The organism is Corynebacterium sp. HMSC035E02 (genome assembly GCF_001836065.1).
GTDB classification, from domain to species: Bacteria; Actinomycetota; Actinomycetes; order Mycobacteriales; family Mycobacteriaceae; genus Corynebacterium; species Corynebacterium hiratae.
In genome coordinates, this window is sequence record NZ_KV827369.1 from 1 (window position 1) to 113,065 (window position 113,065).

Annotated in this window: 103 protein-coding genes and 1 pseudogene (1 of these 104 cut by a window edge); 72 read left to right on the top strand and 32 right to left on the bottom strand. The window is 61.7% G+C overall.

The window, feature by feature from the left end:
* Positions 1-362 (bottom strand): biotin/lipoyl-containing protein (locus HMPREF2635_RS09600; RefSeq protein ID WP_305764542.1); only part of this gene is annotated, 362 nt, incomplete at its 3' end.
* Positions 363-510: 148 nt separating this feature from the next.
* Here HMPREF2635_RS09600 and HMPREF2635_RS09605 point away from each other — a divergent pair.
* Complete coding sequence (locus HMPREF2635_RS09605) at positions 511-918, top strand: oxidoreductase (protein WP_070546898.1); 408 nt, start codon at positions 511-513, stop codon at positions 916-918.
* Between the two features lie 11 nt (positions 919-929).
* Here HMPREF2635_RS09605 and HMPREF2635_RS09610 read toward each other — a convergent pair whose 3' ends face one another.
* On the bottom strand, positions 930-1,472 hold the full coding sequence (locus HMPREF2635_RS09610) for an isochorismatase family protein (protein WP_070546895.1): 543 nt from the start codon (positions 1,470-1,472) through the stop codon (positions 930-932).
* A 28-nt stretch (positions 1,473-1,500) separates the two neighbouring features.
* On the opposite strand from HMPREF2635_RS09610, the gene HMPREF2635_RS09615 reads away from it, so the two are divergent.
* On the top strand, positions 1,501-2,775 hold the full coding sequence (locus tag HMPREF2635_RS09615) for a glutaminase (RefSeq protein ID WP_046647935.1): 1,275 nt from the start codon (positions 1,501-1,503) through the stop codon (positions 2,773-2,775).
* Between the two features lie 48 nt (positions 2,776-2,823).
* Here the strand turns inward: HMPREF2635_RS09615 and HMPREF2635_RS09620 are convergent, their stop codons facing one another.
* Positions 2,824-4,323, bottom strand: coding sequence for a leucyl aminopeptidase (locus tag HMPREF2635_RS09620; RefSeq protein WP_070546907.1), 1,500 nt, complete (start codon positions 4,321-4,323; stop codon positions 2,824-2,826).
* Positions 4,324-4,535: 212 nt separating this feature from the next.
* Between HMPREF2635_RS09620 and HMPREF2635_RS09625 the strand changes: the two genes are divergently transcribed.
* Complete coding sequence (locus HMPREF2635_RS09625) at positions 4,536-5,636, top strand: branched-chain amino acid aminotransferase (protein WP_070821686.1); 1,101 nt, start codon at positions 4,536-4,538, stop codon at positions 5,634-5,636.
* A gap of 12 nt (positions 5,637-5,648) precedes the next feature.
* On the opposite strand, the gene HMPREF2635_RS09630 is transcribed toward HMPREF2635_RS09625, so the two are convergent.
* Together HMPREF2635_RS09630 and HMPREF2635_RS09635 are read right to left on the bottom strand one after the other, a co-directional pair.
* On the bottom strand, positions 5,649-6,563 hold the full coding sequence (locus HMPREF2635_RS09630) for a nicotinate-nucleotide--dimethylbenzimidazole phosphoribosyltransferase (protein ID WP_070546889.1): 915 nt from the start codon (positions 6,561-6,563) through the stop codon (positions 5,649-5,651).
* 12 nt (positions 6,564-6,575) lie between these two features.
* Entirely contained in the window at positions 6,576-7,268 is a 693-nt protein-coding gene (locus tag HMPREF2635_RS09635) for a DUF3043 domain-containing protein (protein WP_070512398.1), read from the bottom strand.
* A gap of 179 nt (positions 7,269-7,447) precedes the next feature.
* Here HMPREF2635_RS09635 and HMPREF2635_RS09640 point away from each other — a divergent pair, with 179 nt between their 5' ends.
* The gene (locus tag HMPREF2635_RS09640; RefSeq protein ID WP_070512402.1) at positions 7,448-7,792 is read left to right on the top strand and encodes a HesB/IscA family protein; all 345 of its coding nucleotides are present in this window, start codon (positions 7,448-7,450) and stop codon (positions 7,790-7,792) included.
* An 83-nt stretch (positions 7,793-7,875) separates the two neighbouring features.
* On the opposite strand, the gene asnB is transcribed toward HMPREF2635_RS09640, so the two are convergent.
* Positions 7,876-9,798 (bottom strand): asparagine synthase (glutamine-hydrolyzing), encoded by a 1,923-nt coding sequence (gene asnB, locus HMPREF2635_RS09645; protein WP_070512407.1) that lies wholly within the window; start codon positions 9,796-9,798, stop codon positions 7,876-7,878.
* A 354-nt stretch (positions 9,799-10,152) separates the two neighbouring features.
* Between asnB and HMPREF2635_RS09650 the strand changes: the two genes are divergently transcribed.
* The 12 genes from HMPREF2635_RS09650 (at position 10,153) to HMPREF2635_RS09705 (ending at position 24,108) form a co-directional block, all read left to right on the top strand.
* On the top strand, positions 10,153-11,232 hold the full coding sequence (locus tag HMPREF2635_RS09650; protein WP_070512410.1) for an aa3-type cytochrome oxidase subunit II: 1,080 nt from the start codon (positions 10,153-10,155) through the stop codon (positions 11,230-11,232).
* Positions 11,233-11,251: 19 nt separating this feature from the next.
* Positions 11,252-11,683, top strand: a complete 432-nt coding sequence (locus HMPREF2635_RS09655; RefSeq protein ID WP_046647941.1) for an aa3-type cytochrome oxidase subunit IV — start codon at positions 11,252-11,254, stop codon at positions 11,681-11,683.
* A 585-nt stretch (positions 11,684-12,268) separates the two neighbouring features.
* Complete coding sequence (locus tag HMPREF2635_RS09660; protein ID WP_010190575.1) at positions 12,269-12,853, top strand: aa3-type cytochrome oxidase subunit III; 585 nt, start codon at positions 12,269-12,271, stop codon at positions 12,851-12,853.
* Between the two features lie 67 nt (positions 12,854-12,920).
* Positions 12,921-13,808, top strand: a complete 888-nt coding sequence (locus HMPREF2635_RS09665) for a cytochrome bc1 complex diheme cytochrome c subunit (protein ID WP_029159009.1) — start codon at positions 12,921-12,923, stop codon at positions 13,806-13,808.
* On the top strand, positions 13,805-15,025 hold the full coding sequence (locus HMPREF2635_RS09670; RefSeq protein ID WP_070512416.1) for a cytochrome bc1 complex Rieske iron-sulfur subunit: 1,221 nt from the start codon (positions 13,805-13,807) through the stop codon (positions 15,023-15,025). Before HMPREF2635_RS09665 ends, HMPREF2635_RS09670 begins: the two co-directional genes overlap by 4 nt.
* Positions 15,025-16,647 (top strand): cytochrome bc1 complex cytochrome b subunit, encoded by a 1,623-nt coding sequence (locus HMPREF2635_RS09675; protein WP_046647943.1) that lies wholly within the window; start codon positions 15,025-15,027, stop codon positions 16,645-16,647. The genes HMPREF2635_RS09670 and HMPREF2635_RS09675 overlap by 1 nt, the downstream gene beginning before the upstream one ends.
* Positions 16,648-18,117: 1,470 nt before the next feature.
* Complete coding sequence (locus tag HMPREF2635_RS09680) at positions 18,118-18,753, top strand: C40 family peptidase (protein WP_046648126.1); 636 nt, start codon at positions 18,118-18,120, stop codon at positions 18,751-18,753.
* Between the two features lie 158 nt (positions 18,754-18,911).
* Complete coding sequence (locus tag HMPREF2635_RS09685; protein WP_070821687.1) at positions 18,912-19,982, top strand: C40 family peptidase; 1,071 nt, start codon at positions 18,912-18,914, stop codon at positions 19,980-19,982.
* A gap of 3 nt (positions 19,983-19,985) precedes the next feature.
* Positions 19,986-21,149, top strand: a complete 1,164-nt coding sequence (locus tag HMPREF2635_RS09690; protein WP_070515781.1) for a glycosyltransferase family 4 protein — start codon at positions 19,986-19,988, stop codon at positions 21,147-21,149.
* A complete protein-coding gene (locus HMPREF2635_RS09695; RefSeq protein ID WP_070546882.1) occupies positions 21,142-22,098 on the top strand; it encodes an ROK family protein in 957 nt (318 codons plus the stop codon). The genes HMPREF2635_RS09690 and HMPREF2635_RS09695 overlap by 8 nt, the downstream gene beginning before the upstream one ends.
* A gap of 66 nt (positions 22,099-22,164) precedes the next feature.
* The gene (locus tag HMPREF2635_RS09700; protein WP_046647947.1) at positions 22,165-22,911 is read left to right on the top strand and encodes a lysophospholipid acyltransferase family protein; all 747 of its coding nucleotides are present in this window, start codon (positions 22,165-22,167) and stop codon (positions 22,909-22,911) included.
* A gap of 3 nt (positions 22,912-22,914) precedes the next feature.
* Complete coding sequence (locus HMPREF2635_RS09705; RefSeq protein WP_070546879.1) at positions 22,915-24,108, top strand: acyltransferase family protein; 1,194 nt, start codon at positions 22,915-22,917, stop codon at positions 24,106-24,108.
* Between the two features lie 194 nt (positions 24,109-24,302).
* On the opposite strand, the pseudogene HMPREF2635_RS13720 reads toward HMPREF2635_RS09705, so the two are convergent.
* Positions 24,303-25,109, bottom strand: a pseudogene (locus tag HMPREF2635_RS13720) (glycosyltransferase family 87 protein); the annotation flags it as partial.
* Positions 25,110-25,257: 148 nt separating this feature from the next.
* On the opposite strand from HMPREF2635_RS13720, the gene HMPREF2635_RS09715 reads away from it, so the two are divergent.
* Both HMPREF2635_RS09715 and HMPREF2635_RS09720 read left to right on the top strand, forming a co-directional pair.
* Positions 25,258-25,764 (top strand): polyadenylate-specific 3'-exoribonuclease AS, encoded by a 507-nt coding sequence (locus HMPREF2635_RS09715; RefSeq protein ID WP_070515775.1) that lies wholly within the window; start codon positions 25,258-25,260, stop codon positions 25,762-25,764.
* A gap of 73 nt (positions 25,765-25,837) precedes the next feature.
* Positions 25,838-27,226, top strand: a complete 1,389-nt coding sequence (locus tag HMPREF2635_RS09720; protein ID WP_070546876.1) for a class II 3-deoxy-7-phosphoheptulonate synthase — start codon at positions 25,838-25,840, stop codon at positions 27,224-27,226.
* Positions 27,227-27,253: 27 nt separating this feature from the next.
* On the opposite strand, the gene HMPREF2635_RS09725 is transcribed toward HMPREF2635_RS09720, so the two are convergent.
* A complete protein-coding gene (locus HMPREF2635_RS09725) occupies positions 27,254-28,492 on the bottom strand; it encodes a protein kinase domain-containing protein (RefSeq protein WP_070512437.1) in 1,239 nt (412 codons plus the stop codon).
* Positions 28,493-28,548: 56 nt separating this feature from the next.
* Here HMPREF2635_RS09725 and HMPREF2635_RS09730 point away from each other — a divergent pair, with 56 nt between their 5' ends.
* Positions 28,549-28,941, top strand: a complete 393-nt coding sequence (locus HMPREF2635_RS09730) for an Rv2175c family DNA-binding protein (RefSeq protein WP_371326321.1) — start codon at positions 28,549-28,551, stop codon at positions 28,939-28,941.
* On the opposite strand, the gene HMPREF2635_RS09735 is transcribed toward HMPREF2635_RS09730, so the two are convergent.
* Genes HMPREF2635_RS09735 through HMPREF2635_RS09745 form a run of 3 tightly spaced genes read right to left on the bottom strand, consistent with a single transcriptional unit; the run spans position 28,910 to position 32,166 of the window.
* Positions 28,910-30,457 carry an alpha-(1->6)-mannopyranosyltransferase A gene (locus HMPREF2635_RS09735; protein WP_070512443.1) on the bottom strand — a complete coding sequence of 516 codons (1,548 nt, stop codon included), beginning with the start codon at positions 30,455-30,457 and terminating at the stop codon, positions 28,910-28,912. The genes HMPREF2635_RS09730 and HMPREF2635_RS09735 overlap by 32 nt on opposite strands.
* A 1-nt stretch (position 30,458) precedes the next feature.
* Complete coding sequence (locus tag HMPREF2635_RS09740) at positions 30,459-31,550, bottom strand: polyprenyl synthetase family protein (protein ID WP_070512446.1); 1,092 nt, start codon at positions 31,548-31,550, stop codon at positions 30,459-30,461.
* Between the two features lie 43 nt (positions 31,551-31,593).
* Positions 31,594-32,166 carry a GNAT family N-acetyltransferase gene (locus HMPREF2635_RS09745; RefSeq protein ID WP_070512448.1) on the bottom strand — a complete coding sequence of 191 codons (573 nt, stop codon included), beginning with the start codon at positions 32,164-32,166 and terminating at the stop codon, positions 31,594-31,596.
* A 268-nt stretch (positions 32,167-32,434) separates the two neighbouring features.
* Between HMPREF2635_RS09745 and HMPREF2635_RS09750 the strand changes: the two genes are divergently transcribed.
* From HMPREF2635_RS09750 to HMPREF2635_RS13450, 21 genes are all read left to right on the top strand, one after another.
* Positions 32,435-32,878, top strand: a complete 444-nt coding sequence (locus tag HMPREF2635_RS09750; protein ID WP_046647958.1) for an SAV_6107 family HEPN domain-containing protein — start codon at positions 32,435-32,437, stop codon at positions 32,876-32,878.
* 154 nt (positions 32,879-33,032) lie between these two features.
* Positions 33,033-33,440, top strand: a complete 408-nt coding sequence (locus tag HMPREF2635_RS09755; RefSeq protein ID WP_070512453.1) for a DUF3040 domain-containing protein — start codon at positions 33,033-33,035, stop codon at positions 33,438-33,440.
* Positions 33,441-34,298: 858 nt separating this feature from the next.
* Positions 34,299-34,733: a division/cell wall cluster transcriptional repressor MraZ gene (gene mraZ / locus HMPREF2635_RS09760; protein ID WP_046647963.1), complete on the top strand. Its 435-nt coding sequence runs from the start codon at positions 34,299-34,301 to the stop codon at positions 34,731-34,733.
* Positions 34,734-34,906: 173 nt separating this feature from the next.
* A complete protein-coding gene (gene rsmH, locus HMPREF2635_RS09765; RefSeq protein WP_070512456.1) occupies positions 34,907-35,950 on the top strand; it encodes a 16S rRNA (cytosine(1402)-N(4))-methyltransferase RsmH in 1,044 nt (347 codons plus the stop codon).
* On the top strand, positions 35,947-36,801 hold the full coding sequence (locus HMPREF2635_RS09770; protein WP_049155246.1) for a cell division protein FtsL: 855 nt from the start codon (positions 35,947-35,949) through the stop codon (positions 36,799-36,801). Before rsmH ends, HMPREF2635_RS09770 begins: the two co-directional genes overlap by 4 nt.
* A 289-nt stretch (positions 36,802-37,090) precedes the next feature.
* A complete protein-coding gene (locus tag HMPREF2635_RS09775) occupies positions 37,091-38,959 on the top strand; it encodes a peptidoglycan D,D-transpeptidase FtsI family protein (RefSeq protein ID WP_049155442.1) in 1,869 nt (622 codons plus the stop codon).
* Positions 38,960-39,007: 48 nt separating this feature from the next.
* Entirely contained in the window at positions 39,008-40,561 is a 1,554-nt protein-coding gene (locus HMPREF2635_RS09780; protein ID WP_049155248.1) for a UDP-N-acetylmuramoyl-L-alanyl-D-glutamate--2,6-diaminopimelate ligase, read from the top strand.
* Positions 40,558-42,093, top strand: a complete 1,536-nt coding sequence (gene murF, locus HMPREF2635_RS09785) for a UDP-N-acetylmuramoyl-tripeptide--D-alanyl-D-alanine ligase (protein WP_049155250.1) — start codon at positions 40,558-40,560, stop codon at positions 42,091-42,093. The genes HMPREF2635_RS09780 and murF overlap by 4 nt, the downstream gene beginning before the upstream one ends.
* A 23-nt stretch (positions 42,094-42,116) precedes the next feature.
* Positions 42,117-43,229, top strand: coding sequence for a phospho-N-acetylmuramoyl-pentapeptide-transferase (mraY, locus tag HMPREF2635_RS09790; RefSeq protein WP_049155252.1), 1,113 nt, complete (start codon positions 42,117-42,119; stop codon positions 43,227-43,229).
* The gene (gene murD / locus HMPREF2635_RS09795; RefSeq protein WP_070512459.1) at positions 43,226-44,617 is read left to right on the top strand and encodes a UDP-N-acetylmuramoyl-L-alanine--D-glutamate ligase; all 1,392 of its coding nucleotides are present in this window, start codon (positions 43,226-43,228) and stop codon (positions 44,615-44,617) included. The genes mraY and murD overlap by 4 nt, the downstream gene beginning before the upstream one ends.
* A 19-nt stretch (positions 44,618-44,636) precedes the next feature.
* Positions 44,637-46,106 carry an FtsW/RodA/SpoVE family cell cycle protein gene (locus tag HMPREF2635_RS09800; RefSeq protein WP_049155255.1) on the top strand — a complete coding sequence of 490 codons (1,470 nt, stop codon included), beginning with the start codon at positions 44,637-44,639 and terminating at the stop codon, positions 46,104-46,106.
* A gap of 29 nt (positions 46,107-46,135) precedes the next feature.
* Positions 46,136-47,221 (top strand): undecaprenyldiphospho-muramoylpentapeptide beta-N-acetylglucosaminyltransferase, encoded by a 1,086-nt coding sequence (murG, locus tag HMPREF2635_RS09805; protein ID WP_049155258.1) that lies wholly within the window; start codon positions 46,136-46,138, stop codon positions 47,219-47,221.
* 39 nt (positions 47,222-47,260) lie between these two features.
* Positions 47,261-48,751: a UDP-N-acetylmuramate--L-alanine ligase gene (murC, locus tag HMPREF2635_RS09810; RefSeq protein ID WP_070512460.1), complete on the top strand. Its 1,491-nt coding sequence runs from the start codon at positions 47,261-47,263 to the stop codon at positions 48,749-48,751.
* Complete coding sequence (locus HMPREF2635_RS09815) at positions 48,744-49,403, top strand: cell division protein FtsQ/DivIB (RefSeq protein WP_082254447.1); 660 nt, start codon at positions 48,744-48,746, stop codon at positions 49,401-49,403. Before murC ends, HMPREF2635_RS09815 begins: the two co-directional genes overlap by 8 nt.
* A gap of 206 nt (positions 49,404-49,609) precedes the next feature.
* Entirely contained in the window at positions 49,610-50,974 is a 1,365-nt protein-coding gene (ftsZ, locus tag HMPREF2635_RS09820) for a cell division protein FtsZ (RefSeq protein WP_049155264.1), read from the top strand.
* A 24-nt stretch (positions 50,975-50,998) separates the two neighbouring features.
* Entirely contained in the window at positions 50,999-51,739 is a 741-nt protein-coding gene (gene pgeF, locus HMPREF2635_RS09825) for a peptidoglycan editing factor PgeF (protein WP_049155266.1), read from the top strand.
* On the top strand, positions 51,739-52,449 hold the full coding sequence (locus HMPREF2635_RS09830) for a YggS family pyridoxal phosphate-dependent enzyme (protein WP_049155267.1): 711 nt from the start codon (positions 51,739-51,741) through the stop codon (positions 52,447-52,449). Before pgeF ends, HMPREF2635_RS09830 begins: the two co-directional genes overlap by 1 nt.
* Before the next feature lie 69 nt (positions 52,450-52,518).
* A complete protein-coding gene (locus HMPREF2635_RS09835) occupies positions 52,519-52,941 on the top strand; it encodes a cell division protein SepF (protein WP_046647975.1) in 423 nt (140 codons plus the stop codon).
* A 220-nt stretch (positions 52,942-53,161) separates the two neighbouring features.
* Positions 53,162-53,473: a YggT family protein gene (locus HMPREF2635_RS09840; protein ID WP_049155268.1), complete on the top strand. Its 312-nt coding sequence runs from the start codon at positions 53,162-53,164 to the stop codon at positions 53,471-53,473.
* 168 nt (positions 53,474-53,641) lie between these two features.
* On the top strand, positions 53,642-54,742 hold the full coding sequence (locus tag HMPREF2635_RS09845; RefSeq protein WP_049155270.1) for a DivIVA domain-containing protein: 1,101 nt from the start codon (positions 53,642-53,644) through the stop codon (positions 54,740-54,742).
* 122 nt (positions 54,743-54,864) lie between these two features.
* Positions 54,865-55,035, top strand: a complete 171-nt coding sequence (locus HMPREF2635_RS13450; RefSeq protein ID WP_046647978.1) for a hypothetical protein — start codon at positions 54,865-54,867, stop codon at positions 55,033-55,035.
* A gap of 100 nt (positions 55,036-55,135) precedes the next feature.
* Here the strand turns inward: HMPREF2635_RS13450 and HMPREF2635_RS09850 are convergent, their stop codons facing one another.
* A complete protein-coding gene (locus tag HMPREF2635_RS09850; protein WP_070512462.1) occupies positions 55,136-56,212 on the bottom strand; it encodes an HNH endonuclease signature motif containing protein in 1,077 nt (358 codons plus the stop codon).
* Positions 56,213-56,575: 363 nt separating this feature from the next.
* On the opposite strand from HMPREF2635_RS09850, the gene ileS reads away from it, so the two are divergent.
* Positions 56,576-59,773, top strand: coding sequence for an isoleucine--tRNA ligase (gene ileS / locus HMPREF2635_RS09855; protein ID WP_070512466.1), 3,198 nt, complete (start codon positions 56,576-56,578; stop codon positions 59,771-59,773).
* A gap of 112 nt (positions 59,774-59,885) precedes the next feature.
* Here the strand turns inward: ileS and HMPREF2635_RS09860 are convergent, their stop codons facing one another.
* The 6 genes from HMPREF2635_RS09860 to HMPREF2635_RS09885 all read right to left on the bottom strand — a co-directional run bounded on the left by HMPREF2635_RS09860 (position 59,886) and on the right by HMPREF2635_RS09885 (position 66,404).
* Positions 59,886-61,070, bottom strand: a complete 1,185-nt coding sequence (locus HMPREF2635_RS09860; protein WP_232745221.1) for an MFS transporter — start codon at positions 61,068-61,070, stop codon at positions 59,886-59,888.
* Positions 61,071-61,240: 170 nt separating this feature from the next.
* Positions 61,241-61,882 carry a GntR family transcriptional regulator gene (locus HMPREF2635_RS09865; protein WP_070512472.1) on the bottom strand — a complete coding sequence of 214 codons (642 nt, stop codon included), beginning with the start codon at positions 61,880-61,882 and terminating at the stop codon, positions 61,241-61,243.
* A gap of 127 nt (positions 61,883-62,009) precedes the next feature.
* A complete protein-coding gene (locus HMPREF2635_RS09870) occupies positions 62,010-62,615 on the bottom strand; it encodes a metallophosphoesterase family protein (protein WP_083303797.1) in 606 nt (201 codons plus the stop codon).
* Entirely contained in the window at positions 62,608-64,269 is a 1,662-nt protein-coding gene (locus HMPREF2635_RS09875) for an ABC transporter permease (RefSeq protein ID WP_070512477.1), read from the bottom strand. Before HMPREF2635_RS09875 ends, HMPREF2635_RS09870 begins: the two co-directional genes overlap by 8 nt.
* Before the next feature lie 34 nt (positions 64,270-64,303).
* The gene (locus HMPREF2635_RS09880; RefSeq protein ID WP_070512480.1) at positions 64,304-65,380 is read right to left on the bottom strand and encodes an ABC transporter substrate-binding protein; all 1,077 of its coding nucleotides are present in this window, start codon (positions 65,378-65,380) and stop codon (positions 64,304-64,306) included.
* A 31-nt stretch (positions 65,381-65,411) separates the two neighbouring features.
* Positions 65,412-66,404, bottom strand: a complete 993-nt coding sequence (locus tag HMPREF2635_RS09885; RefSeq protein WP_070512703.1) for an ABC transporter ATP-binding protein — start codon at positions 66,402-66,404, stop codon at positions 65,412-65,414.
* Between the two features lie 111 nt (positions 66,405-66,515).
* Between HMPREF2635_RS09885 and HMPREF2635_RS09890 the strand changes: the two genes are divergently transcribed.
* Positions 66,516-67,988, top strand: a complete 1,473-nt coding sequence (locus HMPREF2635_RS09890) for a DNA polymerase IV (protein ID WP_070512707.1) — start codon at positions 66,516-66,518, stop codon at positions 67,986-67,988.
* Here the strand turns inward: HMPREF2635_RS09890 and HMPREF2635_RS09895 are convergent.
* Positions 67,985-68,920: an asparaginase gene (locus tag HMPREF2635_RS09895; RefSeq protein ID WP_070512484.1), complete on the bottom strand. Its 936-nt coding sequence runs from the start codon at positions 68,918-68,920 to the stop codon at positions 67,985-67,987. The genes HMPREF2635_RS09890 and HMPREF2635_RS09895 overlap by 4 nt on opposite strands.
* A 106-nt stretch (positions 68,921-69,026) precedes the next feature.
* Here HMPREF2635_RS09895 and HMPREF2635_RS09900 point away from each other — a divergent pair, with 106 nt between their 5' ends.
* The gene (locus HMPREF2635_RS09900; RefSeq protein ID WP_070512487.1) at positions 69,027-69,629 is read left to right on the top strand and encodes a WKL family lipoprotein; all 603 of its coding nucleotides are present in this window, start codon (positions 69,027-69,029) and stop codon (positions 69,627-69,629) included.
* Positions 69,630-69,757: 128 nt separating this feature from the next.
* Here HMPREF2635_RS09900 and HMPREF2635_RS09905 read toward each other — a convergent pair whose 3' ends face one another.
* Positions 69,758-70,705, bottom strand: coding sequence for a DUF6263 family protein (locus HMPREF2635_RS09905; protein WP_070512489.1), 948 nt, complete (start codon positions 70,703-70,705; stop codon positions 69,758-69,760).
* A 32-nt stretch (positions 70,706-70,737) separates the two neighbouring features.
* On the opposite strand from HMPREF2635_RS09905, the gene lspA reads away from it, so the two are divergent.
* From lspA to HMPREF2635_RS09925, 4 genes are read left to right on the top strand one after another with little or no spacing between them, the layout of a single operon-like run.
* Positions 70,738-71,253, top strand: coding sequence for a signal peptidase II (lspA, locus tag HMPREF2635_RS09910; RefSeq protein WP_070512491.1), 516 nt, complete (start codon positions 70,738-70,740; stop codon positions 71,251-71,253).
* Positions 71,253-72,176, top strand: a complete 924-nt coding sequence (locus HMPREF2635_RS09915; RefSeq protein ID WP_070512496.1) for an RluA family pseudouridine synthase — start codon at positions 71,253-71,255, stop codon at positions 72,174-72,176. The genes lspA and HMPREF2635_RS09915 overlap by 1 nt, the downstream gene beginning before the upstream one ends.
* The gene (locus HMPREF2635_RS09920) at positions 72,173-72,772 is read left to right on the top strand and encodes a hypothetical protein (protein ID WP_070512499.1); all 600 of its coding nucleotides are present in this window, start codon (positions 72,173-72,175) and stop codon (positions 72,770-72,772) included. Before HMPREF2635_RS09915 ends, HMPREF2635_RS09920 begins: the two co-directional genes overlap by 4 nt.
* A gap of 18 nt (positions 72,773-72,790) precedes the next feature.
* On the top strand, positions 72,791-73,060 hold the full coding sequence (locus tag HMPREF2635_RS09925) for a type II secretion system protein (protein WP_070512502.1): 270 nt from the start codon (positions 72,791-72,793) through the stop codon (positions 73,058-73,060).
* Here HMPREF2635_RS09925 and rarD read toward each other — a convergent pair.
* Positions 73,057-73,959, bottom strand: coding sequence for an EamA family transporter RarD (gene rarD, locus HMPREF2635_RS09930; protein ID WP_049155295.1), 903 nt, complete (start codon positions 73,957-73,959; stop codon positions 73,057-73,059). The two genes, HMPREF2635_RS09925 and rarD, sit on opposite strands and share 4 nt — an antisense overlap.
* A 65-nt stretch (positions 73,960-74,024) precedes the next feature.
* Between rarD and dnaE the strand changes: the two genes are divergently transcribed.
* Together dnaE and HMPREF2635_RS09940 are read left to right on the top strand one after the other, a co-directional pair.
* Entirely contained in the window at positions 74,025-77,600 is a 3,576-nt protein-coding gene (gene dnaE, locus HMPREF2635_RS09935) for a DNA polymerase III subunit alpha (protein WP_070512710.1), read from the top strand.
* A gap of 111 nt (positions 77,601-77,711) precedes the next feature.
* Positions 77,712-78,908 carry a cobalamin-independent methionine synthase II family protein gene (locus HMPREF2635_RS09940; RefSeq protein ID WP_070512506.1) on the top strand — a complete coding sequence of 399 codons (1,197 nt, stop codon included), beginning with the start codon at positions 77,712-77,714 and terminating at the stop codon, positions 78,906-78,908.
* Between the two features lie 114 nt (positions 78,909-79,022).
* Here the strand turns inward: HMPREF2635_RS09940 and HMPREF2635_RS09945 are convergent, their stop codons facing one another.
* Complete coding sequence (locus tag HMPREF2635_RS09945) at positions 79,023-79,637, bottom strand: hypothetical protein (protein WP_070512509.1); 615 nt, start codon at positions 79,635-79,637, stop codon at positions 79,023-79,025.
* 110 nt (positions 79,638-79,747) lie between these two features.
* The gene (locus tag HMPREF2635_RS09950; RefSeq protein ID WP_070512513.1) at positions 79,748-81,709 is read right to left on the bottom strand and encodes a choice-of-anchor I family protein; all 1,962 of its coding nucleotides are present in this window, start codon (positions 81,707-81,709) and stop codon (positions 79,748-79,750) included.
* Between the two features lie 176 nt (positions 81,710-81,885).
* Here HMPREF2635_RS09950 and ilvA point away from each other — a divergent pair, with 176 nt between their 5' ends.
* The 4 genes from ilvA to HMPREF2635_RS09970 are packed head-to-tail and all read left to right on the top strand — an operon-like array spanning position 81,886 to position 84,471.
* Positions 81,886-83,169, top strand: coding sequence for a threonine ammonia-lyase IlvA (ilvA, locus tag HMPREF2635_RS09955; RefSeq protein WP_070512516.1), 1,284 nt, complete (start codon positions 81,886-81,888; stop codon positions 83,167-83,169).
* Positions 83,169-83,816: a YigZ family protein gene (locus HMPREF2635_RS09960; protein ID WP_046647993.1), complete on the top strand. Its 648-nt coding sequence runs from the start codon at positions 83,169-83,171 to the stop codon at positions 83,814-83,816. The genes ilvA and HMPREF2635_RS09960 overlap by 1 nt, the downstream gene beginning before the upstream one ends.
* Before the next feature lie 25 nt (positions 83,817-83,841).
* Entirely contained in the window at positions 83,842-84,078 is a 237-nt protein-coding gene (locus HMPREF2635_RS09965) for a hypothetical protein (RefSeq protein ID WP_070821689.1), read from the top strand.
* A gap of 6 nt (positions 84,079-84,084) precedes the next feature.
* Positions 84,085-84,471, top strand: a complete 387-nt coding sequence (locus HMPREF2635_RS09970; protein WP_010190494.1) for an RNA-binding S4 domain-containing protein — start codon at positions 84,085-84,087, stop codon at positions 84,469-84,471.
* Here the strand turns inward: HMPREF2635_RS09970 and HMPREF2635_RS09975 are convergent.
* The 5 genes from HMPREF2635_RS09975 to HMPREF2635_RS09995 form a co-directional block, all read right to left on the bottom strand.
* Positions 84,468-85,472 (bottom strand): GTP pyrophosphokinase, encoded by a 1,005-nt coding sequence (locus HMPREF2635_RS09975; RefSeq protein WP_070821690.1) that lies wholly within the window; start codon positions 85,470-85,472, stop codon positions 84,468-84,470. The two genes, HMPREF2635_RS09970 and HMPREF2635_RS09975, sit on opposite strands and share 4 nt — an antisense overlap.
* 51 nt (positions 85,473-85,523) lie before the next feature.
* Positions 85,524-86,132, bottom strand: coding sequence for a hypothetical protein (locus HMPREF2635_RS09980; protein ID WP_070512523.1), 609 nt, complete (start codon positions 86,130-86,132; stop codon positions 85,524-85,526).
* A 145-nt stretch (positions 86,133-86,277) separates the two neighbouring features.
* Complete coding sequence (locus HMPREF2635_RS09985) at positions 86,278-87,663, bottom strand: 3'-5' exonuclease (protein ID WP_070515713.1); 1,386 nt, start codon at positions 87,661-87,663, stop codon at positions 86,278-86,280.
* 49 nt (positions 87,664-87,712) lie between these two features.
* Positions 87,713-89,923 (bottom strand): glycogen debranching protein GlgX, encoded by a 2,211-nt coding sequence (gene glgX / locus HMPREF2635_RS09990; protein WP_070512529.1) that lies wholly within the window; start codon positions 89,921-89,923, stop codon positions 87,713-87,715.
* A 38-nt stretch (positions 89,924-89,961) separates the two neighbouring features.
* Complete coding sequence (locus HMPREF2635_RS09995; RefSeq protein WP_049155313.1) at positions 89,962-90,510, bottom strand: TetR family transcriptional regulator; 549 nt, start codon at positions 90,508-90,510, stop codon at positions 89,962-89,964.
* Positions 90,511-90,686: 176 nt separating this feature from the next.
* On the opposite strand from HMPREF2635_RS09995, the gene HMPREF2635_RS10000 reads away from it, so the two are divergent.
* Both HMPREF2635_RS10000 and HMPREF2635_RS10005 read left to right on the top strand, forming a co-directional pair.
* On the top strand, positions 90,687-91,442 hold the full coding sequence (locus tag HMPREF2635_RS10000; protein ID WP_049155315.1) for a hypothetical protein: 756 nt from the start codon (positions 90,687-90,689) through the stop codon (positions 91,440-91,442).
* An 8-nt stretch (positions 91,443-91,450) separates the two neighbouring features.
* Positions 91,451-91,993: a hypothetical protein gene (locus tag HMPREF2635_RS10005; protein ID WP_232751663.1), complete on the top strand. Its 543-nt coding sequence runs from the start codon at positions 91,451-91,453 to the stop codon at positions 91,991-91,993.
* Here the strand turns inward: HMPREF2635_RS10005 and HMPREF2635_RS10010 are convergent.
* A complete protein-coding gene (locus HMPREF2635_RS10010) occupies positions 91,990-92,913 on the bottom strand; it encodes a YbjN domain-containing protein (protein ID WP_070512533.1) in 924 nt (307 codons plus the stop codon). The genes HMPREF2635_RS10005 and HMPREF2635_RS10010 overlap by 4 nt on opposite strands.
* 166 nt (positions 92,914-93,079) lie before the next feature.
* Between HMPREF2635_RS10010 and hisD the strand changes: the two genes are divergently transcribed.
* The 14 genes from hisD to pyk all read left to right on the top strand — a co-directional run bounded on the left by hisD (position 93,080) and on the right by pyk (position 105,554).
* Positions 93,080-94,429 carry a histidinol dehydrogenase gene (hisD, locus tag HMPREF2635_RS10015; protein WP_070512537.1) on the top strand — a complete coding sequence of 450 codons (1,350 nt, stop codon included), beginning with the start codon at positions 93,080-93,082 and terminating at the stop codon, positions 94,427-94,429.
* Between the two features lie 3 nt (positions 94,430-94,432).
* Positions 94,433-95,536, top strand: coding sequence for a histidinol-phosphate transaminase (locus HMPREF2635_RS10020; protein ID WP_049155319.1), 1,104 nt, complete (start codon positions 94,433-94,435; stop codon positions 95,534-95,536).
* A gap of 43 nt (positions 95,537-95,579) precedes the next feature.
* Positions 95,580-96,212 (top strand): imidazoleglycerol-phosphate dehydratase HisB, encoded by a 633-nt coding sequence (hisB, locus tag HMPREF2635_RS10025; RefSeq protein WP_049155321.1) that lies wholly within the window; start codon positions 95,580-95,582, stop codon positions 96,210-96,212.
* 6 nt (positions 96,213-96,218) lie between these two features.
* A complete protein-coding gene (locus tag HMPREF2635_RS10030) occupies positions 96,219-96,401 on the top strand; it encodes a hypothetical protein (RefSeq protein ID WP_049155322.1) in 183 nt (60 codons plus the stop codon).
* A 50-nt stretch (positions 96,402-96,451) separates the two neighbouring features.
* On the top strand, positions 96,452-97,672 hold the full coding sequence (locus HMPREF2635_RS10035; protein ID WP_049155324.1) for an MFS transporter: 1,221 nt from the start codon (positions 96,452-96,454) through the stop codon (positions 97,670-97,672).
* The gene (hisH, locus tag HMPREF2635_RS10040; protein WP_070512539.1) at positions 97,669-98,304 is read left to right on the top strand and encodes an imidazole glycerol phosphate synthase subunit HisH; all 636 of its coding nucleotides are present in this window, start codon (positions 97,669-97,671) and stop codon (positions 98,302-98,304) included. The genes HMPREF2635_RS10035 and hisH overlap by 4 nt, the downstream gene beginning before the upstream one ends.
* A gap of 30 nt (positions 98,305-98,334) precedes the next feature.
* On the top strand, positions 98,335-99,117 hold the full coding sequence (priA, locus tag HMPREF2635_RS10045) for a bifunctional 1-(5-phosphoribosyl)-5-((5-phosphoribosylamino)methylideneamino)imidazole-4-carboxamide isomerase/phosphoribosylanthranilate isomerase PriA (RefSeq protein WP_049155328.1): 783 nt from the start codon (positions 98,335-98,337) through the stop codon (positions 99,115-99,117).
* A gap of 4 nt (positions 99,118-99,121) precedes the next feature.
* The gene (locus HMPREF2635_RS10050) at positions 99,122-99,925 is read left to right on the top strand and encodes an inositol monophosphatase family protein (protein ID WP_070512542.1); all 804 of its coding nucleotides are present in this window, start codon (positions 99,122-99,124) and stop codon (positions 99,923-99,925) included.
* Positions 99,926-100,086: 161 nt separating this feature from the next.
* Positions 100,087-100,851, top strand: a complete 765-nt coding sequence (gene hisF, locus HMPREF2635_RS10055) for an imidazole glycerol phosphate synthase subunit HisF (RefSeq protein ID WP_070512547.1) — start codon at positions 100,087-100,089, stop codon at positions 100,849-100,851.
* Positions 100,848-101,246 carry a phosphoribosyl-AMP cyclohydrolase gene (gene hisI / locus HMPREF2635_RS10060; RefSeq protein ID WP_070512551.1) on the top strand — a complete coding sequence of 133 codons (399 nt, stop codon included), beginning with the start codon at positions 100,848-100,850 and terminating at the stop codon, positions 101,244-101,246. Before hisF ends, hisI begins: the two co-directional genes overlap by 4 nt.
* A complete protein-coding gene (locus tag HMPREF2635_RS10065) occupies positions 101,239-101,868 on the top strand; it encodes a TIGR02234 family membrane protein (protein ID WP_070512554.1) in 630 nt (209 codons plus the stop codon). The genes hisI and HMPREF2635_RS10065 overlap by 8 nt, the downstream gene beginning before the upstream one ends.
* Before the next feature lie 174 nt (positions 101,869-102,042).
* Entirely contained in the window at positions 102,043-102,870 is an 828-nt protein-coding gene (locus HMPREF2635_RS10070; protein ID WP_070682071.1) for an indole-3-glycerol phosphate synthase TrpC, read from the top strand.
* A gap of 41 nt (positions 102,871-102,911) precedes the next feature.
* Positions 102,912-103,832 carry a prolipoprotein diacylglyceryl transferase gene (lgt, locus tag HMPREF2635_RS10075; RefSeq protein WP_070821691.1) on the top strand — a complete coding sequence of 307 codons (921 nt, stop codon included), beginning with the start codon at positions 102,912-102,914 and terminating at the stop codon, positions 103,830-103,832.
* Positions 103,833-104,132: 300 nt separating this feature from the next.
* Positions 104,133-105,554, top strand: a complete 1,422-nt coding sequence (gene pyk / locus HMPREF2635_RS10080; protein ID WP_070515803.1) for a pyruvate kinase — start codon at positions 104,133-104,135, stop codon at positions 105,552-105,554.
* A 154-nt stretch (positions 105,555-105,708) separates the two neighbouring features.
* Here the strand turns inward: pyk and HMPREF2635_RS10085 are convergent, their stop codons facing one another.
* Together HMPREF2635_RS10085 and HMPREF2635_RS10090 are read right to left on the bottom strand one after the other, a co-directional pair.
* On the bottom strand, positions 105,709-108,099 hold the full coding sequence (locus HMPREF2635_RS10085) for a glycogen/starch/alpha-glucan phosphorylase (RefSeq protein WP_070821692.1): 2,391 nt from the start codon (positions 108,097-108,099) through the stop codon (positions 105,709-105,711).
* 99 nt (positions 108,100-108,198) lie between these two features.
* On the bottom strand, positions 108,199-109,407 hold the full coding sequence (locus tag HMPREF2635_RS10090; protein ID WP_070821693.1) for an amidohydrolase: 1,209 nt from the start codon (positions 109,405-109,407) through the stop codon (positions 108,199-108,201).
* A 36-nt stretch (positions 109,408-109,443) separates the two neighbouring features.
* Here HMPREF2635_RS10090 and HMPREF2635_RS10095 point away from each other — a divergent pair, with 36 nt between their 5' ends.
* The gene (locus HMPREF2635_RS10095; RefSeq protein WP_046648013.1) at positions 109,444-109,842 is read left to right on the top strand and encodes a hypothetical protein; all 399 of its coding nucleotides are present in this window, start codon (positions 109,444-109,446) and stop codon (positions 109,840-109,842) included.
* A 13-nt stretch (positions 109,843-109,855) separates the two neighbouring features.
* Here HMPREF2635_RS10095 and HMPREF2635_RS10100 read toward each other — a convergent pair whose 3' ends face one another.
* Positions 109,856-110,974, bottom strand: coding sequence for a glycerate kinase (locus HMPREF2635_RS10100; RefSeq protein WP_070821694.1), 1,119 nt, complete (start codon positions 110,972-110,974; stop codon positions 109,856-109,858).
* A gap of 171 nt (positions 110,975-111,145) precedes the next feature.
* Here HMPREF2635_RS10100 and gdhA point away from each other — a divergent pair, with 171 nt between their 5' ends.
* Both gdhA and HMPREF2635_RS10110 read left to right on the top strand, forming a co-directional pair.
* Positions 111,146-112,492: an NADP-specific glutamate dehydrogenase gene (gene gdhA / locus HMPREF2635_RS10105; protein ID WP_070512568.1), complete on the top strand. Its 1,347-nt coding sequence runs from the start codon at positions 111,146-111,148 to the stop codon at positions 112,490-112,492.
* A 115-nt stretch (positions 112,493-112,607) separates the two neighbouring features.
* Positions 112,608-113,065, top strand: the 5' portion of a protein-coding gene (locus HMPREF2635_RS10110) for a DivIVA domain-containing protein (protein ID WP_046648014.1). It continues 289 nt past the right edge of the window; only the first 458 of its 747 coding nucleotides appear in the window; its start codon is at positions 112,608-112,610; its stop codon lies off the right edge, out of view.

Genomic DNA, 113,065 nt, shown 5'->3' on the forward strand with positions numbered 1-113,065 from the left:
ACGTCGGTGGCATCACCAGAAGCGGCCGGCGCCTCGGACTCAGCGTCCTCAGCGGGCTTGTCTGGGGTCTCGGCAGCCTTCTCGGAGGAATCCGCGGACTCCTCAGTAGCCGGTGCGGATTCGCCTTCGTCACCGATGATGGCGATGACTGCGCCCACGTCTACGGTGTCATCTTCCTCAGCCTTGATTTCGAGGATGGTGCCGGCGACCGGGGAGGGGATTTCGGTGTCGACCTTGTCGGTGGAGACCTCGAGCAACGGTTCGTCGACCTCGACGGTGTCGCCGACGGACTTCAGCCACTGGGTAATCGTGCCTTCGGTTACGGATTCGCCCAGTTCGGGCATCACAACAGAGTGTGCCATAAGTGTTAAGACTCCTCGAAAGTTGGAATTAGTGAAACGCTAGTGTTTGATTCTACAGCGTGTTTATAAAAGGTGCGCACGGGTGGGGTGAATTAGGGCATCCTCCGCACGAAGTGGCTGAAGGTGGCCTCCGGTAGGCTAAAGAGCCATGTTCAACCCCTTCCGCCGCAACAGCTCCAAGTCCCAACTGCGCCCGCCCCGCGCACCGGGGGAGACCATTCGCGCAGAAGACGCCCAAGAGCTTCAAGCCTGGGCGCAGGGACGTGCTTTTATTGAGGCCTTTGTTGAACCGGAGACCGTGGTCAACGAGATGTCTGTCGTTGTGGTGGATGAAAACGGCGCCTTCATTCGCCGTCGCATTGGTGGGCCCAAAGGCATCGACGCGGTGGCTAAGCTTCTGCGCTGCGATGTCTATGACGTCGAAGAGACTGGTTACCCCCAGCGCATGCGCGAGCGCATCGAGCGAGAGCGCATTCTGCGCAAGCGGGAGGAACAACGCGAGCGCCGTCAGCGGTTTGAACAGCGACAGCAGCAGAATGACCAGGACGGCAATTAGAGGGGTGCTGCCTAGCCAGTAATGATGGTGGCGCCTGCCTTCTCAAGCTCTTCCAGAGCGGCGGCGCCGCGGGCCTCGTCGACAGGCGCGCAGTAATCCGCCAGCACACGCACCGTGAATCCCTCCGCAAGGGCGTCGGCAGCGGTGGCGCGCACGCAGTGATCGGTAGCGATGCCCACGATGTCCACGGCGGTGATGTCGTGCTCGCGCAGCCACTCTGCCAGGGGAACGCCGTCGGCCGCGCCTTCGAAACCGGAATACGCAGCGGTATATTCACCCTTCTTGAAATAGGCCTGGGCGGGCCCGATCGCTTCGTGCATCGCGGCGCCGAAGGAATCGGCCACGCAGTGCGTGGGCCAGGTATCGACAAAGTCGGGGTTCTCAGAGAAATGAGTGCCTGGGTCGATGTGCCAGTCCTGCGTGGCAACGACAGTGTCGTAGGAAGGCTGGAGGGCACCGATGCGATCGGCCACCTCATTTCCGCGCTCGGCGGCGAGGGCTCCGCCGGGGCAGAAGTCATGTTGGACGTCGACAATGATGAGTGCAGGTGTCATACGCGGCAATTCTATACGCTGGGAAACGATGAAAACACCGATTCCTTTTTATCTACAGAAGATCCTTGATGGCGTTCACGATCACGATTCCGGAGAAGTCGCGGACTATATCCCGGAGCTGGCTGCCGCAAACCCCGAGCAGCTGGGGGCTGCGCTGTGCTCTGTGACGGGCCACCTCTACAGCGCCGGTGACGCGGAGACCCGCTTTACCATTCAGTCCATTTCCAAGCCCTTCGTCTATGCCCTCGCTCTGAGCGAGTTCGGCCCTGACGCGGTGCGTGAGGTGGTAGGACTCGAGCCCTCGGGGCAGGCCTTCAATGAGTTATCCCTAGCCAAGGACCACCGCCCCCTGAACCCGATGATCAATGCCGGTGCCATCGTGGTCAATCAGCTGATTAATGGGGTGGAGTCGACCGTGGAGGACCGCGTGGAAAAGATCCGCGCCTTCATATCCCAGTTGGCGGGGCGCGAGGTGGACGTCGATAAGCGCCTGTGTGACTCGGAACTTGAGCACGCTGAGCGCAACCTGTCCCTGGCACATATGCTGCGCTCCTACGGCATCATCCAGGACGATGCCCACGACGCCGTGCTGTCCTATACCTCGCAGTGTGCTCTGTCGGTGGACGTGCGCGACCTCGCCGTCATGACCGCGACCCTGGCTAATGGTGGCCGCCAGCCGGTAACGGGGGAGAAGATTTTGGACGCCGACGTCTGCCGCATGACGCTGGCGGTGATGAGTTCCTGCGGCATGTACGACGGTGCTGGGCGCTGGATGGCGGAGGTGGGAATCCCCGCTAAGTCCGGCGTATCCGGAGGACTCATTGGAACGCTGCCGGGGCAGATCGGCGTGGCGACGTTCTCGCCGCGTCTCGATGAGCAGGGAAATAGCGTGCGCGGAACCGAAATCTTCCGCGAGCTCTCCTCGGACATGGGCCTGCACTTGATGTCCACGGAAAACCGCTTTGGTGTGCACCCAGTGCGCAGCGTCGACGAGGATGACGACACCGCGATTATCCGCCTACAAGGTCATATCAACTTCACCGCCACCGAAGCCATCCTCCACGAGCTGGAGGAGCGCCAGTTCTCCGGCAAGCGCTTGGCCTTGGACTTCTCCCAGGTCTCTGGCCTGCACAAGGTGGGCCGGCGCATGCTCAAGGAAGGACTGCGCCGGCTGCGTGAGGAAGGCAACGAGGTCGCGCTTGTCGACGACGACGGGCTCGTCACCGACCGCGCCATGTCCGACGGTACGGTCCTCCCATTGGCGGATAAGGAGGACTACGTCATCGCCGGCGAAGAGGTGTGAGCGGCCTAAAGCCGCTCACACGAGGGGCCGCATGGAAGCCGCTCTGATCTAGGCTTCGGCGATCTCGCGCAGCGCTGCCACCACGGTGCGCACCGGAACTCCGGTGGCGCGCTTCGGGGTGTAGCCGCGCGGGGCGGAACCGTTCCAAGAGGGGCCGGCGATATCGATGTGGGCCCACTCGATGCCCTCGCCCACGAACTGCTTGAGGTAGGTGCCGGCGAACTCCATGCCGCCCTCGCGCTTGGCGTTGATATTGCGGATGTCTGCGGCCTGGGACTTGATCTCCTCGTCGTGCTCCTCCAGCAGCGGCATGGCCCAGGCGTTCTCGCCCACTTCGCGGCCGATTTCGGCGAGGCGATCGCGGAAAACCTCGGAGCCCATGATGCCGGAGGTGCGCGAACCCAGCGCCACGATCTGTGCGCCGGTGAGTGTCGCAGTCTCAATGAGGTAATCCGGCTTGTCCTCGCTGGCGCGCGCGATGGCGTCCGACAGCACGAGGCGGCCCTCGGCGTCGGTGTTGAGAACTTCGGAGGTCAGGCCACCGTAGTGGGTAATGACATCGCCCGGGCGGGTGGCGCCAGAGCCCGGCATGTTCTCAGCCAGCGGCAGGGTAGCGGTGATCTGAACCGGCAGCTTCAGCTTGGCCGCCGCGATGATGGTGGCCGCCATCGCAGCAGAGCCACCCATATCCGAAATCATGTCCCACATGCCATTGCCTGGCTTGAGGGAGATGCCGCCGGTATCGAAGGTAATGCCCTTACCTACAAGAGCCACGTGTTTCTTGGCCTTCTTGGGCTTCCAGCTCAGGCGCACCAGACGCGGCGGACGGGCAGAACCCTTGCCTACCGCGAGGATACCGCCGAAGCCCTGCTTCTCCAGCTGCTTTTCATCGAGCACCTCGACGTCAAGACCGGCTTCCTTTGCCTGGCCGGAAAGGAATGCGGCGTAGGACTCCGGGTAGAGTTCGTTGGCGGGGGCATTCACGAGGTCGCGGGCAAGCAAGACAGACTCGGCCACGGTGCGGGCTGCCTCGAATTCTTCGGAGACAGACTTATCAGCCACCACCACGAAAGTGGCTGGTTGTTCCTTCTCCTCCAGTTCGGTGGAGCGAATGCCGCGATAAGCGTAGCCGCCGAGGATGAGACCCTCGACAGCAGCAGAAACACCGAAGTCCGCCAGGCTGGTCACGATGGTGCCCACGCCTGCGGTGGCGCGGGCCACGGAGCCGGCGGCGCGGCGCAGGGCCTCGGCGTCAAGCTCCTCTACATCGCCCAAGCCCAGCGCAATGACCTGAGCAGCGCCCGCCTTCTGCGGGGCGGGAACCTTCACGATTTCCCCGGCCTTGCCCGTCGCGCCCACGGCCGCGAGAGCCTCGTACGTCGAGCGCAGTGCGGACGAGCTGAGAAGAGAGGTGCCCGGCACCTCGAGTCCCTCCTCGCCGGCGAAGGCGGCGATCAGCAGGGCATCTGCCTGCTTCGGGGCCTTCTTGGCCAGCTCAACAGTGGGGAAAGAGCCGCGTGCGGGCAGTTCGAACGTGGAAGAAGCCACGATGTCCTCCTTGAGAAAAGTGACAATGGGATACTCCTCACACACTACCCGTGTCTATGGTGTGGAACGTAGTGGGATTACAGTGGGATTACAGTGGGAGTGGGGTGGGGTGGCAGCGGGGCTAGTGGGCTAGCCGAGTGGACTTAAGGAGTGGTGATCTAGCTAAGGCATTTCTGCATCTCTATAGGGGGCTAAGGAGTACGCTGTAATCCATGTTGAATTACACCGTGACGCGAACTGAAAACCCCACCTCCCCGAAGCGCCTGCAGGAGATTCTGGCGAACCCGGGCTTTGGTAAGTACTTCACCGACCACATGGTGACGATTGACTGGACTGAGGACAAGGGATGGCACGACGCGCAGGTACGCCCCTACGCGCCGTTTAGCATGGATCCGGCGTCCACCGTCTTCCACTATGGCCAGGCCATCTTCGAGGGCATCAAGGCCTACCGCCAGCCCGACGGCAGCATCGCCACCTTCCGCCCGGAGCAGAACGCGCAGCGTCTGCAGGCTTCCGCTGAGCGCATGGCTATGCCGCAGCTGCCAGAAGAGGAGTTCATCGAGTCCCTGCGCCAGCTTGTCGACGTCGACCAGGCCTGGGTCCCCGAAGCCGGCGGCGAGGCAGCCCTGTATTTCCGCCCTTTCATGATTGCTACCGATGTGTCCCTGGGCGTGCACCCGGCGCACTCCTACCGCTATGTCGTCATCGCCTCCCCGGCAGGCGCGTACTTCACCGGCGGCATCAAGCCGGTGTCCGTCTGGCTATCCACTGACTTTGTTCGCGCTGCTCCTGGTGGAACGGGTGCGGCCAAGTTCGCCGGCAACTATGCGGCCTCCCTGCTGGCGCAGGCGCAGGCAGCGGAAAAGGGCTGCGACCAGGTGGTGTGGTTGGATGCCATCGACCGCGCCTACATCGAGGAGATGGGCGGTATGAACCTGGCCTTTGTCTACGGCGAGGAGGGCAACCAAACCCTGGTGACCCCGGCGCTGTCGGGTTCGCTGCTGCCGGGCATTACCCGCGCCTCGCTTCTGCAAGTTGCTGAGGATATGGGGCTGAAGGTCGAAGAGCGTCGCATCACCTACAAGGAGTGGGAGCAGGACGTTGCTTCCGGTGCCATGGTGGAGGCCTTTGCCTGCGGCACCGCAGCCGTTATTACCCCGGTGGGCCACGTCATGGGCGACGAGACCGACTTCCACATCAACAACGATGAGGCCGGTGCTATGACGATGGCCCTGCGCGAGCGCCTCACCGGCATCCAGCGCGGGTCCGTGGAGGATACTCACGGCTGGCTGCACACGCTGGTGGAGGCTTAGAGCGCAATTCGCTTAGGCAAGCTCGGCGGCCAGCTGCACCAGCGGCAAGGCCGCGAGCGCGCCGAGGGGGAAGCCTTCGCTCAGGTTTAAATCAAGCAGTGGGGTTAGTCCCAGCTCCTTGAGGGCGAGGGCATACGCCGGTTCGGGGGTGGTCGTCCCTGCGCGCAGCCAGCCCTTCACGCCGGGCGCGGTGCGCTCGGCCAGGACAGCGGCGGTGGCGGCTAGGGGGCCGTCGATAAGCACCGGCGTTCGCCGCGCCGTGGCCTGCGCGATGAAACCCGCCAGCGCTGCGAGATTCGGGGAGCCGATGGTCTGCACGACCTCCCAGCCCTCCAGGTTGCGGGCGCGGAACATCGAGTCACGCACAACGCTCACGCGGGCCTTCCACATCGCATCCGTGATACCGCTGGCCAGAGTATTCGTCCCCACAATCGCCACCGGTTCGGTATGGGTAATCCGGCCCATGACGCTGGCGGCGACTGTGCTTGCGCCGATACCAAAATCAGACGTGATGAGCAGATCAGTGCCCGAATCGATCTCTCGGTCAGCGGTAGCCATGCCGAGTTCGATGTGTGACTCGCACTCTGCCGGGGACATAGCGGCAGAGGGGGCACCAGGCTCAGTGCTGGTGGACTCTGCGCTGCATTCGACGAAGTCGATGCCCGCTCCTGCCCGCTGCGCAGCGCTGAAGAGATTATCGCGCCACCGATCTGCATCGCTGGGGGAGTGCAATGTGGCTTCTGCACCGTCGACGGTGCGTTGAACGTTGGCATCAGCGCCCTCAAAGACGATGGCTCGGGGGCGCTGAAGGGGCTTCGCCTGCGGGGAATCCTGCGCTGCCGCCAACCACGCGGCAATTTCGGCTACGCGGTTTGGTTGAGCTGCGGTTGAAGGGCGCAGCTGGGGAACCGCGGTGAATTCAGGCATGTGTCCTCCGGTTTAGACGGTGGCTCCGCGCTCCACCTGCGGGCGCGGGGTGCGCCACTTACGCGGCTGGGAGGCGCGGGAGTACGCGTAGAAGCCTAGGCCAAAACCGGCCTCGGTGGTGCCGGGGAACTTGAGACGCACGGCGTTGTTGCACTTGCGCGCGAGCAAGAAACCTTCGACGGCAAAGACAACGATGACCGCCATCGCGCCGATAGAGATGATCTGCGACAGGCGCGGGTCCCGAGTGCTGACGAACATGAGCACCAGCAGGACGATGGCAAAGGGCATGACCCACTCGTTAATGAAGCGGCGGGAGTCTACCCAATCGCGTACGTAGCGGCGGACCTCGCCCTTATCGCGGGCGAGCAAGTAGCGCTCGTCGCCAGCGGCCATGCGCTCCTGTGCCACCTTGTTACGTTCGCGGGACTCAGCGCGCTCCTTACGCTTATATTCCTTCCATTCCGCCTTGGACATGGAAGCCTTAAGCTCCTTGCGATGCTGGTAGCGCTGCGCGTCCGACATCCCCCGGGGATCACGCTTGACGCCGCGGGCGATTTCCTGCGCATCACGCTTGGGCGTGGGGCGGCCCTTCGGCGGCGTGTAGCCCTTGCGGTGCGGTTTCTCGGCGGCGGGTTGTTCTTCCGGCGCCGGGGTGTGCTCGGCGGGGGAAGAAGTCTTGTCATCTTTTTGCCACGGAAGTTTCACGCTGTTTAGCGTACAAGGTCGCGCGGACATAACGGGAATAGGCCCGCGGGAGAGAGCGTTGTGGTGAGGGAACAGGGCACCAGTGAACCACTAGTGAACTGTGAGGCATCCTTTCTTCCTCACCTGTGAGGGGGTAGGGTGGGCTCCAGAAAAATTCCGCATATATAAGAGGAGAAATCATGACCGCTCCCGCGTCTGCAACCGGAGTTATCCTGACCGAGGCCGCTGCTGCCAAGGCAAAGTCCCTGCTTGAGCAGGAAGGCCGCGACGATCTGTCACTGCGCATTGCTGTCCAGCCAGGTGGCTGCGCGGGTCTGCGCTACCAGCTCTACTTCGATGACCGCACCTTGGATGGTGACAAGGTGGACACCATTGGCGGCGTTAACCTCGTCGTAGACAAGATGTCTATCCCGTACCTCACCGGCGCCAAGATTGACTTCTCTGACACCATTGAGGCCCAGGGCTTTACCATCGATAACCCCAACGCTGGCGGCTCCTGCGCTTGCGGTGATTCCTTCAATTAAATTCAAGTAAAGTCACGTTGACAAAACGATGAAGCCCTCGTCCGCAGTGTGCGGCGAGGGCTTCGTCAGTTTTGTTGTTTTAACTAGAGCTTCACGGGGTAGTCGCGCTGCTCTATCTTCGGGTCGATGCGGTCTTCCACGAAGATGCCATGCCAAATCATGAAGGACAGCACCGTCCACAAGCGGCGTGAGTGATCGGATACACCGTCGCGGTGCTCCTTGAGCATCTCCAGAACTTCCTTCTTGTTGAAGATGTCCTCGGTCTGGGATTCGGTAATCTGATCCTGGGCCCAGCCGTAGAGCTCATCGCCGGCCAGCCAGTGGCGCATCGGAACCGGGAAGCCCAGCTTCTTGCGGTGCAGCACGTGCGGGGGAACGATCTGCTCCATGGCCTTGCGCAGAGCGTACTTGGTCGTGCCGTGCGAAATCTTGAGCTCGTGGGGGATAGTTTCCGCGACCTTAAACACTTCCTTGTCGAGGAAGGGAACGCGCAGCTCTAGGGAGTTGGCCATGTTCATCTTGTCGGCCTTGACCAAGATGTCGCCGCGCATCCACGTAAACAGGTCGAGGTGCTGCATGCGGGCTACCGGGTCGAAGTCCTGTGATTGCGCATAGATCGGTGCGGTGACCTCGCGGTGATCCCACGACGGCTTGGCCCAGGGGAGCACCCGCTGGAGCTGCTCGAAGTTAAAGGAACGTGCATTGCCGTAATAGCGCTCCTCCATGGTCATCGAACCACGGTTGAGCAGGGACTTGCCCTTCATTCCTTCGGGGAGTACCTGTGAGAGCTTGCCCAAGCCGCGGCGCAGCGGGGAGGGGATCTTCTCGAACGGAGCTAGCGAGAGTGGCTCCTTATAGATGGTGTAGCCGCCGAAGAGTTCATCCGCACCTTCGCCGGAGAGCACCACCTTGACGTGCTTACGGGCTTCCTGGGCCACGAAGTACAAGGGGACAAGAGAAGGATCTGCTACGGGGTTGTCCAGGTACCACATGATCTTCGGGACAGCCTCGGCGTATTCCTCGGGGGAGACGATCTTGACGATGTGCTCTACACCAATGGCTGCAGCCGACTCGGCGGCGACGTCGACCTCGGAGTAGCCTTCGCGCTCGAATCCGGTGGTGAAGGTGAGGAGGTCCGGGTTGTGGCGCTTGGCCAAGGCTGCGATGGCGGTAGAGTCAATGCCGCCGGAGAGGAAGGAACCGACGGTCACATCGGCACGCATGTGCTTCTCGACGCTATCCTCCAACGCCCGGGCAATCCTATCGAAGAGCTTCTGCTCCTCGCCCTGCTTGACGGGTTGGATAGGGAAGCGTGGCTTGAAATAACGCTCGGAGACTACTTCTTCGCCGGGGCGAAGAGTGACGGTACAGCCAGATTCCACGCGGCGAATATTGGCGTGGAGGGACTCCGGCTCAGGCACGTACTGCAGGTCTACGTAGTGCTCGATGGCGCGCCTATCAAGGCTGAGGTCTAGACCCAGCGAATCGGCCATCGAAAGGATGCACTTCATCTCCGAGGCGAAGACTGTGCCCTCCTTGGTGGTGGCGTAGTAGAGCGGCTTGATGCCGAACTGGTCGCGGGCAGCAAACATCGTGCGCGTTTCGGTATCCCAGATAACGAAGCCAAACATGCCACGCAGGTGCTCTACGACGTCCTTACCCCAGTGGTGATAGCCCACGACGATGGGCTCGCCGTCGCCCTCGGTGTTGAAGGTATAGCCGGCGGCACTGAGCTCTTCGCGAAGTTCTACGTAGTTATAGATTTCGCCGTTGAAGGTAAGGGCATAGCGCTCGGGGTTGTCCTCGGGGCCCCAGCGGAGCGGCTGATTGGAGTGCTCGAGGTCGATGATGGATAGGCGGTTAAAGCCAAAAGCCGCATCATCGTCGTGCCAGGTTCCGGCAGCGTCCGGGCCGCGGTGGCGCATGCACTGAAGAGACTGTTCAAGAGCTTCCAGGTGCTGGGCGGCGTTGCGATCGGCGCTCAGTAGCGCGCAGAGTCCGCACATAAGCTTGCTTCTCCTTATAGATCAAGGTTCATCTCCGGAACACTTTACGGCCGCGGCCAAACGATCTGCGAACCCCGCGCCGCGTTCCCCGTTAGGGTGCGAACTTTCGGATGATGCAGGGGTGTGCGGCTTGTGAATTGGGTCATAGCCGGGAGGGGGAGGCTGGGGGAGCTGGCGTGATCTTGTGCAGGTGGGCCGGTAACATTCCGTACGTTCACTACTTATAGGGCAGGTCCAACGCCCAAACAGTCCAGCGAAAAGGCCTGAAAATCAGGCAGGATGCTCTATTCTGATTGGGTAGGAATGCTCTGTGAGTATTCGAGAAGTTTGTGTGCACAGAAAGGCAGAACACACGTGGGACAGCGTAAGCAGCGCAACCTCGGCCGTAAGGCAGGCCTAGCGGGCGTCATCGCTTTGGGCGGTCTAGCCCTTGCGGGTTGTGACGTCGCAGCGCCGACGGCAGTTGAGAACCTCCTAGGCATGGGTTGGCCGAAGGGTGTTACCCCTGAAGCGACCTCGATGTACAACTTCTGGATCTGGGTCTGGGTTGCTGCATGGATCATCGGTTTCATCATGTGGGGCCTGTTCCTCACCGCTATCTTCCGCTGGAATGCGAAGAAGGCTGAGAAGGCCGGCAAGGGCGAGTTCCCGAAGCAGCTGCAGTACAACGTGCCGCTGGAGATGGCTCTGACCATTATCCCGATTCTGATCATCATGGGCCTGTTCTTCTTCACTGTTCAGGCTCAGCAGAAGGTTACGGCGCTGGACAAGAACCCTGAGGTGACCGTGGACGTTACCGCCTTCCAGTGGAACTGGAAGTTCGGTTACGCCGAGAACAAGGTTGATGGCGAGAACTACGATGGCGCCGATGCTGAGCGTCAGAAGCTTGCCGAGGAATCCTCCCTCGACCCGGAAGGCACCCCGAACCCGAACCCGATTCACGGTAAGTCCACCGGTGACATCTCCTACCTCAACTTCAACAAGATTGAGACTGTTGGTACCACCGAAGAGGTTCCGGTTCTGGTTCTCCCGGTTGACACCCCGATCGAGTTCCGTCTCGCCTCCGGCGATGTTTCCCACTCCTTCTGGGTTCCGGAGTTCCTGTTTAAGCGCGATGCTTACTCCCACCCGGAGAACAACTCCCAGGAGCGTCGCTTCCAGGTAGAGAAGATTGAGGAAAAGGGCGCCTTCGTTGGTCGCTGTGCTGAGATGTGCGGTACCTACCACGCCATGATGAACTTTGAGATTCGCGTCGTTGACCGCGCAGACTTCAACGAGTACCTCAAGTTCCGTGAGGAGAACCCGCAGGCAACCAACGCCGAGGCTCTCGAGCACATCGGTGAAGAGCCCTACGCAGTTACCACCGCTCCGTTCAACTCTCTGCGCGACACCCGCGATGCCGACAACTTTGTCGACACCGCTGAAGCGGCATAAGAAAAGGAACTGATAGAAAATGCGTGCAACATCTAAGGTCTTTTATTCCATCGCGACCTACCTCTTCGTGTCGCTCATCGTCTACGTCATTGGCGTTAACTACGTCAAGGATGATGGCTACATGTACGGCACCGAGTGGGTCGGCATCGTGGGCTTGGTCCTCGCTATGCTGCTCTGCCTCATGCTGGGCGGCTACCTGCACTTCACCGATAACCGCTCCGACATCGCGCCGGAGGATTGGGAAGAGGCGGAGACTGAAGACGCAGCCGGTATCCTTGGCTTCTTCTCTCCGAGCTCCATCTGGCCGCTGTGCATGACCGGCTCCATCGCAGTGCTGGGTCTTGGCATCATCTTCCTCTACTTCTGGATGATTATCCTGGGCGCAGTCCTGCTCGTCACCTCCGTGACTGGCCTGTCCCTGCAGTATGGCCTTCCGAAGGAAAAGCACTAAGGCTTAACCTTTTCTGCCGCGCTTTCTAGCGTCACGACTTCTCACGCCTCCGCCACACCTCGTGGCGGAGGCTTTGTCGTTGAGAAGACTGCGTCGTAGTGCGTTGCGGAAAGTTCCCAAAAGGGAGAAAAAATTTTGATTTGGGTGGAGTGCTGGGGGAGCGGGTGGCTTGCCGAAAGTGTGTAACTCTAGGTCTGTGCTTAGAATTCCAGCACGTTAACGGCCATTTTTACGGGGGTCATCCGAAAGTTGCAGTCCTGCACTTTCGCCCGCGGGGGCGGGTGTGATTTATCTCATTGGCGTTGGTCCGACCAGTTTCGGATTGCGGGCAAAACGTACCTCTTCTTGACCTGTTGCTGGCTTCACAACTGGCGTTGCCAAGTCTCACTACCTGCAGGGATGAGGCGTCGTAAAGCGCGCTAAAAAGTTCCCGACTACTTCCTGGGAGCTCTATGGTTCCTGCCTGGGGTGAAAACTGTGAAGGTCTAGGTCGTGGCCTCAAAAAAATCGGGGGGAAATGAGATGACTTATGCGGTCAGACCAGCCATACTGTTATGCGTGACGAGCGTAGTTTCTAACCAAGGTATGGCAGCACCACGTGTTGCCGCGCTGAACCGACCCAACATGGTCAGCGTCGGCACCATCGTGTTCCTGTCTCAGGAATTGATGTTCTTTGCTGGACTGTTCGCGATGTGGTTCACCTCGCGTGCGAACGGCCAGGAGGGTGACTGGGCAGAGCACACGGCGCACATCAACGTGCCCATGGGCTTCCTCATTACGAGTGTCCTGGTTCTTTCCTCCGTGACCTCTCAGTTCGGCGTGTTTGCAGCAGAAAGGGGTGACGTTTACAAGCTCCGACTCTGGTACTCGGTAACCATCGCGTTGGGTGTTGTCTTCTTGGGCATCATGGCGTTCGAGTGGACAGAGTTGATCATGGCAGGTCTCACTGTTCAGTCCAGTGTCTTTGGTTCGGTCTTCTATATCCTGACCGGGTTCCACGCGGCACACGTGACTGCGGGTCTGATCGCCTTCGGAATTATCTTGGCGCGAATTGCCCGCTCCAAGTTCACGCCTGCACAGGCCACCGCGGCAATGGCAGTGTCTTACTACTGGCACTTCGTTGACGTTGTGTGGATCGGCGTGTTCGTAGTCATCTACCTAGTTCAGTAGGCCGTAGTCGCCGGAGAATAGCCGGCCTACAGTCATTCATCTCCATGTACGAGTTATCTAAAGGAAAATGATGGATAACATCCAGCAGCCCGCCGCAGTGGAAGACACCACTGCCGCGGCTAAGAAGACCCGCCGTCGCCGCAAGGCGAAGCGCACGCTTGCTGGCGTCTTTGCACTGAGTATCGGGCTTACCGGCGCAGGAGTCTTGGCTTCCGCCCTGACCCCTGATGCGCAGGTGGCCACCGCCGCAAAGGATGACCAGGCACTCGTTCAAGAGGGCAAGGATATCTACGAAGTCGCGTGTATCACCTGCCACGGTGCGAACCTGCAGGGTATCCAGGACCGTGGTCCTTCCCTCGTTGGTATCGGTGCCGGCTCTGTGTACTTCCAGGTGCACTCCGGTCGTATGCCGATGATGTCGAACGACGCACAGGCTGAGCGCAAGACCCCGCGTTACACCGAGCAACAGACCCTTGCGCTGGCTGCCTATGTTGCTGCCAACGGTGGTGGCGCAGACATCGTCTACGACGAGGATGGCTCCGTTGCGCAGGAGTCCCTGCGTGGCGCTAACTACAACGGCCAGATCCAGGCAGAGGACGTCGCCAAGGGCTCGGAGCTCTTCCGCATGAACTGCGCGTCCTGCCACAACTTCACCGGTAGGGGCGGCGCTTTGTCCTCCGGTAAGTTCGCGCCGCCGCTCGACCCGGCTAACGAGCAGGAGATCTACCAGGCAATGCTGACCGGCCCGCAGAACATGCCGAAGTTCTCCGACCGTCAGCTGACTGCAGATGAGAAGAAGGACATCATCGCCTACCTCAAGTCTGCGAAGGAAACCCCGTCTCCGGCTGGTTGGTCGCTCGGCGGCCTCGGTCCGGTGGCTGAGGGCCTGGCAATGTGGATCATCGGCATCAGCCTTCTGTGCGTTGCCGCTATGTGGATTGGATCTCGCTCATGAGCAACGTAAAGAAGAATTACTCTCGCAAAGAGCTCGATGCTATGAGCAACGACGAGCTCGCAGCCCTCGGTACCGAGCTGGACGATGTTACCGTTGCGTTCCGTAAGGAGCGCTTCCCGGTAGAGGGCGATCCCGCCGAGAAGCGTGCCGCTGCAAACGTCACCTTCTGGCTCATCATTTCCGTCCTGATGGGCATTGCCTTCCTGGCCGTCTACCTCTTCTGGCCGTGGGAGTACAAGATGCTCGGCGAGGACGGCATGTGGTGGCACACCCTCTACACGCCGTTGCTCGGCTTGACCTCGGGTCTGTGCATCCTGGGCTTGGGCTTTGCCATCGTTCAGTACGTCAAGAAGATCCTCCCCGAGGAGATCTCGGTTCAGCGCCGCCACGACGGTCCTTCCGATGAAGTCGACCGCCGCACGCTGACCGCGCTGCTGAATGACTCCTGGAACACCTCGACCTTGGGTCGTCGTAAGACCATCATGGGGCTGCTCGGTGGTGCTGGCGTTCTCTTCGGCCTTACCGTCATCGCTCCGCTGGGTGGTGCCATCAACAACCCGTGGAAGAAGCGCCACGAGTTGAACTACATGGGTGACGGCACCCTGTGGACCTCCGGTTGGACCCTGCATGAGAAGGGCGTCAAGCTCTACCTCGCTCGCGATACCGGTACTATCGCCGAAATGCACGAAGGCGAGTCCGGCTCGCACTACACCACCCGTGGCGTCACCCGCCTGGTGCGCGTGCGTCCGGAAGATCTGGCTGCAGGCGGTATGGAGACTGTCTTCCCGCTGGCTGCTGAGGATGTCAACGACGGTGCAGAGTACTCCGAGGACAAGGACGTCTACGAGAACCACATGCACTCCATCCACGGTAACCGCAACGCTGTGATGCTCATCCGCCTGCGCAACGATGATGCCAAGAAGGCTATCGAGCGCAAGGGTCAGGAAGACTTCCACTACGGCGATTACTACGCCTACTCCAAGATCTGTACCCACATTGGTTGCCCGACCTCGCTGTACGAGGCACAGACCAACCGCATTCTCTGCCCGTGCCACCAGTCGCAGTTCGACGCGTTGCACTACGGTAAGCCGGTCTTCGGCCCGGCAGCCCGTGCACTGCCGCAGCTGCCGATTGATGTGGACGATGAGGGCTACCTCATTGCTAAGGGCAACTTCATCGAGCCCGTCGGACCTGCATTCTGGGAGCGTAAGTCATAATGAGTAACAAACTTGCACAGATGGGTAACAACATGGACGAGCGGTATTCCGCTGCCGGCGTCCTGCGTACCCAGCTCAACAAAGTCTTTCCCACTCACTGGTCCTTCATGCTCGGTGAGATGGCACTGTACAGCTTCATCATCCTGTTGCTGACCGGTATCTACCTCGCGCTTTTCTTCGATCCTTCAATTACGAAGGTCATCTACGACGGTGGGTACACCCCGCTGAACGGCGTGGAGATGTCTCGCGCCTACGCAACGGCACTCGATATCTCCTTTGAGGTCCGCGGCGGTCTGTTTGTGCGCCAGATGCACCACTGGGCTGCACTCATGTTCATGATGTCCATGATTGCCCACATGCTGCGCATCTTCTTCACCGGCGCATTCCGTCGCCCGCGTGAGGCCAACTGGATTATCGGTTGCGCGCTTATCCTGCTGGGCATGGTCGAGGGCTTCCTTGGCTACTCCCTTCCGGATGACCTGCTCTCCGGTGTTGGTCTGCGAATCATGTCAGCCATCATCCTGGGTCTGCCGATCATCGGTACCTGGCTGCACTGGGCCATCTTCGGTGGCGACTTCCCGTCCGACCTCATGCTGGACCGTTTCTACATCCTGCACGTGCTGGTTATCCCGGGCATCATCCTGGGCCTTATCGCAGCACACCTCATCATGGTGTGGTTCCAGAAGCACACCCAGTTCCCTGGACCGGGTCGCGCTGAGAACAACGTCGTGGGTGTCCGTATTATGCCGGTCTTCGCCACCAAGGCAATCGGCATGGGCATGATGGTTGCCGGTGTCCTGGCGCTCATCTCCGGTCTGATGACGATTAACGCCATCTGGAACCTTGGCCCGTACAACCCGTCCCAGGTCTCCGCTGGTTCCCAGCCGGATATCTACATGCTGTGGACTGACGGTGTTGCTCGTGTCATGCCGGCATGGGAGCTCTACATCGGCAACTACACCATTCCGTCTGCGTTCTGGGTTGCACTGCTCTGTGGCCTCATGGTCGTTCTGCTCTTCGCCTACCCCTTCATTGAGAAGAAGCTGACGGGCGACGACGCTCACCACAACCTCCTGCAGCGCCCGCGTGACGTTCCGGTTCGCTCCGCTATCGGTGCAGCTGCCATCGTCTTCTTCCTGCTGGTAACGCTGTCTGGTGGTAATGACCACGTGGCACACTTCTTCCAGATCTCGCTGAATGCGATGACCTGGGTTGGCCGTATCGGTCTGATTGTCCTGCCGCCGATTGCATACTTCATGACCTACCGCATCTGCGTTGGTCTGCAGCGCTCCGACCGTGAGGTGCTGGAGCACGGTATCGAGACCGGTGTCATTAAGCAGCTGCCGAACGGTGCCTTCATCGAGGTTCACCAGCCGCTTGGTCCGGTGGACGAGCACGGCCACCCGGTTCCGCTCGAGTACGCCGGCGCTCCGGTTCCGAAGCAGCTCAACCAGCTTGGTCTGGCCGACTCCGAGACACAGGGCATCTTCTCTTCCGATGACTCCGCTATCGTCTCCCGAGTCAATGAAATTCGCCACGAGAACCACGCTGAGGAGGCGGAGATGTTCCGTCAGCTCAACGAGGCTAACCGCCGCGAAGACGAGGAGAATGGCCGCATCTAGCGCCATCACTCGCTGAAACACGCTCACAGAGCCCGTTCCTTTCTCCATCAGACAGGAGATTGGGAACGGGCTTTTGCGTTTTCATTTCCTTTTGTCGCGGGGCTTCGAACTGGGCCCTTGGAGCCGGCCTGGTTCATTTGTTCATTTCGGAAGCTGAGCTAAATTAGGAGGGCGTACTTGCACAAGGCATCTGACAAAAGGCATCTTTGGGTCTGAAGACGCCATCTGAAATGAGTAAATGGCGTTTTTAGCCGTCAAAACGCCTTATGACTGATGCCTTTTGCCAGACGCCTTTTGTCAGATGCCTCAGGCGTGTCAATAGAGGCTCCCAGACGTTGGGCGTTGGAGGAGCTCAAAGAAGGTAATCCGTTTCGCGAAGATATGTGCAGTGCACTACGGAAAGGTCGTCGTGAACCGACCTGGGTTGGGAGGGTCAGTAAACCTTGATGTCACTCTTGGCAGTATTGCCTAGTGTTGTTCGGCGGTGGGGCGGGATTTCTTCGCACTTAATTGGCCTACGTCAGGTTGGAGCTGTCTTGGTTGAAGAAGCATTAGACCCCGCCGCGAGCACGCTAGGTGAGCGCGAAGGGCGTCCCAGAGGAGTTCGTTGGATACAGCGTTCTTTCATGCCTAGGCCTCTAGAGCGTGTGCTTTACACTGGTTGTAAGGCCGTCTACGTACCCGCTGTCAGAGGAGCGGTCTGCAGGCGCCAAGCTGGGTGGGAGACCGGGCTCGTAAGTTTTGCGTTGCTTGCCTTTCAAGGTGTTAACCCACAGTTAACCTCCTCGTAGTTTGTCTGATTTCCGGGAATCGAGGAGCGATACGGCGATGCGGAGGTCTCTCATTTGCTCGGGAGAGTGACGCGGTCGACATAAAAACCGCAGGAGAGAACCACTTTGTTGCATGGTTTCAGGAGAGGGTAGTGGGTCAAATGGGGTCGATGTGACGCCGAGTTACACGAGTGTGATGAAGGTTACATCGTATACTTTTGGACGCTCTTTGGGGCTTTAGGTCGGTGTTAAGGTCTAGCGGTGTGAAGTGAAAACCCCTCTGGGTTATTGCAGGTGAGGGCAAGTATCTGCCTGTCGTGCTTGTGTAATGAACTGGGGTCGTTGGGCGCCGTGTCGTTTAGGTTTCCATTTGATAACGGGACGGTAACGAAGCCGGTTTTACGTTTCTGACTCGACATCGCTCGTGATGATTTCGTAACCTATTCGAGACATTGAGTTACCGCCACGGTGTACACATCACCGGTGCTCAATACGAACTGAAGATTTAAGCGCCGCGTCTGGCCCCTCCTAAACATCCGGGGGCCGAGCGGAGATGGCCCTACAGGAACGGGTCATCGTCGAACGCTAGGCCCGCCCTTGGGTCAGAGCTTTTGTTCGCGTCATGTGGAGAGTAGTCATATGGATTGCCTTCTCCTAGTGAGCGAAAGTAGGCGCGCAGGAAGATTTGGAGTTTAAATTCGTGGCTAAGCACCGTCGTCAGGGCAACCTGAACACCCGTCGCATCGCATCCACTGCTGCTGTTGCTGCAACCGCAGCTGTTACCGTCCCGGCTGCTGCTAATGCAGCTGAGGTTGTCGTCCCGGAGACCGATATCCGCTTCGAGGTTGCTGGTCTGGAGAACGTCCCGAATATCAAGCAACTGCCGAACATTGACCGTTACATCCCGGCCTTCAAGGCTGACCAGGGCGCTGGCTACGCTGCTGCTGTGGAGGCTCCGGTAGCTGAGGCTCCGGCGCCGGCACCGGTTCAGTCCGTGGGCGAGAAGGTTCTCGAGGCTGCTCGCTCCGCCGTCGGTTCCCCGTACGTCTATGGCGCCAACGGCCCGAGCGCTTTTGACTGCTCTGGTCTGACCTCGTGGGCTTACCGCCAGGCTGGCGTGTCCATTCCGCGCACCTCCCAGGCGCAGGCTTCCGCGGGTACCCCGGTGTCCCTCGATGCCCTGCAGCCGGGCGACATCATCGTCTACTACTCCGGTGCATCCCACGTTGGTATCTACACCGGCCACGGCACCATCATTGACGCGCTGAACTCCGGCACCCCGGTCGGCGAGCGCTCCCTGAACTACATGCCGATTCACTCCGCTGTTCGCTTCTAAGCGAACCTGGCAGTTTGGCTAACCCCTTCCGCTGCTCTTGCCATGTTGATGGCGAGGGTGGGGAAGGGGTTCGGCTATTCTAGAAGCCGTTATGCTTTTCCTTGACTGAGGGTATAATTCAGTCATCTATTAACCTTCTCTTAGTTTCGGGGGTATTCATGTCGCGTCGTGGCATTGCGTGTGCCGTCGCTGCAATCGTTGTGGGTGCGGCTCCGGTGGCCGTCCTGTCGCCATCTGCAGTGGCTCAAGAGTTCCTCCAAGAGCAACCGCAAGAAGCGGCAGGGGAGCAGTCACCCGAGGATCTGAGCGATCTCATTGAGCGCATGGCGGACGTCGCCCAGCGCGTTTCTGCCAAGGGTGAGGAAGTCAAAGGGCTTGAGGATGAGCTCGCAGAATCGGAGAAGGAGATCAGCGAGCTGGAACGCAAGGCTAAGGAAGCGCAGCGCAGTTCCGAAGATGCTTCCGTGGTTGTCGCTGAGCAACAGCAGCGGATCGATTCCCTGGCGCAGTCGCGCTACCGCCGAAGCGCGGCAACGCCAGTGTCGGCAGCCCTTGATGCCAACGACGTAGCTAGCGCGGTCGAGCGCATGGGGTACCTGGGGGCTTTGACGAAGGCTGCCAAGCGTGAAGAGGAAGCCATGGTGGCTGCCGCCGCCGCAGCCGACGAGGCGCATCAGCAGGCAGTCGATGCTACTGAGGAAGCGCGCCTCAAGCGCGACGAGCTGCAGGCACAGCGCGATGCGGTTCTCAAGGAGCAGGCTGACCTGGAAGAGCAGCAGAAGGAGCTCGAAACCAAGGTTGATGGCTTGAGCCCTGAGGCGCGCCAGGCATGGGTTGAGCACTTTGGCGGCTCTGCCGACCTTGACTTAGCTGCGTTGGCCGATGGTTCGGGATCCGCCGCTGTCCAAGCAGCACTCACCCGCATTGGTGCCCCGTATGGCTGGGGAGCAACGGGCCCTGATGTGTTCGATTGTTCCGGCCTGATGGTGTGGAGCTATCAGCAGATGGGGAAGAGTATCCCGCGCACCTCGCAGGCGCAGATTGCCGGCGGCACCCCAGTACCGATCGATGAACTACAGCCCGGAGACATTGTGGGCTATTACGCCGGCATTACCCACGTGGGAATGTATATCGGCGACGGTCAGGTGGTTCACGCCTCCACCTATGGCGTTCCCGTGGCAGTGGTGCCGCTTCATTCCATGCCCGTTCAAGGCGCCGTCCGCTACTAGGCCATGGCGCGCACACTCCTAGTAACGAATGATTTCCCGCCCACCATCGGCGGGATTCAGTCTTATCTTCGAGATTTTCTGGCAACCCTCAACCCGGAGGACGTCGTCGTCTTCGCCTCGACCCAAGATGGTGACGCCGCTGCCGAGTATGACGCGACGCTGCCGTATACCGTGGTTCGCTGGCCACGCACCATCATGCTTCCGACACCAGCCACCGCGCGCCGGATGCAGAGTCTGATTCGTGAATACGATATCGAGACCGTGTGGTTTGGGGCGGCAGCCCCGCTTGCCCTTATGGCGCCGGAGGCCCGGGCGGCGGGCGCTCGCCGGATCGTTGCCACGACGCACGGTCACGAGGTGGGCTGGTCCATGCTTCCCATAGCCCGGCAGGCCCTGCGTCGCATTGGTCAGCATGCCGATGTCATCACGTATATCTCGGACTACACGCGTACCAGGTTGGAACCCGCGTTTGGTACCCATGCGCGCTGGGTGCACTTGCCTTCTGCGGTTAATCTGGAAGACTTCACTCCGGCCACGGAGGGAGAAAAGCAGAGCGCGCGGGAGCGCTTTGGACTCGGCCCAGGGCCCGTCATCGTGTGCATCTCCCGCTTGGTTCCCCGCAAAGGCCAGGACCAGCTCTTGCGGGCGATGCCGGCGGTACGGGCACGCTTCCCGGACGCCCAGGTACTCATCATCGGTCGCGGACGCTATGAGCAGACACTGCGCGAGCTAGCGCGTCTGTACTGCCCCGACGCGGTGTTGCAGGAGGCGCGGGACACCGAAGAATTGCAGTTGGCGCTTCATGCTGCCGATGTGTTTGCCATGCCGGCGCGCACGCGGGGTGGGGGACTCGACGTCGAGGGCCTCGGCATCGTTTACCTAGAAGCACAAGCGGCGGGGTTGCCGGTCATTGCGGGTGACTCCGGTGGTGCACCGGAAACAGTAACGTCCGAGACCGGCATCGTCGTGCGCGGCTCCTCAGTTCTGGAACTTGAGCAGGCCTTGTGCACGTTGCTTGGCGACGTCCCCGGGGCCCGCCGCATGGGGGCGGCAGGGCGCCGTCACGTGGAGGAGCACTGGACGTGGGAAATCATGGGCGCACGATTGCGTGAGGTTCTGGAATGTGATCGTGGGCAGGCCGGGGTATATCCTACTAGTCATGCTTGAACACACTTCCTCCGCTGACGGTGGCCACAGCGGCCTCACCATCGGGTTCGATATTGGTGGAACCAACTTGCGGGCCGCGGTGATTAATCCCGCCGGAGAGATTGTGGATTCGACAAGCGTCCCCACGGCCAGGGAAGCGCAGACACTCGAAGATGACATCGTGCGCTGCGTAGACAACTTGGCAGCATCCCATGACATCGAGGCCGTGGGCCTTGCCCTCGCGGGCTTTTTGGATCCCGAGTGTGAAGTTGTCCGCTTCGCCCCGCATTTGCCGTGGCGTAACGCCCCAGTACGCGAGATCCTCAGCAGGCGTTTGGACGTGCCGGTCCGCCTTGAGCATGACGCCAATTCAGCCGCGTGGGGCGAATGGCGCTTTGGCGCTGGGCGCGGTGCGAAAGAATGGGTTTTCTTTGCTGTGGGAACGGGCATTGGCGCCACGCTTTTTACTGAGGGAAAAATCTACCGTGGAGCTTTCGGCACCGCCCCGGAGTTCGGGCACCTTGTTGTGTCGCCAGGCGGGCGCCTCTGCCCCTGCGGCAAGCGCGGGTGCTTAGAGCGCTACGCTTCCGGAACCGCTTTGCCGGACACCTGCGCAGAGCTGCGCGGCGAGTATGACACCACCTTGTCGGAGAATCCCTCCGGCGAGGAGATCACCGCAGCAGCTAGGCAGGGCGATCCGCTGGGGATAGCTGTCATGGAGAACTTCGGTCAGTGGCTCGGGCAAGGGTTGTCCATGGTGGCAGATGTGCTCGACCCAGAGCTCATCGTGATTGGCGGCGGGGTGTCCAAGGATGCGGATTTGTACCTGGATCGGGCGCGGGATGCCATGGCTCGGCAGATCGTCGGAGCCGGTCACAGGCCTTTGGCCCGAGTGGCAACCGCGAAGTTGGGTTCGGCGGCAGGTATGATCGGAGTCGCTGATCTCGCCCGCCAGGAGCACCGAGGTTAACACCGCACATTTTTCTTTCACCGAGCAGCACTGCTTGCTCGGCACACACAGATAGGACTATAAGCGATGCGAAACAAGTGGTACTGGGCCTTTAAGCACATCTTTTTCGGCCCGGCCCTTCGAGTGTGGAACCGCCCATGGTCCGAAGGTATGGATCGCATCCCGGAGTCTGGTCCGGCAATCTTGGCATCCTCCCATCAAGCGGTGATGGACTCCTTCTACTTCCCGCTGTTGTGCCCGCGGCAGATCACCTTCTTGGCAAAGAGTGAGTACTTCACCACCCCCGGTTTCGTTGGCCGCCTGCAAAAGTGGTTCTTTAGCTCCGTGGGGCAGGTGCCGATTGATCGCGTCAACAAGGACGCCGGTGACGCGATGCTGGTGAGCGCACAAAAAATTTTGGGCCGCGGGGATCTCTTCGGTATTTACCCGGAGGGGACTCGTTCGCCCGATGGGCGCATCTACAAGGGGCGCACCGGTATGGCCCGCATCGCGCTAACCACCGGTGAGACAGTAATACCGATCGCCATGCTCAACACCCGTAAGGCTAATCCAATCGGTTCGTGGGTTCCGCGTCCGGTGCGCGTCGGCATGCGCGTTGGCGAACCCATCGACCCCCACGCATGGGCCGCTGAGCGCAACCTTGATCCGCAGGATCACGCCACCGTGCGTGCTTTCACGGACTACGTGATGAAGCAGTTGTCTGAGCTGTCCGGTGAGCCGTACGTCGACGTCTATGCCTCCGACGTGAAGGCGTCCCTGCAAGCTGGGCACGGCTACCCGGAAGGGGCCGAGCCCAGTTCGGAGGCGCGGTAGTCAGTGACTTCCTCCCCGTCTCAACGCTTAGCGTGGCCTGATGTAGCAAAAGGGATTTCCATCCTGGGCGTCGTGCTGTTGCACATCACGCTTACGGTTCCAGAATCGAAGGGCACGTGGTTGGCCGCTTTCAACGTGTGGCTCGACCCACTGCGCCTGCCCCTGTTCTTTTTGGTGAGCGGGTTCTTCGCGCAAAAGGTTTTTCGCTTTAGCTTCGCAGAACTCTTTACTCGCCGCCTGTGGTACTTCCTTGTTCCTTATGTGGTGTGGATGCTGGTTGAACAGCAGACCAAGCGCGTGGAGTACCACTGGGTATTCGGGGATCCCGTGTTCGATTTCAGCCAGATGACGGCCAGCCTGCTCGTGGGCCATTCCATGGCGTGGTTTCTGCATTCGCTGATTCTGTTCAATATCTTCCTCTGGTGCGTGCGCAAGCTGCCCGGGTGGGCGGCGCTAGCGCTGAGTTTTAGCCCTATTCTGTTCATCGCATGGCAGGCGCAGTTCACCTCGATCGCGAAGGCCATCATGTTCCTTCCCGTCTTCGTTGCCGCTGCTTATTTCCGGGATGCAATCTCCGCCTTCGCTTCCGCTATCGAGGCCCCCTTCAAAGGCGAGTGGGATTACCGGAGCTTTTGGGCGTATTCCGGCATGGTTGGGGCCTACGCCATCGGGTTCTTTATCCGCCGCGCGTGGGATAACTACGCTGGGGCCGTCGAGGTCACGTGGTTGTTGCCAGGCACGGAGGCGTTGGTGAGAGATGACGTCCATATTCTCGTGCGCATGGTAGAGCAGTTCTTCGAGGTTCCGGTGGGAATTGCGGTGGCGGTGGCCGTGTCCTATATACCGGTCTTATCCACCGGACTGCGGTTTATCGGTTCGCACACGCTGCCCATCTACCTCGGTCACCCGATTGGACTTACCGTCCTTTGTGGCTACCCCATGGCGCTCAACCCGCGCGAGGTAAGCTTGGCTGGTCAGTGGCCGTTGGAAAATACCTGGTTCTGGCTCAGCATGTGCTTTGTTTATTGCGCGATTGCGTCGTTGGTCCTGTGGGTCTTGGGCAAGGTGCCCGTTGTGGGCTGGACGCTGAAGCCGCCGCCGATCGGTGCGAGTAGGAGAACCACGGAACCGCCCTCGGCAGGCTTGAGCTTGAGCCAGAAACTCACTGCGACAAGGAGCACCACGACAAAGAAATAGTCGTTACCTAGAGCCTGCTGCCACCAGGACCACTCCAGTTCCAGCTGCTCGCCGTGGGGGACAAGCCAGTGGCCGCGGGCTAGCAGCACGAACCACGTGAGGCCTGCGAGGAACCAGTAGCGGCGCGCGGTGAGGTAGACCGCGGCTAGGCACAGCCACGTGAAATGGTGGGACCACGAGACCGGGGAGCACAGCAGCGCCGCCGTGGAGGCCAGTAACACGAGTTCTATCTCTGAGGATGTGTGCTCCATGACCCACCACAAGACTGCGACGATGAGAGCGCAGCCAATCAACCACAGGCCCGATGCTTCCTCGGGACTAACACGGCTGAGCAAGCCTCGGAGGGATTGGTTGCTGGAATAGGACAGCGTGCCGATTCGGGAGGAGTCCCGGAGGATGTCAGTCCAGTACGCCGCAGAGCTTGCAGGGGAGGCGAGGTAGCCCACCACACCGCAGGCGATGAAGGCACCTATCGCCGTGGCGAGGGCACGCCAGTCGCGGCGAACGAAAAAGACCGCGAGGAAGACCGCCGGGGTGAGCTTGATCGCCATAGCAACGCCGGTCAGCACACCTCGCCACGAGGAGCGTGGTCTGAGCAGCAGGCAGTCGACAACGACGGCCGCGGTCAGCAGGAGATTCACTTGGCCGAAGCTGAAATTCTCGGTAATCGGTTCGGTGAGTGCGCAGGCGAGCAGCGCCCACGTGGCCCACCAGTCGGGGCGGTCAACTTCGCAGCACCGCGAGATAACGGCGTAGAGACATACCCAGAGCGCACCGAGTGACGCCGCAGTAAGAAGGAGAGACAGCGGCCACAGCGGCATCCACGACACCAAGGCAAAGAGCGCTGCAGCAAAAGGCGGGTAAGTAAAAGGCAGCGACACGCCGTTGCCGAGAACGTAGCTTTGCGCGTAGAGATTCTCCCCGCGGAGCAGGGCCTGCCCTCCCTCTCGGTAGACATCGAGGTCAACATGGTAAAACGGCACAATTCCGCCGCTGTTCATCGACGCCGCAAGATGGATAGTCCACGGCACCGTTGCCAGCCCCACCAGAAGGAGTGGAAGGAGGAGCGAGGAGAGAGCTTTCTTCACGCAGCTGAGTATAGGCCCCCAGTGGCACGGCTCCTCTAGGCAGCAGACTAGGATACGGGGCGTGCGCTACTTCTACGACACCGAGTTTATCGAGGACGGATCGACCATCGAGCTGGTCTCCATCGGCATTGTCGGAGAAGACGGCAGCGAGTATTACGCGGTATCCACCGATTTCGATCCGGGCAAGGCCAATGCGTGGGTGCGCGACAATGTACTGGATAAACTCCCGAGCCCGGCGGATCCCGTCTGGAAATCGCGCGAGACCATCCGCGAAGATCTCCTGAAATTCTTGGGCCGCCACTCCACCCCCATCGAACTGTGGGCCTGGGTCGGGGCTTATGACCACGTGGTGCTCGCCCAGCTGTGGGGAGACATGGCGAGCCTGCCCAAGGGGCTCCCGCGCTACACCCGGGAACTCAAGCAGTACTGGGAGTTTGCGGGCCGCCCCAAGCTGCCTCCCGTGCCCAACGGGAACCACGACGCGTTGGTCGACGCCCGCCATAACCTGGCCAAGTTTCGCATCTGTGAGCAGCACTTGCCGCTGACTCGGGGCAACCGCGTGAGCTGATCGTGAATTAATACCGTGACCTAAAAGTCCATTAACTAACGCGCGACAGGCCCGAGATGGTTAAATACTGGGTGTGAGTTGGACAGTAGATATTCCCAAAGAAGTGCTTCCTGATCTGCCGCCGCTGCCGGAGGGGATCAATGAGAAGTTCCAGGACGCCATTTCCCGCGAGGCGAAGCAGCAGCCCAGCTGGGATCAGCTGCAGGCTGATAACGTGCGAAAGATCCTGGAATCCGTCCCGCCTATCGTCGTGGCTCCAGAGATTGAGGAACTCAAGCGCAAGCTTGCCGACGTCGCCTTGGGCAACGCCTTCCTCCTCCAGGGAGGCGACTGCGCGGAGACTTTCGAGTCCAACACGGAACCGCACATCCGCGGCAACATCAAGACGCTGCTGCAGATGGCCGTCGTCTTGACGTACGGCGCTTCCACTCCGGTGGTGAAGCTGGGTCGTATTGCTGGCCAGTACGCTAAGCCGCGCTCCTCTGATTTGGACTCGAACGGTCTGTACAACTACCGCGGTGACATCGTCAATGGAGTGGAGGCCAACGAGGAATCCCGCCGTCACGATCCCGCCCGCATGATTCGCGCCTACGCAAACTCCTCGGCGGCAATGAACCTGGTTCGCGCGCTGACGCACTCCGGAACCGCGGACCTGTACCGCCTCCACGAATGGAACCGAGAGTTCGTGGCCAACTCCCCGGCGGGTGCTCGCTACCAGGCCTTGGCTGATGAAATTGAAAACGGCCTGGCCTTCATGAATGCCTGTGGGGTGTCGGATGAGACCCTGCGCTCGGCGGAGATTTACTGTTCCCACGAGGCCTTGCTGAAGGATTACGAGCGTTCCATGCTGCGCTTGGGTACGGACTCTAACGGCGAGACCAAGCTTTATGACCTGTCCGCGCACCAGCTGTGGATTGGTGAGCGTACCCGTGGTCTCGACGACTTCCACGTGGCGTTTGCTTCCATCATCGGCAACCCCGTGGGAATCAAGCTTGGCCCCGGCGTGACGCCGGAGCAGGCAGTGGAGTACGCGGAGAAGCTTGACCCGAACCGTGAGCCGGGCCGTCTCACCATGATCGCGCGCATGGGCCACGATAAGGTGCGCTCCGTGCTGCCCCCGATCATCAAGGCAGTGGAGGACTCCGGCCACAAGGTGGTGTGGCAGTCCGATCCGATGCACGGAAACACCTTCACGGCGTCGAACGGTTACAAGACCCGCCACTTCGACAAGATCGTCGACGAGGTCCAGGGCTTCTTCGAGGTGCACCGCGAGCTGGGTACCCACCCGGGCGGCGTGCACCTGGAGTTCACCGGTGAGGACGTCACCGAGTGCCTCGGCGGCGCTGAGGACATCACGGACGTGGACCTGCCGGGTCGCTACGAGTCTGCCGTGGACCCGCGCCTGAACACCCAGCAATCGCTGGAGCTGTCCTTCCTCATCGCAGAAATGCTGCGCAACTAGAGTCTGCGCAGCGTCTAGCTGCGCAGACTAGTACGGCCTCCAGAGAATCGGCCAGGTGCCGTATTCTCCGGAGCCAAACCACCAGGCGGCCACGGCGACAGCCAAGGTGGCGAGGCCGACGAGGACGAGGAACCCGATGAGCCCGACCGCGCTGCGGTTGCTCAACGGACGTTCCTCCGGCTCCTCTTCGGCCCCGGCCGCATATGGTTCTGGCACGGCGGGGGAGGGCGCCGGGGTGTCTACCGGTGCGGCAGGCAGGGGGAAAGCGTCCTCGCGGGTTTCCGCCCGTGTTTCACGCGTGGGGGAATCGGGCGAGGGGATTGCAGAGGTCGCTTCGAAGACACGCGTATTGTCTGTTCCCGAAAAGTCTGTAGGTACTGCAGCGGTACGTGCGGCGGCCGAGTTTCGCGGGACGGGGACCGTGAACTGTGGCAGTTGCAGTTCCCGGGAAACGTCATCCAAAGCATCGAGGAATTCACCCGCGTCTGCAAAGCGTTCGGCTGGGTTACGTGCGGTGGCGGTGGCCACGAGGGCGTCGAAAAGCATCGGCACCCCCTCAATGCGTGAAGATGGTGCCACCACATCCGCGTGCACGCGCGCGGTGGCGTGCGCCAGCGGGGTGTCACCGTGGAAGGGGACTGTGCCCGTCAACAACTCGAACAGGACGATTCCAGCCGAGTAGACATCGGAAGCCGGCGTGATATCCGCGCCAGTGACTTGCTCGGGGGAGAGGTAGCTTACGGTACCGACGATCTGGCCGGAGCTATCATGCTCCGCCTTTGCGGAGCGCACCAAGCCGAAGTCACCCACCTTGACTCGGTGGTTATCGGTGATGAGAACGTTATCCGGCTTGATATCGCGGTGCACGAGGCCGGCGTGGTGGACTTCGGTGAGCCCGGCCAAGACCGAGTGCATCACGCCGGCCGCAGCGTGCGGCGGCATGGGTCCGCGTTCCGCAAGGAGCTCGCGCAACGTGCCGCCGGTGATGAGCTCCATGATGAGATAGATGGGCAAACCATCCGCGGAAAAGTCATGCACGGCGACGAGATTGGGGTGGCTCAGCTGCGCCATCGCGCGGGCCTCGCGCTTAAAGCGGGTGACGAAGACGGGGTCGTCGTGATAGCGCTCATCCATCACCTTGGCAGCTACTGCGCGGCCCAAACGCATGTCCACGCAGCGATACACAGTGGACATGCCGCCGCGAGCGATCGGCTGATCAATGCGGTAGCGTCCTTCAAGAATGTCGCCCACGTTCAGCCTTGTCATGGGTTCCAGTATGGTCGATCCTCTCCTCAAAGTGTGATCCCGCTACAGTTGTGTCTGTGACTAATTCTGCGAACCCTGAAGAGAATTCCCATCCCGAGCTTCCGCAACTTCTCGCCGGAGAGAAGCTGCTGACGCTTAAAGAGGTAGCTGAAAAACTCGATCTGCCCATTACTCGCGTCTTCGATCTGCTCAATGCCCGGAAGTTCATCGCGTGGCGGGACGCCGAAGGCCAGCGCCTCGTCCCGGAAGCGTTTTTCAATGCCAAGGGCGTCATTTCCAAGCACGTGTCCGGCGTCATCACTGTTCTTTCGGACAACGGCTGGGGTGACAACGAGATCCTGGCGCATCTTTTTACCGAGGACGAGTCCCTACCGGGCCGCCCCATCAACGCGCTGCACGGCCACCTCGCGCGGGAGGTTATACGGCGCGCGCAGGCTTCGGCGTTTTAGACGGCGCATCAGCACCAGGCGCAGTTGGTTCAGCGGCGGTGCGTGGAACACCATCGAAAATCCACTGTGTGGCCAACCATGCCACGACCACCATGGCAATCACCCAGAACCAGTTGTAGAGCTGGTGATTACCGTCGCCGGCGAAGGCCACACCAATAAAGAGAGCTGCGCCGGTGGTGAGCTTGATGAGCGGTAGTGGTGGGCGAAAGGTTCCCATGAGCGTGAGTACTGAGGCGTAGTACCACGGCAGCGTCACAGAGTTGAAGACGAACGCCACCTGGTAGGCCGCGGCCGTGGCGGCAATGGCGCGGCGCACGCCCGTGCGCCCCCACCACCACACAAGGACAAGGCCCAGGAGCATCAGGAGCATCGCGGCCGAGCGCAGCACGGTGAGCACGCCGTTATAGGTGGTATCGGGGGAGAAGACCTGGATGAGCGGAACGAGAATATCGGCAAGCAAGGTGGGGCCGGCCAAGGGGTTGATGACCTTAGAATTACCACTGATCTGAGACAGCCAACCCCACGAGCTTCCCGACGCCCATGTGATCGCCGCCACCGCCAACGCGACCTCCGCCACGGCGATAACGCCGGATAGTAGGAAGAACCCGACGCGCTTGAGCGGCTTCGTTCCCTTCGGCGCCCAGTGATGCAGCATGAGCCACACGATGAACGGCGCGGCGAAGACGGCGGTGGCCTTGAGGGACACTGCCACGCCAACGAGTATGAGGCTGAGGTGGAACTTGTGGTGCACAGCAGCGAGAAGGCCCAGCGATACCAGCCCCACCATGACTGATTCGTTGTGCATGCCGCCGATGAGGTGCAAAACCATCACCGGATTCGCCACTCCCAACCAGAGTGCTAGGGCGGGATCGCCGCCGATGCTTCGGGCTAGGCGTGGAATTGACCAGGCGATGGCTGCAAAACCAAGGACGGAAATTGCCTTGTAGACGATGATGCCCGCAGCAACGTTATCGCCCACCAGGTGGGTTACCCCGTTGCCCATCCACAGGTGTAGCGGCCCGTAGGGCGTAGTGGTGTTGCGCCAGTCGTGAGAGACCTCAAGCAGGAAGGGACCGGGGTTAACGGCTGCGCCCTCGACGTAGGGGTCGAAACCATCGCGCACCATCGCGCCTTGCATCAGGTAGGAGTACACGTCCCGGGAAGCCAGCGGTGCGGCGCACAGCAGCGGGGTGACCCAGCAGATCAACATCCGGCGGATGTCTGCCAGTGCGCCGTCTGGTTGCGGGTTCTTGAGCTGTGGGGCAATGAAGTGGCGGCCCGCCAACACCCATGCGGCGACGAGGCCAAACAGGCCAACCCAGTAGAGGACCATGCCAATGTTGCGGCCGTGGCCATAGGCAAGGAAGCTGATGTTGAGCGCCTCAAGAAAACCTCCGCGATTCCGGGTCGCGCCGCCGGAGAAGGAGGCGAGCGCCAGGACGATCGCAGAGACGATGCCCAGTGGCAGGGGATGGGGAATGCGCAGGGGCACGCGCGTGGATGCGGAGCGAGCCATGCTACATCCGGCGGGCCGTGGACTTGTGAGCAAGTTCTTCCAAAACCGCTGTGACCTCGGGGTCAACCTGCGCGTTGTGCAGATGATCGAGGCCGGAACGCGTGAGATCGCTGATGCGCTGCTCGACGACGTCCGGCGCACCGGAATCAGCAATGATCTGCGCCATGCGGGCAATGTCTGCGGGGTCCTCCGTCTGCCCGATGAGGCGGCGAAGCTCAGCGGCGGCTGCGGGATCGGTGGCGTCCGCGCGCTGTAGGGCCAGCGACAACAGAACCGTGCGCTTGCCTTCGCGCAGATCGTCTCCGGCGGGCTTGCCGGTGATAGCCGGGTCACCGAAGACGCCGAGCAAATCATCGCGCAGCTGGAAGGCGACACCGATGTCCTGGCCGTAACCGCGGAAGGCAGCAACGAGTTTTTCGGGTGCGCCCGCTATAACGGCGCCCAGATGGAGGGGGCGCTCGATGGTGTACGCGGCAGTCTTGAACCGGTTCACCGAGTCCGCCAACGTGGCGTCCTCGGAGCCGGCGGCTTCCAGGGAGATGTCCAGAATCTGGCCGCCGATGACTTCGCGGCGCATTGCCCGCCATGGTGCGCGGGCGCGCGCCAGCGCCTCGGGGCTCAAGCCGGAATCTTGAAGCATGTCCTCCGCCCAGACCAGGGCCATGTCACCGATGAGGATGGCCAGCGATTGCCCGAAGAAATCAGCGTCGCCGCTGAGCCCGAGCTCGCGGTGGCGAGCAGCAACGCCGCGATGGACAGTGGGGTTGCCGCGCCGGGTATCGGAAGCATCCACGATGTCGTCGTGGATAAGTGCACAAGCCTGAATGAACTCCAAGGACGAGGCAGCGCGGAGCATTGCCTGCGGGGACTCAGTCCCGTCGAGCCCGTGCGCACCGACAAAACCTGCCCACGCGTAGAGGGGGCGAATGCGCTTGCCGCCGTCCAGGACGAAGGAATCCAAATAGGAGATCGCGTCGGCCACCGGAGAGCCGATGGCCGCGATGGCGTCGCGCTGACTGTCCAAGAAAAGCTTAAGCTCCTCGCGCACGGCTGCGGGGATGTCGTTCAAGGAAGGTATCTGCGGTGTAGTCACGCCTGCTACTTTACCTGGGTAGCTATGCCGGCTTGCCGCCAGGTTAAGCGGTGTCGGCTGGTGTCAGCGGCACCGTCGATTGCAGGATGGCGAAGGGGCGCGCATCGGCGGGGTAGTAGAGCTGGCGAAGGAAATCACTAAATCCCATCTTGCGGTAGAGGCCGAAGGCGGAGTTTGCCTCGTTGGGAACTTCCGGAGTGGAAAGCAGGATGTAGCGCGCGGGAAGGTTCCACGCCAAGGCTTCGAGCAGTGCGCGCCCTAAGCCGCGACCCTGTTCTTCAGGCAGCACGTGAATCTCCGCCAGCTCGAAATAGTTGTGGAGAATGTCTTCTTGTTCCGGGGTCGGTCCGCCACTGGCGGTGAGCGCTCGGCGAAGCTGTTTGTCCCACCACGTGTCCGGAGAGCCAAAGAATCCGTAGGCAAAGCCTGCAATGCCGTAGTCGGTGGTGGCCGCGACGCAGGAAAACCCTGGGCGTATGAGATCTGCGCGCCACCGCGAGATAGAGACGTCGCGCACTGACTGGCTATAGCCCATTGCCGCGATGTAGATATCCACCAAGCGCGGGACAGCAATGGCGAACTCTTGGGGGCTTAGGCGGCGCAGCGTGTAACTCACATCTCTAATAACAGCAGATTCTTCAGGCATGTGAAAGCGCACAGAGAAACTATCTTCTGCACATCCAACCGCCATGGAGTCAGAGTACGTGTTCGAAAAGAGAAGAAATATCGCCCATCCCTATTGTTTAAATCGAACACATGAACTAAAATTAGAGGTGGATGTACGAAGGTGGTTTTACGGTGAGTCTCATCAGCGAACAGCAGCAGAAAGTCAACAGCACAGTCTTCATTGACAAGCTCAGGAAGCAGCCCAAGGAGGAGAGGTTATGGCACAGGTAATTTCAGCAACGGCAGCGGCTCGGGGCCGGAACAGGGAGGCGATGCAGCGCGTGCGCCGTGACCGCTTCCTCGGTCAAGCGTTGGATCTGTTGGTGGATGCGCGCCGTAGCGCTGCGGAGGGGCGGTTCGAGGACGCTCTTGAAATGGCATACCGCGCCTCGCTTCGTGCTGCGGGCGCGCGTGTGGCGGCGTCTGCGGTGTCGCGCCGTCGGCGCTTGCCTACCTCTGCATGGGAGCAGGTAGCTCTTATCGGTCCGGCGGATGCTCAATGGGCCGCAGAATTCACAGACTATTCCCGCGTGCGCTCGCGCGTGGCCTCCGGAATGGATCCGGTGCCCGCTGCGGATACGGTCTACCAGTACTTGGCGCTTGCCACACGTTACGTGGACGCGACCGAATCTGAGCTGGGCTTCGGTGGGCTGGCCGCCTAGTGAGGGCGTGATTGCTCCGGTAGCAGGGGTGCAGGGATGCCCAAAAACTATGGACTGTCTTTGTGGGAACTATCTCGCTATCCTTGACGTTATAGAGGTAGTAAACATAGTTCCCAGTTCCACTACCTAAACCCAAATCATTACGGAGGACGCTGTGGCCCTTTCTGAGCACGAACAGCAAGCGCTGCGTGAAATTGAACAATCGTTGCTGGCCAACGATCCTGATTTTGGCGCGTCTGTGTCCGGTGAAACTTCTTTCGGCGGCAACTCGGGTGCCATCACCCTCCGTGGGGTGGCCTTAATCGTTGTCGGTCTGTGCATGATGGTGGGCGGAATCGCGTTGGCCCAGCAGTCCCTGTGGTTCGTTATCCTCTCCGTACTTGGCTTTTTGGTCATGTTTGGATCCGGTGTGTGGATGCTGCGCGGAAATTCGGAAGATTCTCTGGTTGCCGCCGGCGCACCAGCATCCGCTAAGCGGCGCAACAAGCAGTCTAGGAAGGCTGGCAGTGACGTTGGAAACCGCCTTGAAGATAGCTTCCGCCGCCGTTTCGAAGGAAACTAAGCTCTAAGAACGCATAAAGCCCAAGAAACGTACCAGCAGCCCTCCGCTCTACTGAGAGTCGGAGGGCTGTGGCACGATGACATTGGCCATCGCATACAGGGTGTGTGGCACACGGGGGAGTTGCTTTGGCGAGCGGTCTGCCAATTCCGACGCGCGAACGAAGGCGGCGTTGATCGGCGAGAGTTTCGTTGTGGAGGCCTCAGGGTAGAACTCTCAACGATCGAAGTAAAGCCCTCATGCGATTGCTGCACCGCCTCATCCGCAAAAGCTTGGGGGAAGTGCTGCGCGGCGGTCACGGGCGGGCCGTGGGTGCCATGGGGAAAGCTCGAGCGTGGCATCCGCTTAGGCGCTTAGGTATGAATGCGCTCCGCCCTTCTCCAAGGGACCGACGCAAGAACATCGCCCGGAATTGCCAATGACCTCGGCGGCGCCGCGTTCTCTGCGTGATTTTCCCGCATTTCCCACTTTGCCCCACCAAGATTCCCCACTTTGTCCCACTTGGCCTAGGGATCGGCGGGGTGTGGTGGGGGAGTGTCCCTTTGGGGCGCGTGAAAGCGACAAAAGCGGCAGGAAATTGGGGACTATGGGGCGAAACTCGCCTTAAGGGGTCAAAGGTGCGCAAGTGAACTAGTGGAAGTGGGGACTGTTTGAGGGGTGTGTCAAGGGAAGTCTGGGAAAACTTCCCACTGGAAAAACTGCTTATGAGCTGCGCATTTATTGCGACACGCAGATTGTTGCGGCGATAAAGGTGTGGGTGGTGGGGGAAAGTGGGGTAGAGTGGGGCGTAGCGGAGGAGAGTTGCTCTCTTGTCGCGAGAGGAATCCGGAGTTTTCGAGTGACAGGAAGGTGGACCCGGGGATGTTTCTCGGCACCTACACTCCCAAGCTCGATGACAAAGGACGGCTCACGCTTCCGGCAAAGTTTCGCGAAGAACTGGCTGGCGGCCTCATGGTCACCAAAGGTCAGGATCATTCGCTCGCGGTATACCCGCGGGAGGAGTTCGCGGCGCGAGCTAGGAAAGCGGCGGCCGTGTCACGTACCAACCCAGAAGCGCGTGCGTTCATCCGTAACTTGGCAGCGAGTGCGGACGAGCAACGTCCCGATGGGCACGGGCGTATCACACTGTCCGCAGGGCACCGTGAGTACGCAAACCTGACGAAGGAATGCGTAGTTGTGGGCTCGGTTGACTTCCTCGAAATCTGGGACGCAGCCGCGTGGGCTGAATACCAGGCGCAAACTGAAGACGCTTACTCGGCGGCAGACGCCGATGACGTACTTGCCGGGCTGCTGTAGAGCTTCCTGGCACACAGAGAGTGCGTGTATGGACTCTGCCCGAGGAGGATGAGCTGGTGTACTTCCCCGACATCAGAACCCTTCCTCGGACAGGGCCCTATACGCACTCGATTTTTTATCGAACAGATCTGATAGCGGCCTCAGGCGCCTGAATGGAAAGGGGGACAGCAACTGTGGACCACAACGGCACCATTACCTATGACGTGAATGACAACCACGGCCATGTCCCCGTTATGCGTGCGCGTATGGCTCAGCTGCTTGCTCCGGCCGTCGAAGCAGCGGGGGAGCACGCCGTCATCGTGGACGGCACCTTGGGGGCTGGTGGCCACAGCGAATACTTCCTCAACAGCTTTCCTAACGCGCGAATTATCGGTGTGGACCGTGACTCCGCCTCGTTGAGCAGTGCTTCTCGACGTCTCACCCCCTTCGCCGACCGCTTCGTCGGCGTCAACGCTCGCTTCGATGAGGTCGGTCGTGCCATTGCGCAGGGTGACCATGAGATTTTTTCTATCGCGCGAGAACACGGCATTGCAGGGGCATTGTTTGATCTGGGTGTGTCCTCCATGCAGCTTGACCAGGTGGAGCGTGGGTTTGCGTACAAGACCGACGCCCCGCTGGATATGCGCATGGACCCGCGCCAGGGAATGACTGCCGCCGACGTACTCAACACCTATAGCCACGGTGACCTCGCCCGCATCCTCAAAACCTATGGCGATGAGCGCTTTGCCGGCAAGATTGCTTCGGCAGTAATAAAGGAAAGAGAAAAGGAACCTTTTACTACCTCAGCCCGCTTGGTTGAGCTGTTGTACGCCACGATTCCCGCAGCGACGCGTCGCACCGGTGGCCACCCCGCGAAGCGCACCTTCCAGGCGCTGCGCGTTGAGGTCAACCGCGAGCTTGAGGCGGTCGAACAGGTCATTCCCGTGATTACGGATGCCCTGTCCGTCGGCGGCCGCGCGGTGTTCATGAGCTACCAGTCGCTCGAAGATCGCATCGTCAAGCATGCCTTCACCAAGCTCAGCACCTCGACGACTCCGCCGGGGCTTCCCATGGACCTTCCGGGCACGGCGGCGCACTATTCCAGCGTGACGCGTGGCGCGGAGAAGGCGAGCGAGGAGGAGATTGCAGAGAACCCGCGGGCAGCGTCCGTCCGGGTACGCGCACTCGAGCGCCTCGAGGGCAGTCCGTCTTTTCATGAACCGGGAGGTAGGCCATGACGCTGAGAGACCGAACCGCACAGGCAACGTACCACCGCGACCACGAGAGGACCCACACCATGGGAGCTAGCCGCGATTTCACCACCGGATCTGATTTCTCCGGTCAGGGAACCGCGCTGCTGGAGCGGGGGCGCCGCACCACCCCGTTGCCCAGTCGCACGCCGCATCGCAGTACTGTGCCCGCCCGCCGGGTCGGAACGGGTCTGCGAGGGAACCGCCTCGGTTCGAAGCAGGTAGTGAGCAATCGTGGGCGCCGCGTCGTACAGCCCACGCGGGTTACTGGCCTTTTCGCTCGCCTTTCTTTCATCGCCATTGGCCTGCTCATCACTGGTGTGGCTGCGGCGATGTGGCTCTCCGGCCTGTCGACGTCCCAGACCTTTAAGATTCAGGAGCTTACTGCCCACGAATCCACGCTCGATAACCAGCTGGAGACTCTGAACCGAGACTTGGAGAACGTGCGTTCGGCGTCGGACGTCGCCCGCCGCGCCCACGAGGCCAAGATGGGCGTCCCGGTTCAGCCTGGCGTAGTGGAAGTCGACGCAGACGGAAACGTGGAACAGAAGCGCGAAGCCACCCCGGATATGGAATCTGTCATCGACGTAAACGGCGAACCGGTCCGCCCGGGTCAGGCCTCGAGTGACCCACACGCGACGGCGAACGTATCCGATAACCTGAACGCCCGTCCGACGCTGAGCGAGAGGAACCGCGAGCGCGAAGGCGCCGAGTCGGGTGCGTCTCGTTCGGACAGCCACCCAGACAGCGGTGAATCCACCAATGACGGACAGCCGGCCGAAGGGAACGTAGAACTGCCGGACATCCCGGCCCAGGCTCCCTACGCCGCCCGCGGGTAGATTCCATCCCCGCTCCGCGCGTGCCTGCGTGGGCGGGCGGCGATAATAGGGCACAATTCGGGATGAACCACTGATTATTGACCCATCTTCGCTGCAGACAGAAAGGTGACGTGTGACCCCACCACACTCCGGTGGCCCGCGCCCGAGGCGCGCTTCCGCCGCCCGTGCCGCCCAACCGCGCGGTACCTCTCACCAACCACGGCAGCGTTACGACGCCGACCGCGTCGTTCCCGCGACCCGTTCACGGAATCCGCGCACCGGCAAGCCCTTCATGAGCCAGCAGAAGACGATGCGCCGTCGTGTACACGTCATCGCGGCTTTGCTGCTCGTGGTGATGCTGGCGTGGATGGGGCGCCTCGCGTGGGTCCAGATAGTGTGGGGACCTGACTTGGCGGCGAAGGCCGCTGCGCAGAGAACCCGCGTCTATGTCGATACGGCCGGGCGCGGCGAGATCCTCGCGCGCGACGGCCAGCGGTTGGCCTACACGATGCGCGCCCGATCCTTGACCGTGTCACCTACGCGCCTGCGAGATGAGCTCCGTGAACAGGAAGAGCAAAAGGCCGCCGGCGAGGCTCACTTTGAGTCGTTGGCACCCGATGCCAAAGAGGCTTTCCTCGACGACAAGGTGACAGAGCGGCTCACTGACATGTCGGAGGGCATCCCGAACAAACTGAAGGAAGCCGGCATCGATGCCGGGGACGTGGATTCGGAGCAAATCATGGACAAGCTCCGTGCCGATACTCAATATGAGGTCCTCGTGCGCAACGTCGATCCGGATGTCGCGGTGGCCATCTCCGAGGACTACCACGGTCTCGCCGCTGATGAGCAGCAGATCCGCCAGTACCCCAATGGTGCTATCGCAGAGAACGTCATCGGCAAGGTATCCATGGACGGCCAAGGCCAGTTCGGCTTTGAGGCCTCCGGCGATACCACACTGACGGGTATTGACGGCAGCTCCACCGAAGACGTTTCAGCCAGCGGTCAGGTCATTCCCGGTACCCTTCGCGATCAGGTGCCCACCACCGACGGCAAGAACGTCACGTTGACGCTCGATCTGGATCTGCAGACCTACGTTCAGCAGAAGCTGGAAAAGGCCAAGGCTAATTCGAAGGCAAAGAGCGCCGAGGCAGTCGTTCTGGATGCCGCCACGGGTCAGGTTCTGGCTATGGCGAATACCGGCACCATCGACCCGAACAAGGACATCGAAAAGCAGCTGGAGAAGGATAAGACCTTCGACAACCTCGCCGTATCCCACCCCTTTGAGCCGGGTTCGGTGGCAAAGATCATCACCGCCGCGGCAACCATTGAGGAGGGCCTCACCAACCCCGATGAGGTCCTCCAGGTTCCCGGCTCCATCGACATGGCTGGGGTGACTGTGAACGATGCCTGGCCGCACGGCGTTGAGCCCTACACCACGACGGGCGTCTTCGGTAAGTCATCGAACGTGGGAACGTTGATGTTGGCAGATCGTCTTGGCCAGGATAAATACGCTGACTACCTCAAGAAGTTCGGCCTCGGCCAGACTTCCGGCATTGAGCTGCCCAACGAGTCTCCAGGCCTCGTACCTGACCGTTCGCAGTGGTCCGGCGGTACCTTCGCTAACCTGCCCATCGGCCAGGGCCAGTCATGGACTGCCCTGCAGTTGGCCTCCATCTATCAGACCCTGGCCAACGACGGTGAGCGCATTGAGCCGCGCATCATTGATTCGATCACCGCGCCTGACGGGACTAAGGAAGAACTAGAGAAGCCCGAGACCACCCGCGTGGTCAGTCCCGAAACTGCGCGCACTGTCGTGGACATGTTCCGTGCGGTCTTCCAGGAGGATCCGCAGGGGCTGAACAACGGTACAGCCGGCAACGCGCAGATCGAGGGCTATCAGCTCTCCGGCAAGACTGGTACCGCGCAAAAGGTCGACGAGGAGACGGGAGCATACTCGAACTCCAAGTACTGGATCACGTTCGCGGGCATCGCGCCTGCCGACGATCCCCGCTTTGTCGTCGCAGTCATGCTGGACGAGCCCGAATCCGGTGTCAACGACGATGGCTCCGGCGGCCAGTCTGCAGCGCCTGTGTTCAGTGATATCGCATCCTGGCTGCTTGATCGTGACAATATTCCGCCTTCCCCACCAGCACCGCACCTGACCTTGCGTGCCGAATAGATAGCTCCGGCCGCGAATAACCTACAGAGATAGAGAAGAGGACGCACCGTGACCAGCAGCATCAGCCTTGATCGTTTAGCAGAAATTTCTTCGGGCACCGTGATCGGGGATGCCTCGACCACCGTGGGCTCCTGCGGACTAAACTCTGCAACCCTGCCACCTGGTGGACTCTTCGCTGCGCTTCCGGGAACGCGCGTTCATGGCGCACGCTATGCCGCAGACACCGCAGCAGCCGCGATTCTGACCGACCCGGAAGGCCAACGCATCCTTGCCGAAGCGGGAGAAACACGCCCACTTCTCGTGGTCGAGGATATCCGCGCCATCCTCGGACACGTTTCCGCGGAGATCTATGGGCACCCCACTGAAAAGCTCACCATTCTTGGCGTGACGGGTACGTCCGGTAAAACTACGACGAGTTACCTGCTGGAAGCGGGGCTTTTGCACGCGGGCTTGTCGGTGGGCCTGATCGGCACCACGGGCACTCGCATTAACCGGGAGCCGGTGCCTACCTCGCTGACGACTCCAGAGGCCCCCACATTGCAAGAGCTCTTCGCCCGCATGGTGGACGAAGGGGTAACGCACGTGGTCATGGAGGTGTCCTCTCACGCGCTTTCCCTGGGCCGCGTCCAGGGAACGCGCTTTGCCGTTGGCGGATTCACTAACTTGAGCCAGGACCACCTCGACTTCCACCCTACGATGGAGGATTACTTCGAGGCGAAGGCCATGCTTTTCGACGGTCCCCAGGCCGCCGACCGCTCCGTTGTTTGTGTCGACGACGAGTGGGGGCGACGCATGGCGCAGCGCGCCGCGGCGCGTCCGGTCATGACAGTGTCCACGAGCGCGGAGGCCACCGAGGCGGACATCACCGCCCGCCAACTCAGCACTGAGGCCACCGGCGCACAGCAGGTGGAGCTGACGGTGTCCACCGGAGAGCACGCTGGTTCCTATGAATTCCGGCTGCCCATGCCGGGCACTTTCAACATCGCCAATGCGGCCTTGGCCACCGGCATGGCCGCAGCCAGTGGCATCGAGCCGCGCGTCTTCTTGGAAGGCGTAGAAAAGGTGGCGGTTCCGGGCCGCATGGAGCGCATCGACCGCGGCCAGCAGTTTGTCGCCGTGGTCGATTATGCGCACAAGCCAGCTGCGGTCGCCGCGGTCCTCGATACCCTGCGTGCGCAGCTGGAAGGCAGCAGCGGCCGGATCGGCATTGTCGTCGGCGCGGGAGGTGACCGCGATTCTTCCAAGCGCCCGCTCATGGGGGCGGCTGCTGCGAAGGGCGCCGATATGGTCGTGATCACCGATGACAACCCCCGCACCGAGGACCCAGCAGCTATCCGCGCGGCAGTGCTCGCGGGAGCGCGCGAAGCGAACCCGGAGGCCGATATCCGGGAGGTCGGCTCCCGTGCCAAAGCCATCGACGAGGTCGTGGCGTGGGCACAGCCGGGCGATGCCGTCATCGTCGTCGGCAAGGGCCACGAAGTAGGACAGCTGATTGGTGATACCGTCCACCACTTCGACGACCGCGAAGAGATGGCGCGTGCACTTGATGCCGCGATGACAGCGACTACCCTGAGTACCGAAGAATCCAAGGAGCAAGCATGATTGCGTTAAGCCTCGCTGAGATAGCTCAGATCACGGGCGGCCGCCTGGATAGCGTCGACGAGCCAGAGACCCCAGTGACCGGCTTTGTTGAGTTCGATTCTCGCAAGGTCACTCCGGGTGGACTCTTCGTGGCACTGCCCGGAGCCCGCGTCGATGGCCACGATTACGCCCACACCGCGGTGGAGAAGGGAGCCGTCGCCGTCTTGGCTGCCCGGCCGGTGGGTGTACCCGCCATCGTCGTGGAGCCGCGCGGACGCGTAGAAGGTGACGGAGCCAACGCCGATATCTATGCCAACGATGTCGATGGCTCCGCCGCCGCCGTCGTCGAGGCGTTGTCCGCGCTGGCCCGCGCAGTAACGCAGCGGCTGGCGACAGAGCAGGATTTGACCATCGTGGGAGTGACGGGATCGGCGGGCAAGACCTCGACCAAGGACCTCATCGCCACCATCTTCCGCGAGGTGGGGGAGACCGTCGCCCCGCCCGGCTCCTTCAACAATGAAATTGGGCTTCCGTATACGGCTCTGCGCTGTGATGAGCACACGCGCTACCTCGTGGCGGAGATGTCGGCCCGCGGTATCGGGCACATCCGCCACCTCACCGAAATCACCGCTCCGCGCGTCGGCGTGGTCCTTAACGTCGGCTCCGCGCACCTCGGCGAGTTTGGCTCGCGCGAGAATATCGCGCAGGCCAAGGGAGAGCTGGTGGAGGCTCTGCCGAGCGCGGAAGCGGGCGGTGTGGCCGTCCTCAACGCCGACGATCCTTTCGTCGCCGCAATGGCGACGCGCACGGGGGCCAAAGTGGTGTACTACTCCACGGATAACCGCCGCGGCGGCGCGCCGGCGGCACAGTACTATGCCACCAACATCGAGCTCGATGACGTGGCCCGCCCCTCCTTTGTCCTCCACAGCCCCAACGCTGAGCCAGTTGCAGTGAAGCTGCAGGTATTTGGTTCCCACCAGGTGTCTAATGCACTGGCCGCGGCAGCCGCAGCCATCGAGCTGGGGGTATCGGCAGCCACGGTAGCGGCTGCGCTGTCTGGGCACCGCCTAGCCTCCGAGCACCGCATGGACGTGCGCACGCGCCGCGATGGCGTCACCATCATTGATGATTCCTACAACGCCAACCCGGATTCGATGCGCGCGGCGATTGCCGCCTTGGCCTATACCGCAGCAGCACGCCCCGATGCCCGCTCCATCGCGGTGCTTGGTGAGATGGGAGAGCTCGGCAGCGATGCCGAACAATCGCACCGCCAGCTCGGGGAGATATTGGCCAAATACCACGTGGAGCACCTCGTCGCGGTGGGGGAGAACCCCAACTGTCGGGCAATGACTGAGGCGGCTGCGCAGCAAGGTATAAATACAATGGTGTGCGCCGATGCCGCGGCTGCCGCTCGGGCGGTCGACGGCATTCTGCGCGCGGCCCCGGCAGGGGTCGATGATTGGGCTAGCCGTAGCGTTAAGGACGTGGTCTTGATTAAGGCCTCCAATGCCCAGCGCCTCTGGTTGGTCGCGGAGCAGCTGAACCACAGCTAGCCGCTAGAAAGGACTTCAAGCTCGTGACTCAGATCATCATCGCTGGTGCGGTTAGCTTCCTCGTGGCGATCTTTACCACCCCGGTTCTCATCCGATACTTTTCCGACTCCGGTCGCGGTCAAGAGATCCGCGAGGACGGACCCAAGTCCCACCTGCGGAAGCGGGGTACGCCGACGATGGGCGGCCTGGCTATTCTGGCCGGTATCTTGGTGGCTTATCTCGTGGTTGGTTTTTATGGAATGCTGACGGGCCACGGGGGGTTTACTGCTTCGGGTCTGCTCGTCCTCGGACTGACGCTGGGCTTGGGCGCGGTGGGATTTGCGGATGACTTCATCAAACTCTTCCGGAAGCGCAACCTAGGTCTCAACAAGACCGCGAAGCTGGTCAGCCAGCTGGTACTGGCCCTCCTCTTTGGCTTTCTTGTGCTGCGTTTCCCCAATGATGCGGGCCTGACTCCTGGCTCCACCAAGCTGTCGTTCATCCGCGATTTGAAAACTTTCGACTTTGCGGTTGGCGGCGTTGTGATCGGAACCATCGTGTTCTTGATCTTCATGTACTTCCTCATTGCGGCGTGGTCGAACGCGGTCAACCTCACCGACGGCCTCGACGGTCTTGCCGCAGGAGTGACGGCGATTGTCATGGGCTCCTACTCGCTGATGACCTTCTGGCAGTTCCGCTATTCCTGCGCCACCAACTTTGCGGCAGGCTGCTACCAGGTGCGCGATCCCCTCGATCTCGCCGTGCTCGCGGCGGCGGGCCTCGGTGCCTGCCTCGGCTTTTTATGGTGGAATGCCGCGCCCGCCAAGATCTTCATGGGAGACACCGGCTCCCTGGCGCTCGGCGGATTGGTTGCCGGCATTTCGGTCACCAGCCGTACCGAGCTTCTCATGGTGATTATCGGCGCCCTGTTCGTTATCGAGACGGTGTCCGTTGTCATTCAGATCGTGGTCTTCCATTCCACCGGCAAGCGCTTCTTCCGCATGGCCCCGATCCATCACCACTTTGAAAACGGCGGTTGGGCGGAGACTGCTGTGGTTGTCCGTTTCTGGTTGCTGGCCGCGATGGCGGCGATGGCCGGCGTGGCCATCTTCTACGGTGAATGGCTGACCTCCACAGGTATAGGTGTCGGCGCATGACGCGCCCCGACTTCCTCTCTGGCCGGGTCCTCATCGCCGGTGCCGGCGTTTCCGGCCGCGGCTGTGCTGCGGTCCTGGACCACCTAGGCGTGGACGTCACGGTGGCTGATGGAAACCAGGAATCCCGCGCTCGCCTCGCCGCCGAGCTCGACGTTGCCACCGTGGACACAGCAGCAGTAGACCTGTCGGATTACTCCCTCGTCGTGACCTCGCCGGGGTGGCGCCCGGATTCGCCGTTGCTCGCCGCCGCAGCTTCCCGCGGCCTTGAGGTCATCGGTGACGTGGAGCTGGCCTACCGCCTTGACCAGGCAGAGGTATTTGGGCCCTCCCGCCGCTGGCTCGCGATCACAGGTACCAACGGCAAGACCACAACGACGGGGATGCTCGCTGCCATCATGGCCGCTGACGAGCAGCGATCCGGGCAGCGCGCGCAGGCCGTAGGAAATATCGGGGTCTCGTCTTTTGATGCCCTGGCCGCCGAGCCCCGCGTGGATATCCTCGTCGCGGAACTGTCCTCGTTCCAGCTGCACTGGGCCTCCCAGCTGCGCCCGGATGTGGGAGCGCTGCTCAACCTCGCCGATGACCACCTCGATTGGCACGGCTCCTTCGAGGCCTACGCGGCGGATAAGGCGAAGATCTTGCGCGGCACGCACGCCGTTTATGGAAAGGACGACGAGCACGTTCGAGCGCTTGCCGCCTCTCTATCCAGCGCCACCGCCTTTACCCACGCCGAGCCCGCCCCGGGCGAAGTCGGCGTGAGCGCCGGCAGCCTCGTGGTCAATGAGGTCGCCGGACTGCACGCGGCAGTGGTGGAGGATGTCACCACCATCCAGCCCGCAGGTCTTGCTGGGGTGCTGGATGCCGCTGCTGCCGCGGCGGTTGCCGCGCTTGCCGGCGCTCAGCCTGAGTCCATCGCGGAGGGCCTCGACGCCTACGTGGTGGCCGGGCACCGCGGTGAGGTTGTCCACCGTCATGGTGGCGTGACCTACATCGACAATTCCAAGGCGACGAATCCGCACGCCGCGGAGGTGGCCATGCGTGGTCTTGACTCCGTGGTGTGGGTCGCCGGTGGTCAGCTCAAAGGCGCAGATGTCTCGGACCTCCTGCGTACCCACGCTGCGCGGCTGAAGGCGGCGGTTCTGGTGGGCGTCGACAAGCACGTGCTGGCCCAGGCCCTCGTCAAGGCGGCACCCCACGTGCCTCTCGTCATCGTGGACAGTCATGACCCGCAGATCGCTATGGACCAGGCCGTGAGCGCCGCCGTGCAACACGCCGAAGCCGGCGATACCGTACTTTTGGCGCCCGCTGCGGCATCGTTGGACATGTACACCGGAATGAGCCAACGCGGCGACATGTTTGCCGCCGCTGCCCGCCGCCTCGCCCGCTAGCTAGGAGCACCCAGAAGCCGTGACTGCCACCAGCACCCAGAAGCCACACCGCACGCTGGGCCACCGCCTGCGTGATCTTCGCGAGCGCCTGCGCGCCTACCCGGGGCTTGACTACCTGATGCTGCGCATCGCGATCTTCTCGCTCATCGGCATCGGCGTACTCATGGCCTTCTCTTCGTCGATGGCGACGTCCCTGTCGGAGACCGATAGCCCGTGGTCGGCCGCTTTGCGCCAGTGCGTGTTGGTCGCCGCCGGCCTCATCGTGTTCTGGATAGGCCTCCGCATATCGCCGCGCACGTTGCGGGCGCTCGTACCGTGGTTCTTGGGGCTATCCATCCTGCTGCTTATCCTCGTGCTTGTGCCCGGTATCGGTACCGGCCGCGCGGAGGTCGGTTCACAGTCGTGGATCATGTTGCCGGGCGGTGTGGCCTTCCAGCCCTCTGAGTTCGCTCGCGTCGCCGTGGGTATGTATGGCGCCTCAGCGCTGGCGGATAAAACACATCGTTCGATGCGCTTGACGGATCCGTTCATGATGTATTCCATCATCGCCGGCATCATGTTCGTGCTCATCGTGGCCCAAGGTGACTTGGGCATGGGCGTATCCTTCGCTCTCATCGTGGTCTTCACCCTCGTATTCGCCGGCGTGAACTGGCGTGTGCCCGTCGTCGTCGGCGTCTTTGGCGCCATCGGCATGATCACTGTTTTCCTGGCGGGTGGATTCCGTTCGCACCGTTTCCACACTTACTTTGATGCGCTGCGCGGCAACATTGAGGACACACAAGGTACCGGTTTCCAGGCTTATCAGGGCTTTCTTTCGCTTGCCGACGGCGGCTTCTGGGGCGTTGGCCTCGGCCAATCACGCGCCAAGTGGTTCTACCTCCCAGAAGCCAAGAACGACTTCGTCTTCGCCATTATCGGTGAGGAGCTAGGCCTCTGGGGCGGTGCGCTCGTCATCGTGCTTTTCGCCGTGCTGGGCTACTTTGGGTTGCGTACCGCAACCCGCGCGCAGGACCAGTTCCAGTCCTTGCTGGCCGCCACGCTGTCGGTGGGTGTTGTCGTGCAGGCCTTCATCAACATCGGCTACGTCATCGGTGTGCTGCCGGTGACGGGTATTCAGCTCCCGATGATTTCTGCGGGTGGTACGGCTGCGGTCATCACCATCGGCTCGATGGGCCTGCTGTGCAATGTGGCACGCCACGAGCCGCTGCAGGTGTCCGCGATGCAGAACTTTGGACGTCCGCTCTTTGACCGTATCTTCTTCATCCCAGAGCCGACCCCGCCCAACGAGCGGCGCGGCGGGGCGCACCGTGCCCCGCGCGAGCGCGCAGATGCTCGGCGTTCCCAGCGCCCATACCGCGAGCGCTCCCAACGCCACGTGGAACGCAGCCGTGAGGAACGTTTCGGGCGTGCGGTGACGGGGCGCTCTCAGCGGTCGCAGGCGCCGCGCGTGGAGGGGCGGCGGGAGTATCGGCGCGGCGAGCGCCGGTAGCGCAGTGCGGCGCTGGTAGCGTGTAGTGCATGAATGACACGCCGATTTCCGTCGTCATAGCAGGTGGCGGCACCGCCGGACACATTGAGCCCGCGCTTGCGGTGGGGGAGGAGCTACGCCAACGCCACGGGGCGCGGGTCACCGCCTTGGGTACGCCGCGGGGTCTGGAAAGCGATATCGTGCCGGCTCGCGGTGTCGATCTGCGCATGATCACTCCGGTTCCTGTCCCGCGAAAGATCAACATTGACGCGGTGAAACTGCCCTGGCGGATTCTCAAGTCCGTTCGGGAAACTCGCGCGGTGCTTAAGGACGTCGGGGCCAACGCTGTGTTTGGCACCGGTGGTTACGTTGCGGCGCCGGCTTACCTGGCGGCGAAGTCTTTGGGCATTCCGTTCTTCGTTCTCGAGACGAATGCCTTGGCCGGTATGGCTAATAAGCTGGGCGTGCGTCTTGGCGGCACGGGAATCAACGCCCAAGAGGGTTCTGGCATGCCGGGCGAGGTCCTGGGCATTCCGGTTCGCCCGGGCTTGGCCGAGGACCCGGATGGTACGAAGGCCGCTGCTGCGCGCCAGAATTGGGACTTGGATGAAGGCCGCCCGACCATCGTGGTTACCGGCGGTTCGCAGGGAGCGGTGAGCATTAACACCGCCGTCGCCGGTGCGCTCGAGGATCTGTGCCGAGACTTCCAGGTGCTGCACGCCTACGGCAAGAAGAACACGGTGCCGACTGAGCACGAGCACTACACGGCCGTGCCCTATATCGATGACATGGCCGGCGCGCTCGCCGTTGCTGATGTGATGGTCTGCCGCTCCGGCGCGATGACCGTGGCTGAGGTGTCTGCGGCCGGCCTGCCCGCTATCTATGTGCCACTGCCGCACGGCAACGGCGAGCAAGCGTTGAACTCCCGGGCTCTGGTGGAAGCGGGAGCCGCGGTCCAGATACCGGACGCGGAGCTTACTCCGGGGCGCCTTGTCGCCGAAGTTCGCGCTATCCTTGACCATCCCGACGCCCTTTCGGCCATGCGTGCTGCTGCTGACGCCAGCACTGCCGGCGATGCCGCCGCGGTGATCGCTGACCGAATCGCGCACCGCGTCGCCGCCGACACCCGCGGCTAGGCGCACAGTACAGGTTTATTAAAGAAGGAAATTTTCACCATGACTGATACCCCCGCCACCACGGACCTGTCCCGCGTCCACTTTGTCGGCATCGGCGGTTCCGGAATGTCCGGCCTCGCGCGCATCCTGGTTAGCCGTGGCGCGGTCGTCACCGGCTCGGACGTTAAGAAGTCGACGGCCGTTGACGTCCTCCGCGCGATGGGTGCGCACGTCGCCGTCGGCCACGTGGCTGAGAACCTCGATCTGGCTGGGGACAAGCCGACGGTAGTCGTCACCTCCTTCGCCGCCATCCCGCAGGACAACCCGGAGCTGGTTGCGGCACGGGAAGCCGGGATTCTAGTGATCCGTCGCTCGGACCTGCTGGCTGAGCTCATGGAAGGCCACCGTCAGGTGCTGCTCGCCGGCACGCACGGAAAGACCTCGACGACCTCTATGGCGGTCACCGCGCTCCAGCAGGCGGGGATGGATCCTTCCTTCGCCATCGGCGGGCAACTCAACCGAGCTGGGACCAACGCGCACGGCGGCACTGGCGACGCCTTCGTGGCAGAAGCCGATGAATCCGATGCCTCCCTCCTGCGCTACAGCCCCTTCGTGGCAGTCATCACCAACATCGAGCCTGATCACCTCGACTATTTCGGCACGGCAGAGAGCTACTATCGGGTCTTTGATGATTTCGCCGACCGCGTGGTTGAGGGCGGCTACCTCGTCGTGTGCCTCGAGGATGAGCATGCGGCCGCCACGGGTGAGCGGGCGGCTCAGCGCGGGATTCAGGTGCTGGGCTACGGCACGCGCAGCGAGGTAGCCGCGGATTCTTCCGTGCCGCTGGCAGCGGAGATCCTAGAAGAAACCGTCTCCGCCGCCGGCGCGCACGTCCGCGTTCGCCTGACCTTGCCGGGTCAGGCGCCACAGGAGCTGTCCTATGACCTGCATGTCCCAGGCCATCACATGGTGCTCAACTCGGCGGCGGCCCTGCTGGCCGGTGCGCTGGCTGGCGGAGACCCGGCGGAACTGGCTGCAGGCTTGACCGACTTTACGGGTGTGCGCCGCCGCTTCGAGTACCGCGGCAGCGCCCAGGGGATCCGCGTCTTCGATGACTATGCCCACCATCCCACGGAGGTGTCTGCGGTGCTCACCGCAGCGCGCGCGAAGGCGGACGCCGAGGGCGAGGGTGCGCGCGTGATCGCTTGCTTCCAGCCGCACCTGTACTCCCGGACCATGGAGTTTGACGCCGAGTTTGCTCAGGCCTTGGCGCTTGCCGACGCCGCCGTCGTCCTCGACATCTACGGCGCCCGCGAGAAGCCGGTAGAAGGAATTACCTCCCGCATTATCACCGACAAGATGCCCGAAGACATGCCGGTCATTTTCGAGCCGGATTTCTCTGAGGCTGCCGGCGACGTCATTTCCCTGGCGCAGCCCGGAGATATCGTCCTTACCATCGGCGCGGGAACTGTTACCTACGTGGCGGGTGAAATCTTGTCGGCGCTTGAGAATGCGAGCGGCGCGGAGGAACCGAAGGAACCGAATGTCTAAAAAGACTGGGGCGCTCGCGCTAGGCGCGGTGCTTCTCGTAGTGGCGGTTGCTGCCGCGGCGGTGTGGCTTTTTCCCATCCTGAAGGTGACATCCTTCGAAGTCGTGGGAAATGATCACGTTGAGGCAGAGGAGGTCGAGCAGGCCAGTGGCGTCGTGAAGGGCTCTAATTTGGCGCGGCTGGATGCGCGCGAAGCCGCGCACGGCGTGGCCTCCCTGCCGTGGGTAGAGAGCGCGACGGTGTCGCGGGCCTTCCCGTCAACCGTCCACATCGAGCTCGTCGAGCACGAGGCGGTAGCTTATGTACGACAGGGCGATAGGACGATTTTGGTGGACAACCACGGTAAGGAATTCGTGGAGGACGAAGCGCCACCCGAAGCCGTAGAGCTGACAGGGCACACCGACTCCGGTTCGCCTGAGATGCAGGGGGCTGTCGACGCCGTCGCTGCGCTCCCCGCGCCGATTCGGGAGAAGGTCGCGGCCCTCGAAATTAAGGACCGGTATTCGCTGACCTTCCGCACGGAGGATGACAAAACCATCTTTTGGGGTGCGTCGGAAGACAACGCGAACAAGGCCATTGCTTTTGAGGATGTGCTCAAGCTCGAGGGCGATTCTTGGAACATTTCGAACCCGTCGCTGGTGACTCGTCGCTAAGCGCGTCGCGAGTGGGGCGGGTGGGACGCCTGTTAAGAAAACCGCATGTCAGCAACCCTAAAGTAGAGGTTGAGGGTACCGACACGCGGCAAAATGTGCGCCGAAATTACCCCGTTGTCGTTAAAGATGGATGTAACCGCCTCTCAGAAAAAGGGGCGCCTCCTCGTTTACATTAAAACCTTATTCGAAAGGCAAGAGACCCTCGTATGATCTCATCTAGCAACAACCTCGCGGACATCAAGGTCGTCGGCGTCGGCGGCGGTGGTGTCAACGCTGTCAACCGCATGATCGAAGAAGGGCTCAAGGGAGTCCAGTTCGTGGCGATCAACACCGATTCCCAGGCGCTGATTTTCTCCGATGCGGATACCAAGCTCGACATCGGTCGCGAGGCCACCCGCGGCCTCGGCGCCGGCGCCAACCCTGAGGTAGGCAAGACCTCCGCGGAGGATCACAAGACCGAAATTGAAGACGCCCTCCAGGGCTCCGACATGGTCTTTGTTACGGCTGGCGAGGGCGGCGGTACCGGGACCGGCGCCGCTCCGGTGGTCGCCTCCATCGCGAAGAAGATGGGTGCCCTGACCGTCGGTGTCGTTACCCGCCCGTTCAAGTTCGAGGGCGCGCGCCGCACCCGCCAGGCCATGGCCGGCATTGAGGAGCTGCGCGAGGTCTGCGATACCCTCATCGTTATCCCGAATGATCGCCTCATGCAGCTGGGCGGCGAGGAGCTGTCCATCGTCGAAGCCTTCCGCGCCGCCGATGAAGTCCTGCACAACGGTGTGCAGGGTATTACCAACCTGATCACCATCCCGGGCATGATCAACGTCGACTTTGCGGACGTTCGCTCCGTCATGTCCGACGCTGGTTCCGCCCTCATGGGCATCGGCTTTGCCCGCGGCGATAACCGCGCGCTCAACGCCGCCGAGCAGGCTATTAACTCTCCGCTGCTGGAGTCGACCATGGAGGGCGCCAAGGGCGTTCTGCTGTCTATCGCCGGTGGCTCTGACTTGGGCCTCCACGAGGTCAATGCCGCTGCCTCCATGGTGGAGGAGCGCGCCGACGAGGACGCCAACATCATCTTCGGCACCATCATCGATGACAACCTTGGTGACGAAGTCCGCGTCACCATCATCGCCACCGGCTTCGATGCTCAGGCCAACATGACCTCCCAGCCGGCACAGCCTGGCCAGACGCAGCAACACGGTGCGGAGGCTACCCCGGCTGCACGTCCGGGTTCCCTCTTCGAGCACCGCGCTGAGGCACAGCCTGAGAGCCCCGCCGCGCCCCGCACCGAGGCCCCGCGCGAGGAGTACACCCGCGCAGAACCGCAGCGCGCTGACTCCCAGCGCATTGAGCGTGAAGAGTACGCCCCGCGTCACTCCTACGAGCGCGAGCAGCCGGCAGAGCCGGCCCCGTCGAGCGGACTATTTACCACCTCGGATCGCTTCCGCGGTGAGGACTACCGCCGCGGCGGCGATGATGAGTACCGTCTCTCGCGCCCCACGGAGCGTCGAGGTCGTGACTTCGACGATGACGGCGATGACGATCTCGACGTGCCATCCTTCATGCGCTAGTTCCAGCCAGCTACTCTGGAGTGCATGCCAGTAAACGAGGAAGCACACGCAGCACGACGCCCCGTCCGCATGGTTTTTACAAGCCGTGCCGGCGGGGCGTCGTCGTCGCCTTATGACTCTTTTAATCTCGGCGATCACGTTGGCGATGACCCCGCCGCAGTGGCCGCCAATCGCGAGCGGCTCCGCCGTGCCACGGGCTTAGAGGACATCGTGTGGATGGAACAGCTCCACACCAACACCGTGACGGTGGTGGGGGCCGAGCGCCGCGGCGTCGAGGAGCCCGTGCCGGCCACCGATGCCGTGGTAACCACCGAAAAGCGCTTGGGCCTGGGCGTTCTCGTGGCGGACTGCACGCCGGTGCTGCTTGTCGACGTCTCCGCGGGCGTCATCGGCGCCGCCCACGCCGGGCGCCTTGGCGCGCGCAACGGAATCGTCCGCAATACCGTCGATACCATGGTTGAGTTAGGGGCCCGCCCCGCCTCGATTCAGGTGCTCATGGGGCCGGCCGCTTCTGGGCGGAACTATGAGGTGCCGGAGGCGATGGCGGATGACGTCGAGAAGCATCTGCCCGGCTCCAAGACCCGCACGGCGTCGGGTACCTGGGGCGTCGACGTGCGCGCTGGGCTGATTCGTCAATTGATGGAGATGGGGGTTACGGCTATCGAATCGGACCCGCGCTGCACGATTGAGGACACAGATTTCTTTTCTTATCGCCGCGAGGGCGTCACCGGACGCCAAGCCGGCGTGATTTGGTTGGAGGATTAATGACGAACAACGATACTGCGCGCCGTGAAGAGCTGAGGGCTGGCCTGGAGAACACCCGCGCTGCTATTCACCGTTTCGCTGAGGCCGCTGGCCGCCCCGCCCCGCAGCTGCTGCCGGTGACGAAGTTTCACCCGGCCGAGGACATCGCGTTGCTAGCTGAGCTGGGAATCACGGATGTGGCGGAAAATCGCGAGCAGGAAGCGCGCGCCAAGGCGGAGGCCCTGCCCGAGATGCGGTTCCACATGATTGGCCAGATTCAGACCAAGAAAGCGAACCACGTGGCCCGGTGGGCGCATAGTGTTCACTCGCTTGACTCAGAAAAACTCGCCAGAGCACTCGACCGCGGCGTGGCTCTTGCCCAGGAACGCGGCCAGCGTGAGGACACGCTTCCGGTCTATATTCAGGTATCCGCCGACGGTGATACCGCGCGTGGCGGCTGCCCGCTAGAGGGCGTGCCTGCTCTGGTGGATCTGGTCGAAGACCTGGAGAACCTTCAGCTGTGTGGGTTCATGGTGGTTCCACCGCTGGAGAGCGAACCGGCGGAGGTTTTCACCCAGATGAGGGCATTGACGGATGAGGTGGCGGCCAAGCTTGGGAGAGACCTGAAAATGTCCGCCGGCATGAGCGCCGACATGGAGGCAGCGATTGCATCTGGAACGGATATCGTGCGTGTCGGAACCGGAATCATGGGAGCCCGCCCGCTAGGTTAATTGTCATTGTAAAACTGCATTACAAGACAGCAAATGAACAGAACACACTAGGTCAGAGGGAGACCCAGAATGTCACTGATTGATAGGACTAAAGAGTTCTTCGGGCTGGGCCCGATGGACATGGACGCCGACGATGCCTACTACGCCGACGAGCGCAGCTACAACGCTCCGGCCTACGCGCCTTCCTACGAGAAGCAGGAAGAGGAGTTTGTCCCGACCATCGTGGCTCTCTCCCTCGTCTCCTTTGATGATGCAGCAAAGGTTGGCGGCCCTTTCCGTGACGGTGACGCAGTGGTCTTTGAACTCACCGATGCCGACCGCGGCTCTGCCAAGCGTTTCGTGGACTTTGCCGCTGGCCTCTGCTTCGCGTTGGAAGGCCGCATGAAGAACCTGACCAAGGGCATGGACACCAGCCGCAAGGTTTTTGCCATCGTGCCGAAGGGTGCTGATATCTCCACCGTGGAGCTGGAGCGAGCAGCACACCTGCGCTAGAGACGTCAGGCTTTAACCGCTTCATCGTTATTCTCCTCCGTGTTGGCTTAAGGGAGGCGGAAGGCGATGGGGCGGTTTCGTCGTTTTCATCGTGGGGCCTTATCGGAGAGTCATTCTCGGCGGCGGTATGGCTGCCGCGGTGCTGTCTCTGTACGCCGAGGGCGAACCTTAGGGCAGGGGAGTACCGCTGGCGGGGGTGATTCCGATAGGCTCAGGCATTGTGAGTGCTTTAGGTTCAATTCTCCTCGTCGCCGTGAGTCTTTACTCGTGGGTTTTGTTGGCGCGCATCGTCATTGAAATGATCCAGTCTTTTTCGCGCCAATTCAACCCGCCCCGCTGGTTCATGATGGTTGCTGAGGTGCTTTTCGTGGTCACCGATCCGCCGGTCAAAGCGCTGCGAAAGGTGATTCCGCCGCTGCAATTGGGCGGCATCACGCTCGATGTTTCCATCATTGTTTTGTTCCTGCTTTTGTCCGTTCTTTCGCAACTTATTGGCTGGCTATTTTTCAGCGCCAATGGGCTTGCAATGTAATAAACGGGTGTATTAAACCCTCCTGTTAACGTTGAGACTCGTGCCAGCGTTAGATAATGTGTTGATTCGGATACAATGAGTTACCACAATCCGTATTATTAACCGCATATGTACCCGGCCTCTGGACCCTCTAGAGGTTTGACCGATTCGTAAGGGGAAGAGAAGTCAATGCCACTGTCACCAGCTGATGTACACAACGTCGCTTTCAGCAAGCCGCCAATTGGCAAGCGTGGCTACAACGAGGACGAGGTCGATCAGTTCCTCGATCTCGTTGAGGATGCTCTTGCTCAGCTGCAGGATGAGAACGATGATCTCCACGCCCAGGTTGAGGAGCTGAAGTCTCAGGCTCCGGCCGGCGCTGCCGGCGGTGCCGCTGCCGCTAAGGTCGACGAGGCCGCTGTGCGCAAGGACGTCGAATCCAAGCTTCGCGCTGAGTACGAGGCAAAGCTGGCTGACTCCAAGAACGAGATTGCCAAGGCCAAGGAAGAAACCAAGCGCGCCCAGGAACAGGCGAAGGCCGCTCAGGCGCAGGACAATTCCGCAGAGCTCAAGGCCGCACGCGAGGAAGCTGCTGCTGCCAGGCGTGAGCTCGAGGCCTCCAAGAAGGAACTGGAGAGCACCAAGAAGGAGCTGGAGTCCGCAAAGAAGAACTCCGCAACCTCCACCACCGCATCTTCCGCTGCTGCCGTGGCTGGTGCAGGTGCTGCACAGTCCAACGCACAGGGCCTCGCCACCCCGGACACGCATATGCAGGCAGCCCGCGTTCTGGGCCTGGCGCAGGAGATGGCAGACCGCCTTACCAACGAGGCCAAGGCCGATTCCGAGTCCATGCTGGCGGAGGCCCGCACGGCTGCAGAGAAGCAGCTTGCCGACGCTGACTCTCACTCCAAGGCTCAGCTTGCTGACGCCCAGAAGCGCTACGACGCGCAGCTGCAGGAAGCCGATACCCGCTCCAAGAAGCTGGTGGCTGACGCCGAAAACAAGGCAAAGCAGACTGAGGCCGACGCTACGTCCCGCGCGGAGGCACAGATTCGCCAGGCTGAGGAGAAGGCAGCTGCCCTGCAGGCAGATGCTGAGAAGAAGCACACCGAGGTCATGAACACGGTCAAGCAGCAGCAGACCGCTCTGGAGGCCCGCATCTCCGAGCTGCGCACCTTCGAGCGCGAGTACCGTACCCGCCTCAAGACGCTGCTGCAGTCCCAGCTTGAGGAGTTGGAGTCCCGCGGCACCGCTGCCCCCAACGGTGAGGCCGGAAAGTCCAACAATTAATCTCTGAATGAGCGGCGTCCCTGCGGGGGCGCCGTTATTCTTTTCTGTAGGTATACGTCCGTAGGTATACATTCTTTGTAAGCACAGAGCCCTTAGTCATTGGTGGGGAAAGGAGAGCGCACATGCTCATCGGCGCATTGCTTCTGGCCTTTGTTGCTTTCTTGGCGTTCGTGAACTACATCCTCACCGCTGCTGAGTGGTCCTTGTACGTGCTCTTCGCTTCGGCTGGGGTGGGTATCGTCCTGTTCATCGCAGACACCGTGATCAAGCTGCGCCGCAAGCACGACGAGTAGCTCGGTCTCGCCGAAAATCTGTAACGCGCGCAGCTAAGGCACGACGAGTAGCCCTCGACCCAGTGGTAATTCTGGGTGGAGGGCTACTTCTGTGAAGTCGCTAGTCGTCTCGCTCCCCGGAGTTTGGGAATAACCCGGGTGGCGCTTGCAGCGGCGTGGGTGGCGGGGGAGGGCCGTACGTTCTCTTCGCTTTTCCCCTGACCCGAGCCATGCGGCCGCGACCCGGCGGCGCATTCGGATCGTCCTGGTTCACCCCATTGTGATACGGACAGAGCATCACCAAGTTTTCCTGGTTGGTGTACCCGCCGTTCTTCCACGCGATGAGGTGATGAACTTGACATTCATCGGCCGGCTTCAGGCAGTCATCCCAAGCACAGACTGGGAACTCGGCCATAGCCATGATGCGCTGCTTGATGCTGGCCGAGCGCTCCTCGTAGTAGAGGTTGACCGGCCCGTGATAGGGATGAAAAAGAGTCGCGAGCGCGCCGTCTTTATCGATTTCACCGGCGATGACCTTGTTGAGGTACTCTGCCCCGGTCATCGTGGCGCCATTGGTCATCTGGAGGGTGATTTCTTCGCCGTCACCGTCGAGAATTTTCGTCATTGCATCCAGCGGCACAAGGATATTGGTCTGCAAGCCGCGGCGCGGTGCAGCGCCTTTGAAGAAGGCCTCGCGGATGGACTCGAGGGGACGTGCCGGGTCGACGGCGTCGTTAAGCTCTGCAATCAGTTGCGAGGGGCCCGTGATCGCCATCGTCCACGGTGCATTGCGGCGGCGGTAGACAGTCACGCCCTCCTTCGGCGTGGGCGGTGCTGAGTGTTCCTTGAGCTTCTTCTTCGCCAGCGCCTCCATGGCGAGGGTGTCAGCGCTCGTTCGGCAGAGTTCTAGACGCAGCTTCCAGCCCAACGCTTGTGTTTTGGCTTTGCGGGCGTAGCGGTCGATGACCTCCAAGGTAGGCAAAGAATGCTTGCGTTGGCGCGCTGCCTTCACTGCGTCGCGTTGCATCCGCGTCATGGCGGTCTTGCCAAAGAAGCTCGTATACAGCCGTGCCAACTCCGCGGCGGTTTTGTCTGGGGATCCGGCGGCGATGAGGTCTGCTTCAGACATGCCTTCGCACTCGGCGACGACATCGATGCCGGCCCCGAGTGCGTTAAGGAAAGTCTGCAGTGCGCTCATGACAGTGGAGCTTAAAACACCTTATGACCTGCGCGCATTAGAAAAAATGTTCCTGTGGAAAACCTTATCCCAGGTGCCTCTTTCGTGTACTGGCGTTTCTATTTTGGGGCTTTCGGGAACCTGCGCCTGTGAAAACTTGACCGGCTCGCTATACTTTTAGGCGTATGCAGTGAGCCGGCTATCACCGGGGAGCATTCCGGAAGAACGTGCTTTGCGCTTAGCGGAGCATTATTAGAACCGGGCGGGTAGGGACCGTCATCTCCTTCACATCAACGAAGCGGGGCGCCTCGGCGCCCAAGCGGGGTGGTACCGCGAGCCGTAAGGCGCGTCCCCGCCACAGCGAACGAGTGAAGGAATTTTTAGATGAGTAATAACCCCGCGAACGTCGGCAGCGTTTATCCCAAAGTCGATATGACTACTGGGTCTTCCCGTTTCCCCGATATGGAGCAGGAGGTCCAGAAGTACTGGAGGGCCGACGACACCTTTAAAGCCAGCCTCGAGCAAACCGAGGGCTGCCCCGAATACGTCTTTTATGATGGCCCTCCCTTTGCCAACGGCCTGCCACACTACGGCCACCTGTTGACCGGTTACGTCAAGGACATCGTCCCGCGCTACCGCACCATGGCCGGCAACCACGTCCCGCGCGTCTTCGGCTGGGACACCCACGGCCTGCCGGCGGAGCTGGAAGCAGAAAAGCAGCTCGGCATCACCGACAAGGCCCAGATCGAGGAGATGGGCCTGGAGAAGTTCAACGAGTACTGCGCCAAGTCCGTCCTCGAGTACACCGATGAGTGGGAAGAGTACGTCAACCGCCAGGCTCGCTGGGTGGACTTTGAAAACGGTTACAAGACCATGGACTTGAACTACATGGAGTCCGTGATGTGGGCGTTTAAGGAGCTCTACGACAAGGGCCTGATCTACCAGGGCTTCAGGGTTCTGCCGTACTCCTGGGCTGAGCACACCTCGCTGTCGAACCAGGAGACGCGCCTGGATGATTCTTACAAGATGCGTCAGGATCCGACCCTGACGGTGACCTTCCCGGTAGCGGGCGCTGTGGAGGGAAGCGCGGCGGAGAAGACGTTGGCGGATAACGCCGAGCTTGCCGACGCCTCCTTCCTCGCCTGGACCACCACCCCGTGGACCCTGCCGTCCAACCTGGCTTTGGCGGTCCACCCGGAGGTCGACTACGTCCTGTTCAAGGCCACCGAGGGCGACTTTGCTGGCCGCACCTTCATCATGGCCGAAGCGCTCACCGGCACCCTGGCCAAGGAGCTGGGTGAGGCGGAAGTTCTCAAAACGTTCAAGGGCGCTGAGCTCGAGGGCTTTAAGTACCAGCCCATCTTCGATTTCTTCCCGGATGTCGAGAATGCCTACCAGCTGCTGCTCGCAGATTACGTCACCACTGAGGACGGTACCGGTGTGGTCCACCAGGCTCCGGCCTTCGGTGAGGACGATATGCTCACCTGCCAGAAGTACGGTGTGGGCCTGGTCATTCCGGTGGATGAGGATGGCAAGTTCACCTCGCAGGTGCCACCTTACGAGGGCCAGCTGGTCTTCGACGCTAACAAGGGCATCATCAAGGACCTGAAGGAAGCTGGCCGCGTGGTGCGCCACGTGACCATCGAGCACTCCTACCCGCACTCCTGGCGCTCCGGCGAACCGCTCATCTACATGGCGCTGCCTGCATGGTTCGTCAAGGTGACCGAGTTCCGCGACCGCATGGTGGAGCTCAACCACAACGAGATCGAGTGGCTGCCGGAGCACATCCGTGACGGCCAGTTCGGCAAGTGGCTGGAGGGCGCTCGCGATTGGAACATCTCTCGTACCCGCTACTGGGGCGCTCCGATCCCGGCGTGGATCTCCGATGACCCGGAGTACCCGCGCGTGGATGTCTACGGCTCCCTGGATGAGCTGGAGCGTGACTTTGGCGTGCGCCCGACCAGCCTGCACCGCCCGCACATCGATGAACTGACTCGCCCGAACCCGGATGATCCGACGGGCAAGTCCACGATGCGCCGCGTGCCGGACGTGTTGGACTGCTGGTTTGAGTCCGGCTCGATGCCGTTTGCGCAGAAGCATTACCCGTTTGAGAACAAGGAGTGGTTTGAGACCCACTCGCCGTCTGATTTCATCGTGGAGTACTCCGGTCAGACCCGCGGCTGGTTCTACGTCATGCATGCGCTGTCCACCGCGCTCTTTGACCGCCCGGCCTACAAGAAGGTTGTGGCCCACGGCATCGTTCTGGGCAATGACGGACTGAAGATGTCCAAGTCCAAGGGCAATTACCCGAACGTCAACGAGGTCTTCGACCGCGATGGCTCGGATGCGATGCGCTGGTTCCTCATGTCCTCGCCGATCTTGCGCGGTGGCAACCTCATCGTCACCGAACAGGGCATCCGTGAGGGCGTGCGCCAGGCCATCCTGCCGATCTGGAATGCCTACACCTTCCTGCAGCTCTACGCTTCCCAGGACGCGACGTTCGATGTCAGCTCCACCAACGTTCTGGACCGCTACATCTTGGCCAAGACGCATGACTTGGTAAAGAACACGAATGATGCGCTGGCGAATACCGATATTGCTACGGCAACCGAGGAGGTCCGCCTCTTCGCGGACGCGCTGACCAACTGGTACGTGCGCCGCTCCCGTGACCGTTTCTGGGAGGGCGAGGAAGCCCATCCGGAGGCCTTCAACACGCTCTACACGGTCCTGGAGACGGTCTCCCGCGTGGTCGCGCCGCTGCTGCCGCACGTGGCTGAGGTCATCTACCGTGGCCTGACCGGTGAGCGCTCCGTGCATTTGGCTTCCTACCCGAAGGCCGAGGATTACCCGGCTGACGATGCCCTCGTGGCCGCCATGGATGCCACCCGCGCGGTGGCCTCCGCGGCGTCCTCGGTGCGTAAGTCCAACAAGCTGCGCAACCGCCTGCCGCTGCCGAAGCTGACGGTGGCGATGAAGGATTCGGCGCGCCTGGCGGATTTCAAGGACATCATCCGGGATGAGGTCAACGTTAAGGACGTTGAGCTTACCGACGATGTCGACGCGGTGGGCACCTTCGAGGTCGTGTGCAACGCCAAGGTAGCCGGTCCGCGCTTGGGCAAGGATGTTCAGCGAGCTATCAAGAACCTCAAGGCGGGCAACTACGTGCGCGAGGGCGAGGACGTTGTGGTCGACGGCGATATCCGCCTATCCCCGGACGAGTACACCGAGCGCCTCAAGGCGGCGAATGCGAAGTCGACGGCTCGCGTGGAAGGGCTCGATGGCCTTGTCGCCGTGGATACCGAGGTGACGGAGGAGCTCGAGGCAGAGGGCTGGGCTGCGGACGTCATCCGCGGTTTGCAGGATGCGCGTAAGGCCGAGGATTTCGTGGTGACTGACCGCATCACCGTGGTTCTCTCCGTTCCCGCGGAGAAGGAAGAGTGGGCTCATCACCACCGCGAACACATCGCGGCGGAGGTGCTTGCTGTCGACTTCACTGTGACGACCCAGGCTCTCGAGCCAAGCGATGGACAGAACATCCATGATGTCCTCAAGGGCGTGACGGCTACCGTGGCCAAGGCCTAAATCCGCAGCGAAAAGCTCCGCTTCCCTCGAGTGGGGAGGCGGAGCTTTGAGCATCTGTGCACTGGTGGCGCAGGGGCGGCCCGGAGGGGGCCGCGATGACGGGGTGTGTGCGCTAGCGGCGGGTTCCGGGCAGGTGTGCGCGCCACGCAAGGATGACGTTGATGAGGCACACCAGCGCCAAGAAGCTGCCGATGCTGAACAACGCCGTGAAGCCGATATAGGGCGCAAGCGCGCTAAAGGCCATCGGGATGAAGAAGCCAGTGTAAGAAATGGAGTAGTACACGGCGGTCAAGCCGGCGAGCTCTCGCTCGCCCGCGATGCGCTGGACCTCGGACAATCCAGCGACCAGCGCCAAACCGTATCCCGCGCCCATTGTGGCGGCGGCTGCGATGCCGAGCGGCAGGGACAGCGAGTGAGCAGCAAACGCCCCGAGGATTGCGCCGACGGTGATGACGAACATCGACAGGGCCGAGGCTCGCGCGGACTTGTGGGTATCAACCAGGCGGCCCAGCATCTGGACGGCCACGCCGCAGCCCAGGGTGATGACGGTCATCAGGCCGGAGAAAGCGATGGGGGCGTTTCCAGCGGATTCGGATAGCAGCTGTGGAAGGAGCGCATAGGCCGCTCCCGCGCAGCCAAAGACCCAGGGGGCCACGGGCACGACGACACGCAGGAAACGCTTGTGCGCAGCGGCGGGGATGTGGAGCATCTCCAGCATGTCACGCACCCTGAGCTCCAGGATGGTGGTCTTGACATCGCCTCGGCTGGGCTGGCGGGTCTCAGGCGTATGCAGGATCCACGCGGCAGTCAACAGCGTGAGCAGCATGTGGAGGATATAGGCCGTGTGAGTCGGCCATGGCCCCCACTGGGCCAGCACCGAAGCGATACCCGCGCCGACGAGGAAGCCGGCGGTCAAACACAACGAAGCCTTACGAGCGCCGGACGCTGGGTCGCCGCCGGCGCTCGTGATGAGCTCCGTAATCCACGTTGAACCCACCGCCATGACTAGGCCTAATGCCATACCGCACAAGACGCGTCCCAACGCGATGATGAGTGGTTCGTTGGGGGCGATGGACAGCAAGAAAGAGCCTGCCAAGGACAGTGGTGCTGCGGGGAGCAACAGTGGGCGGCGGCCAAGCAGATCGGACAGCGGGCCGCCGATGAGCAGTGCGGGGATGATGCCAACCACGTAGGCGGCTAAGAGCCCGTTGACCGTCACCTGGGAAAAATTCGAGGTCTCGCGGTACATCACCAGCAGCGGGGTGAATTCATTTCCGCCCCAAGCAACCGCGATCATGGCACCGGCGACGGGGAACCACGCGCGCTTAGGCAGCGGCGCTTCGGCGGAGCGGCTGGGCGAGCCTGGGGAGGCAGCGCTTTCAGTGCTTTCGGTGGTGTCGGCGTCTGTGGGGGCGTCGGGTTGGGGAGTAGGCGCCTCGACAAGCGGGTTCGAATGCGCAGAGACAGTCACAGTTGCTTCCTTGAGGAGTTGAGGTGGGAATGGAGTTCGGTCAGGTAGGTGTCGATGTCGCCGGTGCGGAGGGCGTCGGCAAGCAAGGCGTGCTGGGCCACGAAGCCGCGTGCCTTCTCGACGCTGCGGCCGATGGCAGTTGCGGTAAATCGCTGTTGGCGCTCGCGCAAGGTGTGGCCGAGGTGGGCGAGGAGGCGGTTGCCGCCGTTGTCCATGATGGTTTGGTGGAACTTCGCATCCAGTTGGGTATAGGAGCCCAGATCGCCAGCGTCGAGGGCGGCCTTTTGCTCATCGATGGTGGCGACGAGGACATCGGCGATGAGACCGCGCTCCTCTGCGGACAGTCCGCAAATATGGCGGGCAGAGTTCTCATCCACGAGGAGGCGCGCCTCGTAGACCTCACGGATTTCGCGGGGGCTAATCGGTACGACCAGCGCACCGCGCTTGGGATAGAGCTTCAAGAAGCCCTCCACCTCCAAACGGAGGAAAGCCTCGCGCACCGGGGTTCTACTCATTCCCAGCTCGGCGGCAAGGGCGGCTTCGGAGAGCATCTCCGAGTCATCGATGTCGTCATCGATGATGCGGCGCTTGAGGTGATCGTAGGCCCGTTCCGCGGCGGGTACCTTGTCTTTTTGCATGTATACATGATGCATGCATGCGGTGCTCTCGGTCTAGCGCAAACGCCAATTCGTGAGACATTGATCACGCGGTGGGCAAGTGAGAGCTAGTTCTCTGAGCGGCGCGTGTGGTCAGGTAGGAGATGTGTTAGAGGCGAGTGAGGGAGGAAGTGGGGACGTCGTAAAGCACTGCCTCTCCCATACCGACCCAACCGATAAAGGGATTGTCCTGAAGCACTTGTGGAGTGTGGACGTGGCCAAGAATCCATGCGTCGAAGCCACAGGCCTGTAGCTGTTCGGGTGTCGTGGGCAAGCATATGCCTTTAGAGAATTCACCGGTCACTGATGAGTGCAGTAATCCCAGATGCGGCTCGTTGCTCTGGCGCGTTGGAAAGGTGAGTGTGCGGGGATCGGGATCGGCAGCTACCGCGGCGGTGACAACGGTAGCGCCGGCGCAGTGAAAGGAGTGAACGTCGGCGGAATGAACCGTTACAGGCGAAGAGAGACTGAGTTCGTGGTGGACGTCGTGATTCCCGGAGATGAAATGGACGTCGCTGAAAAGCTCGCATGCGCGAGCCATGACTTTCTGTGCTTGGGGTACGTAGGTGGCTGCGTCGGCTTTGCGGTCAATGATGTCACCGAGGCAGATACATGCATCCGCAGTCGTGACCTCCAGTACGTTTAGCACCCACTCCATGCCTGGCGCGTCGGGGCGGCCAAGGTGAAGGTCCGCGAAAATGAGGATACTAGCCACGCGCCCTCCTTCCTTGCCACCAAGTGATTAGGACTAGCACGACAGTGGAGGTTCCTACACCGATGAGCGTCATAGCCATGGCTTCAGCGCGGTGGCCCTGGTCAAATTGGTTCATGATCCACGGCGCAAGGAGATTGAGCTGGCTCGGGCGGATCAGGGAGGACATGACGAGCTCGCGGAAGCCCACAAAGAACGCCAGCAGCCAACCGGCAAAGATACCCGGGGCAAGCAGCGGCAAGGTGATGCTGCGCAACGTGTGGGAGGCGGAGGCACCGGACACGGCGGCTGCCTCGTAGACCGAAGGGGAAACCGCGCCAGCGGAGGTCTTGATGTTCTGCACCGCCATCGGCAGGAAGAGAACAGTAAAAGCCATGACGAGGATGATCATGGAGCCATAAGGTGTCCATGGCAGCCAGGGAGCGTTCCATAGGAGAATGAAGCCAATGGCGAGAACGATTCCGGGGACGGTATCCGGTGCTACAGCAAGGAAGTCGACAACACGGGCGCTGATCTGCCTGGTTCGCTGGGTGAGCAAGGTGACCGCGATGCCGAGGATGACCGCCGTTGTGGCGCCAATTGCACCGAGGGCGATGGAACGCAGCAAAGCTTCTTGAGCGGAAGGCATCTGCAGGACGATGGCGAAATAGTCGAAGGTGAGGTTTTGAGGCGTTGGGGGCGCGGATCGCAGAATGGTCATGGCTGCCAGGGTGATGGAAATATACGGGATGAGCACCGAGCAGGCGATGATGAGGAAAGCAACTAAGCTGCCAAGGACCTTGCCTGCGGTGCCGATGCGGAGCGAGACTTGGCGGGATACTCGTCCACCACCGGTAAGGTCGCGCCGCGAGACCCATTGCTGGAATGCCCATGCGCCCACACCAAGTGCAAACAACACCGATGAGGAGGCTGCTGCATCGGAGAAACTCAACGGGTCGATGGTGACGTCTTGGTAGATGGAGGAGACGAGGACCGTGAAACCGATGGCGTTTCCCAAGGTAACTGGGGTGCCGAACTCGCCGGCAGCCTTGATGAAAATGATCAGTGCGCCCAGTGAATAGGGGCCCACGACGGTGGGGAGGATGATGCGACTAATCTGTTGCCACCGGCTGGCGCCTGCGACTTGAGCCATTTCCAGAGAGGATGCAGGAATTGAGGTCAGACAGTTGCGCAGGATGAGATAGAGGAAGGGGAAGAGCTCGCACGCCATGATGAAAGCCATGCCAGGAACCGAGTAAATGGCGTCATGCGCGAGCTTGCCGACGGTATGCCCGAAGAGCAATTCGGAGACTCCACCGCGGCGGGTGAAATCCATCCACGCCATTGCTGCGGCAAAAGGCGGGGTCATGAAAGGAATCATGATGGCGATTTCTATCCAGTTCGCCTTAGAAAAAGACGTCCACGCGCGCAGGAAAGCTAGCGGGGCGGCGAACAGAGTAGAAAAGACCACCACGAGGAGGGAGAGGACGACCGTATTGAGTAGCACCTCTCCCATGCCCGGCTCCACAATCTTGTGGAGAGAAGAAGGCTCATCGCGGTACCCCACCACAGCGCTGATGAGCACCGATGCCAACGGCGCAGCGACAAGCACGAGCAGCACGAAGAGTACTGCATAAATGCCGAGAGTGCGCTGAGGGCTGCGGGTGGTGGTGCTCATAAGGTGGGGTTGCTCCGTGGTGAGATAGTAGAGGCTACTTCAGGTAGCGCTCAGCGAACTTTTCCTTGATGTCCTTGGAGGAGGAGGCGATGCCATCGAGATCCTCGTTGAGGGTTTCAATCTCCTCCAGCTTCGGGCCGTTCTTCGGGGTGAGCTCGGTGTTGGCCGGGATCATGTTCTTGGAAGCAGAAATCTCCTGTGCTTCATCGGAGAACATGAAGTCGACAAAAGCTTCGGCAGCGTCCTTGTTGTCGGTGGTCTTGAGGATCATGACCGGTCGCGGGGTGACGGTAGTGCCGGAGGAGGGGATAACAACCTCAAGCGGCTCTCCCTTGGCCTGAGCGGAGTATGCGGAGTAGTCCACACCACCCATGACGATGCCTCGAGAACCGGAGGTGACCTGGTCCAGGGCCGGACCGTTAGCGCCCTGGACAATCATGCCGTTGTCGAAGAGTTTGTCAAAGAGCTCCCAGGTCTTGTCCTCGCCCCACTGATCCACCATGGCGGCAATGAGGTCAGCGGCGGTGCCGGACTCGCGCGGATCCGGCATAATGACCTGATCCTTGTATTTTTCGTCAGCGAGGTCCTCCCAGTCCTGAGGAGCGGAGTCCACCACGTTGGTGTTGGTCACCAGTGCCAAGGCGGAGCCATCGCGGCCGGTGAATGTGCCGTTCTTGGATACCCAGCTGGAAGTGATCTTGTCAGCACCTTCCGGGGTGTACTCCGCCAGAGCGCCGGCCTTGTCCTGCTTGGAAGCAGCGGACCAAGAAGCCAAGTAGACCACGTCTGCCTGCGGGTTAGCCTCTTCCGCCTTGAGCTTGGCGGTGATCTTGCCGGTGGTGTCGGCGAAGACGTTGACCTTGACATCGGTCTTTTCCTCGAAGGCTTCGACGAGGGCGTCGGTAAGGCCCTGCGGGTTCGCGGAGTAGTAGTCCAGCTCGCCGGACAGTCCCTCCGGGGCTTCCCAGGCCTCGGCGCTGGTTTCAGCACCGGTGTTGTCGGCGGAGGATGCGTCGGTGGAGTCAGCGGAATCAACAGAACCGCAGCCAGTCAGAGCCAGGGCAGAAGCAGCGGCGGCAGCGAGGGCGAGAGAAAGTTTCTTATACAGCATGGAGAATCCTTAAAGTAGAAAACGGATGTGACTAGTACGCAAGACGTACCGTCGAACCACGATCGACTCGAGAGCGGCTGTAAGCCACCCAAGGCTCGTCAGCGCCTTCGACATCGCAGTGCAGCTCGTAGCGTCCGCCGATGTACTGAGCGGTGCGGACGATTCCGTCCACGTGGTGCGGGAAAGACCCGATGTCTTCCTCCGCGTCAAGGACGGTGAGGTTTTCCGGGCGGACGTCGGGAAGCCCAGCGCGGCGGTTCATAGTACCCACGAAGCCACCGACGAAGGGGGTGGCAGGGGAGTCGTAGAGGGTGACAGGATCGGCGAACTGTTCGATGACGCCGTCCTTCATGACGACGACGCGGTCCGACATGGACAGAGCCTCGGATTGATCGTGGGTGACGTAGATGACCGTGAGTCCTAAGTCGTGGACCAAGGCAGTGAGCTCGGCACGTATCTGAACACGCAGGGCAGCATCGAGCGCAGAGAGTGGCTCATCCATTAGGAGCAACTGCGGGTTGGACACAAGCGCGCGGGCGATGGCTACGCGCTGCTGCTGGCCACCGGAGAGTTGATTAGGGCGAGCTTGTGCCTTCGGGGTAACTCCGACCATGTCCATGCACGCGCGCACACGTTCTGTGCGTTCCACAGAAGACAACTTGTTACCCGCGGTGGTGAGGGGAAACTCGATGTTCTTCTCCACAGTCATGTGCGGCCACAGCGCCAGATCTTGAAACACCATGGACAGGTTGCGCTTATTAACGGGAACGTTCGTGTGTGGGCCGAACACTTCTTTATCGGAGAAGGTGATGGTGCCAGCATCGGGGGTTTCGAGGCCTGCGATGCAGCGCAGAAGCGTGGACTTACCGCAACCGGAGGGGCCGAGAATGGAGATGAACTCGCCGGTGTTAATGGCGAGGTCAGTGGCATGGAGACCAGTGTTGTCCGCGAACTCGCGCTTAATGCCGGTAACGACCACGTGGGCCTGGGAGGCAGGTGGTTGGGGCGAGAGTTGAGAAGTCACGGCGGAAAAGGTTAGGGCGATAAAGTAAGCGGATGGGGGCGTTGAAGTTACGAAGGTGGTAAAGAAACATGAATAATGGGTGACGGACATGCGGTGTTTAAACTGGAGCACATGCAGCGCTGGGTTCTTCACATCGACATGGACGCGTTCTTTGCGTCGGTGGAGCAGCTCACCCGCCCTACCTTGCGCGGCCGGCCTGTGTTGGTGGGTGGAACGAGCGGACGCGGCGTCGTCGCCGGTGCCTCTTATGAAGCCCGCGCATATGGAGCTCATTCCGCAATGCCCATGTTCCGCGCGCAGCAGCTCGTGGGCTATAAAGCCGTGGTGGTGCAGCCGCGCCGGGCGGTGTATGTGGCGGCCTCGCGCCGGGTATTTGGAATTATTGCGCAGCATGCGGGGGTCATCGAACAGCTCTCCATCGACGAGGCCTTCATGGAACCGGCCGCACTCGCCGGAGCCACGCCCGCCGAAGTCCGTGAGTGGTCGGAGAATCTGCGCCGAGTGATTCGAGCTGAGACGGGCCTTCCCAGCTCCATCGGCGCCGGTGCAGGCAAGCAAAGCGCGAAGATTGCGTCAGGGGAGGCCAAACCGGACGGGACTTTCATCGTGCCCCAGGAGCGCTTCGATGAGCTCATCCACCCGCTGCCGGTGGGCAAGCTCTGGGGAGCGGGCCCAGTCACCCAGCAGAAGCTAGCAGCCATTGGCGTGGAGACTATCGGACAGCTGGCGGCGATGAGCCGCAAGGAAGTCGAGATCTCACTGGGCAACGTGGTGGGCGTGCAGCTGTGGAAGCTCGCCCAAGGGATTGATGAGCGTCCGGTCGCCCCGCGCGCGATTGCTAAACAAATCTCCACCGAGTTCACCTACCCCACGGACCTGCGCACGGCGGCGGAGGTGGATGCGGCACTAATCCGCGCGGCGCAGGGCGCGCATTCCCGCCTGCTCAAGGACGGCCGCGGCGCGCGCACGGTGACGGTGAAGTTGCGGATGGCGGATTTCCACATCGAATCCCGCTCGGCCACGCTGCCCTATGCCACGGATGACCTGAAGGTCCTCGAGGCTAAGGCCTTGAGCTTGGCGCGCTACCCGGAGGAGCTCGGGCCCATCAGGCTGGTCGGGGTGAGCTACTCGGGTTTGGAGGAGGCCCGCCAAGACGTGCTATTTCCTGAGCTCGACCGCGAGGTCGTGCGTCCAGCTCCGGATACGGATTACGAGACTGGCGTCAGCGACCACCTGCCCGGCGCGCCGGAAACGGAGACGGAGCCCAGAGCAGAGTCGGAAACGCTGGGAGAAGCGGGATCGGATTCGATGCGCCGCTGGCACGCTACGCAGGACGTCCACCACCCCGAGTTTGGACACGGCTGGATTCAAGGCGCCGGCCATGGGGTGGTCAGCGTGCGCTTTGAAACTCGCGCTACGGGCCCGGGGTTTGTGCGCTCTTTTGCGGCTGAGGATGAAGATCTCCACCCGGCCGATCCATTGGACTCACTGGCCTGGGAGGGGGCGCTGCCAGGCGACGCCACCGAGGCCGATGGGCCCGAGATTGACACCGCTGGGGAGGAACCGCCACGCGAGGATAGCTAGCCCGCGGTATAAGCAGTGGCGGAGGGGGCAGTGCTAAACATCTCTGCCACCGGTGTGTCGGTAGCGAGTGCCGCGGCGAGCATAATGCGGGCTTGGCCGGCTCGGAATCCACCGGAGGCTACCGCACCCATCTCGCCCAAGGTGGCACCGCCACCTGCGCCGCCATAGGCCAGCTTGGTAGTTCCGTAGGGCGTGCGGGTGCTAATCACCACGGGCACGCCCGCTTGCAGCGCGCGGGCAACCCCAGCTCCCATCTCTTCACCCATGTTCCCCGAGCCCATGGCTTCGATGACGAGGCCATGGGTGTGGTTGAGGGAGGCGTCGACAAGCGCGGCGCCGGCACCCGGGTAGGCGGCGATGATCTCAACGGGGTGTTGCGCCATGGGGGAGAGCGGCAACGGCGCCAGAGCGGAGTCACCCACCGGTAGCTCCTCAAAGCCGTTGAGCTGCGAAGTATGCCACTTGCGCGCGCCGCGTCCGGGAATGGTCTTGCCGCCGAATTGCACCCACACGCCGGCCTTTCCGGAACACAGGAGCTCATAGGAATCGCGCAGGTTGCGCGGGCCATCACCAGCCGGGTGGTCGAAGGCGCGCTGCGCGCCAGTGAGCACGATGGGCCCCTCACCGAGGTCGAAGAGGGATAACGCCAGCGCGGTTTCCTCCATGGAATCGGTGCCGTGCGTGATGAGGACGCCATCAATCTCTGGGCGCGCAAGGTGCTGGCGCGCACACAGCAGTAGCTCATCGAGGTCTGCCAAAGTAATCGAGCTGGAATCCAGCGCGCGGAATTCCACCACCTCAATGTCGTGTGTTCCGACTTCAGCGTCGAGGAATTGGGCTAGCTGTTGCCCACTGACGGTGGGGACCAGGGATCCGTCACGGACCGTCGTGCAGGCGATGGTGCCACCGGTGGCGATGAGTGCAAAAGTCATGCCAGCAGGCTACTACAGGCGCGCACCTGCGCGGGAACCCCAGGGCGGCGGTCGTGGACGCTAAAGTAAAAGGGATAAACCACGATCCCCTACGTGAGGAGTATTTGTGAAATCCTTCAAGCTGAGCGCCGCCGTTGTGGCCCTGGGCGCCGCGACTGCCCTGGCTGCCTGCTCGTCTTCCGAGGATGCAGACACCGAGAACAGCACCGCCGCTAAGCCTTCGGGCGAAACCTCCGCATCGCAGGTGGCCTCCACCGAGATGCCTACCGTGGAGCAGCTCAATGAGATCCTGACCAAGGCCGCAGACCCGAACCTTCCGCAGGAAGAGAAGGTCCAGCTGGTCCAGGGCAGCGAGACGGCGCCGGAGCTTTTCGACGTCATGTCGCAGTCCCAGGCCGAATCCGGTGCCACCTTCGAGGTCGTGGCCCCGGTCATCCCTGGCCTCGTGCCGGATTCCGCGCTCGCTACCGTCCACATCAATACCCCTGATGGCCAGCAGCAGACCGCTGACCAGGTGGAGTTCATCAACGAGGGTGGTACATGGAAGCTGTCTAAGACTTGGGCTTGTGTCTTGGTCACCAACATCGTCCCTCCGGAAGAGGTTCCGGAGATGTGTGCGGACTCCGTGCCGGAAGGCGCTGGCGCCGAGGAAGGCGCTGAGGCGCCTGCCGACGCCCCCGCAGAAGGTGCTGAGGCTCCCGCCCAGTAAACCCGGGTTTTCATAACTTAAGCGCCCGCCACTCGCTGGATCTCATGCCAGCCAGGTGGTGGGCGCTGCCTTGTGCGGAGGCTGTCTGGCGGTGCTCGCGCGCAGGAGAAGGTGTGGCGCGAAGCAGGCTACTCGGTGGTGAACTCCATCTCGGTGGCGCTGGTCTGCACCACGCGAAGATCAGAGCCTTCCGCACCATAAGAAATCGCGGTGGTCACGGAGACATCGCCGGCGGTGGGAAGCGGCTTGGTCAGATCAACGGTAACGGAGCCCTCCGAGGTCGATGTGTGGTCCGTAACCTTCAGCTCCTTGCCACGTAGCTCTTCGGGGGCGTCGGCGCCGTCGAAGGACAGTGCGCCCAGGGAAGGCCGCTGCTCAATCTTCACGCTGAGCTCAGCGATATCCCCGTCCAGCTTGTCCAAGGTATAGGTCGTGGTTTGCAACAGCGTGGATTCGCCAGTGACGCGCGATTCCACCACCCACGTCGCACCCGGGCCGATTTCCTCATCAGGGAAGACGATGGGCAGTGAGGTCAGGCTGGTGATGGCGCGCTCGACGGTGCTGCGGGCCTGATCGGTCGCCGCCTGCGGGGCGGCCAGGCGCAGCGAGTTCATCTGGCCCGTATCCGTGCCGCGCCATCCAAACTGGAAGCCCTCGGCGGAGGAGACATCCGCGCCGTCAGCCTCCGGCTTTCCGACGGTGACGAACGCGTTGCGGCTGGCTGGAAGTTGGCCTTCGACATTCTCGGTGGCAGCCTCCACCGAGGCCTGGAGCGGAAGAGTGACCTTGTCCTGAGCTTCCGGTGAAGGGGCGGCGCTGCCGTCCTTGCGTAGCTGCTGGTCGAAGCCCGTGGCGACCTCATAGGTGAGTTCCTGCGTGGCATCGAGGTCCTTAAAAGCCAGGACCTGACCGGCGCCGTCACCTGGTTCTAGGAGGGTCACGCGCGGGGCATCGAGGGCCAGCCCCACTGGCTCCTCGACGGGCTTGGCCGGCTGGGAATAGGAACAGCCGGCGAGCGCGCCGGCGACTCCCAGGACGGTGGCGGACAGGACTGCTAGGGCTCTCACACGAAACACGCATTCCAAATTACCGGATGAGCCTGTTTAGAATGGAACGGGTGAAAGCAAGGAGTTATATCGGAGTGATGGTCGCGGTGGTGCTCGGTGTGGCTGCCGTCGACCAAGCCGTGAAGGCGCTGATGCTGTCCATCCTCACTGAAGGTGAAGCCCTACCGGTCTTTGGTGATTGGTTCCGCTTCTACCTTCTGTTTAACCCCGGCGCTGCCTTCTCTATGGGCGGGGAGGGCTCGACGTGGCTGTTTACCACGATCCAATTGGTCTTCATCATTGGTGTGGCCATCGCCGCCCCGCGCATTCACGATAAGTGGCAGGCGATAGGCCTGGCCATGATCGCCGGAGGTGCCCTGGGCAACTTCATCGACCGCCTCGTGCGTGAGCCGGGGTTTTGGTTTGGGCACGTGGTGGATTACATCTCCGTGGGCAGCTTCGCTGTTTTCAATATTGCAGATGCGGCCATTACCTGTGGCGTCGTGGTCTTTATCAGCGCGATGTTCTGGGCAGAGATGAAAGAAAAGCCACAAGAGCAGGAAGCGGGGGAAGCTTGATGCGCGAAAGTCGTAGGTTGCCGGTGCCCGAGGGCCTCGATGGCATGCGCGCGGATGCCGCCCTGGCCAAGCTCTTGGGTATTTCGCGGGCCCGGGTGGCCCAGTTGTGCGCGGCGGGAGACGTGGAAATCGATGGTGCCGCCGTGGGCAAGTCCGAGCGCTTAAGTGCTGGCGGCTGGATCGATGTCATGATGCCAGCGCCGGAGGAACCGCTCATCCCCAAAGAAGAGCTGGTGGAGGGCATGGATGTTCTCTACGCGGACGAGGACATCATCTGCGTGTGCAAGCCCGTGGGTGTGGCTGCGCACCCCACGTTGGGTTGGGATGGGCCCACCGTCATCGGCGGGCTGCGGGCAGCAGGCTATGCGCTTGCCGACGCCGGCCCGACCGAACGCAAGGGTATTGTCCACCGTCTCGACGTGGGGACCTCGGGCGTCATGGTGGTGGCCGCCAGCGAGCGCGCCTACTCCCAACTCAAGAACGCCTTCCGCGAGCGCACCGTGCAGAAGACCTATCACGCCGTGGTCCAAGGCCTGCCGGATCCCATCGTGGGGACCATTGATGCGCCCATTGGCCGCCATCCTTCGGCGGGCTGGAAATTTGGGGTCGTCGATGATGGCAAACCGGCGGTGACACATTACAAGCTGCTGGAGGCCTTCCGCGAGGCCAGCCTCCTCGAAGTCCATTTGGAGACCGGCCGCACCCACCAGATCCGTGTCCACATGTCCGCCACCGGGCATCCCTGCGTAGGCGATCCGATGTATGGCTGTGACCCGAACCTGGCCAAGCGTGTGGGGCTTAACCGCCAGTGGCTGCACGCGGTCGAACTCGGCTTTACCCACCCGGGAACCGGCAAGTGGTTCGAGTGCACTGCACCCTACCCGGACGATCTCAAGCACGCCGTGGAGGTTTTGCGCGGATGAGCCCGCAGCGAAGCACCAGCCAACGCATTTACCGGCGCCGCCGTGCCGCGGCGCTGGTGCTGTTGGCCGTGCTCGCCTTGGCCGTGGTGGTCGCCTTCGGGCTTTTCGGAACGCAGCCCAGCACGGCGGTGCAGGGAGACCAGCTTGGCCCTGATGGCTCGGAGAGCGCGGCCGATTATCGGGAGCGCGCGGAGACCTCATTAGCGCACGCAACCGATCCGGCCTACGCGCTGGTGGGCTTTCGCGAGCCGCTGAGTCCGCAGGACGTGAGCGACGCCCTGCAGCCCGTCGAGCGCATGGATGCCATCGTGATCGGGCTGGCCGCGCCCATCGCGGTCCCCGAGCCTGTCGCCGGCGCCACGCGCGCCGACGTTATCGATACCGTCTTGGCCCGCGTGGCCGACCATGCCCGTGACATGGCGGAGGATGCACCAGCGAAGGTCGATGCCGTCGTGGTCTATTCCGGGGGGAGTCAACTGCGCGCCCTCGCTAACGATCCGCGGGTCGATACCGTGGAGGTCGCGCCCGCTGACGCCGCGTGGGGCTCCTTCGGCGTGCGCCCGCCCGCCAACGTCGGACAGAATGAGAACCGCTAGAACAGCCGAGGAGAAGACATGCGCCTGTTTCCCAACACATCCGAGTGGCCGCCGAACTACCGCTTTGCCTACCTCTTGATGTGGGCGGGCGCGTTCATCGCCTCTGGGGCCGCCATCGCGCAAGGAATCTGGGGAGCGGACAAGCTCACCTTCGGCATTCTCATCGTGGTGGCCATCTACTGCATCGCCATGGCCATCCTCATGCCGCGGTGGGCGCTTAATGCACGCGAGGAATCCGCCCGGCGCGCCGAGGCTAAGCAGGCGCGCGAGGAGCTGAAGCGCCGTTAGCCCTCTGCGGTGGGTGACGCGTCGGCGGGGTGGAGGCGGGCGCGGCGTCGAGAAGCGCGGCCCATGCGCACCAAGTCTGCAAGGTAGATGATCACCGCAACCCAGATGATGGCAAAGCCAATCCAGCGTTCGGTGGACATGTGCTCCTGGGTCACGAACAGCGCCCACAGCATCTGCATGATGGGGGTCATGTACTGCAGCATGCCGAGCGTAGACAGGCGCAGGTGCTTAGCGCCCTGGGCGAAACACAACAGCGGCAGAGCGGTGACGAGGCCGGAGGTAATCAGCAGTGCGATGTGCCCGGGGCCTTCGGTAGTGAAGGTGGATTCTCCCTGTGCCTGGAGGTAGCCCAGGTAGACCAGCGCGAAGGGGAGCATGACCAAGGTTTCCGCGGCCACTGAGCCCATCGAGGAGACCGTGATGCGTTTCTTCAGCAGGCCATAGATTCCGAAGCTGAAGGCCAAGGCCAGCGAATAATAGGGGGCCTGGCCCGTCATAAAGGTCAGCCACAACACCGCGATGAAGGCGATGCTGACCGACGCCACCTGCGCCTTCGTCAGCTTCTCCTTGAGGAAGATAATGCCGAGGGCCACGGAGACGAGCGGGTTAATGAAATAGCCCAGTGCGGCATCGGCCACGTGATCGCTGTTGATGGCGATGACATAGGTACCCCAGTTGATGGTGATGGCCACGCCGCAGGCGAACATCCACCCCCAGGTGCGCAAGCTGAATGCGCGGAGCTCGCGCCAGCCACCAGTCACCAGCAGCATTGCGGTGACGAGAACCGCAGTCCACACGATGCGGTGGGCCAAGATCTCAAACGGGCTGGCGGGGCGCAGCAGCGGGAAGAACGCTGGGAAGAAGCCCCACATGAGATAGGCGGCAATAGTGTAGAACATTTAAGAAAATGTACCTTAACGAGGACCTACGGGCGAAGTTTGACGGCCCCGCTAAGATGAGCCGCATGGCCAAAAACTCCTCCTTCGTCCATCTGCACAACCACACCGAATTCTCCATGCTGGATGGCATGGCCAAGGTGGACATGTTGGCGGATGAGGTTCTCCGCCAAGGCATGCCGGCAGTCGGTATGACCGACCACGGCAACATGTATGGATCCAATGCCTTCTATCAAAGGATGACCAGCGCCGGCATTAAACCAATCATCGGCATCGAGGCCTACCTGGCTCCTGAGTCACGTTTCAACAAGAAGCGCGTGCTGTGGGGAACCCCGGACCAGAAGCGCGATGACGTCTCTGCCTCCGGTGCTTACCTGCACCAGACCATGTTGGCGGAGAATGAAACCGGCCTGCGCAACCTGTTCAAGCTTTCCTCCTTGGCTTCTTACGAGGGCCAGTTGGGCAAGTGGCCGCGCATGGACGCGGAGCTTATTGCCGAGCACGCCGAAGGCATCATCGCGACCACCGGTTGCCCCTCGGGTGATGTGCAGACCCGCCTGCGCTTAGGCCAGTTCAACGAGGCTCTCGAGGCTGCCGCGATGTGGCAGGACATCTACGGCAAGGACAACTTCTTCCTGGAGCTTATGGACCATGGGCTGGACATCGAGAAGCGCACGCGCGACGGCCTGCTGGAGATCGGCCGCAAGCTGGACTTGCCGCCGTTGGTGACCAATGACTGCCACTACGTGCTGGAGTCCCAAGCCCCGGCGCACGAGGCCATGTTGTGCGTGCAGACCGGTAAGACGTTCATGGACCCGGATCGCTTCAAGTTCGACGGCACCGGCTACTACATCAAGTCCGCCGCGCAGATGCGTGAGCTGTGGGATCACATGGTGCCGGAGGCCTGCGATAACACCCTGTGGATTGCGGAGCGCGTGCAGGACTACGGTGCGATTTGGGAGGAGCACACCCACGATCGCATGCCGATTGCCGACGTCCCCGAGGGCCACACCCCAACCTCCTGGCTGACCCACGAGGTCATGGAGGGACTGAAGGATCGCTTCAACGGTGGGGATGTGCCGCAGGAGTACATCGACCGCGCTGAGTACGAGATCAGCGTCATCGACATGAAGGGCTACCCCTCTTACTTCCTCATCGTGGCCGAGCTCATCAAGCACGCGCGGTCCATCGGAATTCGCGTCGGTCCGGGTCGTGGTTCGGCGGCCGGTGCACTCGTGGCCTACGCGCTGACCATTACCAACATTGACCCCATCGAGCACGGACTGCTCTTCGAGCGATTCTTGAACCCGGAGCGTCCGTCTGCACCGGATATCGATATCGACTTCGATGATCGCCGCCGCGGCGAGATGATTACCTACGCCGCCGATAGGTGGGGCGAGGACAAGGTTGCCCAGGTGATCACCTTCGGCACCGTGAAGACCAAGCAGGCAATTAAGGACTCCGCCAAGGTGCACTTTGGCCAGCCGGGCTTCCAGATGGCGGACCGCATTAATGGTGCGCTGCCGCCTGCCATCATGGCCAAGGACATCCCGCTCGCCGGCATCATGGACCCAGAGCACGAGCGCTATTCGGAGGCGACCGAGGTCCGGCAGATGATTGAGACCGACCCGGACGTGAAGAAGATTTATGAGACCGCACGCGGCCTCGAGGGTGTGGTCCGCCAGGCCGGCGTGCACGCCTGTGCGGTGATTATGGCCTCGGTCCGCCTCATGGACCACATCCCGATGTGGAAGCGCCCCGCCGACGGCGCCTACATCACCGGCTGGGACTATCCGGCCTGTGAGGCCATCGGCCTGCTGAAGATGGACTTCTTGGGTCTGCGCAACCTCACCGTGATCGGTGACTGCCTGGAAAACATCAAGAAAAACCGCGGCGAGGAAGTCCACCTAGAGGACCTCCACGCCGACGACCCGAATGCCTCGAAGGTCTATGACCTGCTCTCGCGCGGCGATACTCTGGGCGTGTTCCAGCTCGACTCGGGCGGCATGCAGGAGCTGCTCAAGCGTATGAAGCCGACGGGCTTTAAGGATATTGTGGCGTCGCTGGCGCTCTACCGTCCGGGCCCGATGGGTGTGAACGCCCACTGGGATTACGCGGACCGCAAGAACGGCCGCAAGGAGATTACCCCGATCCACCCCGAGCTGGAGGAGCCGCTTAAGGAGATCCTCGATGAGACCTACGGTCTTATCGTGTACCAGGAGCAGATCATGCGTATCTCGCAGAAGGTGGCGAACTACACCGCCGGCGAGGCAGATGGCTTCCGTAAGGCCATGGGTAAGAAGAAGCCGGAAGTCCTGGCCCAGCAGTATGACAAATTCTGGGGCGGCATGAAGGACAATGGCTACTCCAAGGAAGCCATGGACGCTCTGTGGGGCACCATTGAGCCCTTCGCCTCCTACGCGTTTAACAAGTCCCACGCCGCCGGTTACGGGTTGGTGTCCTTCTGGACGGCTTACCTGAAGGCCTATTACGCGCCGGAGTACATGGCCGCGCTGCTGACCTCGGTGGGTGACAAGAAGGATAAGTCCGCTATCTACCTGGCCGACTGTCGCCACCTGGGCATCCGCGTGCTCTCCCCGGACGTCAATGAGTCCCAAGAAACCTTCCAGGCCGTGGGCGAGGATATCCGCTTCGGCATGGGCGCTATCCGCAACGTCGGTGGGGAAGTGGTGGATTCCATCGTGAAGACCCGCCGGGAGAAAGGCGCTTTCACGTCCTTCTCCGATTACCTGGAGAAGATCGAGCTGGCTGCCTGTTCGAAGCGCGTGACCGAATCCCTCATCAAGGCCGGCGCCTTCGATTCCCTGGAACACCCGCGCAAGGGCCTCATGCTCATCCACGAGGATGCCGTGGATTCGGTGCAGACTACCAAAAAAGCAGCCGACAAGGGCCAATTTGACCTCTTCGCTGGCTTTGGCGGTGGTGATGAACAGGGCGACTCTGTCTCCGCCTTCGCCATCGATATCCCAGATGAGAACTGGGATCGAAAGCACGAGCTGGCCTTGGAGAGGGAGATGCTCGGCCTGTACGTGTCCGGCCACCCGCTCGATGGCTTCGAGGAAGCCCTCAACGCGCAGACCGACACCCCGATTACCAAGATCCTCAACGGTGAAGTCGGCAACGGGCAGGAGCTGGTGATCGGCGGCATTATCTCGGGCGTCGACAGGCGCTTTTCCAAGCGCGATGGCTCGCCCTGGGCCATCGTCAGCATCGAGGACCATAACGGCGCCCAGGTGGATATCCTCGTGTTCAACCAGGTGTACTCGCTGGTGGCCCCGCAGATTGCGGAAGACAATATCATCCTGGCCAAGGTTCAGGTGAAGATTCGCGATGAGCGCATGTCCTTGTTCTGCTCCGATATCCGCGTTCCCGATTTGGGGCCGGGCAACGGTGCTGGCCTGCCGCTGCGACTGACCATGCGCACGGATCAGTGCACGATGGACAACATTGCGCGGCTCAAGCAGGTCTTGGTCAACAACAAGGGTGAGTCCGACGTGTACCTCACGCTTGTCGACGGCGAAGAGTCCACCATGATGGTCCTCGGCGAACATCTGCGTGTGGAGCGCTCCAGCAACCTCATGGGTGATCTCAAGGCGACGATGGGCGCCGGCATCCTTGGGTGAGCCCACGTGTTGGGGCCGCGTGCTGAATAAAAGTACAGAATGAAGCGGGCCGTGCTTCGTACGTGGGTTACGCTAGACAGCACAGTCTAGTTGAAAGGGAATGTACCTCCTATGGTCAATAAGATCCGCACCACCCACGTCGGCTCACTGCCACGCACCAAGGAGCTGCTGGAGGCTAACCTCGAGCGTTCTGCCGGCACCATCTCCGATGAGAAGTTCCACGAGATTCTTCAGCGCTCGGTCGCTGACGTGGTCAAGCGCCAGGTTGATCTCGGCATCGACATCATCAACGAGGGCGAGTACGGCCACATCACCTCCGGCGCTGTGGACTATGGCGCTTGGTGGAACTACTCCTTTACCCGCCTGGGTGGTTTGACCATGACGGACAAGGACCGCTGGGAAATCGGTGACAAGATCCGCTCCGAGCCGGGCAAGATTCGCCTTTCCTCGATGAAGGATCGCCGCGACCGCGCACTGTTCGCCGAGGCTTACAACGATCCGGATTCGGGTATCTTTACCGGCCGCAAGAAGGTAGCTAACCCGGAGTTCACCGGCCCGGTTACCTACATCGGCCAGGAGCAGGTCGAAGCAGACGTAAAGCTGCTTGCCGACGCCCTCCCCGAGGGCACCGAAGGCTTCGTCGCCGCCCTGTCTCCGGGTGCTGCGGCGCGTCTGCCCAACAAGTACTACGAGGATGAAACCGACCTTGTTCGCGCCTGCGGTGAGGCGCTCAAGGTGGAGTACAAGGCCATCACTGATGCCGGCCTGACCGTGCAGTTCGACGCCCCGGATCTGGCCGAAGCTTGGGATTCGGTGGTTCCGGAGCCGACCGTAGAGGACTTCCAGGCATTCCTGCGCGGGCGCATCGACATCCTCAATGAGTCCATCAAGGACATCCCGCGCGAGCAGACCCGTCTGCACATCTGCTGGGGTTCCTGGCACGGCCCGCACGTGACGGATATTCCGTTCGCGGACATCATTGAAGAGATCCTGCAGGCCAAGGTCGGCGGCTTCTCCTTCGAGGGCGCCTCGCCGCGCCACGCGCACGAGTGGCGTGTGTGGCAGGACCACAAGCTGCCGGAGGGCACCGTCATCTACCCGGGCGTGATTTCGCACTCCACGAACGCCGTGGAGCACCCGCGCCTGGTGGCGGATCGCATCATCCGCTTCGCAGAACTGGTAGGCCCCGAAAACGTCATCGCCTCGACGGATTGCGGCCTCGGCGGGCGCCTGCACCACCAGATCGCGTGGGCAAAGTTGGAGTCCCTCGTCGAAGGCGCACAGATCGCTACGGAGGAACTGTTCTAACCCGTCGCCCGGGCTGGGGCGCGCAAATGCTCTAGTGCGCGGTCCCGTCCGAGGGCGAAATAAATAGGCGCGAACCAAGTGTGGTTCGCGCCTTCGAGATCGTGCGGTAGGGAATTATTCCTCAGCCGCGTCAGCCTCTTCCTTCTTCTTGGTGTTATCCCAGTAGAAGCCGTGGCTCTTGAGGAAGGCACGCAGGTCGTTGAGGACAGCCGGGTTGGACTGCGCGACCGCGGCCAGCAGGTTGATGCCGACGGAGAGTAACGCAGCCGCGCCACCGATCCACGCAAAGACCTCCTCGGCCGTGTCATTGGGGCGTGCAGACTGTACCCAGTCCGGCATCTCGTCCCATTCCTTCTCCAGCTCAGCGTCCTTTTCTTCCTGGACGCAGTCCGGCACTTCCGGCATACCGGAGGAACCATAACCGTTAAGGATGCCGAGTCCGAGCTCCTTCGGCCCCATGAAGGACGAGCCCGCAGTGTCATCGGCCACCGCGTTTTCGTGCTCCTCGCGCGCCTTGCGCACCGCCTCCGCGCACTCCTCGGAGAGGCCGGAGGTATTGGTGTGACCGATGTTCATCGAGCTTCCGCCAGTGGAGCTCTGACCGTTCTGTCCGCTCTGGCTCTGCGCGGCGGGCTGAGCGCTACCAGAAGCGTCGTCGGCTGCAGCCAGCGGAGTTACCAGGGCCATGGTCGTGGTGCACACAGCGATCAGGGAGGTTGAAAGGCGCATAATCAGAGGGTTCTCCTTGGGAAGGGATGCGAGGGGATGAGAAAAAAAGGGGGGGGGCTTGGTGCAAGCCCACTTCAATGTAGCAGCCCTCCCCGTGAGCGCGGTAGGGGTTAGAGGAACTTCTCCAGCTGCTCGCGCAGCGGTGCTGGGGCCAGGCTGAGAACCGTTTCACGGATACCCGGGGCACGCAGCAGACCTACGGCAGCGGCTAGGGCGGCGACGACACCGATGACAGAACCAGCGATGATGGCCGCGGTGGATGGGCGGGAGCTCTGGCCGTCCTTGTTCTGGTCGTCCTGGTCCTGCGAGTCATCGCCAGGGTTCTCATCCGGATTCTCGTCCGGCTTCTCCTCGTCGTCCTTGTCGCCAGCGAGGAGATCCTTCACGGAGTAGACGGTCGTGGTTCCGGATACCTCGTTGCCGACGATGAGCAGGTACTCGCCGTTGGGGGAGTCCGCCTTGTCGACGAAGGCAAAGCCCTCCGGGCCTAGGTCGCCGGCAGCAGCGGACTCGTCGGTGGAGAAGTCGCGGTTGTTGACGTAGGTAACGAAGGAAGAGTTAGCAGGGTCGGTGACATCGTAGACGAAGACGCCGCCGACGCGCTCCGCGCCGATGAAGGCGTATGTGCGATCTCCCACGGTGCCGATAGTGAGAGCCTCGGGCTCGGGGCCCTTGTTGTCGGAGCGGTCATCAAACTCGGCGCTCTCATTATCGGCGTTGTGGTGGAACACGCCCGGCTCGTTGAGCTCGGCGGTGATCTTTTCGAACTCGGCACCGGAGTCGAAGACAACGTTGCCCTCCGCGTCGTAGATGCTGAAGGAGCGGGAGCCGTAAGCATAAAGCTCGTCGAAGCAGCCCTTCTCTTCGTTCCAGCCAGAGGCGTTGCTCAGCTTCAGGTTGCCGGCTTCCTTCTTGTCGGCGAGCTTGTCCAGGTCGACGTCGCCAAGCGCGCCCTCGCACACCTTGCCATCCTCGACCACGTCCTTGAGCTCCACCTCATCGGTGTAAACGCCGGAACCGCCGTCCTTCTCCTCCACGCCCCATTCGCGGGCGTCGCCCTCGTTCGCGGTGGCGAAGTAGGTGTGGCCGCCAGCGGTGAAGGCACCGATGGAATCGGGCATGGACAGACCCTTAACCGGGATGGTGCGCAGCTCCGCCTTGTCATCCTTGTTCGAGGGGTCCAGCGGGACTGTCGAGTGATCCGCAATGTGTGCGGGCAGAATCTTTTCCACGGTGGCGGACTCGATGTCAATGACACCGATGGCGTTGGCCTCCTGCAGCGTTACAAAGGCCTTGCCGTCCTGGGAGGTGATGTACTCCGGCTCGAAGTCGATTGAGGGCTTGGAATCGTGGCCGGAGGGGCCGAAGACGCGCACGCCCTCCGGCAAAGGCTGACCGTCGAAGGCAGAGAAGTCGGCGATACGGGCGTCCGCTTGGGTTGGAGCCTCAACACCCTCCGGCAGCTTAATGACGGAGACGGAACCTTCCGGGTCCGTGACGTAATCGGTGCCCTCGGCGTTGAGCTCGTTCGAGGGCTCGCCCTCATTGGCGAGGAGAGCGTAGCCACCATCGGCGGTGATGTGGACGTTATCCGGCAACGCGCCCACCATCACGCGCCCTAATTCGGCGGTCGCCAGGTCCTCGGCCGCGGCGTTGAAGAACAGTGCTTCGCCCTCCTCGGTCTTGTCCGCTTGCTGGACGGCGGCCACAGCCAGGCCATCGGGGCGCACGGCCACGGAGTTGATTTCCTTGCCCTCGCCAGCAGAAATGGAACCGATGAGCGTGAGCTTGGTCGGATCCGAAGCATCGAGGACATCAATCTGGCCCGCATGCGCGTTGACGGTGAGAATGCGCTTGGAGGCCGGGTGGAAGGCCACGATCTCTGCGGCGGACTCTTCGTAGACCCCAGACTCATAGGTGCCAATCGGGGTGACCTTGAGGTTAGCGTCCGCAGCAGAGTGCTCGATGACGTTATCCACAATCGCGGCCGAGGAAGTCGGCACAGCCAGGCTAAGACACGTGGCGGTCGCAGCGCACAGGGTGAGGGAGCGGCGGGAGATAGAACGAGACATGCAGAAAGACTCCTTGTTGCGAGACGAAAAGATTCCGCACCACCGTACGTTTGCCCCTAGTGCTTTTGGGGAACAGTAAGTTGCGGCCAAGCGAGATCTGGGTAAACGTTCGGTGAACCGGTCGATTGCTAGGTAATGTGCGACGCGTGGAGGGCGGGGCGCTAAAATAAGCCACCATGACAACCATCCCGCAAGACTTCGAGCCTATCCACGCCTCTGATATCCAACTGGCCCAATCGCGAATTAGCTCGGAGATTGCCCCGACTCCGCTGCAGTACTGCCCGCGCCTGTCCCAAGAGACAGGTTATGAGGTGTACCTGAAGCGCGAAGATCTGCAGGATGTGCGCTCCTACAAGATCCGCGGGGCTATTTACGGCATGTCAAACCTCAGCGAAGAGCAGCGCACGCAGGGGATAGTTACCGCCTCGGCGGGAAATCACGCCCAGGGCGTCGCCTACGCCTGCCGCACCATGGGAATCCACGGCAAGATCTACGTGCCGGAACCGACCCCGAAGCAAAAACGCGACCGCATCCTGGTTCACGGTGGTGATTTCGTGGAGTTGGTGGTCACCGGCGCCAACTTCGACGAGGCGGCTGCGGCCGCGCACGCGGATGCCGCCGAGCGCGGCGCCTTCTTCATCGAGCCTTTCGACTCGCGCGATACCGTCACCGGTCAGGGAACTGTGGCCGCGGAAATCGTGTCCCAGCTGTCCTCAATGGGCAAGTCCTTGGATACCGTGGTGGTCCCCGTGGGCGGCGGCGGACTCATTTCCGGCATCACCTCTTACCTCGCCGATATGGCCCCGCGCACCGCGGTGGTGGGCATTGAGCCGGCCGGGGCGGCGTCGCTGAGCGCTGCGTTTGCGGCCGGTGAGCCGGTGACCCTGGAGACCGTCGATCCTTTCGTCGACGGTGCTGCCGTCAAGCGCATCGGTGAGCTGCCTTTCAAGATTTTGGAAGCCAACCAGGGCCGCCTGCACCATGACATCGTCTCGGAAGGCGCCGTGTGCACGGAGCAGCTCGCGCTCTACCAAAACGAGGGCATCATCGCCGAACCCGCCGGCGCGCTGAGCGTGACCGGCCTGCGCACGCTCAACCTACAGCCGGGCTCAACGGTGGTCTGCGTGATTTCCGGCGGCAATAATGACGTGCTTCGCTATGCCGAAATCATGGAGCGCTCCCTGGTGCACCGCGGACTCAAGCACTACTTCCTGGTGAACTTCCCGCAGGAGCCCGGCCAGTTGCGCCACTTCCTCCAGGATGTTCTTGGCCCAGAAGATGACATCACGCTGTTCGAGTACCTCAAGCGCAACAACCGTGAGACCGGCGCCGCGCTGGTAGGTATCGAGCTGGGGAGTGCCGCAGGCATTGACGGACTACTCGAGCGCATGGAGGCGTCGAAGCTCAATTGCCAGCAGCTTCAGCCCGGCACGCCTGAGTACGACTTCCTCGTCGCATAATGCTGGAGAGCTATCAGCGCCCCGCCGCCGGTGAGATTGTCGAGCACGAGATTGAGATCAAGCGCTCGCGGTTTATCACCCTCATCGGTCGCGCCACGACGGAAGAGGAAGCACGCACGCTTATCGACGGCGCCCGCGACCGCTTCCCTGACGCCCGCCACCACTGCTCGGCCTACATCTACCACGTTGACGGCTCGAATCCAGTGGAGCGCTCCTCCGATGATGGCGAGCCCTCCGGCACGGCGGGCAAGCCGATGCTCGATGTTCTGAAGGGCTCCGGACTGCTCGATATCTGCGCGGTCGTGGTGCGCTACTTCGGCGGTATCAAGCTGGGCGCGGGCGGGCTCGTGCACGCCTATGGAGGTGCCGTCAGCGAGACGATGGAGCAGGTTGAGCCCGTCACGCGTGCCTTGCGCGAGCTCTATACCGTCGAGGTTTCGCACGCGGAGGCCGGGCGGCTGGAGGCGGAGTTGCGCAACCGTGGCGTGGACATGGTGGATACCGCCTACGGCCAGGCGGTGACCTTCACCGTGTCTGTGGAGCCCGGCGGCAAGGAGGAACTCGCGGCGACGCTCGCGGCGCTGACCCAGGGCGAGGCAGAACCGAAGGAAGCTGGAACTGCCTGGGTCGAGCTTTCAGGCCGCTAGCTTCTGGCCATGTAGAATAAGCCCCATGACTATGCAGCGACGCCCCAACAACCCCATTGAGCAACGCAAGCAAGCCGTGCGCACCCACGCCCGCAACGGAGCTATCTGCGTCGTGGGCGGCGTCGCCGGCGGTGTCCTCTTGGGCTGGGCGCTCACCGGTTTCTGGACCTTCATGGCGATTGGCCTCATCGTTGCCGTGGTGGGTGGCGGGTACAACTGGATTAAAATCCAGAAGATCGTGAACGAGAACCACAACTTTTAAGAACCCATGGTGAATCAGCCCGACGGGCGGCCCGTGCGCATCGATGCCTGGGTCTGGTCCGTGCGCATGTTCAAGACGCGCTCGGAAGCCGCCACCGCCGTGCGCGCCGGGCACGTCAAACTCAACGGCAACGCCACCAAGCCCGCGCAGCAGGTTGTGCCCGGCGACCGCGTGCGCGTGTGGCGCAACCATCACGAGCATGACCTTGAGGTGCTTGCTACCGTGTCCAAGCGCGTCGGCGCCCCGATTGCGCGCACCTGTTACATCGACCATGCCCCGCCGCCACCGCCGAAGGAGTTCATGCCCTCCGTCCCGGTCCGCCCGCGCGGTGCCGGCCGCCCCACGAAGAAGGAGCGCCGGCAGATGGAGAAGTTCCGTGGTGGATTCCGCTAATTATTCCGGAAGTTCTTTAAGGCCTTAAGTCGAGCATTCAAACGGCGCTTGCGGTCCCTGCGGTCTCCGGCATCGGCGGTGGCCTCGATGTGCTGGGCGCCGAATTTGTTGAGCAGCAGGTCGTCGATAAGCCTGACCTGGCCCGGGCGGAAGCGGTAGCGCATGGCGTCGTGAACGTGGGCGATGTCGTCATCATCGAGTAGCTGCCTGAGCTGGCTTAGACGATTGATGCCGTTGTTTTCTAAAAGCTCCGCCAGGAAGCGGTAGTGCTCCGAGCGTGAACGCGGAAAGCGGTTACCCAGAATGATGGCGAGGACGCCGGGGAGGGTCTCTGCCGTGATTTCCACGTCATCGTCCGCCTCAGAGCTGGGAGCCTTGAGCGCGGCGATTTCATCGAATTGCTGATCCGCCAGCTCAATGAGGCCTGCGGCGAGCGTAAAGAGCCGATCGACCTGTGGGGAGGGAGGATTCGGACCCTGTTTGTAGCGGATATCGTGTTCGAACTCGGCCCACGCGTGCTGGAGTACGGTGCGAATCTGAATCTCGAAGGTCCAGCCGATATAAGGCTCAAGTTCCTCCAGCGTGGCGGCGCTATCCTCCGATACCGTCAGTACCAAGTGATGGGAGCCATAACCAAAGCCACCGGAAATTCGCGTCTCCGCTGCCTTATCCACTGAGCGAAGCACGGTAAAGGTCTCTCCTAAAACCTCCAGGGCCTCTGGGATAATCGTGGAGTGGAAGACAGTAATCCGCACGCCTAAGACATCGTGAATATCCTCCCACGGGCTCGGATACATGAGCTCGCCGTTCTCCCGACGCTTTTTCGCCTTGGCCTTGAGCGACGGCCATTGTTTTACGCGGGTGGCCACGCGGTCGAAGATAATTCCGGCGTCGTTCAGCAAGTCCTCGATGGCGTCGCGGAAGTCTTGCGCCGCGGTGGGGTGCGCGCGTACCCAGGAGTGGTACTGGTTGCCCAGGCGGGACATGGATGATTCAGGCATCGTGAAGAACGTGACTCCTTTCGGCCACGGCAAGAATGACGTGAGGCGTATCTACACCTCGAGAGGGAAGCCGTTAGCCAATACTAGTGGTTGCAGGCTCAGAGGGGGACGATGGCGCGGGCGCAACTCAGCCGCGCGGCAGGCCAGTTCCGTCGCTCGCTGTGGGGAAACGTTTAGCAGCGCGTAGAGGGTGTGCGCATCAGGAACGAGGTAGGTAATGCTCGTGGCTTGGCTCAAGCGTTTCAGATGATTATCCAGGATAACGAAGGCCTGCGGATGCGCCAACCACGACGATACGGTGCAGCGATGCACGCGCACCTCGAGGCTGCCTTCAGCGCCGCTGAGACTCTGCTCCGCTGGCCGGGTAAAGAAACGCAGTCCCTGCTGTGTTAACGCGCGGCGTTGAAGATTAAGCGCTGCGGTATCCCACGCTTGGCGCGTAGTCAGGCCCAGATCGTCCAACGCACGCTGGCTCACGCGCTTGGTTTCGGCACCCGTGCCGTGCACCATGGACATCGATAGCGTCCGCGAGAGCTGGATGCGCGCGGGCGAGTCGCCGAAGCCATCATCGCACAGCTTAATTCCGTTGAGCTCTTCGCTCGGGCAGAGCGAAGGGAGTAGGTGATCGACGTGAAGCGAGGTGGGCAGCGCGATGGTCATGTGTTCGTCTCCGTGAAAGGTAGGCTAGTGCGGATTCCTTGCCTTTATTGGACTGTGTCTTGCGCCCACAGGTTCCCACCGGAGAAGAGAAATTTCACTGCGCGCTAGAGCTTGGATGCCCTAGCGCCCTAGCGCCTTTTACTGCCTAGAACGGTGGGGCTTCGTCGAGCTGCAGTTCCTCTAAGAGCTTGTCGGACTGCCAGATGGCGATGTCCTGGCCGTTGCTTTGCAGCTCTTCGGCACGCTTTTCCTTCGACGTCTTGGTGGCCCACTGGCCCACGACGAGGATGGTGGTCTTCTTCGTGACGTTTTTGCCTACCTGGCCGCCGCGCTCAGCGATCTTGGACCACAACAAGCCCTTGTCGAAAGGCTCAAAGTCACCGGTGAGGGTGACATTCTGGCCAAACAACGCGCCTTCCGGGTCGGCATCGGGGTTCGGATCCGGGATGGTGTCCGGGGTGGACACGGACTGCCACGGGGCCGGCCCGCGGCGCTCCTGCGAGGAGGAGCGCTTCTTCTGAGCACCCGAGGTAGCACCCGCCATGCGGGTGTTGTCGCGGAAATCTGTACCTGCGCCTAGGTCTGCTGCGGAAAGCGGTGCGGTGTTGGCGCGGAGGACAGGGATAACCGAATCCTCGCTTAAGGTTCCCAGTGCAAACTCGCGGGTAGAGAACAATTCCTCGATGGAACCGGAGTGGCCAAAACGTTGAGCCAAGGCACTGACAATTTCCCCAGCGGCGCGGGCATCCGCCGTGGCCTCGTGGTGCTGAAAATCTTCGGCGCCAATGTAGGAGGCAACGGTGGGAAGCTTATGGTTGGCCACGTCGATAACGCCGGCGCGGGAGGCGTCGCGAGCCAGCGCTAGCGAACATGCTAGGCGCACTTCTGGGACTGGAGCCGCCGCCTTCTGGAGGCCACTGCGCAAAGCGGTGGAATCGAATTGCGCGTTGTGGGCGACCAACGTGTCGGAACCGAGGAACTCGAAGAGCTCGGCAGCGGCGTCCGCGAAGGGGGAAGCGCCGGCGACGTCGTCTGCTGTGATGCCGTGGATACTGATGTTGACATCGTCGAAGTGCTCCAGACCCGGCGGGGGAGTACACAGCCACGTGCGGGACTCAGTTTCTTCACCATCGCGGAAGCGGACCGCTCCGATTTGGCAGACCGAACCCCAGTTGTCGTTAGCGGTTTCCACATCGACAGCGGTGAAATTCAGTCCGTCGACTCGGCTGCTGGTCGCCGGCGCTTCGCCGCGGAGGGCGGCCTTGACCGCCTGAGCGAAGGCCTCCGCGTCCTGGCCTGGGGCGAAGCGGATGACCGTGTCCCCAGCATTCCCCGCAGCATCGACCGTGCCGCGCACCACGACCTGCCCGAAGCCCGTGGCCGTTGGCGCCGTGCACTCCACGCTCGTGGCATCGGCCATCGAGAGAGCCTCGTGGGCCGGTGCGCCGAGGGACGCAGCAAGCTGGGAGCGGCGGAACGTGAGGGCATCGGCGGTGACATCAATGACAGCGCCATGGGCGGTATAGGACACAGATTCCTTTCAGGACAGGGGAGCAGAGCGTAGGTGGTAAAGGAGCAGTCTAGTTCTCGTCTGCTCCGGCGGACTCATCGCTGTCATCGAAAACCGGCGGCTCGGTCTGGCGGAGGATGAGCGACGTGCGCGGTTGCACCACGATGGATCCCTCAGCCGCGATGAGCTTTTCTTCATCTGGGTAGCCACCGGAGTCAGACGTATCCACGATGAGGCGCCAGCTAGCACCCAAGTCCTTCTTCGGCAGAGTGAACTCGATCTCCTCGTGGTGAGCGTTGAAGATCATGATGAAGGAATCATCCGTGATGCGCTCACCCCGGGCAGTCGTCTCCGTAATCGCGTTGCCGTTGAGGTAGACCATAAGCGCCTTACCGAACTCAAAGTCCCAGTCTTCAGGGGTCATCAGCTTGCCGGAGGGAACCAGCCACGCAATATCTCGGTCTTTCACCTCAGAACCGAAGGGGCCGCCGGCCAAGAAACGCTGGCGACGGAACACCGGGTGGTTCTTGCGGATATTAATCAGGCGCTTGGTAAAGCCGTGCATGGCGATGTTCTTCTCTTGCTCCAACATCGACCAATCGATCCACGAAATCTCGTTGTCTTGGCAGTACACATTGTTGTTGCCACCCTGGGTGCGGCCCAGCTCATCGCCGTGGCATAGCATCGGGGTGCCCTGGGACAGCAGAAGGGTGGTGAGGAAGTTACGCACCTGGCGGCGGCGAAGCTTCTTAATCTCTTCGTCGTCAGTGGGGCCCTCCACACCGTGGTTCCAGGAGCGGTTGTGGGATTCACCGTCGCGGTTGTCTTCTCCGTTTTCGGCATTGTGTTTTTCGTTGTAGGAGACCAAATCACGCAGCGTGAAGCCATCGTGCGCGGTGATGAAATTGATGGACGCGGTGGGGCGGCGGCCGTTGTTGGCGTAGAGGTCGGAAGATCCGGTCAGGCGCGAGGCAAACTCGCCCATCGTCGACGGCTCGCCGCGCCAAAAGTCACGGACGGTGTCGCGGTACTTGCCGTTCCACTCGCTCCAAATGGGCGGGAAGTTACCAACCTGGTAGCCGTTATGGCCCACGTCCCAGGGCTCGGCGATGAGCTTGACCTTGGAAACCACCGGATCTTGCTGGACTAGATCGAAGAAGGTAGCCAGCTTGTCGACGTCATCAAGCTCGCGCGCCAAGGTGGAAGCCAGGTCGAAGCGGAAGCCGTCGACGCGCATTTCCGTTACCCAGTAGCGCAGCGAATCCATGATCAACTGGAGGGAGTGCGGGTGGCGGACATTAAGAGAGTTACCGGTGCCGGTGTAGTCCATGTAGTGCTCGGGGTTGTCATCAACCAACCGGTAATAGGCGTGGTTATCAATGCCGCGGAAAGCAATGGTCGGACCCATGTGGTTGCCCTCGGCGGTGTGGTTGTAGACAACGTCGAGGATGATTTCGATGCCGGCCTCGTGGTAGGCGCGAACCATGGCCTTGAACTCGGCGACCACCTCGCCGGGCTTCTTGGCGTAGGCATAGTCCGCATGGGGCGCGAAGAAGCCGAAGGTGTTATAGCCCCAGTAGTTGCGCAGCCCCAGCTGGCGCAGGCGATCATCCTGCAGGAACTGGTGGACTGGCAGCAGCTCGACGGCTGTCACACCCAGGTCCTTGAAGTAGTTGATGATGGCCGGGTGTGCCATGCCGGCATAGGTTCCGCGCAGCTCCTCCGGAACATCCGGGTGCGTCATCGTCATGCCCTTGACGTGGGCTTCGTAGATGATGGTCTCGTTATCTGGCGTGTGGGGGCGGTTGTCGCCGTGCCACTCGAAGAAGGGATTAATCACCACCGACAGCATTGTGTGGCCTAGGGAATCATCGTCGTTGCGTCCGGTGCCGGGCTCGTCCGCGAAGATATCGTAGGAGTACAGAGAGGCATCGCCATCAAAATCACCGTCGAAGGCGCGAGCATAAGGATCGACAAGAAGCTTTGAAGGATCGCAGCGCAGGCCATGTTCTGGTTCATAAGGGCCATGGATGCGGTAGCCATAGCGCTGCCCCGGGCTGACGTTGGGAAGGTAGGCATGCCAGACGTGGGCGGTGATCTCGGTCAGTTCAATGCGTTCTTCGTTGCCGTTGTGATCGATGAGGCAGAGCTCGACCTTCTCGGCGATCTCGGAAAAGATAGCAAAATTAGTACCGGCCCCATCGAAGGTGGAGCCGAGTGGGGAGGGGGAACCAGGCCACACCTGGCGAGATGGCGTTATATCAGCACGGGTCTCAGTCATGAGGCTTAGTTTAGTCAATTCCGCTGCATGCGATCGGTTCACAGCGTGCGTAAACCCGCGACCATGAGTTCTGCGGCGCGCACCAAGGTGTCAACGCCTGACACAGCATTCGACGCTGAGGGAGCTGCGCTTGGTGACGCCCCACTGAGCTGTTCTCGGGATTGCTCCATGAAGGTCGCTCCCAGGACGTAATGGATGAGAGCGCGGGCGGCGACGCCACTATCCTCCGGTGATGCCCCGGGGGCTTCCCGCTTCAACGCGGAGGTGAAAAGCTCCTCCAAGTCAGAACTTGCTGAGGATTCGGGGAAAGCGGCACCTGCTATGGCGACTTCGGCGCCGTCGCGCCAGCGTGTGAGTTCCCCATGAAGGGAGCTGACCAGCTCCGTTGTGGTCTCTCCTGTAACGGGGGAGAGGATCTCGGAGGTCATTGCGGCGATGAGCGATTGCTTATTGGCCACATGCCAGTACAGCGCGCCGGGAGCAACGCCGAGGTTGGTGGCAACACGGCGCATGGTGACATCGGCGAGCCCGTAGCGTGTCAAGAGCTCGAGGGCGGTGGAAACGATAGCGTCGCGAGAAAGGTGCACAACAACCCACTCTACGCGGCGCGGAAAAACACCAAGCGTGGCTCACAGGAAGCTTCAAGGTGAAGTGTAGGGTTTATACAATCATGCCTTGTTAGGGTTATGTGAAGTGCCCAAGAGCAACTGCCACGCCCAGCGTGGTTTTACTATCGCTCTCTATAGATATTAGGAGTTATCCCTTGTCTTTTCTGACACCTGCCAAGAAGTCCCTCGTCGCTGTTGCGCTCGTCGCGCCGCTCTCCTTGGCTGCTTGCGGTTCCGATGATGAGAACGCTACCGATACCGCTTCCTCCGCGGTGAAGACCACCACCACGACGGAGTCCAAGGACAAGACCTCCGAGGGGCAGTCGAAGGAGAAGGATTCTGAAAAGAAGGAGGGAGACGAAAAGAAGGAAGGCGAAGAGAATAAGGACGGCGAGAACGCCGATCCGAAGCCGGAAGGGGAGAACCCCGAGGGCGGCGAAAACCAGGCCATGGCTAACCCCTTCGAGAACGGTGTGGATCCGTTCCAGAGCATGCCGAAGGTTGAGCCGGTCCAGGGTGAGGCTGCAAGCCAGGAAGACATTGACGGCATCAATGGTCTGGTCCGTGGCATGTACGAGCAGCAGACCATGCGTTCCTTCGTGAAGTACCTCCCGGAGCACACCTGCGCTGAAGTGCGCAACGACCCGAACTCCGGCCTTGACCAGGTGGACTACAACCAGGTTCCGGATGTTCCGATGGACCAGCTCAAGGACATGATGGCGGCAGCTGGCCAGGACACCTCGCAGATGGAAGGCTTTGACTGGTCCAAGACCGGTGTTGAGTCCATCAACGATGTCGTGGTCAACGGTGACGATGCATCCGCAACCGTGAACGTCAACACCAGCAAGGGCATGGACAGCTCCACCATGCGCTTCAAGCGTGAGAACGGCAACTGGACCTTCTGCGGCTAGAACATATCGTGCCTGCACTGCGTGCACCTAGCTTTCGCATACCCCGCGCCATCGGATTTGGTGCGGGGTTGCTCGCGTTAGCGCTCCTCGGGTTTTCTGTGGCCGGCGCCGCGTGGGGGCTGTGGCGTCCTGCCCTGAAGGGGCACCGGGTTGATGATGGCGGCTACGCCCTGCGCAACGTCGCTAACGTTCAGTTTGATTCCTACATTACTTTTGTACTCATTACCGGTGCCCTGGGTATGGCGTTGGGGCTTATTGCCTATCGGCGCGGCGAGCGCTACCGCGGCGTCGGGGTATTGCTGTGGGTAGCCCTGGCTTCCTTGGCTGGCGCGGCGTCGTTCTACGTCTTTGGTGGAGCTACCGCAACGAGTATCCCGGACGATCCCGGGGAAATTGTGGAGTTCGTGCCGAAATTCTCGCCCGGCATCGCCTGGCTCGTGGGGCCGTTCATGGCCATGTTTACGTACTGGTCCGCAGTATTTGTCAATCCTCCTCGTGCCGTGGACGACGAAGAAGCGGAGGCAATGGTGGCTGAGGCAGAGGCTCCTTAGGGCCAAGCGACGGGGGAGGAGCCCACAGCATCGCGTGAAATGTCATCGATGCCGTGGAGGACGTGTTTGATGCCGCGGCCTAGGGCGGTGATCAGTTGGGCGTCGGAAAGCCCAGCGCCCGTCATGACGGCGTAGTCAATGCGCACCTGCAAGCCATCGACGTTGGAGTGGCAGAAGGCAGAAGCCGAGTGGTTGGTGCGGTTCCAGTCATTGCAGATGAGGAAAATTTTGGAGAATTCGCTGCCTGGGAGGTTGGGATCCCAATGGCCTTTAATGATGAGGCTCGGCCCAGAGTCGATGGCGAAGGCAAAGAGGACATCGTTAATCCACGCGTAGACGGCCTCTTCCGCATCTGCTTGGAAACGCGTAATACCGAGGGCGGGTAACAGCTCCCCGAGACGAGCGGTGTCGACTGTGCCGACGGGGCCGTCGAGCTCTATCTGTTCTTCCGGAGCCGCCGGGCGGGGAAGCGTCAGAACGGGGAAATAATCCGCTAATTCCTCAAGGCAGGCCGACGCGTTGTGCAGCGCAGGAACGACAGAGGCGGAGAGCTGGGCCGCCGTGGGTTTCTGGTGCACGACGAGGAAGGAATGGCCCCACACCTCGACCTCGGTCGGGGAGGAATAATTGAGCACGAGCTGCGGCGAAAGACAATCGTGGTTCCAGTCGTTGACGAACTCGCTGAGTGCGGGGATATCGCCGAAGCCCAAGACACCGTGGTGGGTGGTGCAGAAGCGCAAAATAGGCTCGCCCTCGGTATCCATAAAGGCACGGGTCTCCCCGAGCGGCGGATGGGGGAAGAGGAGTTCGTGCGCGCTGACCCGGATGCAGTGGAGGCTTTCGCGGTGCGCGAGGTGCTCCACACGGGCAAGCAGATCCGAGGTGGAGTGGCTGTCATTACCTTCGGCGCCGTTGCTCATCTCGCCGCCTCCCTTCGCCGAGTCGGGGTGCCGGAACGTGTTAGTAGTGACACATTCTATAACCTGCACCTGCCAGCTCGCTGGCTTTTTGGCACGGGTATAGTAATGGGAAGGTATAGAAACCGCTGCATATTATGCGGCTGTATATTATGAAAAGGGCTTGAGCATGCTACGAACCATTGACCTGCGCGGAGAGACTCTCACCACCTCCCGCCTGCGCCGAGTATTGCCGCGAGGCGGAACCGATGTTTCCTCAGTCATGGACATTGTTATCCCCATGGTGAACAAGGTGCGAGAAGGTGGTGTTGCGGCGGCCCTCGACTTTGGTGAGAAATTCGATGGCATCCGCCCCGCCACGGTGCGGGTCCCGCATGAGGAGCTCGAGAAGGCGGCCCAAGAACTGGCCCCTCAGGTCCGGGCAGCTATCGAAGAATCTATCGCCCGCGTGCGCGCCGTTCACGCGGACCAGAAGCCGGCCCCACACACGACAACGCTGGCGCCAGGTGCAACGGTTACCGAGGTTTTTCAACCCATTGAGCGGGTAGGACTGTATGTGCCAGGAGGCAAGGCGGTGTACCCATCCTCCGTCATTATGAATGCCGTCCCGGCCCAAGAAGCAGGCGCTGAAGCGATGGTCGTGGCTTCTCCGCCGCAGAAGGAATTCGGCGGCCTGCCGCACCCGACGGTGCTGGCTACGTGCCACATGCTCGGCGTGGACGATGTCTGGGCAGTCGGTGGTGGACAAGCCATCGCCTTGCTGGCCTACGGCGACGATGAACCCGCCACGGGGGAGGATGCTCTTGAGCCCGTGGACATCATCACCGGCCCCGGCAATGTCTTTGTTGCTGCTGCCAAGCGCGCGGTACACGGCGTGGTGGGTATCGATGCGGAAGCCGGCCCCACCGAGATCGTTATCCTGGCCGACGAGACCGCCAACCCGGTCTACGTGGCCTATGACCTCATTTCTCAGGCGGAGCATGATCCGATGGCTGCCTCCGTGCTCATCACCGACTCGGAGGAGCTTGCTGCCGCCGTGAATGCGGAAGTAGCTCAGCGCTACACCGCCACCGCGAACGCCGAGCGCGCAGCTGAGGCTTTGCGCGGCGAACAGTCCGGCATCGTGTTGGTCGATGACCTCGAAGCGGGCATTGCTGTCGCGGACGCCTATGCCGCTGAGCACTTGGAGGTTCACACGAAGAATGCCCGGGCAGTAGCGGAGCGTATCCGCCACGCCGGTGCCATTTTCGTGGGTGATTATTCGCCGGTGCCGCTCGGTGATTACTCCGCTGGCTCCAACCACGTCTTGCCCACCTCGGGAACCGCGCGGTTTAGCGCTGGGCTGTCGACGCACACCTTCCTGCGCCCGGTCAACCTCATCGAGTATGACCGCGCAGCACTCGGGGAGGTGGCGGAGAATGTGATTGCCTTTGCCACCGCGGAGGCACTGCCTGCCCACGGTGAAGCAATTGCTGCACGATTCGCCGATGCCCCAGATACCCAGAAAGTAGAGGCTTAAGTAATGGCTGAGTTGAAGGATCTTCCCCTGCGCGAAGAATTGCGCGGCTCCAGTGCCTATGGAGCCCCGCAGCTGACGGTGACCAACCAGCTCAACACCAACGAGAACCCCTACCCGCCGTCGGAGGCGCTGGTCAAGGACATCGTGGCGGCCGTCGAAAAGCACGCCCGAGAGCTCAACCGCTATCCAGAGCGCGACGCCGTCGAACTGCGCACAGCGCTGGCGGGGTATGTCAGTGAGCAGACCGGCGTGAATGTCAGCGTGGACAACGTGTGGGCGGCCAATGGTTCCAACGAGGTGCTGCAGCAGCTGCTCCAAGCCTTCGGAGGGCCGGGGCGCAGCGCGCTGGGATTTACCCCGAGCTATTCCATGCACCCCATCCTGTGCGCGGGCACCCAAACCGAATTCATCTCCTGCCCGCGGAACGAGGATTTCCGCATTGCGGAAAAGGAGGCGCTGGAGGCCGTCGCCAAGCACCGCCCCGACGTTGTCTTTATTACCACCCCGAACAATCCCACCGGTGACGTCACCCCGATCGACCTAGTGGAGAAGATCGTGCAGGCCGCGCCGGGCATCGTCATCGTGGACGAGGCCTACATGGAGTTCTCGCCTTCACCTTCTGCCACCACGCTGCTGGCGAAATATCCGACCAAGCTCGTGGTCTCACGCACGATGTCCAAGGCCTTCGATTTCGCCGGCGGACGCTTGGGCTACTTCGTGGCCGATCCGGCTTTCGTGGAAGCCGTGATGCTCGTCCGCCTGCCCTATCACCTCTCTGTCCTCTCCCAGATCGCGGCCACCGTGGCTCTGACACACAAGGAGGAGACTTTGGGCACCGTGGCGAAGCTGTCGGCGGAGCGGGACCGGGTTGTCGCACGGCTCCAGGAGCTCGGGTACTACGTGGTGCCGAGCGAATCCAACTTCGTGTCCTTCGGACGCTTTGCCGATCAGCACGCGGTGTGGCAGGGGTTCCTGGACCGCGATGTCTTGATCCGAGATAACGGCGTACCGGGACTCCTGCGCGCCACGATTGGCCTGCCTGAAGAGAATGATGCCTTCCTTTCGGCCGCAGAGGACTTGGCAGATACAGTAGAGATGATTAACTGAGCCCCTCCTATGGGGCACGATTTGAAGGAGGAGAGTGGGGACGATGAGCGCTGATGAAGCTGCACGCCGCGATGGCGGCGACCGCATTGGCCGCGCCGAGCGCGTTACTGGGGAGACAAAAATCTCTGTAGAAATCAACCTCGATGGCACCGGCCAAGCGGATATTTCGACGGGGCTGCCGTTCTTTGATCACATGCTGAATGCTGTGTGCACCCACGGCTCCTTCGACCTTCGCGTCCACGCCGACGGCGATATCGACATCGATGCCCACCACACCGTCGAAGACACCGCGATTGTTCTCGGCCGTGCCTTCCTGGAAGCATTGGGGGACAAGTCCGGTATCCGCCGTTTCGGGTCCCAGCTGCTGCCCATGGATGAGGCACTGGTGGAGGCCGTCGTCGACATTTCTGGGCGCCCCTACTTCGTGATGAATGGCGAACCGGAAAACATGGAGTGGCAGGTCATCGGCGGGCACTACGCCACGGTGATCAACCGTCACTTCTTCGAAACCTTTGCCACGCACTCGGCGACGACTCTGCATGTCAACGTGCGGTACGGCCGCGATCCGCACCACATCACGGAGGCTGAGTACAAGGCGGTGGCCCGCGCCCTGCGCCAGGCTACTGAGCGGGATCCGCGCGTGACCGGAGTTCCTTCGACGAAGGGAGCCCTCTAAGCCGTTATGAACTTGTTGGTTCTCATTCTCTTTCTGGTCACCGGTTTGCTCGTCGGCGGCGCGTGGGCGGCGTATCAGAATGGCTCGGTGCTGATGACCGTGGTCGCGGGTGCGCTCGCGGCGGTCTCCGCGATCGCGGCGCTGGCCTGGATGCTTGACATCTTCTCAGCGGGGGTGGCAGCGAAGTGACGGAAAAGACCCCTCAGAGCGTATGGAAGGTCGCCGGCTTTAAGGAAACCATGATCGCGGTGGTTTCCGCCTTCGGTGCCTGGTCGGTCCTGCTTCCAGTGGTGCCCCTGGCCGTGCTGGACTCCGGTGGCTCCGCCACGTTGGCTGGCGCCACCACCGGCGTGTTCATGTTGGCCACGGTGCTTACCCAGATGGCGACTCCGATGCTGCTGCGCATCTTTGGGTACCGTCCGATCATGGCGGCCTCGGCACTGTTGCTGGGGCTGCCGGCATTGGGGCACATGCTGGGCGATGCCGCCCCGATCGCCCTGGGATTCTCCGCCCTGCGCGGCATCGGTTTTGGCGCTCTCACAGTGGCGGAGAACGCTCTCATCGCAGAAATTACGCCGCGGCGTTTGCTGGGCAAGGCCACCGGTATCTTCGGTTTGTTCATCGGTGCAGCCCAGATGGCGTTCTTGCCTTTGGGTCTCGCAGTGGCTTCAGCCTTTAACTACAACACGGTGTATCTCCTAGCCGCTGGCCTTGGCCTGCTGGGATTCTTTACCTGCATTTTGGTACCGCAAATCAAGGCAGCTCCAGTGGGGTTGCCGGACCCAACGGATACCACTCCGCGGGCACCAATGTGGAAGCTTGTGCTCGTCCCAGCGCTCGCTCTGACCAGTTTCTCCGTGAGCTACGGCGTCGCCTCCAATTTCATTTCCCCGGCGGTGCGCGAGCTGGATCCTGAGCGTGGCGCTGTCCTGGGTGGCCTCATGCTGTCCGTGATCGGTGGCGCGGCCATGATTTCACGCTATGTCGCCGGTGTCGTGGCGGACCGCGTGGGCCAGCCAGGCACGTTGATGATTCCAGCCCAGGCTTTCTCAGTCTTTGGTGTGGGTCTAATCGCCGCCGTGCTGTGGCAAGAATGGTCAGTATGGCTGCTCGTCTTCGGCACGGTCATCTATGGTGCGGGTTTCGGCATCGTCCAGAACGAGGCCTTGTTGTCGATGTTCGACCGTCTCCCTCGCGAGCGCCTGTCCGAAGGTTCTGCGGTGTGGAATATCTTCTACGACGGTGGAACTGGACTTGGTTCGACGGTTCTCGGCGCCGTCGTGGCTATGTCCGGATACGATGGCGCCTTCGCGGCTGGTGCCGCCATCATTGCGGTTGGCCTGCTCATGTCCGTGGCTGACCGCGCTTTGGGCAAGACCCGTGTGAGCGAGCTGAATGATATTCAGACTCGCCTGCGCATGATTAGAAGGCCGAGGAGGCCCGGAAAGGAGCCACGATGAGCTCATACGACGTAGTAGTCCTGGATTATGGTGCTGGCAATGTCCGGTCGGCAGTGCGCGCGCTGGAGCGGGTCGGCGCTACCGTGACGGTCACCGCGGACCCCAAGACCGCCGTGGAGGCCGATGGCCTCCTAGTCCCCGGCGTGGGCGCCTTCGCTGCCTGCATGGAGGGGCTGCGCGCCGCGCAGGGACCACGGATTATCGGCCAACGCTTGGCTGGCGGGCGCCCCGTCCTGGGAATCTGTGTGGGTATGCAGATTCTTTTTGAGTCAGGCACTGAACACGGCGTGCACACCGAAGGTTGCGGCGAGTGGCCCGGGGAGGTCACCCGCTTGCAGGCTCCCGTCCTCCCCCACATGGGATGGAACACCGTGGAGCTTCCCAGCGGTAGCTGCATGTTTGAAGGCGTGAGCGCGGATGACCGCTTCTATTTCGTGCACTCCTATGCCGCGCGCAGCTGGGAGCTCGAGACCGAGATTACTGAGCCACCGAAGGTGGCGTGGTCTGAGTATGGCGGTGACCGCTTTGTCGCCGCGGTAGAAAACGGTGCGTTGTGGGCCACTCAGTTCCATCCGGAGAAATCGGGTGATGTGGGCTCGCAGCTGCTAAAGAACTGGATTGGAACGCTTTAAAGAGCCCGCGTGAAAGGTAGACTACCCACCATGAGCTTTACACTGTTGCCCGCGGTTGACGTCGTTGATGGTCAGGCAGTACGCCTCGACCAAGGAGAAGCAGGAACCGAAAAGTCCTATGGATCGCCGCGGGAGGCCGCCCTCAAATGGCAGGCCCAAGGCGCGCAGTGGTTGCACGCGGTGGATTTGGACGCCGCCTTCGGTCGTGGCTCCAATCACGAGCTGCTCGCTGAAATTACGACGAGCGTGGACCTAGACGTGGAATTGACCGGAGGCATCCGGGACGACGATTCCTTGGCGCGCGCACTGGCCACTGGTGCCCGCCGCGTCAATATTGGAACCGCGGCGCTGGAAAACCCAGAATGGATTGCCAAGGTCCTCGCAGAGCATGGCGACCGCATTGCAGTGGACCTCGCCGTCCGGATGGTGGATGGTGAGTGGCGCACACGCGGTCACGGCTGGGTATCCGATGGCGGGGACCTCTGGGAGGTGCTCGAGCGCCTTGACGCAGCTGGCTGCACCCGTTTCGTGGTGACGGATGTGTCGAAGGATGGCACGCTCCAGGGGCCCAATATCGAGCTGCTGCGTGAGGTGGCGGCCGCCACGGACGCCAAGGTGACTGCTTCCGGCGGCATTTCCACTCTCGACGATCTGCGCGAGTTGGCTCTTTACGAGAACGAGGGGATCGATTCCGCCATCATCGGTAAAGCACTCTACGAAGAGCGCTTCACCTTGGAGGAGGCTCTTGCAGCCGTTGCGGAGGTTACCCCGCTGCCGGGAGAGGAATACATCGACCCGATCGAGGAGAAGTAGGCCTATGGCCCCGATGACAGGAACTTCAGCGTCGGATCCGCGCGAACTTGTTGCCTTTGCGGAAGCCGCGGTGGACCAGGTTGATGATCTCTTCCGCAGGGGCCTCGGCGCGGCACCCGCGCGTTTCAAAGGCGAAGGAGACTTTGCTACCGAGGTGGATCTGCTCATCGAACAGCAGTTGCGCCAGACATTGGGCCAGCTCACCGGCATTCCGGTGTTCGGTGAAGAGTCCGGTGGCAACTTGGAGGAGACGGTGTGGGTTGTGGATCCGGTAGACGGAACCGCGAACTACTCGGCTGGGAATCCGTGCTGCGGCATTCTTGTTTCGCTCCTGCACGATGCAAAGCCGGTCGTCGCCGTCGCCGACTTTCCATTGTTGAACCGCCGTGTTGTTGCGGCGCAAGGGATGCCGCTGCGTACGACCGGCGGCCCGGCGACCGGGTTCGGGGGAGGAGAGGAGGCTCTCGGATTCGACGAAGCGCGCGGACACGTGGGCTGCTCCTCGCACCTGCCCACGAGCCTATTCAACGACCTACGGGAGACCGGGTTGCGGCCCCGCATGACTGGGTCGGTGGGGCTGGACAACGCTTTTGTCGCTCAGGGCGTGTTCGACGGTGCAGTGAATTTCTCGCCGCACCCGTGGGATAACGCGGCGGGCGCGCTCATCATTAAGGCTGCCGGTGGCCGTGTGAGCGACCCCGAGGGCAATGAGTGGACTGCACACTCGAAGGGTTTCGTGGGCGGGACCCCGCAGGTGCATGCCACGATTTTGGAGGCCATTGCTCGAAATCCGCGTGGGGACCGCTAAATAGGCCCCGTCCCGGGGCTGAAACCGGTGCTCAGCACTGGCGCTGAATCCCGGACTTATTCTTTAACGTTTTACCGTTTTCCTACTATGTTCATCACCGTTCGGTGGTCCCGAGTGGACTGCTGTTTATCTCACCTTTAGCTATGAGGAGGATTGTCACCATGGCGCTTGCCGTGCGCGTGATCCCGTGTCTGGACGTTGATAATGGCCGCGTGGTCAAAGGCGTCAACTTTGAAAACCTGCGTGATGCCGGCGACCCAGTGGAGCTGGCCGCTCGCTATGGTCAGCTGGGCGCTGATGAGCTGACATTCTTGGATGTCTCCGCGTCCAAGGACGGCCGCGGCACCATGCTCGACGTCGTTCGCCGCACGGCGGATCAGGTGTTCATCCCACTAACCGTCGGCGGCGGCGTGCGGTCGGTGGAGGACGTTCGTGAGCTATTGCGGGCTGGTGCCGATAAGGTGTCCGTTAATTCTTCCGCCATTGCGCGCCCCGAGTTGTTGCGAGAGCTCGCGGATGTGTTTGGTTCTCAGTGCATCGTGTTGTCCGTCGATGCTCGCCGTGCGGCGGGCTTTCCCAGCAGATTTGAGGTCACCACGCATGGCGGCACACGCTCCGCGGGGATCGACGCTGTGGAATGGGCCAAGCGCGGCGAGGAATTGGGGGTCGGCGAGATTCTGCTGAACTCCATGGATGGTGACGGAACCAAGGCAGGCTTCGACCTCGAATTGATTGAGGCCGTGCGTGCAGCGGTTTCGGTGCCGATCATCGCCTCGGGTGGGGCCGGGAAGGCCGAGCACTTTCCACCGGCTATCGACGCTGGAGCGGATGCCGTGCTCGCGGCTAGTATCTTCCACTTCGGCGAGGTGGAGATTTCCGAGGTCAAGCAGGCATTAGCTGCTGCAGGAAAGGAGGTCCGTCAATGACAGAGGACAGCACTAACTCCGCCAGCACCACGAACGTCGGGGACTATGAGCTGAGCGACGACATTGCCCTGCAGCTCAAGCGCAATGAGGCGGGCCTAGTCCCGGCTATCGTGCAGTCGGAACGAGGTGAGGTACTCATGCTGGCGTGGATGGATGACCACGCGCTGGCTTACACGCTGGCGACGCGCCGCGGGACCTACTACTCACGCTCGCGTCAAGAGTATTGGATTAAAGGGCTGACGTCCGGCAATACCCAAGAGGTAGTGGGTGCGCGCCTAGATTGCGATGGTGACACCATTTTGCTCACCGTGCGTCAGCGCGGCGGGGCATGCCATACCGGCGACCGCACCTGTTTCGACGCTCGAAACCTCCTTGGGGAGGAAGATCATGGCTAAGCGCGGCGGACCCATACTGATGTTGGTCGGCGCCATCTTGTTGTGGCTATCCTCCCGCATGACGTGGGTGAAAGCGGCGGTCGAAGACGATAAGGCCGGATCGAGCGTGGTGGAGCTATCCGGCTCCTTATGGTCCCTTGAGCTCATCGCGCTGAGCGTGGTGGTCCTGGCCGGTGGCGTGGCTGCCTTCGCTCTCGGGCGGACTGGCCGGCGCATCGTCTCCGTCATCACCGCCCTCGCCGCTGCGGCTGCGGGATGGCGTCCGGTGGCGCTGTTGACCGCCGGCCCCGAGGCGGAGCGTGCCCAGGAGCTTCTGCAAGGCGGGACCAACGATACCTCTGTGGATACGACGACTATTTCCGATTGGGCCGTCGTCCTCACCGCGGACGCGTCGACTGCGGGCCCAGTTCTCGCTCTCGTCGGCGCCGCCCTGGCGCTCTTTGGGGCGGTGCTGGTGGCGAGCAACCCGGGTGCCGATAAACCCCGCACAGCCAAATACGAAACCCCGGCGGTACGGCAGGAGCGCCTGCAGGAAGAACTCGAAACCTCCCAAGATTCCGGCCGCGTGATGTGGGACGCGCTGGATGCTGATATTGATCCCACAGATCCCCGCTCCTCCTAAACACACGCGCCGCGACGGCGAGCATAGTGACGGAGAGCCTGGTGAGAAAGGCCCTGTTGCGGGGAACGGGTGCCCCGGATTTCTAGTTAGAGGTGAGGGCGCGCTAGCCTAAATGTGATCTCGAACGCCCCTGTTTCTTTCTTTGAGTCTCCTTCGGGGAAGGGAGGTGGAATCATGCCTACCCCGATCGCCGTCGATCATCTCGTGGCCGGAGTGCTGGCTGATGTAGCCGCGCGGGAGGCCCGTGTCCCGTTCAAGGAAATTAAAGCGAGGTCCCGCGACATGGACGCTCCGCGCGATGCCGCGAAAGCTCTGCTGCGCCCGGGATGCTCTATCATCACCGAAATCAAGCGCGCCGTGCCCTATGGCGGTGAAATTGCCCACTTGGATAGCCCGAAGTCGGTGGCAGAACTGGCACATAGCCTGGAGGAAGCAGGGGTTCATGTGATGGCCTGTCAGACAGATCGTCGCCGCTTCCACGGGTCACTCGAGGACATGCGGGTCGCCCGCGCGGCCGTCGACTTACCGATGCTGTGCCGCGACACCATCGTTGATCCCTATCAGATTCATGAGGCGCGTTGTTATGGGGCAGACGCGATTCCCTTGCAGGTGGAGCTGCTCAGCCAAGCTCGCCTCGAGTCACTTCTCGACCGCGTGGAATCCCTCGGGATGACCGCCATCCTGGAAGTCCGCACCTGTGCCGAGGTGGATCGCGTTATCAAGGCAGGGGGAACTGTCGTGGCGATCAACGCGTGGTCATTGGCCTCCGATGCTATTAATCGGGAGGCCTTTTCTGCTATTTCGCCCGGTCTTCCTGAGAGCATCACTCGCATCGCGGTGGGCGGTGTTAATAACCCGCGCAACGTGCTGTCTTATGCCTCGCAAGGTGCTGATGCCATCCTCGTCGGTGAGTCCATCATGGCTGCCCAGGACCCGATGACCTTGGCCCGTTCTTTGGTGGCCGCAGGCCAACATCCTGCGTGCCCTTCGCGTAGAAGCTAAGCGCGTTGTCGCGGCCGTCATTTTCAGGCACACTGTTTCCCGTGCAGATTTACAACCTCGCCAATATTCCTTCCCCGCCACAAGGCGTGTGGCATCTCGGCCCGGTCCCGATTCGTGCTTATGCCATGTGCATCATCGTCGGCATTCTCGTTGCGATGTGGATGACGCTGCGCCGCTATACCGCCCGTGGTGGCAACCCTGACGTGGTGTGGGATGCTGCCCTGGTGGTAATCCCGGCCGGCATCATTGGCGGGCGCCTCTATCACGTGATTACGGATTACGATAAGTACTTTTGCTCCACGTGTGATCCGATCGATGCAGTGAAAATCACTAACGGGGGGCTCGGTATATGGGGAGCGGTCGCGCTGGGTGCGGTGGCTCTGTGGATCATGTTCAAGCTTAAGGGTATTCCGTTGGGGCCCTTTGCTGATGCCGTAGCCCCAGGGCTTATCTTGGCCCAGGCCATCGGCCGCTTGGGCAATTGGTTTAACCAGGAACTGTATGGCCGTGAGACCACTGTCCCGTGGGCCCTCGACATCTACTACCGAGTTAATGAAAGCGGTGAGTATGCGCCCATCAGCGGCCGCTCGACTGGGGAAGTAGTGGCCTCTGTGCATCCGACCTTTCTCTATGAGCTTGTGTGGAACGTGGCGGTATGCGTGTTCCTGCTTTGGGCGCACAAGGCGTTCAAGCTTGGCCATGGTCGTGTCTTCGCGCTGTATGTTGCCGGGTACACCGCGGGCCGCTTCGTCGTGGAAAACATGCGTGCGGACGATGCCACGCACATCTTCGGCCTCCGGGTCAACGTCATCGTTTCCGTGGTCTGCTTTGTCGTGGCGCTTATCGTGTACTTACGGTTGCCGCGCGGGCAGGAGTCGCCGGAGGAAGTCGATCCCACCCGCGCCACGGAGACTGCGGTGGGCAGCGCTGCCGAGGGTAGCGCCGGTGAGTCTAAAGGGTGACGATGCGGGTAGTGCCCACCGGATATAGGCCCTGAGATTCTGTGGAGTAGCCGGGATCACACGTGGCTTTTGCGGTGCCTAACACGGCAACCTAAAGACCGGTGCGGCGGAACTGAAATGCCCGGATGTGCCCGGTTATTCCCGTTTGTAGCTGCAATACGGGCGTTGCGTTTTCCGCTTGGAATACCGGCGTTACGGGTCGAAAACCCGGCATGAGCTTCGTTCGTGGTGGCCGAGACCAGTAAACGGGGGTAGTTTAGGAACCGTTAGAAACTCCCGATGTGAATAAGGCACTCCATGTTGGATAGAAGAACCAAAATCGTTTGTACGTTGGGTCCTGCAGTCGCAAGCAAGGAAGGAATTCTTGGGCTTGTTGAAGCAGGCATGAACGTGGCGCGTCTGAACATGTCCCACGGCGAGCATGCGGACCACGAGGCGAACTACCGCTGGGTCCGCGAGGCCACCGATGAGACCGGCCACGCAGTCGGCGTCTTGGCGGACCTGCAAGGCCCGAAGATTCGCCTAGGCCGTTTCGTCAACGGTGAAGAGATGTGGAAGGACGGCGAAATCGTCCGCATCACCGTTGATGACGTCGAAGGCACGCACGACCGCGTGTCCACCACCTACAAGAACCTGGCACAGGACGCGAAGCCGGGTGACCGCCTGCTGATCGACGATGGCAAGGTCGCCGTCGTGTGCAAGGAAGTCGACGGCAACGACGTTGTCTGCGAGGTTACCGAGGGCGGACCGGTCTCGAATAACAAGGGCGTTTCCCTGCCGGGAATGGACATTTCTGTTCCGGCGCTGTCGGAAAAGGACATCGCGGATCTTCGCTTTGCCTTGAAGCTCGGCGTAGACATGGTCGCCTTGTCCTTCGTGCGCTCCCCGGCCGACGTGGACAAGGTCCACGAGATCATGGATGAGGAAGGTCGCCGCGTTCCTGTCATCGCCAAGCTCGAGAAGCCGGAGGCAGTCGACGCCCTCGAGTCCATTGTCTTGGCCTTCGACGCCATCATGATCGCCCGCGGTGACCTCGGCGTCGAGGTTCCGCTGGAACAGGTTCCGCTGTTCCAGAAGCGCGCTATCCAGATCGCTCGTGAGAATGCCAAGCCGGTGATCGTGGCAACGCAGATGCTCGATTCGATGATCTCCAACCTGCGCCCGACTCGTGCGGAGGCCTCTGACGTTGCCAACGCAGTGCTCGATGGCGCCGATGCGGTCATGCTCTCCGGTGAGACCTCCGTCGGCATTGACCCCCATAATGTTGTGCGCACGATGTCCCGGATCGTGATGAATGCTGAGCAGGGCGGCCAGGTTCCTCCGCTGACGCACGTCCCGCGCACCAAGCGCGGTGTTGTGTCCTACTCCGCGCGCGATATTGCTGAGCGCCTTAACGCGAAGGCTATCGTGGCCTTTACGACGTCCGGTGATACCGCCAAGCGCGTGGCTCGTCTGCACTCCCCGTTGCCGCTTTTGGCCTTTACCCCGCACCCGGCGGTGCGCTCGCAGCTGGCCTTGACGTGGGGCGCGGAGACGTTCCTGAGTGACGCGGTTGAGTCCACCGATGACATGATGGCAGCCATCGATGAGGCTCTGCTGGGGATGGACAAGTACAAGGAGGGCGACATGATCATCGTCATCGCCGGTACCCCTCCTGGAATCTCCGGTAACACGAATATGATTCAGGTCCACGAACTGGGGCAGACCCTGCGCGATAAGTAATACTGTCGCAGATAAGCAGACAGCGCCGCCTCACCCCGGTTGCTTCCTTGCCCACTAAGTGGAAGGAGGAACGGTGGTGAGGCGGCGCTTTGTCTGTGAGGAAAGCCCGTCTAGGGGTTAATAGGCAATAGTGAGTCTATTAACCCCTTTTTGTCTAGACGTTGGAAATGGGGGTCGGGGCCAGCTTCCACACCTCGTTGGCGTAGTCAGCGATGGTGCGGTCGGAAGAGAAGCGGCCGGAGTAGCAGATGTTGAGCCAGGCCTTCTTGGCCCATGCCATTTCGTCGGCGTCATAGTCGTCAGCCATGCGGTCACGGGTCTCGCGGTAGTCCGCGAAATCTCCGAGGACGTAGTAGGTGTCCTGAGCGTGCTCGCCAAAGCCGTCGAGCAGCGAGGAGCGCAGATCCCCAAACATACCGGCATTCTCAGAGCCCAACGTGCCATCGGTAAAGGCATCGAGGACGCGGGACAGGCCCGGAACCGTGTTGTAGAGCTCGCCCGGGTTGTACTCGGCGCGAAGCTGCGGGATCTCCTCGTTGCGGGCGCCGAAGATGTAGGCATTCTCTTCGCCCACTGCCTCGACGATCTCGACGTTGGCGCCATCCATCGTGCCCAGGGTCAGTGCACCGTTCATCATGAACTTCATGTTGGAGGTGCCGGAGGCCTCCTTGCCGGCCACGGAGATCTGCTCGGAGACATCGGCGGCAGGGATGATGTGCTCGGCAGGGGAGACGTTGTAGTTCTCCACAAAGACCACGTTGAGCACGTCCTTGGTGGCGGGGTCGTTGTTGACCAAGTCACCGATGGTGTTGATGAGCTTGATGATGGCCTTTGCACGAACGTAGCCCGGGGCGGCCTTCGCGCCGAAAATGAAGGTGCGCTTCGGAACGGTTTCGCCGTCGACCTTGATACGGAAGTACAGGTCCAGAATGTACAGAGCGTTCATCAGCTGGCGCTTGTACTCGTGCAGGCGCTTGATCTGGACGTCGAAGATCGAATCCGGATCCACCGTGGCGCCTTGGTGTGCCTCGATCCATGCGGCAAAGTCCTGCTTGTTGGCGCGCTTGATGTTGATGAGCTGGCGCAGCACCTTCTCATCCTCGGCCAAGGAATCCAGCTTGGCCAGCTCGGTCAGATCGGTGACCCAGGCATCGGAACCAGCCTGCTCAGTGAGCAGGTCGGACAGGCGCGGGTTGCACATGCGCAGCCAGCGACGCGGGGTGACGCCGTTGGTCTTGTTATTGAACTTCTCCGGCCACAGTTCGTACCACTCAGACAGAGTGTTCGCCTTGATGATTTCGGTGTGCAGCGCCGCCACGCCGTTAATGGAGTAAGCAGCGTAGCAGGCAATCCAGGCCATGTGGACGTGGCCATCGGACACCGGGGCCATGTAATCGATGCGGCCCTGGTCGAGGCCGCGCTGGGCCATGTCCTCGCGGAAACGGCGGTCAATCTCTTCCACGAGCTCCCAGATGCGCCAGAAGAGCTTCTGGAAGATGGAGATCTCCCAGCTTTCCAGGGCCTCCGCCAGCACCGTGTGGTTGGTGTAGGCAAAGGTCTCGGTGACGACCTTCCACGCCTCGTCCCAGCCCATTCCGTGTTCGTCGAGAAGCAGGCGGAGCAGCTCTGGGATGGCCAGTACGGGGTGGGTGTCATTGAGCTGGATGCAGTTGTACTCAGCGAAGCCGGTGAGATCCTCGCCGTGGTGCTCAATGTAATTGTCAATCATCTGCTGCAACGAGGCGGACACGAAGAAGTACTGCTGGCGAACTCGAAGGACCTTGCCTTCATAGGTGGTGTCGTTGGGGTAGAGGACACGGCAGATATCCATGACGCGCTCGCGCTCCACGATGGCCTCGGTGAAGCGCTGCGAGTTGAAGGCGTCATAGTCGAACTCATCGATGGGCTCGGACTTCCACAAGCGCAGCGTGCCCACGTTGTCGGTTCCATAGCCGGTAATTGGCATGTCATAGGGGATAGCGCGCACGTCCATGTCATCGAAATGCACTAGGCGCTGCTCGGAGGCGCGGCGAATGATGAAGTCATAACCATTCTCCATCCACGCATCCGGCTCTTCGCGCTGGAAGCCGTTGTCGAAGGACTGGCGGAACAGGCCGTAGCGGTAGAGCAGGCCGTAGCCGGTGACGGGGAAGTCTTGGGTGACAGCGGAGTCGAGGAAGCAGGCAGCCAAGCGGCCCAAACCGCCGTTTCCTAGTGCGGCATCGTGCTCGGCCTCGAGGACATCGGCCAACTCGTGGCCGGTGGCCTGGGTGGCGGCGCGGGCCTCGTCGACGAGGCCGATGTTGGTGAGATTGTTGAGCAGGGCTCGACCCTGCAGGAATTCAGCCGAGAAATAGTGCTGCTGGCGGGTGGCGGCGTAGGCGCTGCGGGTGGCTTCCCAGTTGTCCGCAATCTGCTCCATTACCGAGGAAGACAGGCCGGACCAGAACTTGCGGTCGGTGGCAGCGGTGGGGGAGACGCCGGCGGCGGCGCGGACGTGTCCGGGAACTGCGGTCTGAAAATCGGAGTGCTGGGGTTGACTCATGAGAATCCTTCACCTTAGGCATAAAAAATGCGGAAAAATACCAACTCCCAAGCTTAACCAGTTCCGTACTCACTCGCAGACCGCGCTGAGTACGGAAGACTAGTTCCCAAGGAAAGACAGCACGGCGGCAGCCCCAGCGCGGGTAGCTGAGCGCATGGTGGGCTCATAGTCCGGGAGGAACGTGGACTGATGGTTGACCGGCGGGTTGTCTAGGAGGTCTTCCGGCGTGGAACCGATGAACCAGAAGTAGTACGGCACGCCCCAGGCCTGCGGGAGGTAGCAGAAATCCTCGGACACGGTGGAGGGCGTGGCAGTGACGGAGAGATCACCGAAGACCGCGTCGAAGGCTGAGCGAACGGTCTCATGTGCGGCGGCGGCGTTGTCGGTGACTTCGCCGTGGGCGAAATACTCGAAGGTGGGTTCAGCGGGGCATCCCGATGCTTCACATTCAGCGCGCACCATGCGCTCGAGGGAAGCGTAGACGCGCTTGGCCAACTCCGGTTTGTAGTAGCGGGTGTTGAGGACCAGCTCCGCGCTTCCTGGAATGATGTTGTTCTTGTCGCCCGAGTGCAGCTCACCCACCGAGATGACGAAGAAGTCGTGGGGAGGTACTTCGCGGCCGACGATGGCTTGCAGGCGGGTCACCACCATGGCGGCCACGTAGGACGGATCGATGGCCTCATGCGGCATGGAGGCGTGCGCGGAGCGCCCCGTGATGCGGATGCGGAGGGAGTCGCAACCGGCCAGGATGGGGCCGGCGGTGGACTGCACTTGGCCGGCGGGGCCGGGCATGACGTGTTGTCCTAGGCAGACATCCGGGGTGGGGACTCGGTCGGTGAGTCCGTCAGCAATCATGTACTTGGCGCCCATGGATGATTCCTCCGCCGGCTGGAATAGTGCTAGGAAGGTGCCGCGCCAGGCCGCACGGTGGGCGTCGAGAATCGCGCACGCACCGAGCAGTGCGGTGGCGTGTACGTCGTGCCCGCACGCGTGCATTGCCCCGTTGGTGGCGGCGAAGGGCACGCCGGTTTCCTCGGCCACGGGGAGGGCATCAAAGTCTGCGCGCATCAGGGCGGTAGGGCCGTCGCCATTGCGGAAAATCGCGACGATGCCGTGGCCGCCGATGCCGGTGACGAGCTCGCAGTCGTAGTTCTCTAGTTGTTCGAGGATGCGCCCGGCGGTGCGTTCCTCTTCGTGGGACAGCTCCGGGTGGGCATGCAGATCTTCGTAGAAGGCGCGTTGCCAGCTGAGATCAACGGCGTCCTCCGAAAGGAGTGCGGTCAGCGTGGAAAGTGTGGGATCTGCCATAGTTACCGTCCTTGAAGTTTGGGTAGGGTTACCTACATGCCAATGATTCACTTTGATGTTCTGGTGCCGGATGCCCAAGCGGAGCGTGTGGCCGAAATCTTTAGCACTGCCACCCGTAAGTTGGTGGAAAACAACTCGCTGGCCTCTGCAGAGGTTACTCGTGTGCCTGAACCTGTATTCCCAGAGGGGTTGGAAGAACAGCTGCGCCAGACTTACCGTGAGGAACACGAAGAGCGGGACCTGGAGGGGGCAAACGTGTATCGCTACGCCATCGCCGTCGATGGCGTGACGGGGTCCGTTAACCAGCTGACGATGGTCCTCGCGCGCCTGCTGACCCCGCATGCGGTGCTACCGAAAGATCATGTGTTGCTGGAAGATGAGCTCGCCCACGAGCGCCCGGCTATCTTCCCGTGGGCGGTGCAGGTAGCCCCTTAGTCCCAAGAAAGCTCTAATTCTGCAGGAAGTTCAGCACAAGACGCTCGGCCGCGGCGCTAAGTTGCTCGGCCACGCTAGCGTGCGCGTCGCCGTCGAGCTCTTCGAGTAGCGCGCCCTGCGGTGCCGGGGCGGTAGCGGAGCCGGCGATGATGCCGAGAGTGGGCGGTCCAGTGAGCTCGGCCAGCGTGCCTACCACCTTTCCGGTGAGTGATTGTTCGTCGAAGCGGCCTTCGCCGGTCAGGACGAGGTCCGCCTCGGCGATGCGGGCGGGAAGATCGAGGGCCTCAGCTACATAGCGGCCGCCCGGCACGATGCGGCAGTGCTCCGAGGTGCCCCAGAGTGTGCGCGAAAGCCAGCTCAGGGCGATGGGGATACCGCCGGCGGCACCAAAGAACTCGGCCTCCGGATCGGTGTCCGTGACCTCACACAGCCGCAGCATCGCGCCGGCCAGGAGCGCGACCTGGTCGCCCTTGGCCCCCTTCTGCGGCCCATACATTGTTGCGGCCTGGACGGGCACGGCGCGGGTATCGGTGACCAAGGTGTAGTCCAGCATGGCCGCCTTCATGTTCAGTTGCGCCGTGTCGATATGGTCGAGGTTCACCAGCGGCGCACCCCCTTTGGGGAGGGCATAACCGCGAGCATCGTGTGCGGCGGCGCCGAGCGCGGCGAGGATGCCGAGCCCGCCGTCGATGCTGGCGCTGCCGCCGAGGCCGAGAACGATGTGCTTGGCGCCGCGCGATTCGGCATCGGCCACCAACACGCCCGTGCCATAGGAATCCGCATGGAGTGGATCGAGGGCGTCGGAAACAGCAGGCAGCCCAGTTGCGGCGGCGACGTCGATGAAGGCTGTATCGCCGACGAGCTGATAGCTGGCCTCGGTGAGGCGTCCAACAGCATCGGTAGTTGGCAGCGTAATGGTCTGGCCCGCAGTGCCGTGGCGAGCCACGGCGGCACTAGCGAGAACCTCCGCGGTTCCCTCGCCACCATCGGCCGTGGGAAGGGCATGTACCTTCGTCGTGTCGGCATACGGGGAGGAGCTCAGCGCGCGGCGCGCGCCGAGTGCAATGGCAGCAGCGGCTTCGGCGGCGGTGGCGGTGCCTTTAAAGGAATCGGGGGCAACAAGAATGCGCATGTTCACGAGTATATGGCAGAGATGTGAGAAAAAACTTTCGCGCTCTGACCAGCCTTTAAGGCGCGCCACAGTACGGATGTCTTGCAATTTAGGTCGATTGATAGAAAACTATCGCTTGTTCAATGGATGACGCACCGACCGTGAGGAACGGTGCCCAATGAAAGGATTGCCATGTCCATCGACCAGCAAATCTCCGACTATTACAGCAAGCTCCTCAAGCGTAATGCGGGCGAACCGGAATTCCACCAGGCGCTCGCTGAGGTTCTTGACTCCCTGAAGATCGTCCTCAACAAGGACCCGCACTATGCTGATTACGGCCTGGTCGAGCGTCTATGCGAACCCGAGCGCCAGCTCATCTTCCGCGTTCCATGGGTAGATGACAGCGGCCAGATTCAGGTTAACCGTGGCTTCCGCGTGCAGTTTAACTCCGCCCTCGGCCCCTACAAGGGCGGCCTGCGCTTCCACCCGAGTGTGAACTTGGGCATCATCAAGTTCCTCGGCTTCGAGCAGATTTTTAAGAACTCCCTGACCGGCCTGCCTATCGGTGGTGGCAAGGGCGGTTCCGACTTCGACCCGAAGGGTAAGTCCGATGCCGAGGTCATGCGCTTCTGCCAGTCCTTCATGACGGAGCTACACAACCACATCGGCGAATACCGCGATGTCCCGGCCGGCGATATCGGCGTGGGCGGCCGCGAAATCGGTTTCCTGTTCGGGCAGTACCGCCGGCTGGAAGGCAAGCATGAGTCTGGCGTTCTTACCGGCAAGGGTCTGTCCTGGGGTGGCTCCCTCGTGCGTACCGAGGCTACCGGTTACGGCCTGGTGTATCTGACCTCGGAAATGATGAAGACCCATGGTGAGTCCTTCGACGGTGCCAAGGTTATTGTCTCCGGCTCCGGCAACGTCGCCATCTACGCTGCTGAAAAGGTGCAACAGCTCGGCGGTACCGTCGTCGCGATGTCTGACTCCTCCGGCTACATCACCACCCCGAACGGTGTGGACCTGGAGCTGCTCAAGGAGATTAAAGAAGTCCGCCGCGAGCGCATTTCCACCTACGCCGGCGAAGCGGGTGCGGGCGTGGAGTACCACGAAGGCGGCAACGTATGGGAGGTGAGCGCCGACGTTGCCCTGCCGTGCGCTACCCAAAACGAACTTGACGGTGACGATGCCAAGCTTCTGGTGAAGAATCAGGTCCGCTATGTTGCCGAAGGCGCGAACATGCCCTGTACCCCGGAGGCAGCGCACTACTTTGTGGAAAGCGGCATCGCCTTCGCGCCGGGTAAGGCCGCGAATGCGGGCGGCGTGGCGACCTCCGCGCTAGAGATGCAGCAGAATGCGTCCCGTGACTCCTGGTCCTTCGAATACACCGACCAGCGCCTGCACGAGATCATGTCCAACATCTTCCGCAACATTGACAAGACCTCCAAGGAATATGGCTTGGAGGGCGACTACGTTGCCGGCGCCAACATCGCAGGCTTCAAGAAGGTGGCCGACGCCATGCTGGCACAGGGCGTTATCTAGCCCCGCTCCTGTCCTCTATTGCCAGGTTGAGCCTCCCCGCCTAGCGGGGAGGTTTTCGCCGTTTTGCCCGCGTGGGATACGTGGTGGTGCGCTCTTGCTTGGATAGTCTGGTGCCATGTACCGCGTATTTGAGTCCCTCGATGAACTTGTTCGCAACCTGGAACAGGCCTATGCCGTTCCCATGACCTCCAATTGCATGGTTCCGCGCCACGAGATGCTGGCGCTTCTCGACGATCTCCGCAACGCTCTCCCCGTTGAAATGGATGATGCCCAAGATGTTCTGGACAAGCAGGATGAGATCCTGCAGGGTGCCGAGGAACGCGCGAACCAAATCATCTCCGATGCCAACGCAGAAGCCGATGACACCGTTACCCGTGCGCGCGAGGACTCCGACGCCATGCTGGCTGACGCCCAGCACCGCGCCACCACCATGGTGGCCCAGGCAGAAGATGAGGCCACCAACCTCGTAGAAAACGCGCGCTCTGATGCCGAGCGCACCCGCGCCCAGGCAGATGAGGAGTACCAGCGCACCGTTGCTGCGGGCCAAGCTGAGCAGGACCGTTTGGTCTCTGA

What these genes read in the sequence shown, in the direction of transcription:
- HMPREF2635_RS10035 (WP_049155324.1), top strand. Translation starts at nt 96,452, where the DNA reads ATGATCGCGGTGGTTTCCGCCTTCGGTGCCTGGTCGGTCCTGCTTCCA.
- HMPREF2635_RS10010 (WP_070512533.1), bottom strand. Translation starts at nt 92,913, where the DNA reads ATGAGCAACGGCGCCGAAGGTAATGACAGCCACTCCACCTCGGATCTG.
- HMPREF2635_RS10030 (WP_049155322.1), top strand. Translation starts at nt 96,219, where the DNA reads ATGAACTTGTTGGTTCTCATTCTCTTTCTGGTCACCGGTTTGCTCGTC.
- HMPREF2635_RS09770 (WP_049155246.1), top strand. Translation starts at nt 35,947, where the DNA reads ATGACGCTGAGAGACCGAACCGCACAGGCAACGTACCACCGCGACCAC.
- HMPREF2635_RS09965 (WP_070821689.1), top strand. Translation starts at nt 83,842, where the DNA reads ATGACTATGCAGCGACGCCCCAACAACCCCATTGAGCAACGCAAGCAA.
- hisI (WP_070512551.1), top strand. Translation starts at nt 100,848, where the DNA reads ATGACAGAGGACAGCACTAACTCCGCCAGCACCACGAACGTCGGGGAC.
- HMPREF2635_RS10070 (WP_070682071.1), top strand. Translation starts at nt 102,043, where the DNA reads ATGCCTACCCCGATCGCCGTCGATCATCTCGTGGCCGGAGTGCTGGCT.
- HMPREF2635_RS09700 (WP_046647947.1), top strand. Translation starts at nt 22,165, where the DNA reads ATGCGAAACAAGTGGTACTGGGCCTTTAAGCACATCTTTTTCGGCCCG.
- HMPREF2635_RS09925 (WP_070512502.1), top strand. Translation starts at nt 72,791, where the DNA reads ATGCGCCTGTTTCCCAACACATCCGAGTGGCCGCCGAACTACCGCTTT.
- HMPREF2635_RS09865 (WP_070512472.1), bottom strand. Translation starts at nt 61,882, where the DNA reads ATGCAAAAAGACAAGGTACCCGCCGCGGAACGGGCCTACGATCACCTC.
- asnB (WP_070512407.1), bottom strand. Translation starts at nt 9,798, where the DNA reads ATGTGCGGACTCTGCGCGCTACTGAGCGCCGATCGCAACGCCGCCCAG.
- murG (WP_049155258.1), top strand. Translation starts at nt 46,136, where the DNA reads ATGAATGACACGCCGATTTCCGTCGTCATAGCAGGTGGCGGCACCGCC.
- ileS (WP_070512466.1), top strand. Translation starts at nt 56,576, where the DNA reads ATGAGTAATAACCCCGCGAACGTCGGCAGCGTTTATCCCAAAGTCGAT.
- HMPREF2635_RS10100 (WP_070821694.1), bottom strand. Translation starts at nt 110,974, where the DNA reads ATGCGCATTCTTGTTGCCCCCGATTCCTTTAAAGGCACCGCCACCGCC.
- HMPREF2635_RS09850 (WP_070512462.1), bottom strand. Translation starts at nt 56,212, where the DNA reads ATGAGCGCACTGCAGACTTTCCTTAACGCACTCGGGGCCGGCATCGAT.
- HMPREF2635_RS10020 (WP_049155319.1), top strand. Translation starts at nt 94,433, where the DNA reads ATGGCTGAGTTGAAGGATCTTCCCCTGCGCGAAGAATTGCGCGGCTCC.
- HMPREF2635_RS09655 (WP_046647941.1), top strand. Translation starts at nt 11,252, where the DNA reads ATGCGTGCAACATCTAAGGTCTTTTATTCCATCGCGACCTACCTCTTC.
- HMPREF2635_RS09625 (WP_070821686.1), top strand. Translation starts at nt 4,536, where the DNA reads ATGTTGAATTACACCGTGACGCGAACTGAAAACCCCACCTCCCCGAAG.
- HMPREF2635_RS09660 (WP_010190575.1), top strand. Translation starts at nt 12,269, where the DNA reads ATGGCAGCACCACGTGTTGCCGCGCTGAACCGACCCAACATGGTCAGC.
- dnaE (WP_070512710.1), top strand. Translation starts at nt 74,025, where the DNA reads ATGGCCAAAAACTCCTCCTTCGTCCATCTGCACAACCACACCGAATTC.
- HMPREF2635_RS09690 (WP_070515781.1), top strand. Translation starts at nt 19,986, where the DNA reads ATGGCGCGCACACTCCTAGTAACGAATGATTTCCCGCCCACCATCGGC.
- HMPREF2635_RS09830 (WP_049155267.1), top strand. Translation starts at nt 51,739, where the DNA reads ATGACGAACAACGATACTGCGCGCCGTGAAGAGCTGAGGGCTGGCCTG.
- HMPREF2635_RS09735 (WP_070512443.1), bottom strand. Translation starts at nt 30,457, where the DNA reads ATGGCTCGCTCCGCATCCACGCGCGTGCCCCTGCGCATTCCCCATCCC.
- HMPREF2635_RS09890 (WP_070512707.1), top strand. Translation starts at nt 66,516, where the DNA reads ATGCAGCGCTGGGTTCTTCACATCGACATGGACGCGTTCTTTGCGTCG.
- HMPREF2635_RS10085 (WP_070821692.1), bottom strand. Translation starts at nt 108,099, where the DNA reads ATGAGTCAACCCCAGCACTCCGATTTTCAGACCGCAGTTCCCGGACAC.
- HMPREF2635_RS09975 (WP_070821690.1), bottom strand. Translation starts at nt 85,472, where the DNA reads ATGCCTGAATCATCCATGTCCCGCCTGGGCAACCAGTACCACTCCTGG.
- HMPREF2635_RS09980 (WP_070512523.1), bottom strand. Translation starts at nt 86,132, where the DNA reads ATGACCATCGCGCTGCCCACCTCGCTTCACGTCGATCACCTACTCCCT.
- HMPREF2635_RS09960 (WP_046647993.1), top strand. Translation starts at nt 83,169, where the DNA reads ATGCTGGAGAGCTATCAGCGCCCCGCCGCCGGTGAGATTGTCGAGCAC.
- HMPREF2635_RS09860 (WP_232745221.1), bottom strand. Translation starts at nt 61,070, where the DNA reads ATGATCGCGGTTGCTTGGGGCGGAAATGAATTCACCCCGCTGCTGGTG.
- HMPREF2635_RS09880 (WP_070512480.1), bottom strand. Translation starts at nt 65,380, where the DNA reads ATGCTGTATAAGAAACTTTCTCTCGCCCTCGCTGCCGCCGCTGCTTCT.
- ftsZ (WP_049155264.1), top strand. Translation starts at nt 49,610, where the DNA reads ATGATCTCATCTAGCAACAACCTCGCGGACATCAAGGTCGTCGGCGTC.
- HMPREF2635_RS09845 (WP_049155270.1), top strand. Translation starts at nt 53,642, where the DNA reads ATGCCACTGTCACCAGCTGATGTACACAACGTCGCTTTCAGCAAGCCG.
- HMPREF2635_RS09750 (WP_046647958.1), top strand. Translation starts at nt 32,435, where the DNA reads ATGGCACAGGTAATTTCAGCAACGGCAGCGGCTCGGGGCCGGAACAGG.
- HMPREF2635_RS09630 (WP_070546889.1), bottom strand. Translation starts at nt 6,563, where the DNA reads ATGCCTGAATTCACCGCGGTTCCCCAGCTGCGCCCTTCAACCGCAGCT.
- HMPREF2635_RS10050 (WP_070512542.1), top strand. Translation starts at nt 99,122, where the DNA reads ATGGCCCCGATGACAGGAACTTCAGCGTCGGATCCGCGCGAACTTGTT.
- HMPREF2635_RS09920 (WP_070512499.1), top strand. Translation starts at nt 72,173, where the DNA reads ATGAGCCCGCAGCGAAGCACCAGCCAACGCATTTACCGGCGCCGCCGT.
- HMPREF2635_RS09915 (WP_070512496.1), top strand. Translation starts at nt 71,253, where the DNA reads ATGCGCGAAAGTCGTAGGTTGCCGGTGCCCGAGGGCCTCGATGGCATG.
- HMPREF2635_RS09940 (WP_070512506.1), top strand. Translation starts at nt 77,712, where the DNA reads ATGGTCAATAAGATCCGCACCACCCACGTCGGCTCACTGCCACGCACC.
- HMPREF2635_RS09675 (WP_046647943.1), top strand. Translation starts at nt 15,025, where the DNA reads ATGAGTAACAAACTTGCACAGATGGGTAACAACATGGACGAGCGGTAT.
- hisB (WP_049155321.1), top strand. Translation starts at nt 95,580, where the DNA reads ATGAGCGCTGATGAAGCTGCACGCCGCGATGGCGGCGACCGCATTGGC.
- murD (WP_070512459.1), top strand. Translation starts at nt 43,226, where the DNA reads ATGACGCGCCCCGACTTCCTCTCTGGCCGGGTCCTCATCGCCGGTGCC.
- HMPREF2635_RS09610 (WP_070546895.1), bottom strand. Translation starts at nt 1,472, where the DNA reads ATGACACCTGCACTCATCATTGTCGACGTCCAACATGACTTCTGCCCC.
- HMPREF2635_RS10090 (WP_070821693.1), bottom strand. Translation starts at nt 109,407, where the DNA reads ATGGCAGATCCCACACTTTCCACGCTGACCGCACTCCTTTCGGAGGAC.
- HMPREF2635_RS10095 (WP_046648013.1), top strand. Translation starts at nt 109,444, where the DNA reads ATGCCAATGATTCACTTTGATGTTCTGGTGCCGGATGCCCAAGCGGAG.
- HMPREF2635_RS10065 (WP_070512554.1), top strand. Translation starts at nt 101,239, where the DNA reads ATGGCTAAGCGCGGCGGACCCATACTGATGTTGGTCGGCGCCATCTTG.
- mraZ (WP_046647963.1), top strand. Translation starts at nt 34,299, where the DNA reads ATGTTTCTCGGCACCTACACTCCCAAGCTCGATGACAAAGGACGGCTC.
- murC (WP_070512460.1), top strand. Translation starts at nt 47,261, where the DNA reads ATGACTGATACCCCCGCCACCACGGACCTGTCCCGCGTCCACTTTGTC.
- HMPREF2635_RS09775 (WP_049155442.1), top strand. Translation starts at nt 37,091, where the DNA reads ATGCGCCGTCGTGTACACGTCATCGCGGCTTTGCTGCTCGTGGTGATG.
- HMPREF2635_RS09835 (WP_046647975.1), top strand. Translation starts at nt 52,519, where the DNA reads ATGTCACTGATTGATAGGACTAAAGAGTTCTTCGGGCTGGGCCCGATG.
- hisH (WP_070512539.1), top strand. Translation starts at nt 97,669, where the DNA reads ATGAGCTCATACGACGTAGTAGTCCTGGATTATGGTGCTGGCAATGTC.
- hisD (WP_070512537.1), top strand. Translation starts at nt 93,080, where the DNA reads ATGCTACGAACCATTGACCTGCGCGGAGAGACTCTCACCACCTCCCGC.
- HMPREF2635_RS09665 (WP_029159009.1), top strand. Translation starts at nt 12,921, where the DNA reads ATGATGGATAACATCCAGCAGCCCGCCGCAGTGGAAGACACCACTGCC.
- HMPREF2635_RS09685 (WP_070821687.1), top strand. Translation starts at nt 18,912, where the DNA reads ATGTCGCGTCGTGGCATTGCGTGTGCCGTCGCTGCAATCGTTGTGGGT.
- HMPREF2635_RS09695 (WP_070546882.1), top strand. Translation starts at nt 21,142, where the DNA reads ATGCTTGAACACACTTCCTCCGCTGACGGTGGCCACAGCGGCCTCACC.
- priA (WP_049155328.1), top strand. Translation starts at nt 98,335, where the DNA reads ATGAGCTTTACACTGTTGCCCGCGGTTGACGTCGTTGATGGTCAGGCA.
- lspA (WP_070512491.1), top strand. Translation starts at nt 70,738, where the DNA reads ATGGAACGGGTGAAAGCAAGGAGTTATATCGGAGTGATGGTCGCGGTG.
- hisF (WP_070512547.1), top strand. Translation starts at nt 100,087, where the DNA reads ATGGCGCTTGCCGTGCGCGTGATCCCGTGTCTGGACGTTGATAATGGC.
- HMPREF2635_RS09725 (WP_070512437.1), bottom strand. Translation starts at nt 28,492, where the DNA reads ATGACAAGGCTGAACGTGGGCGACATTCTTGAAGGACGCTACCGCATT.
- HMPREF2635_RS09970 (WP_010190494.1), top strand. Translation starts at nt 84,085, where the DNA reads ATGGTGAATCAGCCCGACGGGCGGCCCGTGCGCATCGATGCCTGGGTC.
- HMPREF2635_RS09670 (WP_070512416.1), top strand. Translation starts at nt 13,805, where the DNA reads ATGAGCAACGTAAAGAAGAATTACTCTCGCAAAGAGCTCGATGCTATG.
- murF (WP_049155250.1), top strand. Translation starts at nt 40,558, where the DNA reads ATGATTGCGTTAAGCCTCGCTGAGATAGCTCAGATCACGGGCGGCCGC.
- ilvA (WP_070512516.1), top strand. Translation starts at nt 81,886, where the DNA reads ATGACAACCATCCCGCAAGACTTCGAGCCTATCCACGCCTCTGATATC.
- HMPREF2635_RS13450 (WP_046647978.1), top strand. Translation starts at nt 54,865, where the DNA reads ATGCTCATCGGCGCATTGCTTCTGGCCTTTGTTGCTTTCTTGGCGTTC.
- HMPREF2635_RS09950 (WP_070512513.1), bottom strand. Translation starts at nt 81,709, where the DNA reads ATGTCTCGTTCTATCTCCCGCCGCTCCCTCACCCTGTGCGCTGCGACC.
- rarD (WP_049155295.1), bottom strand. Translation starts at nt 73,959, where the DNA reads ATGTTCTACACTATTGCCGCCTATCTCATGTGGGGCTTCTTCCCAGCG.
- glgX (WP_070512529.1), bottom strand. Translation starts at nt 89,923, where the DNA reads ATGACTGAGACCCGTGCTGATATAACGCCATCTCGCCAGGTGTGGCCT.
- HMPREF2635_RS09615 (WP_046647935.1), top strand. Translation starts at nt 1,501, where the DNA reads ATGAAAACACCGATTCCTTTTTATCTACAGAAGATCCTTGATGGCGTT.
- HMPREF2635_RS09945 (WP_070512509.1), bottom strand. Translation starts at nt 79,637, where the DNA reads ATGCGCCTTTCAACCTCCCTGATCGCTGTGTGCACCACGACCATGGCC.
- HMPREF2635_RS09640 (WP_070512402.1), top strand. Translation starts at nt 7,448, where the DNA reads ATGACCGCTCCCGCGTCTGCAACCGGAGTTATCCTGACCGAGGCCGCT.
- HMPREF2635_RS09895 (WP_070512484.1), bottom strand. Translation starts at nt 68,920, where the DNA reads ATGACTTTTGCACTCATCGCCACCGGTGGCACCATCGCCTGCACGACG.
- gdhA (WP_070512568.1), top strand. Translation starts at nt 111,146, where the DNA reads ATGTCCATCGACCAGCAAATCTCCGACTATTACAGCAAGCTCCTCAAG.
- HMPREF2635_RS09875 (WP_070512477.1), bottom strand. Translation starts at nt 64,269, where the DNA reads ATGAGCACCACCACCCGCAGCCCTCAGCGCACTCTCGGCATTTATGCA.
- pgeF (WP_049155266.1), top strand. Translation starts at nt 50,999, where the DNA reads ATGCCAGTAAACGAGGAAGCACACGCAGCACGACGCCCCGTCCGCATG.
- HMPREF2635_RS09815 (WP_082254447.1), top strand. Translation starts at nt 48,744, where the DNA reads ATGTCTAAAAAGACTGGGGCGCTCGCGCTAGGCGCGGTGCTTCTCGTA.
- HMPREF2635_RS09605 (WP_070546898.1), top strand. Translation starts at nt 511, where the DNA reads ATGTTCAACCCCTTCCGCCGCAACAGCTCCAAGTCCCAACTGCGCCCG.